The following is a 113,848-nucleotide window of genomic DNA, read 5'->3' on the forward strand; positions in this document are numbered from 1 at the left end:
TTCATTACACCGCGCTTGGCCATCTGCATCAAGCCCATTATGTGTCGAATGAAACAATCCGCTATTCCGGATCGCCATTGAAGTATTCGATTTCTGAAGAACGGCATCAAAAAGGCTATTACGTTGTCGAACTGGACGAAGAAGGTAAGGCATCGGTTGAAAAACGGTTTTTCCAGCCGCAGCGGGATATGCGGACAGTTGAAGGCTTGATGGAAGACATTCTGCGCCAGGAAGTCAGTGAGGATTTTGTGTTCGTCAAATTGCTGGATGATGCGCCGATCCTTTACCCGATGGAAAAAGTGCGTTCCATTTATCCGAACGCCATGCATGTGGAGCGGAAAAATTTTGCCGGGACGGCTGTGCAAAGCGACACAGGGGAACGCCGGAAAATGGACTCGCTGTCTTTATTCCATGCGTTTTACGAAGAAGTGAAAGGGGAAAAACCGTCTTCCGAGACTGAAGCGATTTTTCGGGAAGTGGTTCAGGAATCTTTGCATGAAGAAAGTGATGAGAAAGAAGGGGTGAGAGCATGAGGCCCTTAAAATTGAAAATGACGGCTTTCGGACCGTATAAAGAAACGGAAATTATTGATTTCAAGGAATTGAAAGGCAATCAGCTGTTTGTCATTTCCGGCAGCACAGGTTCCGGAAAAACGACCATTTTTGACGGCATCTGTTTTGCGCTGTTCGGCTCGGCCAGTGGATCGGACCGCAGCGAAACGCGTAATTTGCGCAGTGATTTCGCAGATGACAGCACGCCTACTTGCGTGGAAATGGAGTTTGAGATACATAACCGGAAATACCGGATTTTGCGGCAAATGGGGCATGTCAAAAAAGGGAACAAAAGCGCAACAGGTGAACGCTATGAATTTTTCATTGTTGACGAGAACGGAGAAACACCTTGTGTGGAACGGCAAATCGTTTCGGAAATCAATCCGAAAGTCGAACAGATCCTTGGCCTGACACAAAATCAGTTCAGTCAGATTGTCATGCTGCCGCAAGGAGAGTTCCGTAAGCTGTTAACTTCTGAAACCGACAACAAAGAAGAGATATTGAGACGGATTTTTAAAACGGAACCGTATAAGATGATCAGCGAACGGTTAAAGCAAAAGAAAGATGCGGCTGCCAAATCTCACCAATTGGAAGAACAGTTATTGGATAACCACATTCAAGCCATTCAGTCATCGCTTCCAATGCGGGAGTCGGAGCTTTTTGAAGTAATGTCCCGTGAGCATGCTAATATTCACCAAATTTTAGCGGGTCTTGAAAAAGAGTCGCTGTTCTATAAAGAGAAAGCCGATATGGATCAGGCTCGGTATCAATCTTTATATAAAAAGCATAATGACAAGCTGGAATCCTACCACGAAGCTCAAAAGTGGAACAGTCGATTTGCGGAGATGAATGAAAAAGAACAGCAACTTGAATACTCGACAGAACAACTACCGGTTTTTGCAGAAAAAGAGCAGGTTTTACAGCAGGCGGAACGTGCAGGGTTAATTCAAAACAGTGAAAACCTGTTCAGGGAACTACTTGAAAACGAAGTGGAAAAAAACAACCAGTTAACCCGGGCGGCAGAAGCGAAAAAAACAGCAGCCGAAACGAAAGAGCAGGCGGAACAGCAGTTTTCAGCAGAAGAAAAGCGCAGCGAACAACGGGAAAACGCACGGAAACAAGTGATTGAACTGCAGGGGTTATTGCCGCAGGTTCAGGAGCTGGCGGCGAAAGAAGCAGAACTTGTCCAGTTGGAAGCTGCCGCAGAACAATCGGAGAAAGAGCTGCTGGCGTCTGAAGAGTTGCATGCCGGAAAAAAAGAGGCAACAGACAGTATGGCCGGAAAAATCAGGGAACTTGAACAAGTCGTGGAATCCTATGATGAAAAGCAGCGAAAACTTACGAAACTCCACGAGCAGGTTCGCGTTGCAACAGAATATTTGGCGCTTCTGGCTTCAAAAGCCACGCAATCCAGTGAGTTGGCGCAAAAAGAATCCCTTTATCTTCAATCAGCCACTGCGTATAGCGGGAAAGAAGCAAGCTGGTTTGCTGATCAAGCCCATATTCTGGCTGAACAATTGCATGATGGGGAGGCGTGCCCTGTATGCGGAAGCCATGAACATCCGAACAAAAAGACCGTTGCTGACAAGCTGAGTGTATCAAAAGAAGAATTGGAAAAAGCAAAGTCGGAACGGGATAAACTGGATGGCCAGTTCCGCAACGCGGCGGCCAGACTGGCGTCAATTGAAGAGCAACTCGCTCAAAAAAAGGCGGAAGTCGAACAGCATGGTGTAAGCGCAGAACAGGCGGAAACCGAAGCGGTTCGTTTGGAAGAATTGAAGCAGCAGCTGGCCAATGAAGTCCGTGTTCTTCAAACGCAAAAGCAGGAACTCCGTGATTTGAAAGAACAATTGAGCAAACAGCTTTCCCAACTCGAGAAAGTGGAACAAGACAAAGCCGCCCGTCTTTCGGAAATGAATAAGCAGAAGTCGGCATTTCAAACAGCCAAAGCAGTGGTCGCGGAAAAATATTCCTCGATTCCCGAAAAAATGCGCGCCTTGCCGTTCCTGAAAGCAGAGATTCAACAGGCTGTTGCCCAAAAAGAACAGCTGGAAAGATCGTGGGACACTGCACAGAAGCAGTACCAGAAAGCGAAAGAACAAATGGCATCAGCTGCTGTGTCCTGTCAGCACGCCAAAGCCAGTGCAGAAGAAATAACTGAAAAGAGGGCGAAAGCGGAACAGCAATTCAAAGATGCCTTGGAAAAGTCCGCTTTTGAATCCGAACAGGCGTATCACCGGGCAAAGATGCATGAATCCGATTTTGCTGATTTGAAACGCGAAATCCAGCAGTTCAACCAAACACACCATACATTGCAGCAGCAAGTCAAGGAGTTGACGGAACTCCTGAAAGACAGAAAAAATGAAGATGTATCGCTGATGGAAGTGGAACTGGCTGACTTGAAGCAAGGCTACGAGCAGTCATTGGCAACATGGAACCATTCGATGGAATGTGGAAAAAAAGCGGATGAATTGATGCGGAATATCCAAGCGGCGATTGAAAAAACAGCCGCTGCAGAACAGCAATTGAACCGCATAGCCGATTTGCACAATATGATCCGCGGTCAAAACGACTTGAAGATTTCTTTTGAACGTTATTTGCAAATTGAATACCTGGAACAGATTATCCAGTCAGCAAACGAACGCCTGAAAAATCTGTCGAACGGCCAGTTCTACTTGATGCGCAGCGATCGTCAGGAATCGCGCGGCAAGCAGAGCGGTCTTGGATTGGATGTTTACGACGCGTATACCGGCCAGACACGTGATGTCAAAACCTTATCAGGCGGCGAAAAATTCAATGCTTCGCTTTGCCTGGCGCTTGGGATGGCGGATGTCATTCAAAGTTTTCAGGGAAATGTCTCCATTGAAACGATGTTCATCGACGAAGGGTTTGGCTCGCTCGATGAAGAGTCGCTGAACAAATCCATTGATACACTGATCGACTTGCAGAAATCCGGGCGCATGATCGGGGTCATTTCACACGTTCGTGAGTTGAAAGCGGCGATTCCCGCCATTTTGGAAGTGGAAAAATCAAAAGAAGGATGCAGCCGGACGAAGTTTCTGGTTCGATAATGACAGGTCACTCCTTTGTTTCTGCGTTTAGAAGCGTCTCGGAACGTGAATGATAAGAGAAACAGGCAACACCCGGAAAGGGGATGCGCATGGATACAATTCTGTTTTTCTTATTTACTGCCGCTTATATTGGATTATTGATATGGGCGCTGTCAAAACAGCGGTCCTGGAACTTAACATCGTTCCTCTATCTGGTATTACTCGGCCTTATTTACGATAATGCCATCATTGCTTCGGGCAGGTACATCGGAGAAGGACCGTTGCTCGAGAATTTGAGTTTTATCCGCTTTTGGAGCCATGCTTTATTAACGCCGACCTTGGCGCTCTTTTCATTGGGAGCCCTTCGGCAGGCGGGTGTAGGTTGGGCAAAGAAAAAAGCAGTTTTTTATGTGGTGCTCGGCTACACTCTGGCAATGATTGCTGTAGAGTTTGTGTTTGAAGTTTGGGGCCTCGAATTGATGGTTGAAAAGGAATATGGTCTCGTGAAATACGCTTCTGCAGATCCGGCATCCGGTCCGCCGATTATGATTCTTCTGGTTACCATTGTTTTGATCGCCACAGGAATTTTGCTTTGGAAACATATCGGCTGGAAGTGGATGCTCATTGGCGCGGGTGTGATGACAATCGGCAGTTTTGTGCCGATTCCGGTTGACAGTGCCGCCGTCACAAATGCCTTCGAATTATTTTTACTGTTTACGCTCGTATGGACAAAAATCACTGTTGAATCCAAAGAATATGGCTAAAGGAGTCTTTCTAATGAAGAACTTCAGTTTTAAGGGACGAATCATTTATTTCAGCTTGATTGCTGTTGTCAGCTTGGCTTTTTTTGCCTTGCAGCTCTACTCGCATTTGAACAGTCCATCGGGAGTGGGCTCTATCGTGCTGCTCATTCTGTGGGGGATATTGGTGCTGTTTGGCTTGGCTGGCATTATTTTAAGTGTAAAAAATCGGGACCGTCATCAAAAATGACGGTCTTTTTGTTCGGCGGAAAAAGGTACTGGACGGAAAATTCGGATACATGAGAAATAGACAAATCCTATGGTACAGTTATGGGTAATAGGAAAAACAGGAGTGAATACTGAAATGACAAAAAAACTGACCCCGCAAGAAGTTATTGGCCTCATCGATGACGGAGCAGATCTTATTGTTCCAATTGCCAACGGCGAACCGATTCGCTTGCTAGATATATTGGAAGAACAGGTAGAGCAGCTGAACAACGTGAAGATCCATCAAATGCTGGCTTTGCGTCCACGCCCTTATATCCAAGGGGAATTTGAACAATTGAAGCACGTTTCATACTTTTTAAGTGGCGCGACAAGAAAAGTTTATCAGCAGGCAAAGATGGAGCTGGTACCGAATAATTTTCATGAAATGCCGCGTATACTGCAAAAAACGACGAACATGTCGATGATCATGACCGTTGCTTCGCCGATGGATGAGCACGGATATTTTACGCTTGGTACGCAGGCGGACTATGTGTCGGAGTTTATCGGGAAAGTCCCTTTCATTTTGGAAGTCAACGACCAGATGCCAAGAACTTACGGACATAACCAAATCCATATCAGTCAAATAGAAGGATACGTTGAACAACATGCTCCGTTAACGGAAGAAATAGCTCCGCCTACCACTGACAAAGATCTGCTCATTGCTGCATCGATGATCGAAGATATCCAAGACGGGGATACGTTGCAGATTGGAATCGGCTCTGTTCCCAATGCAGTCATCAGCATGCTGAAAGACCATCGCCATTTGGGCATCCATACAGAGATGCTGCCGGATGGAATCGTTGACCTGGTGGAAGCGGGAGCTGTTGACGGGACACAAAAATTCACCAATCCCGGAAAAATTGTCGCGACTTTCGCTTATGGTTCAAAGAAATTATACGATTTCATCGACAATAACCCGGTCGTTGAATTTCTGCCGGTGAGTGTCGTCAATGACCCAAGGGAAATCGCCAAAGAGAAAAATATTGTGTCGATCAATTCGACTACAGAAGTGGATTTGTTCGGCCAATGCGCTTCTGAAACGGTTGCCGGCAAGTATTATTCATCAAGCGGCGGCCAAATCGATTTTGCGCGTGGTGTGCGTTTTGCTGAAAACGGCAAAGGCTATATCTGCATGCCATCCACTGCAAAAAACGATACACTTTCGCGCATCAAACTTGAATTGGCACCTGGCTCCGTTGTGACAACAGGGAAAAACGATGTTGATAACATTGTCACAGAGTACGGAATTGCGCGTCTCCACGGGGTATCGATTTCAGAGCGTGCCAAACGGCTGATTGCCATTGCACATCCGGATTTCCGTGAAGAATTGCTGTTCGATGCGAAAAGACGGGGAATTATAATTTAATAAATAAAAGCCTACCGAGAAATTCGACAACTTTCTTTCATTCCGTTCCAGCCGGGCGCTTTCCGCGGGCGCGGCCTTAGCCCGAGTTAGTTCGGCGCAAGCCCGCTGGAAAGCGGAGCTGTTTTGCGGAATATCGAGTTACTGAAATGTTTCTCAACAAGCTGTAAAGCCTGTCCCGATTAATGGGACAGGCTTTACTTTACCAATCGACAGGAAGCACTTTACTTTCAGCTGTTAAAACCATATACTTACTTAGGTAAATAAATTCGGAGAAGCCTTTACTAAAAAGGAAGAGATGCGCATGAAAAATTTATTGTTTCACGAAATTCACCAAAAATCGCGTTTGTCCATCAAAGAAGTGAATGAAGCATTAAAGGAATTCGACCTGTACAGCGCACAATGGTCGATTCTTTTTTGTTTAAAACAATTCGGGCCGATGACGCAAAAAGGGATTTGGCAATACATGAATGTAGAAGCCCCGACCGTGACAAGAACCTTGGTGCGGATGGAACAAAGCGGCTGGATTGTCCGAAAAGAAGGAAGCGATAAGCGGGAGCGCATCGTCCAGCTTTCGGAGCATGCCGAACAAGTGGTGCCGCAAATTGAAAAGCGGATTGCGGAGCTGGAAGAACGGATGCTTGCTGCGCTGACGGATGAAGAACAGCAGCAACTGATTCGATTGATAAAGAAAATAGGAATGGAAGACAACAAAGAAGAGGATGTAGCGAATGACTGAGAAGAGACCGATTTGGACCAGAAGTTTTATTAATATATCGATTAGCACTTTTTTTCTTTTTGCTGTATTTTATGCACTGCTGACATTTACGCCAATTTATGTACTTGACGGTTTGGATGGAACAGCGGCGGAAGGTGGATTTACTGCTTCCATCTTTTTGGTATCAGCGATTATTATACGTTTTTTCGCTGGTCTTATTTTAGAGAAGTATGGCAAAAAGAGAATACTGGTGTTCAGTGTGCTGATGTTTGCGCTGAGTACTGTTTTGTATATTTTTATCGACAGTTTGACCATGCTGTTACTGCTGCGTTTTTTCCATGGAATTTGGTTCGGCCTGGTGACGACGGTTGCAGGGGCAATCGCCGCAGATATCGTGCCGCCTGAACGGCGGGGGGAAGGGCTTGGCTATTACGGAATCGCCATGAATCTGGCAGTTGTCGCGGGACCATTCCTGGCGTTGACTCTTCAACCGTATTTGTCGTACTCAATGATTTTCACGGTTTTCGGAGTCATTATGGTTATCGGATTTTTCTGTGCGTTATTCGTTCGAGTGGATGAACAGCCGGTTGTGAAACAGGAAAAACGCAAATTGACGTTCAGTGATTTTCTGGAGAAACGATCGCTTCCGATTGCGAGTGTCGGCTTTTTCATTTCGTTTGCTTATGCAAGCATCATCACGTTTATCTCCGTTTACGCCCAGTCGCTTGGACTGATCAAAACAGCGAGCTTTTTCTTTGTCGTCTATGCTTTTGCCATGCTGGTAGTGAGACCGTTCACCGGACGCATTTTTGATTCGATGGGGCCGAATATTGTTATTATCCCATCCTGCATCGTTTTTGGAGTGGGCTTGATCTCGCTCAGTTTTACGGAATCTTCGTGGATGCTTTTGCTGTCAGGTGCTTTGGTGGGGTTAGGTTACGGTACATTGCTGCCGAGTTTCCAGACGTTGGCCATCCAGGCCGCCGACAAGCACCGGAGCGGTTACGCGACCGGAACATTTTTTGCTTTGTATGACAGCGGCATCGCGATCGGGTCCGTGTCACTCGGTGTCTTTGCCGGGTTGCTCGGATACTCGAATCTGTATTTGGTACTGGGGATTTTCGTGCTGTGCATCGTTTTCTATTACCGCTGGGTTATGACGAAACACAGGACTGCAGCTTGACCAATGAAGAAGAGTGGTTCGTCTTTAGAACGGACCCTGTGTGGGCCACAATTTGAAGAACAATTGAGTCCCACACAGGGTCCTCGCGGCGGGGTGCTGACGGTGGAGTTGCTGGGATAATAGCTTGGCTTGCGCTTCGCTTCTTTCGGAGGGGGAGGCGGTCTTTTTTCTCTGAAGTGGCTTTTCACTTCAAACCAGGAGCACAGTGACAGCCACAAATGTTCTTTATTTGTGGCTGATACAGGGAAACATTACCAAAACAAAAAGACGGCCCTGCGAATCTGCGGGGCCGTCTTTTTTACTTCGTCTTTTCGCTCTTATTTCACTTCCAATTTCACAGAGCCAAGACCGTCGTAGCTGGCTTCGTATTGTCCTTTTTCAAGCTGTTTCGGCAGGATGAATGTGCCGGATGACACGTGCATTCCCTTCTTTAGCGACAATCCATGTGCATCCAATTCGTTGATAAGCCATTTCACGGCATTGACAGGGTGGCCCAATACGTCAGAAGAAGGGCCGTTTGCAATTTCCTCCCCGTCCAAAGTCAAGCTGCCGTTTATCCCGTCCAATTGATTGTAGCTGTAGTCATCAATCGCTTCGCCGACGACAATCTTTCCGGCAACGGCGCTGTCGGCGATGACTTGGCTTAATGTGATATTTGGAAACCAGTCTTCGAAACGGGAATCCGGCACTTCAATACCGGGAGCAACCATCGTCTTTTCAATGATGGCATCGATATCATCTTCTATGGACAAATCTTCTTTTGCAATAAACACCAATTCGATTTCAATCAGCGGCGACAGCATCGATGACAACTGAATAGTTCCGTCGGACAGCGCCGAAGCAGTCATCGCCCCATATAAGGGAGTATCAGAAGCGAACAGGTCCTGTGTTTCTTTGCTGGTCAAACTGATTTTGTATGCAGCCACTTCCTCGCCGCTGTCAGCTGTCTTTTTTTCCGTGACAGCCCGCTGGACGGCATATGCTTTGTCTTTTTCTAAAAAGGCGGGTATTTTATCTTTTCCGATCGGTTGATTGTTCAGATGGGCTTCATACAGCAAAAGAGCCAATTCTTTGTCATTCAGATCAAATTGTTCCATCGTCAAATTCCTCTCCTTCTTTTCGACTATCATATCATCTAGTCGATTCTTTTGAAATACAGCCTCTGTTTGCCAGTGGATAATATAGGAGGATTCCTATAATATGGAGATAGAATGAGAAAAGGAGACAGTCGGCCATGGGACAAATCAGCAGAAACTTATATGATTTCTTACTTCAACATAAATGCAATATGACGAATGAGTGGTTCCAGACACGTGATAAGTCGGATGGTTCCACCTATTCGGCCAATGCCCCTGAGAAAATAGCGGAGCAATTGCGTCAACAGAATACCGAATTCATAGAAGCTGTTTCATCGGTTTTTATACAGGAACGCGAGGATTACTTAAACTCCATCGAGCGATGGGTGGAAAAAGTGGCGGAAGAACGGGCGCAGCAAAATGTTGCTCTCCATGAAGTGATTGCGCAGTTGCGTATTTTCCGTACGATTTATTGGAATTATGTCAGGAAGTTCTTTGGCCAAGCGGAACAAGCGACCAGTGAAGACGCCTTGCGCTGGAGTGAAGCGATGAACCAAGCTTTTGACTATATCATCGAAAATTTCGCGATTCAGCATTACGAAGCAAATAAAAAAATTCTGGCGAGTCAGCAGGAAATGATAGACGAGTTGAGCAGTACCGTTATCCCGATCAAAGCGGGCATCGGTATTTTACCACTTGTCGGTGATATCGATCCGAGTCGGGCGAAGACGATTCTGGAAAGTACGCTTGAACAAAGTGTCAGTAAAAATCTGCATACTCTTTTTATCGATTTGTCCGCAGTGGCCGTAATTGATACCATGGTCGCTCAGCAATTGTTTCAATTGATGGCTTCTTTACGGATCATCGGAGTCCAATCGGTGCTGTCGGGAATCCGTCCGGAAATTGCCCAAACCGCTGTGACCTTGGGAATCAGCTTTAAAGATATTGAAATCTACGCAAACTTGATGCGTGCACTGGAAACCCATAAAGAATAGAAATCGAAAAAACCCGTCTGCTTGCTTTCCAAGCAGACGGGTTTTGGGTTTATAGCACATAAAAATACACAGAAAGGAAATGGCATAAACTGCCGAATAAAATGAAGACATGGAAAATCTCGTGAAAGCCCAAGTATTTGGATGATAAAAACTTCGGTTTCAGTCCATAAATAATACCGCCGATTGTGTAAAGGATTCCCCCGAAAATCAATAACACCAATCCCATGAAAGCCATACTGTCTGCCAGAGGAACGGCCGCAAAAATAATAATCCAGCCCATGGCAATATACAAAGCGGTGGAAAGCCAGCGGGGAGAATGAAACCATACCATCTTGAAAAAGATGCCGCTCAATCCGATAGCGGTGACAAATGAAAACAGTGTCCATCCCAATGTGCCGCCAAGGGCAATCAGACAGAAAGGGGCATAGGATCCAGCGATTAAAGCAAAAATCATGGAATGATCCAGCTTTCTCAAAAAAGCAATGACGGAAGGTCGGGCGATAACGGAATGGTACAGTGCGGATGCTGAATACAGGCAAATGAGACTGATGCCAAAAATCATGACTGCCGCAAGATGAACAGCAGGCGCCTGTGCATAAGAAGATTTTATGACCATTGCGAGTAAAGCAGCGAAAGAAAAAATGGCACCGGCCAAGTGGGATAACGCATTGAAAGGTTCTCTTATGTATGCAATCATATGAATGTTAACCTCCATGTATGTAGTTATTAAAACTACTTACAATAATAACCGTATATATTTTCTGGGTCAAGCTTGGAACGTTTTATTCCTTGATGTAAAATAGGTAGTATCAAATGATGGCATAAGGGCGTGACGTGATGGATAAGGCAGAAAAATTAGCAGACAGCATAGCGCTGCACAACCGGATAGAAGTCGAAGATATTCCGAAAATTGATTTGTACAGTGATCAAGTCATCCAATTGTTTGAAAACAGCTTTGCAGTGTCGAAAAGGCATGAGGATGAAAAAATTCTCACAAAGACGATGATTAATAATTATGCGAAAGGGAAGTTGTTTTATCCGATTGACAGTAAAAAGTATTCCCGCAATCACGTAATGTTAATCAATATGATTTATCAGATGAAAAGTGTTTTGTCGATTAACGACGTAAAAAAAACCCTGGAAGGGATTAACGATAAAGCCGTGCAGCAGGAAGGAAGTCTAGAGTCATTCTACAGGAGTTATTTGAAAGTACAGCAGGATAATGGGGATGTTTTCACAGCAGGATTGTCCCGCCATATGGAAACAGCTGCGAATGTATTGCCAAACGAGGAAAATGATTCAGAACTCGAGAAGGTGCTGCTGATCGCTTCGCTTGCTCACATGAGTAAGCTTTACAAAAGGGCGGCAGAAAAGCTGGTCGATGATCTGCGCAAAGGAGAGGACGGCAGTCGATGAAAGTATTGGTAGATGCGGATGGATGCCCGGTAGTGGATTTGGCGATCAAAGTGGCGAAGCGCTTCAGCCTGCCGGTTCTTTTGTTGTGCGACACTTCGCATGAAATGCAGCGGGAAGGGGCAGAAACAGTTACGGTGTCAAAAGGGGCGGACGCGGTCGACTTTGTGCTCGTCAACCGAGTGGAAAAAGGCGATGTAGTCGTTACGCAGGATTACGGATTGGCCGCGATGGTATTGGCCAAAAGAGGGCATGCCATCGATCAGAATGGACGGGTTTATTCGGAAGAAAACATTGACCAGCTCTTGCATGGCCGCCATGTGGCCAAAAAAATACGCCAGGGAGGCGGGCGGATGAAAGGGCCGAAAAAACGCAATCCTCAAGACAATGAAACCTTCGAGAAAAGTTTGATGAACTTATTGGAAAAATTTACTGCTCACTAAAAAGATGGACACGGCGATTCAATCAGCCATGTCCATCTTTTTGTTGTTAAATGGTCCACCGGTCATTGACGATGGCCACCAGTACCCATTCACCGTTGCTGTCTCTTTCGAATACCATATTCAGGCTTTGCCAATCCATGCCGTCATACTGTTCGGTTCCCGGATAGTAGAATTCCACGATGGTGCCTTGTGGAAATACTTGTTTGATAAACTCCCGGGTCGTAAATTGATTGGAATAGTTATAGCGTTCTTTTGTCTCGTAAGGCGCCTCCATCATGTATTCCTCGTAATAGCCGGCCGGCATCAACTCAATCGGAAAGCCGGATCCGTCTTGATGGCCCCACAGATAAACCTGCTGGTCCTGCATGAAATCCTCCAGTTCAGCTGCAGTGAAAGTAACGCCTCCATCGTCGATACATCCACCACTGTAAGGGCAGAAAGTGATTCCATCTTCACCGACATAGGTGGCAACATCAGCAAAATCCTCGTTTTGCAACTGGCCCAGGATATCGTTTGCTGTTTCAAGCAATTCCTGTTTCTCCGGAACAAAAGAAGATTCTACTGCGCGTGCCAGAAATGCGGAAAATTGAGCTCGTGTTACGGAAGTTGCAGGCCGGAACCGGTTATCCGGATAACCATTGGCAATTCCTTCATAAGTTAAGCTGTTGACTGCATCGTTGGACGCGACATTTGGTCCCATGTCTGAAAATCCTGATTGTGGGCCATCAGGCAACATCATCGCCTGATCGATGATGATGGCTGCTTGTCCCCGGTCCAACGTGGCGTTCGGCCGGAAGGTGTTATCCGGAAAACCGGATATAATGCCTTCATCCACTGCAGAGGCAATATAGCCTGAGAACGGGTGGCCTGCCGAGACATCATAGAATGACGTTGAGCGCTGAGCATCGTTCAATCCAAGTGCCCGTCCCATCATAGCCATGGCCTGCCCTCTGGTGATGGTCTGGTAAGGACGGAAAGTTCCGTTGCCGTAACCTGCCACAATCCCTTCTTCATACAAGTAGGCAATTTCGTACCCGAATTCATGGGAAGCAGTAACATCGTCAAACAGGACAACTGCTTTTGGGGAAGTCGAAAACGCACCAAACACGAGAACGGCGGCTGCAATAAAAGACACAATGGTTTTCATCACACATCCCTCCCTGGTTCCGTTTATTTTACCACAAAATAATGAAAAATCCCACAAATAAACTGTATATTCTGATAATATAAGAATATATTTTATAAAAAGTGGAATGCAATTGAAATAAAAGGGAAAACTGAAAAGACTTCTCTATTGAGGAAAGGAGAACAACATGAAAAAGATTTTAATCGTTGTGACAAATCACGCCAGGTTAGGGGAGAAAGGGAAAAAAACGGGGCTTTGGCTGAGAGAGTTGACGGATTTTTACCACGAAGTAAAAGATAGTTTCCGGATTGACATCATCAGCACTGCTCCCGAACGGGTCCCCATTGATCCAAGAAGCCTTGCAGCTGTACTGTATCACAAACAGACACGCCAGTATTACATGGATGACCAATTCATGGACCGGTTAAAACATCCGCTGACCCCGAAAGACATAATGAATGAAGAGTATGCAGCCATTTACTTTACAGGGGGACATGGTACGATGTGGGACTTTCCGAACGATCCGGACCTGCAAAAACTGACAGTGAAAATTTACGAGAACGGCGGGATTGTTTCTGCGGTGTGCCATGGGCCAAGCGGGTTGCAAAATGTCCGGTTGTCCGATGACAATTATCTATTGGCGGGGCATGTAGTGACCGCTTTTTCAGACCGTGAAGAAAAGTTGCTGGGACTTTACAAGCACATTCCATTTTCATTGGAGCAGAAAGTAAAAGAACGGGGAGCGCTTTTTAAGAAAGCGGCTTTGCCGATGGGTGCCTGTGTGGTGACATCCGGACGCCTCATTACCGGGCAAAATCCAGCTTCAGCACGAGGAGTGGCCCAAAAGCTTATCGGACAATTGAAGAAAGCGCCGGGTTAACTTTGTAAAAACCGTCCAACTTTAAGGGCGGTTTTTTGAACCAATGAAAAGGAGGGAAAGTCAATGTCGTTCATCCGGAAAGTGGTGACCGAAAATGCGCCATATCATGTCGATCAGAAAGAAATAGTAGGAGTGGTCAGGAATTTATTTGGTGATCGATACGACGATATAGAAAGGCTGCTGCGGGTCTTTGGCAACGGACAAATTGAAGGCCGTTATTTTGCGGCTCCATTGGATTGGTTCGAAAGAGAACGGGGCCTTGAAGAAAAAAATCAGCTTTATATCGAAGAAGCAGTACGTATGGGGAGCCGTGCTGTGGCCCGCTGTCTGAAAGAAGCCGAAGTGGCTAAAGAAGAGGTGGACGCTTTCTTTTTTGTCTCAAGCTCGGGTATGTCGACGCCGACAATTGATGCCCGAATCATGAATGAACTGCAGTTTCCTCCCCATGTTAAACGCATTCCTTTGTGGGGGCTGGGATGTGCGGGAGGCGCTTCGGGAATCAGCCGTGCCCATGATTATTGCCTGGCGTATCCCGATTCAAAGGTATTGGTACTGTGCATCGAGTTATGCAGTTTAACATTTCAGCGTTCCGACCTGTCCAAAAGCAATTTGATCGGTACTTCCTTGTTTGCTGACGGAGCTGCCTGTGCTTTAGTGACCGGCAGGAATGTGAAGGCGCCATCTCCGGGATTTTACATTAGGGATACCCAGTCGACATTGATGCAGAACTCAGAAGATGTGATGGGGTGGGATATTAAAGATGAGGGGCTTCATGTCGTTTTTTCGCGCGACATTCCAAAAATCATCGAGAAATGGCTCAAGCCGAATGTAGACCTTTTTCTGGACAAGTTGGGAAAAACAACAGAAGAGATTATTCATTTTGTGGCTCATCCAGGAGGCAAGAAAGTACTCACAGCTTATGAGAAAGCGTTGGGAATGCCGGAAGAAAAAACGGATGTTTCAAGAAACGTGCTGGCCAATTATGGGAATATGTCCTCGCCCACAGTGTTATATGTGTTGAAGGAGTTTATGGAAAACAATCCTTCAAAGGGAGAAGAAGGTTTGCTTACAGCCCTCGGACCGGGATTCAGTTCCGAAATGCTGTGGCTGGAATGGGGAGACGCCGGCTCATGACTTTTTTTACAATACTGGTTGCTCTGGTCATTGTACAGCGCCTATTGGAAGTGATGTACGCACGATTCAACGAACAGCGGATGAAATCGCAAGGAGCGATTGAAGCGGGGGCTGAACATTATAAGTGGATTGTGTTGCTGCATGTGCTGTTTTTCGTTTCCCTGACAGCAGAAGGCAGTTATCTTGGTGGGCAACCGGGGCCGGCATGGTCAATGTTCCTGGTTGTATTTGTCATCGCCCAGGTGTTGAGGGTGTGGGCGCTGGCTTCTTTGGGCCGTTTTTGGAACACCAAGATTCTTGTGCTGCCGGGAGCGGAAAAAGTCCGAAGCGGACCATACAAATGGATTCCGCATCCGAATTACGTGGTGGTTGCGATGGAAATAGCTGCTCTGCCGCTCATTTTCGGTGCATGGCGTACAGCTTTGTTCTTTTCACTTGCCAATGCTCTTCTCCTTCTTCTGGTGCGGATTCCGGCCGAAGAAAAAGCTTTGCGGCAATTAAAAGAATAAGGCGATTCGAAATTTCTTTGCGAAATCGGTATTTAAAAACATTTTTTTAGGGTATACAACAAAGAAGAGTGAAATAACATGTTCTTATTTGGAGGGATTGGATGAAGAAGTCAATGATGAATACGATAGTGGGGAGCGCATTAGCTGCCGCTGCAGGAATTTTTGTGTTTAAGGCGTATCAGAACAAAACTGAACCGACTGCAGAAGACGTGGATATGCACAACAGCCTCGAAGTCGACCGGAAAGAAAGCGTGGAAGCAGATGTCGACTCTGCTGAAAAAGGACTGACTCAACTGGATTCAGCTTATCGCGACGAGTGGCAGGCCAATGCATTCCCGCAAACTCATAGAGAGATGGAAGAATTGGAAAAAGAATAAGAAACTCTAAAAGAGCGAAGGCGAAGGATTTCCTGCTTTCGCTCTTTTTTGGGTGCTGAGAAAGTGAAAAGGAGTGAAACGGGGTGTGGATACAAAAGCCGTTTTTTGAATATACCACCGGAATTTTATTAGTTGTCATTACAATTTTTTTCCTGGGGAAAATCGATTACTTTCTATGGCCATTTCAAGTCATCATTACAACACTTTTTGCACCTGTTGTGCTGGCGGGTGTATTGTATTACATCCTTCGGCCAGTCGTTGAGTTACTCAGCCGGTATGTTCCAAAGACCGCAGGAATCCTTATTATTTTTGGAGTGATCGCGATTTTGTTTACGGCTTTGTTCTATTACTTTGGGCCGACCATTCAGCAGCAAGTAAAGGACATAGTGGAGATGGCACCTGAAAAAGTGGAAGAAGTAACAGAGGAGTCGGAAAATGCCATTACCAATCTTCAAATCGGGGGTTTATCCGGGGCAGAATTGCTGGAGCGGGTGACTGGTTATGTCGAGACCTTGTCCGAACGGTTATTGGAAAATATAATGGATATTGTTTCCATGCTGATGAACGTCGTCATTGTTCTTGTGTTAGTGCCATTTATTCTCTTCTTTTTACTGAAAGATGACAATCGGCTGAAACCCTACTTGATGAAATACATTCCGGAAAATCACAAAGCAGAAGGCGAGAAACTGCTGAAGGATGTCAATCAAACCTTGTCCACTTTTATTGTGGGACAAGTGATTGTGGCAGGGGTCGTCGGTGTATTGATGTACATCGGTTATTTGATCATTGGACTTGAGTATGCACTTTCTCTTGCAATTTTTGCAATGTTTTTGGTGGTAGTGCCATTTTTAGGCCCGATTATCGGCATCATCCCAGCCGTTTTTGTGGCTTTGATGAATCAGGATTTTTTCATGGCTGTAAAGGTTTTGCTGGTATTGGGGGTTGTTCAGCAGCTTGAAGGAAATTTGGTGACACCGAATATCATGGGGAACCGGTTGAACATCCATCCATTGACCATCATCCTGCTGCTGTTGGTGGCAGGTGCCCTTTATGGATTTGTTGGCATATTGATTGCCATTCCGCTGTATGCCGTGCTGAAAACGCTCATTCACAACTTCCGTCTTTTTCTCCGGTTGCGGAAAAAGCGGGAAGTGGCGAACAAGAACGGAAATTGACAAAGAATTGCATGGAAGTAAGTAAAAAACCGGCTTGAGGACAATCCTCAAGCCGGTTTTTTCAGCACGTTTATTCTTCGTCGAAAACGTGTACTTTTGTCATTTTGTCGCCGTTGCTCATCGCTTTGGCTGTTTCAAGTCCTGAAGTCACCTGTCCGAAAACGGTATGGACACCATCAAGGTGCGGTTGTGGTTCATGGACGATAAAGAATTGGCTCGAGCCAGTGTCTTTTCCGGCATGTGCCATTGACAGGCTGCCTGCCTGATGTTTATGCGGGTTGCCTTCTGTTTCACATTTGATCGTTTTGCCGCTGCCGCCTGCGCCTGTACCGGTTGGGTCGCCGCCTTGGCTTACAAAGCCGGGAATGACACGGTGGAACGTAACGTCATTGTAGAAACCGGAATTTGCCAGTTCCTCGAAGTTTTTTACTGTATTGGGTGCTTCGTTCGGGAAAAGTTCAAACTCGATTACTTCGCCGTTTTCCATGTGGATGTGTCCTTTTTTCGCCATTTACAACATCTCCTTTTCAATTTGTACATTCCTCAGTATATCGACTTTTGCTGTAACTGTATAATCATTTGATGCATCAAAGTGCTTTTAGCAGGCCTCCGTCGATCACCAGTGATTGGCCGGTCAGATACGAATTGGCGGAAGAGGCGAGAAATGCAACGATTCGGCCGAATTCTTCTGGATCCCCGTAGCGCCCGCTCGGAATTTGTGCTTCGCTGTTTTTCGCGATGTCTTCAACCGGGACGCCTTGTTTTTGAGCAGCGATTTCGTTTAATTCCGCTACGCGGTCTGTCGCGATTCGTCCAGGACCTACTGTATTGACCATGATATTGTCAGCGGCCACTTCGCGCGCCAAAGTTTTCGAGAACCCAACCATACCTGCACGGAACGTATTGGACAGGATCAACCCATCAATGACTTCTTTTGTCGAAGAAGAAGATACGTTGATGATGCGCCCGAACTGCTGCTTTTTCATATAGGGAAGAACCGCTCGCGCCGTCCGGATATAGCTCAGCAGGTTCCGGTCGAAAGCCGCATACCAATCAGCATCGGAAACGGCATCGAAGCCCCCTGATTTCGGACCGCCCGTATTATTGATCAAGACGTCGATGCGACCAAATTTTTCTGTGACAAATTGAAACAAGGATTGAATATCCTGTTCACTGGACATGTCGCAGACCCGAAAATGAATATTGTCATTCCCGGTCGTTTGTTTGACGTCCTCTGCCGCCTGTTTCAGTGCTTCTTCACTGCGGCTGGACAACACGACAGTAGCGCCTTCCCTTGCCAATTCGAGAGCTGTCGCTTTCCCCAGTCCTTTGCTGGAAGCCATGACCACGGCTATTTTTTCTGCTAAACCCAAATCCATCTCCATCTTCCTCTCTGCAGGTTTCTATGTTTCAGTTTACCGAAATTCGGAAAAGAATGTAGTAGTTTCACTGAAAAAAGAAAATTTTCTTTCTGTTATTTCCGTCATAAGTCCAATAGCGTGAAATAGGGGAAAATATGATAGGATATAGTTATTGATCAGATTAGGAGTGTTATGAATGGAAGAACATGAAATTTTCGATATTACAATCATCGGGGGCGGCCCGACGGGATTGTTTGCTTCTTTTTATGGCGGTATGCGCAAGATGAATGTAAAAATTTTGGACAGCTTGCCTCAGCTTGGCGGCCAGCTGACCGAATTGTATCCTGATAAGTATATTTATGACGTCGGCGGTTTCCATAAAGTACTGGCGAAAGACCTGGTTGATAACCTGGTGGAGCAAGCCAACTACGGAAACCCTGCGATTTGTCTGGAAGAAACAGTGACAGCTGCCGAACGCCACGGCGATCATTTTGCCATTCAAACAGACAAAGGCATGCATTATTCGAAAGCTATCCTGCTGACTGCGGGAGTTGGTGCATTTCAGCCGCGTAAATTGGCTGTGGAAGGTGCAGAGCAATTTGAAGGCAAGACACTTCATTATGGTGTAAAAGACCTTACCTTATTCCATGACAAGAAAGTTGTTGTCCTGGGAGGCGGGGACTCTGCCGTTGACTGGGCGATGATGCTGGAAAACGTAGCTTCTCATGTTACGTTGAGTCACCGCAGAGAAAAGATGACCGCTCATGAAGCGAACATTGACACGCTGCATCAGTCAAAAGTGGAAGTGAAAAAACCTTATGGTGTCAAAGAGCTTGTTGGAGAAAATGGCCAAGTCAAAGAACTTGTGCTGATTGACAAAGAAGGAAATGAAGAACGCCTGGAAGCAGACCATGTCATCGTCAACTATGGAAATATCACGTCTTTGGGGCCCATCAAGGAATGGGGACTGGAAATGGAGAAAAATTCCGTTGTAGTCAATTCCAAAATGGAGACAAGCATTGAAGGGATTTATGCTGCAGGCGATATTGCGACGTATGAAGGCAAGGTGAAACTGATTGCGGTCGGGTTCGGCGAAGCCCCTACAGCGATCAATAACGCCAAAGCTTATCTCGATCCAAAATCCAAGCTCCAGCCGCTTCACAGCACCAGCGTTTTTAAATAAGTATAGGAAGACAAGCCGATCTGCCGCTTTTATGCGGCAGATTTTTTATTGCTTTTTCAAAAAAGATAAAAACGGCGCATGCAGTTTTTCGTGCTTATTTAAGCATGTAATGGATGATTTAACCATGTGAAAATTAAATATCAAATATCAGCCAAGTTTATTACAAAGCGTAACAAAGGATACTTCGACGTAACGTAATTGATAAATAATCATCGATTGTTTGTAATCGTAATGAAATGTTCAGGTGTTATGCTCTCCTTGTCAGTGAAAAGGAGGAATTTCATTCTATGAAAAAACAAATTATCACGTTAGCAGCAGTCGCAGCATTGAGCGTAGGCGCAGCAAGCCAGGCAAGCGCCCAGTCTTATACAGTACAATCCGGAGATACGCTCTGGGGAATTTCACAGGAGAAAAATGTATCGGTCGAACAGATTAAGAGTTTGAACAACTTATCTTCAGATCTTATTATGCCTAATCAAACATTAGAAATCGACGGTGAAGCAAAAGCACCGGCCAAACAAAAATCATCTCATTACACAGTAAAAAGCGGAGACACTCTTTTTGAGATCGCTAAAGCACACGGAATTTCATTGGACCAATTGACAAGCTGGAACAATATCAGCAGCCATTTGATCTACCCGGGCGATAAGTTAGCAGTCAGCGGAAGTGCAGCAGCTCCGAAAGCTGCAAAAGCAACTGCACCGGCACAGTCAAAAGCACCGGCTCCAGCTCCGGCAGCAAAAACGAAAGCACCAACTCAAGCTTCGGCATCAGTGGCATCGTCTCAGTCAGGTCAAGAAATGACTGTTTCGGCGACAGCGTACACGGCTTATTGTGCGGGATGCTCAGGTATCACACGCACTGGAATCGACCTTCGCTCCAACCCGAACCAGAAAGTGATTGCAGTGGACCCGAATGTGATTCCACTTGGCTCTAAAGTATGGGTTGAAGGTTATGGTACAGCTATCGCAGGCGATACAGGCGGAGCAATCAAAGGAAATAAAATTGATGTATTCATCCCGTCTCAGCAGGCAGCACTTAACTGGGGCCGTAAAAACATCAAAATTAAAGTATTGAACTAAACGAATTTTTAAAATCGAATAACATCAGCTACAAAGCCGAGGTGTCCATTCCCTTGGCCTTTTTTTATGGAGAGCCTATCTGACCGGATAGGCTCTTTTTGTTTTGCCCTAAATGGGAAATAAAACTTTTATTGAATTTTCCAGTGTTACTTGTAAATTCCCTGTTCAATAATGATTAAACTTACTGCAAAAAGGGTACAAAAGAGAATATTCGAACTTTTTTAGATTACAAAGGAGGTTACGAGAATGGCGAACAATGACAAAGGCAGCAAGAATTATTCCAGACGGGACTTTTTGAAAACATCGGGGATTGCCACAGGTGCGTTAATCGGCGGCGGCGTTATCGGCGGTTTAATCGGTGCAAATGCAGGACAGAATGGCGCGTCGCCAACTTCACCTGATGGACCTCCAAACCAGACAAATGAACAAGAAACAGGTTCAGCTGGAGGCGTAAGAGGGTTGCAGTTTTTCCGCAACAACGCGGAATTCGAAATTCTTGCCCAGGCGACTGAACGGATCTTTCCGGAAGACGATTTAGGACCCGGAGCCATCGGATTAGGGGTACCTTATTTCATAGATGGCCAACTGGCGGGCGCTTACGGTGAAAACTCAAAAGAATACATGCAACCGCCATTTTTTGAAGGCGAGACAACGCAGGGATACCAAAGCCGGCTGCGGCGGAATGAAATGTTCCGGCAAGGCTTGGAAATCATGCAGCGGGAAGCGCAAAGCCGTTTCGACGCCAACTTTGTGGACCTGGAAGGCGAACAAATGGATGAAATTCTGACAGCTTTCCAGGAAAACGAAATTGAAATGAAAGGCGTCTCTTCCCTTTTCTTCTTCCGGCTGCTGCGGCAGGCGACTCTGAACGGTGCTTATGCAGATCCAATTTATGGAGGCAATCAGAACATGGAAGGCTGGAGAATGAAGAACTTCCCTGGGCATCAGCCAGCATACATTAACGAAATTGAAAGTGAAGACTTTGTGGAAATCGAGCCGCAATCACTTGGACAACAACATTAACATTATGGGGGGATTTACATGGTAACGACTTTAGACAGTGTAGACGTTGTAACAGTAGGAGTCGGCTGGACAGGAGGAATCATTGCAGCGGAATGCGCCAAGCAAGGGTTGCAAGTGGTTGGTCTTGAAAGAGGTCGTGAACGTGGAACTGAAGATTTCAGCATTGTCCACGATGAATACCGTTATGCGATACGCTATGAATTGATGCAGGATTTATCACGTGAAACGATTACGTTCCGCAATAGCCGCGACCAGCGGGCATTGCCGATGCGTCAGATGGGATCGTTTCTATTGGGTGAACACCTAGGTGGCGCTGGAACCCACTGGAACGGCCAGACTTGGCGCTTTTTGCCGTACGATTTTGAGATCAAAACGATGACTGACGAGAAATACGGGCCAGGGAAACTTCCTGAAGAGTACACCATTCAGGATTGGGGCATTACTTACGATGAATTGGAGCCGTATTTTGACAAATTTGAAAAAGTAGCCGGTATCTCAGGGGAAGACGCCAACCCGTTTGCAGGGCAGCGCTCAAGCGATTATCCAACTCCTCCCATGAAAAAGACACCTTTGCTGCAACGGTTTGAAACAGCTACCACAAACCTGGGGTATTCACCGTTTATGCTGCCTTCGGCCAACCTTTCGGAACCATACGAAAACCCGGATGGCCAGCAAATCAACGCCTGCCAATATTGCGGTTTCTGTGAACGGTTCGGCTGTGAGTATGGGGCGAAAACGTCTCCGGAAATTACAGTTGTTCCAGCCGCAAGAGAAACAGGGAATTATAATATCACTTTCAACGCCAACGTTGTGGAAGTCCTGAAAGAAGGAGACCGTGTTACCGGCGTCCGCTATATTGATACTGTCACTTTCGAAGAATTCATCCAGCCGGCGGAAGTGGTCGTATTGACCAGCTATGTTATGAATAACGCCAAGTTGCTGATGGTTTCAGACATCGGGGAAATGTACGATCCGGAAACAGGAAATGGAACCTTGGGCAAAAACTACGCTTACCAGATCCTTCCAGGCGCTTCAGGATTTTTTGAAGAACAGATGAACACCTTTATGGGAGCCGGTGCCCTCGGAATGTCGATTGATGATTTCAATGGTGACAATTTTGATCACAGCGATTTGGACTTTATCCACGGTGCCAGCTTTTCAATGACGCAAACAGGATCACGGCCAATCGCTACGAACCCGGTTCCACCGGACACACCATCCTGGGGAGCTGATTTTAAAAGAGCTTCCATTGAAAATTACACAAGAACATTAAACGTAGGCGGACAAGGCGCTTCCATGCCTCACCGTGATAATTACATGACATTGGATAGTACTTACAGAGACATTTACGGCGTCCCATTATTGCAGTTGACGTATAACTTCACCGACCAGGACCGGGCCTTGCATTCTTATTTAACAGAGCGGGCTGCCGAAATCATGCAGGAAATGGGGGCGCAGACGGTAGTCGGCGGGAATCCGATTTCCGATTATGACATCGTCCCATATCAAACGACACATAATACCGGAGGCACAATCATGGGTGCTGAACCGGAAACCAGTGTAGTCAACAATTATTTGCAGCATTGGGATTACGAAAACCTGTTTGTGGTCGGTGCAGGTAACTTCGCTCACAACGGCGGTTACAACCCGACAGGAACAGTAGGCGCTTTGGCTTACCGGTGCGCTGACGGCGTTATCCAATACAGCCAAAACGGCGGTTCACTTGTCTGACTTGAACCAGCAGGGGTCTCACTGCTGATTCAAGTCAAGCCTCCGGCGGATGTCACGGATTTTGAAGGGAGTTAATGACGCAAGCGCCATTCAAAATCCGGACGCCATTCTGCCGGGGCAGAATTGATTGGAGGAGGAATGCATCATGGGAGGAATAGCTTCTATAGGAGTTCCAGGACTGATTATTATCTTAGTCATTGTCCTCATCATTTTCGGGCCGAGAAAGCTTCCGGAAATCGGCGGAGCGGTCGGCAAAACATTTGCGGAATTTAAAAGTTCCACAAAAGGGTTGATGGACGATGATGAAACGGAAGAGAAAGATGAAAAAGCTGAAAAAGACGCAAAAGAAATAAAAGTAGAGAAAAAATCCGAAAAAGTTTGAAGGTGGTTACATGGATCCGTATGGGGAACGAAAGTTAATAAGCCCGTTGCATAAAAAAGCGGCATATCCAGAGCAGCCAGCGGAAAAGACTCCACAAACGCCAATGGAAACGCCACCGGAAAAACCGCCGGAAAAACCGCCGGAAAAACCACCAAAAAAACCGGAAAACGAGGAAGTTGATACGCACACTGAAACATTGGTGGATCATTTAAGTGAACTACGAAAGCAGCTCATTAAGAGCGCTTTCGTCTTTGTGTTCTTTTTGCTATTGGTTTTCTCGACATTGAATTTTTGGTTCCCCCATATCATCAAAGGCAATAGTTTGGTGATTCTGGGACCACTGGAAGTCATCAAATTTTATACTTCCATTTCAGTGACTTTGGCATTGGGGCTGTCCTTGCCGTTTTTAAGCCATTTTTTATGGCAATTCATCAAACCGGGATTAGAGGAAAAGGAGTCCAGGTTTATCGGGTTGTATTCACCGGTCATGTTTTTTCTGTTCATCGCAGGAGTAGCATTCGGTTATTTTATCGTCAATCCGTTAAGTTTCCAATTCCTTGTTGGATTGGGAGCGGCAAACTTTGATGTGTTAATCTCAGCGAATGAATACATCCACTTTTTAATTATGACAACCATTCCTCTGGGGCTATTATTTGAATTGCCGGTAGTTGCGCTGTTTTTATCATCCCTTGGAATCCTCACTTCTGTTTCGATGAAAAAAGTCAGAAAATGGTCGTATTTGGCACTGGCCGTCGTTTCGGCTCTCATTACACCTCCTGATTTTCTCAGTCAGTTGCTGGTGTTGATCCCAATGGCCGTGCTGTACGAAGCAAGTATCTTCATCGTCAGAAAAATCGAAGTGAAAAGAGCCAACGAAGAAGCCGCAGCCATGAACGCGGAATGACTGAAAAGACTGTGTTTGCGCACAGTCTTTTATTTGTTTTAAAATAAATGAATATTCTGTAATTTTTATGGCATTCGCGCAGCAACTCCGATAAACTGAAAGGGTAAGAAGATAAGGGAATCCTGCAGTGGAGAAAACAGAGAACCAGGAGGAGAGCGTACAATGACCATTGACTTGAGAGAGATAAAAAAGCTGAAAACAGAAGACGTGGAGAAGCTGGTGGAGGAAAGCGAAGCGGAAGGATATCGCTTCTTAAGGCGTTTGGTCGATCAGTACGAGGACGGCACGAATACATTCAACAAAGCCGGTGAAATTTTATACGGGGTTTGGAATCCACAAGGCCATCTGGTGGCAATTGGGGGATTGAATCGGGATCCTTATTCGTCGAAAGAAGGCGTCGGCCGACTTCGAAGGTTCTACATTTCCCAGGAAGCACGCAGGCAAGGAATTGGGACGCATTTACTGACGGAAATCGTCAATTATGCGAAAGGGCATTTCACTGAACTCGTCGTGCGTACCGAGTCCTCGGTGGCAGATGCGTTCTACAGGGCAAATGGATTTTCGGCTGACCTGGGGATACCGGAAGCGACGCACAGCCTGCGTTTGGACAATGCTCAGGAAAAAAAGGCGGAATAGTAAGGTCTTAGAGACAGCTTGCAATCAGCAAGCTGTCTTTGTTTTGATTTCATAAAAATTCCCGCTATTATTTACAGACGTTCTCCATAACAAAGGCAGAGTATGTTATTTTTACAATAGGAAATTTGATGATGGAGAAACAGCCACTTAAATACTGAAACAGTTCATACAATAAGCACTGGAGGAATGGTTATGGAAATGTCAGATTGGAAAGGCGCGGCGGGAATTTGCGTCAATGACAACAACGAGGTATTGATGGTATTGCAGGGTCCGCCGGGAGAAGAGAAGAAATGGGGAGTGCCTTCAGGTGGACAGGAACAAGGCGAAACCCTGAAGGAAAGCTGCGAACGCGAATTTTTTGAAGAAACAGGATTGAGGGTCCGTGCCCTGGAGGAGCTGACAGTGAAAACCGGAACGTACGATAACGCTGCTATATCGTTTGAGTTGTACTACTTCCGGGTGGAAATTACCGGAGGCGAACTTTTAGTGAGCGCAGGAGACGAATGGATTCAGGATGTGGCCTGGAAGCCCATCAGCCGGCTTTCCGAATTGGAACTGGCTTATTCGGATGATATCACTTTGATTGAATCATTGGTGAAACAGTAAGGCTGACAAGAGCGATGGGAGAATGGGAAAGATGAAATATTACAAAGTAATGTTACTGGCTGCATTGATCATGGCACTGGTTATTATGCCGTTGGGTAGTTTGCTGTTTCTGTTGAATACGGGGGCAGTGCATTTGACCGGTTTAATGGTCGCTGTTTTTATTTCGTTGATTATTTTAATAGTCTACATAAACGAACGACTTAATGGCAAGAGAACGGCGGTATTGATCGTCCTTTGTCTGTCGGTTGGCTTTTCCTTTGCAGTTCCACATTACTATAAGGAAAGTTTTGCAAAAGTGGATGATGCGGAAGTGGATTTATATGCGTATCAACCGTTTACGGAAAGTGACCAGCTGGCAAAATTGGAGCAGCCGTCTTCCTTCACCATTGAAGGCGAACTGCCGACTCTTGACGGAGCTACGGCGTTGTACCCTTTGTTTGCTGCTTTCACACAGGCGACCTATCCTGAAGGAGAAGATGAGTATAATCCTTACAGCGGACCGGTTGCGACAACCAAGACACCTTCTGCTTACAGCCGTCTCATCAAAGGAAACGCCGATGTCATTTTCGCAGCTGCTCCTTCGGCAGGTCAACAAAAAGCTGCCGAGGAAGCGGGAGTGGAACTTCATTTGACGCCTATTGGACGGGAAGCGTTTGTGTTTTTCGTCAATGCACGAAATAGAGTGGATGATTTATCAAGCGAAGAGCTGCGGCAGATTTACAGCGGAGATGTCACGAATTGGCAGGAAGTCGGCGGAGGAAATGATGAAATCCGTGCGTTCCAGCGTCCGGAAGACAGCGGCAGCCAGACGACTTTTATCAATTTCATGGATGGAATGCCTATTCAGCAACCGGAAACGGAAGAGTTGGTATCCGGGATGGGCGGCATAATCGAAGAAGTGGCCAGTTACCGGAATTACAAAAATGCAATCGGATATACGTTCCGTTTTTATTCCATGGAAATGGTTCGGAACGATAAAGTCAAGCTGCTGGCAATCGACGGGGTCGAGCCGACGATTGATACAATCCGTTCGGGAGCTTATCCGCTCACTTCGGAATTCTACGCAATTACAGCGGGCAGTGAGAATCCGAACGTGGCTCCGTTCATCGAATGGATTGTTTCGGAAGAAGGCCAGCAACTGGTCGAGAAAACCGGCTTTGTACCTGTGCAGTAAAGGCTTTGAAAAAGAATACAGCGGGTATACAGTTAACATACGAAAGCCGGGGAGGGATATTCGATGAGAAAAGACAAGGAAGACAGGGAATACAAAGAAGGTGAAGAACTGATTCCGGAAGTCGAGCCGCGAAGGGACATGCCTCCAGAAAAAAAAGAAATAGATCCCATGCCAGACAGAGACTTGGAATACGACGAAAATTCCAACGAAAAATACAGAGACAACGATTGACTTTACTATGGAAAAGCAGGCCTGGGAAGGCTTGCTTTTTCTTTTTCCGGACTGACCGCTTGTCACGCTCTCCCTGCCTCTTTCTGAAGACGAAAAAATATTAATTATCTATCGTGATATAGTGTAACTTTTTTGAAACAAGGGTAAATAGAAAGCAATGTAAACTGATGATAAGGTGGTTATCTATGACAGCTATTGGAACAATCCCAGGGAATATAAGCTTGTTGAATGCTCTTGACTATATCGGCGAGACAATTGTCATTGCTGATGATTCATATACCATCAGATGGATGAACACAGAAGCCTGTAAATTGCTTTTGGACATTGCGCCGTTGTTTGGATTCAAAGACTGCGGAGAGCTCATTGGAAAGAGCATGGATATTTTCCATGAAGACCCGGCACGCCAAAAAGAAATCATGGAAAACCTGACGGAAGTTCACAGAGCGAGGATTACCATACGAAATGAGTTTGTCACGGACATCGTTATTACACCCATTCAAAACGAAGAAGGAATAATTGACGGCTATATTGTGATGCTGATGGATGTTACAACGCAGGCCGAAGAGCAAAAAAGAAGCGAAAAACTGATTGAGGAGTTGTCCATTCCCATTTTGCATATATGGGAGCGGACAATTGCATTGCCACTGATCGGCGAATTCGACAGAGAACGGTCAGATCAGTTGATTGCGACAGTGTTAACTGAATGTGCAGACAAAGGGGTTGAATATGTACTGGTGGATTTGAGCGGCCTGACGGAATTCGAAAGTCAGATCCGCTACCAGATAGAAATGCTGACGGACAGTTTGACTTTGATCGGAACTACTTGCATTTTGGTCGGGATCGGTCCGGAATTAGCGATGTCGATTGTCAAACTTGAAAGCGGGACTCCGACTTTCAACAGTGCACATGATGGATTGCAGTATATTATGAATCTGCAGGCAAAATAAAACAGCGTATCCGTTTTTATGCGGACACGCTGTTTTATTTTGTTTCAGTAAGATCGACCCAGTGTTGGGACCAATTCTGAATCTCATCCATCACCGGTTTTAAAGACATGCCTTTTTCAGTTAACTGGTATTCCACGCGTACTGGAGTTTCAGGATGGACTGTACGGATGACAAGCCCATTGGATTCCAGATTCTTTAAGCGTTCGGATAATAGCCGTCCACTGATGCCGATTACTTCAGTCAATTGGCTGAAGCGTTGAGGGCCGGATAATAGCTGGTAAATGATCAAGCCGGTCCATCGCTGGCTCAGGAGCGAAATGGCGCTTTCAAATCTCGGACAAATCACGCTGGTATCCAAGTGTATTCCTCCTTTTTGTTTAGAATATCATAAATGCTTGATTGAATAAAAGAATTAACTTACTTGACTTCGTTTAGTTGTATAAATATAATAGGTTACATAAAGTAACTAAAGAAAAGAGGAATACAAATGAATTTTCATCAAAAACCGGTTACATATGTGAGCGAAGTGGGATTAAAAGTAATTGATTTGCCGAAGATGACTCAGTTTTACAAGGAAGTCATCGGTTTTGAAGTAATTTCCACGGAGGAAAATCAAACGTCATTAGGTGTCGATGGCACGGTGTTATTGGTACTTGAAACAATGGAAGGTTTTGAACCAAAGAATCAGCGATATGCAGGGCTTTATCACTTTGCTGTTTTGCTGCCGAGCCGCAAGGAGCTGGGGAAAGTGCTGCTCCACCTGCATCAGCTGGGGATACGTCTCGGTTCTTCCGACCACTTAGTCAGCGAGGCGCTGTACTTATCGGATCCAGAAGGAAATGGCATCGAAATTTACCGGGACCGTGAGTTTGAAGAATGGGATTGGAACGGAGATGAAGTGCGGATGGCAGTTGACCCGCTTGATGCAGAAGGCGTTGTCCAAGCGGCCCAGGAAGCTGGAGAAGTATGGAACGGAATGCCTTCCGGTACAGTGATGGGCCATATCCACTTGCATGTGTCCGACTTGCCTGCTGCACAGAAGTTTTATGCAGAAGGACTTGGATTCGAAATTATGACATCAATGGGCGGCCAGGCCTTATTCCTCGGGGATCAGAAATATCATCATCACATTGGATTGAATGTATGGAATGGCATCGGCATACCCGCACTGCCTGAAAAAACCGCCGGGCTGGGATATTACGCATTGATGCTGGAACATGAGGAAAAGCGAAGAAACGTAGCAGAGCGGCTGAAAGCAGTAGGTGCTGAAGTTATTGACCACGAAAATTATTTGGAAACAACAGACCCTGCAGGAAATCATATCCGTCTTTTTGTATAAAGAGAACTTAACTCAAGTGAATAAAAGTAAAAAGAGTTGCCCTGAGTCAATTTCAGGGCAACTCTTTTCATGGTAACAGCCTTTCGCAACTATCCGTAAAGTTGAAATAGGACATGGTGGCGTCAGTGACTGCCGTACTGACGGGCATGACTGAATGCCCTGCTGAATCGGCAGAATGATTTTGACGTGTTTCGATATATGCTTGCATCCTTTGCTGGCTTTTTAACTCCTCTAATGGATTTCCATAGAAAGACAATGAAATTAGACCAAATGCACCGACGATTAAAGTGATACCCAGAAGTGAAAGGAACCCCTTCATTAGTAAACCCCGCCTTTTTTTGTGTTTGCTTATACATACAGAACGAATCTTTCAGGAAAAAGTTGCAGGTTGCTTACGGACTTCTTTTTCGGGATACTGAAGAGAAGAACGATAAAAGTTGAATGACCATGAGGAGGAGATTATATGATCGAGTTGAAGACAGAGATTTGTAAACTGTTTGGCATTGAACTTCCAATTGTCCAGGCTGGGATGGCTGGCGGTTCTACTACGGTTGAATTGGTATCGGCAGTCAGTGAAGCGGGAGGGCTTGGCACTTTTGGAGCTGCTTACATGACGCCGGATGCATTGCGTTCGTCCATTGAAGAAATGAAAAAGCGGACTTCAAAGCCATTTGCGGTCAACATTTTTGCTGCTGATGCAAGAGACGATTTTACACGGTTGTCGGAAGTGCAGCAAGTCCTAAGTCGTTTTCGTTCGGAATTAACGATTGAAGAACTTTCGTCATCGTATGCCTCCTCTGATTGGAGCGAAGAACAGTTCGAAGTGTGCCTGGAACAAGGTGTGCCGGTGATCAGTACGGCTTTTGGCTGTTTAACACCCCAGCAAATGAAAAAAGCGAAAGAACGAGGGGTGCTCGTTGTCACTATGGTGACAACAGTGGAAGAAGCGAAACTGGCAGAAAAAGCGGGAGTGTCCGCTGTCGTTGCGCAAGGCAGCGAAGCAGGCGGCCACCGCAGCACCTTTTCACTTGAAAAACACCCGAACGGAGCACAAGTCGGCACCATGTCACTTGTTCCTCAAGTGGTGGATGCCGTGTCGGTTCCGGTTATCGCAGCGGGAGGAATTTCCGATGGGCGCGGACTCGTGGCTTCGCTCGTTCTTGGAGCGTCAGCTGTGCAGATCGGCACGCGTTTTTTAAGTGCTGCCGAGTCGGGGGCGCCTGCTGTCTATAAACAAGCGATTTTTGACAGTGATGAAGAAAGTACGGTCATTACGAAAAGTTTTTCCGGCCGGCCGGCGCGTGGCATACAAAACCGTTTTATCAAAGAATTTGAAGAAGCGGGAACCCCGCCACTTCCTTTTCCGTCTCAGAATACAATAACAAAAGACATTCGCGCTGCTGCCACAAAAGCCGGCATTCCCGACTTCATGTCGCTATGGGCGGGACAATCGACGCGGATGGTGACAAAAGAAGTGGCGGCTGCCGATATCGTAGCGGGCATCATGGAAGAAGCGAAACGGCTTTGCGACTGACCGCTGCGGCGGAATAAAGCTCGAGTTTCATTTTTTCACATGCTATACTAATGAATGTGATTTTGAAGATGAGGAGATTGGAACCTAATGGAATGGAAAAATATATACCGTGGCATTCTGATGGGCATCAGTGATTTGATACCGGGTGTCAGTGGTGGGACCATCGCATTTATTTTAGGAATTTATGATCGTTTGCTGGAAGCCATCAGTGGATTTTTCAGCCGCGACTGGAAAAAGCAATTGGGGTTCTTAATCCCTTTGGGAACCGGAATTGTCATTACGCTACTGTTGTTCAGCCGTGTTATTGAATACCTGCTCGAGCAGCATTACGAAGCGACACAATTCTTTTTTATGGGCTTGATCTTAGGTGTCATCCCTTACATCATGAAACAGGCAGAAGTGAAGCAGAAATTCACCACGCGTCATATCGTCATATTGGTCGTCATTGGCGCTGCGCTTGCTTCGACGGCGTTCATCCCGACAGACGAAAATATCGCACCAATTACGACACTCAGTGTCCCGGTATTCTTTATGCTGTTTTTCTCTGGCTGGCTTGCCAGCATGGCGATGCTTTTGCCAGGGATCAGCGGGTCATTCATTTTGTTGCTGCTGGGTGTTTATACAACGGCGATTAATGCCTTGTCCTCCCTGAATATCCCGGTAGTCCTGGCAATCGGCGCAGGGGTCATTGTCGGCTTTATCGTCAGCAGTAAGGCGATTCGCTATTTGCTGGAAAACTTCACTTATGTTACTTATGCAGCAATCATCGGGCTGATTCTGGGTTCCCTGTTTGTGGTGTTCCCGGGCTTTGCCAATGACACAACGACATTGGTTACCAGTTTGATCACTTTTGTGGTCGGTTTGATGTTCACGTTATGGTTCAGTTCTCCGAAAAAAATGTCGGTTGAAGGAATTGAATAAGCGATTGAAGTCTTTTCCCTTGTAGAGGAAAAGGCTTTTTTTGTATCAAAAGAACCCTTTGGCTGGTTTATACTGTATATTTTTCTCTCAAATGCTTCACAGCAGTCTTGAGAGAGACTTATTGCTTTATGGAACAGGCTTTTACGATTAAACTAGAGAGAAGAGAGGTGATGCGGATGCGGAAAATCTTTGGTGTAATTGTGCTTCTTATAGTTGTTTTTTTCGCACGGCCACTTTGGGAAGAGCCGGTTGGGAAGTATATCGATCTAGGCTTTCTGGATTCCATTGATCAAGCGATTGAGCAAGTGAAGTCGGACTCTGAAGTCACGGAAGCATTAGATGGTGCACGAGCATTTACAGATCGCATCGGCAGCCAGCTTCAAGGCTGGATTCTTGAGACTTCCACCGAAATGCCGGAAGCCGTGGACAAACCGGACTTATCGGAAACGGATTCGCTGTTTGCTGTTCATAATGTAACTCTTGGAATGTCGAAAGAAGAAGCTCAGCAAAAAGTCGGTTTGCCACTGCGCCTCATGCAAAACGAATATGGCACAGACTGGCACAGCTATCATCAGGATTATCAAAATTACGTTCTGCTGTCCTATAATCAGGATGGACAAGTGAATGGGATGTTCACGAACCAAGACCTCATTTCGTCTACAGAAGGCCTAACAATGGCTTCCACACAAAGCGAAGTGCGTGATGCCCTGGGCACGCCGCTGAAGCATCTTCAAAAAGGCAACATCCAGTATATACTTGATACACGCGATGAATATGATATGTATAAAATCGACGACGTATATGTAACGGTATTTTATGACGTTCACGAAGAAAAGACCGTTACAGCCCTGCAGGTGATTCACAGCGAACTTGAAGAAAAACGCGATAAAATATACGCTGAAGCCAGTGAAGACTTGCAGGAAAGCTATGAATTTCTGTTGTTTGAGTTGACCAATGCGGCGCGTATCCAACGAGAGCTGCCACTTTTAAAGTGGGATGAAGCCACAAGGGACACGGCACGAAAACACAGCAGAGACATGGCGGACAATCAGTACTTCAGCCATACGAATCTCGATGGCCAATCGCCGTTTGACCGGATGAATGAAGACGGGATCTCGTTTTTTCTGGCGGGTGAAAATCTGGCCTACGGGCAGTACAGCAGCATCTTTGCCCATGAAGGTTTGATGAATTCTATGGGACACCGGGAAAATATCGTTAAACCTGATTTTGGCTATCTGGGGGTCGGTACGGCTTTTAACAAAGACAACCAGCCATATTTCACAGCAAAGTTCTTTAACCGATAAAACCAAATACCCTATAAAAAAAGACATCTGCAGCTATTGCGCGGCAGATGTCTTTTTTTGAGTTAATTCAATAATAACCATGCCAGCACGACAAGCGGACCGACGATAAAACAGTAAATCGCAAAATACTTTAATTGGCCTTTTGCCATGATGTGCATAAACCACTTCAATGAAAAATAAGAAGCGATGAGAGAGCCGATAAAAGCCATTATGTAAGGAAGCGCCATAGTCGCTAAATTATCGTCATTCGCGATGTCTGTAATGCTCAATACCGCACCACCCAGGCTGATGGGAATGAACAGCAGAAAAGAGAAACGCAAAGCGGTTTCCTGGTTGATGCCTCTAGCCATAGCTGCCACGATTGTCGCACCGCTGCGGCTGATTCCGGGAATTAAAGCCACTGCCTGTGCGCCGCCGATAATCAGTGCGTCTTTCATCGTCATATTGCCGTCTTTTCGTTGCCCGCGCATATTGCGGATGAGCCAAAGCGCTAAACCAGTGATGACCAGAGTGACACCAATCGTGACAATCGTGGATAAATATTCATCAATCACATCTTGAAACAGTACCCCAATAATACCCGCGGGAATGGTAGCAACCACCAGGTAAACGACAAACATGAAATCACGTTTCGTTTCAGCATTTTTCACCTGAAAAAACTTAAAGCCGTTGATGACAAGCCGCTGGATGTCCTGCCGGTAAATAATGAGGACCGCGATCAAAGAAGCGGTGTTGACGAGCAGTGCAAATGTTGAAACGCTTCCTTCGATTTCCACATCCAAAAAGTACTGTGCAATGAGGAGGTGTCCACTTGATGAAATGGGGATGGGTTCCGTCAGTCCCTGAAAAAGGCCAAGCAGTAAAAATTTTATCGTAAGCCATAATTGTTCCATTTTATTGCTCCCTTGTCATTTTCTTTTTCTATAACCAATAGACGTTTCATTGAAAGGAAGGTTCTCTTTCACAAAAAATAATAATACCATAATTCATGGTAAACTGGGTATACAATAAAAGTACATAGGAAAAGAATGGAGTGAGTTTTTTGACAAATAAGCTTTGGTTTCAGGCAGGCGTGGGAATTATCCTTGCTTTAGTCATTATCCGTTTGTTTATAGAAGTTCAAGGAATATTCGATCCCCTGTTTATCATTGCGCAAACCGTATTCGTTCCGCTGCTTCTTGGCGGGGTGCTGTTTTACTTGACGAGGCCGATTCTGCATTTTTTGATGAAATGGAAATTTCCAAAATGGTCCGCCATTTTAATCATCGTCCTGCTGATCGTTGCTGTTTTTTGGTTGTTTTACGCCATGATCGGTCCGATTGTAACAAGGCAGGTCAATTCGCTTGTCGATAACGCCCCCGGAATCATCCGGGATATTGAAAATTATGCACAGTACCTGTTGGATCAGCGAAGCCGCTTGCCGGATACCATCCAGGAACAGATCAACGGCATGACGGGACAGATCGGGGACTGGGCTTCGGGAATCGGATCAGGAATTTTATCATTTTTGACAGGGTTGATTTCCGGATTGATAACACTTGTGCTGGTCCCGTTCTTCCTGATTTACCTTCTCATTGATCACCAGAAATTCGTACCGTTTATTTCCGGTTTCTTTTCTGGAGAACGAAAAGGATGGATCCGCAAAACGTTGCAGGACATTGACGAGACTTTGCAGTCGTATATTCAAGGACAGCTTTTTGTCAGCTTCCTGGTGGGTCTCATGCTGCTTGCAGGCTATTTGATCATCGGCCTCGACTATGCACTTTTACTGGCATTGATCGGCATGGCGACGAACGTCATTCCGTTTTTAGGGCCGTATATCGCGGTCATTCCCGCCATCATTATCGCGTTGGTACAGGATCCGATTAAAGCGGTTTGGGTTCTTGTCATCATGCTGGTTGCCCAGCAGATTGAAGGAAATCTCATTACACCAAACGTTATGGGAAGTGCGCTTGACGTGCATCCGTTGACGGTTATCACTTTGATATTGGCAGCGGGAAATATCGCCGGCCTGTGGGGCATCATTCTGGCGATTCCGACTTATGCTGTGTTGAAAGCCATTGCCAAAAACGTCTATGCAAGACGTCAGGAAATCCGCAATACCGCGACGCGGGATGTGTAAATGAATGGAAGGAAAACCTGTGAATCTGGTTCACAGGTTTTTTTATGAAAAAAATGGATAATGCTTGACGAAAAAAGGTAGACCCCCTAAACTAATTAATAGTTGAGGGGGTGTACTAATTGGATCAACGCATAAAAGAAGCTGTGGATTTGTTTACGGAAGTGATGATTTACGGTACAGAACGGGTCATTAAATCGGTGGATGATCCGCTGTGGAAAGAGTTTTCGCCCGAGCAGATGCAAATGCTGAAACTGATCAGCAAAGAAAAGCGGGTGACTTCAAGCAGACTTGCGGTGCTGCAATCTGTACATAAAAGTGCCATTTCAAGCCGAAGCAAAAAATTGCTTCAGAAAGAACTGATTCGGATTGTCCAAACTGAAGACAAACGCGAAAAGATGCTTGAAATCACCGAAGCCGGAAAAGAGATTTTGCAGCAATCCGATAAAGTGCTGACGGAATATATAGAAAAGTTGATGTCGGAACGTATTGAGGACCAGGAAATCGATCAGTTCCTGACGATTTTTCGAAAACTCAAAGATGTATTGAAAATGGATGGAGTGTAAAAGATGCGGACGGTATTAAAACTGAAATGGCCGATTTTTATCGGTTTACTTATCTTGACGGTCGCCTTGTTCCTGCTGGCGCCAAACTTAACAGAGCAAGCGGAAGAGGCAGGCTCATTCCAGCTTTCAGAAGACGCTTCTTCTCAAACGGCGGCGAACATTCTGGCTGATGCAGGCGCAGCAGCCCAGACCATCTCTTTGGTCATCCCGCTGGAAAACGAATTGGACGAACCAATGCGGGAGACCCTTGAGCAGATGGTTTCTGATATTGAGGCACTCGGTGATCCTGTAACAGAGGTTTTGAATCCAGTAGAAAACGAAGAACTGGAAGAGCAATTGATTTCAGAAGACCGTCAAACGGTGTTAATGCCGATTACGGTCGATGGAACTGACGAAGAAACAAACGAAGTCGCAGACCAGGTGCGTGAATCCATTGTTCCGGCCGATATGACTGCGTACATCACGGGCGAGGCAATTATTAATAATGATGTCAACGTCAGTGCACAGGAAGGCTTGAAACGGACTGAAATCATTACCGTCGTCCTGATTTTTGGTTTGTTGCTGGCGGTTTTCCGTTCCATCGTGACACCGTTCATCCCTCTTGCAGCAGTAGGGATTTCGTATTTGTTGAGCCAGTCGATCGTGGCTTTTTTCATCGATTGGTTCGGGTTTCCGGTTTCCAATTACACGCAAATCTTTCTCGTCGCGATTTTATTTGGGATTGGAACAGACTATTGTATTTTGCTGTTGAGCCGTTACAAAGAAGAGTTATCCGCAGGGCATGGTGTGGAAAAGTCCATCATCAATACGTATAAAACTGCAGGACGGACGTTGTTCATCAGTGGCTTGGCTGTATTCATTGGATTTTCCGCCATCGGTTTTGCGGACTTCCCGATCTTTAAATCGGCAGTCGCTGTAGCAGTCGGAATTTTTGTGCTGCTGCTCGTATTGTATACGGTTGTGCCGTTCTTCATGGCGATACTGAAAGAAAAATTGTTTTGGCCATCAAAAAAGACAGCTTCTCATAAAGACAGCAATTTGTGGATCTGGATGAGCAAATTATCCATCAACCGTCCGTTGCTGTCGATGCTGGTAGTAGCTATCATCACTGTTCCGCTGCTGTTTACGTACGATAATTCTTTATCGTTCAACACAGTGGATGAAATCGGTTCTGAATACGAATCGGTCAAAGGGCTTCAAGCCATCGAAGACGGCTTCGGCCAAGGGGACTCGTTGCCTGTGCAGGTAGTGGTGAAATCCGGCGAGGCATTGACGGGCGAAGAAACGGTTCCTTATTTTGAGTCGATCAGCCGTGAGCTCGAAAAAATCGAAGGTGTTGATTCGATCCGTTCGATTACACGGCCGACAGGCGACGTTATCGAAGATCTGCACGTTGACACACAACTTGGCCTGCTTGCAGATGGTGTGACGGAAGCGCGTGATGGGCTCGGGGAAGTCCAAAGTGGGTTAACGGAAATCCAAACGAATCTGCAAGGCATCAGCCAACAGACCGCAGGAGCGGGCGGGCTTGGGGAAGCAGCTGCTGGACTGGGTCAGTTGAATGAACAGCTGGGAGCAGTTACACAAGGCTTGCAGCAGACCGGAAACATCCAGCAGACAGCCGGCGCCTTGACTCAGATCAGTGGCGGCTTGACTGAAATTCAGCAAGGACTCCAAGGTGCTGCTGGACAGATGGGCGAACTCAGCGCAGGTCTCACGCAATTGTCAGAAGGCATCGGTGCTTCCAACGAAAGCCTGGCAGAAATCGAAGCCGGCCTAACCGAAGCAGCTGATATGATGCGGGAAATGAGCGACAGTGAAGCCGTTCGCAGCACTGGTTTGTTCATTCCAGAAGGCACCCTGGAAGAGCAGGAGTTTGAACAAGTGCTGGACCGTTATACGTTTGCGGAAGAAACCGGCATGATGATGGAAGTTATCCTGGCGGTAGATCCATATTCTCCTGAAGCGATTGAAGTCGTGGAAGAAATCAAAAATACAGTGGAGCGGAGTGTGACAGCGACGCCGATTGAAGACGCGGAGATTGCCTTCGGGGGCATCGCCAGTGTCAACAGCGACTTGGAGGAAGTATCTTCGAATGACTTCACGAGCACAGTAGTCATTATGCTGATTAGCCTGTTCGTGGTCCTGGCGTTTTTATTCCGTTCACTGATCATGCCGATCTATATGATCGGTTCGTTGTTGCTGACGTATTACACATCGATTTCCATTGCGGAATTGATTTTTGTCAACGGTCTTGGTTTTGACGGCATCACGTGGGCGGTGCCATTCTTCGGCTTCGTCATGCTCGTTGCGCTCGGCGTCGATTATTCGATTTTCCTTCTCGACCGTTTCCGTGAAGAATCTTTTAACGGAATCACGGTTCGGGACGCCATGCGCACATCGATGGCGAAAATGGGGACAGTCATTATCACCGCAGCCATTATCCTGGCGGGGACATTCGGTGCCATGATGCCGTCAGGCGTATTGAGCCTCGTGCAGATTGCCACTATTGTCATCACCGGCTTGCTGCTGTACGGCTTGATCGTCCTGCCGCTGCTGATCCCAGCCATTTCGGTATCATTTGACCGTGGTGTCTGGTGGCCATTCGGCAATAAAAGAAAGTAACTAAGATAAAAAAGCTGCGTTCGCGCAGCTTTTTTCTGTTTATGCGGAATTTCTGCAGCGCATGTTATAATGGGGGCAGAATATGATATTAAGAAACGGGGTAACGCACGTGCTTACATTTGAAGAGAAATTGGAAATTATCGAGTCGTTTCCGGAACTGACACGAAAAGATGTGTCGATGAAACGGGTAAACTTCCATTATGAAGAAAGCTTATACGACAAGAAAATTGTAGTCTATCATCTGCATCCGAACGGCAACGGCTTCGTCTATGTCGGAAACTTGCCGCAATATGAAGCGGACAACAAAGGCTTTGTCAATATCCGGGAGTTTTCAGCGAAAGAACTTCGCAGCATCATCGCAGATTCGATCGATTATTTATCACTCGAACCGGAACCGCCATATGACAAAACCTGGACAAACCGCGACAATGAAAAACTGGATCTGGTATACGAAGAGCCATTCTGGAATATTTATACGGGTAAGAATCTTGAAGAAAGCTTCGGTACGTTCAGCGACGCAGAAGATTATCTGATTGACCAAGGATTCAAAGAGCCAAAATAATGGAAGTTCGGCTGCTTGAAAAAGGTGAAGGCTTGCCAATGAAATTATTACTTGAAGCGGATACTTCTGAAAAACTGGTTAATGATTATTGCGGGCGTGGGTCTGTTTACAGAGCAACAATCGATGGAGAGCTCATCGGTGTCTATGTTTTATTGCCATTGTCTGTCGAAACTGTAGAAATCAAAAATATCGCCGTAGCGGAGAGCGCGAGAGGGCAAGGCTATGGCAAGAAGTTAATCTTTCATGCTCTGGCAGAAGCGGAACGTTTGGGATTCGGCAAAGTTGAAATCGGCACAGGCAATTCAAGCTTCGGCCAACTGGCGTTGTACCAGAAATGCGGCTTCCGGATCGATTCCGTCGACCGGGACTTTTTCACGCGAAACTATCCGGAGCCCATTATGGAAAATGGTATTCCGTGCAAGGACATGATCCGGCTGCTTTATACTTTATAAATGGAACTCTTTCTCTTAGGGGGAAGAGTTTTTCTGAGTTATATAGAGGGAAAAGGATAATCGACGATAAAGCAGTAAAAATCGCCGATAAACTCACAGAAACCGCCGATAAACTCAAAAAAACCGCTGATAAACTGAAAATTCGATACGATTCGTGCCAAATTAAGGAAAAATCATTGAAATTTCGGTATGCTTAACGTAAGGAGTGATCGCATGTTCAAGAAAGTGACTTTCTATACGAATCAACTGAAAGAAATGAAAGGCTTTTACGAATATCAATTGGGATTTCGTATCGTAGAAGAAGACGAGACAAGTTTTGTTCTGTCGATTGGTGAGTCGCAATTGGTTTTTCAGGAATCAGACCGAGCTGCTGTGTATCATTATGCCTTCAATATTCCAGGCAATCAGTTTACGCTCGCCAAGTCCTGGGCCAGTTCGCGGATCGAATTGAACCGGCAGGAAGGCATGGACGAAATTTTTTATGCGAACTTTAATGCCGATGCGTTCTATTTCCAGGATCCGGCAGGCAATGTAGTGGAATTCATTGGCCGCCGCAATGTAGACCGGATGGGCAATTTTACAGTCGATTCGCTTCTGAATATTTCCGAAGTGAGCATCACCACGCCGTTTGTTGAAGAAGTGGGTCGCCAGATTGAGGACATGGAAATTCCGGTCCGTGGCAACAAGGGAATTGACGCCAAATCATTGAATTTCTTAGGCCAAGGCGATGCTTTTATCATATTAGTTGCTCCGAAACGCACCTGGTATTTCTCGAAACAGAAAAGTGAAACACATCCTTTGTCGATTGAATTTACAGATGGACGGCAAATCCATATAACGGAAGAAGGGAAATTAGGAAAAGAACAGGTCGAAACCCCTATTTCTGATGACATGGAACAATTGGACTTTTCAGGTGTTGCATTGTGGAAAACTGAAGAGCTGTGGTCGGCTGCCAAAGGATTTGCGGACCGGGCCAATGAGCGGCCAAACGCCCTCACCACCCGCTTCGGGATTGCTTCCGGCTCAAAGGTTTTCACGGCCGTCACGGTTTGCCAGCTGGTAGAAGAAGGGAAGTTATCGCTGGATGATCTGTTGTCTGAACTGCTGCCGGAAACGTTTCCGGCATTTGAAGTCACCATTCACCAATTGTTGACGCATACTTCAGGAATCCCTGACTATTTCGATGAAGCAATCATGGATGATTTCGAAGAGTTATGGACGAAGCATCCGATGTACTTGATGCAAAGTGGCACTGATTTTCTGCCGTTATTCCAGCATCAGCCAATGAAATTTGCGCCCGGCGAGAAATTCCATTACAATAACGCAGGGTTTATCGCATTGGGATTAGTAGTGGAGAAAATTACTGGACAGGAATTTGCAGATGCAGTGGAAGAACGGATTTTTAAGCCAGCAGACATGGAACATGCGGGGTATTTCCGTTTGGATCGGTTACCGGCGGAAACAGCTTTTGGCTACATCGAAGAAGGAGGCTCCTGGCGCACGAACCAGTATGCCATTCCGATAAAAGGCGGTGCTGATGGCGGTGCTTTTGTTACAGCGAACGATATGACGAAGTTTTGGGAACGATTGATGGATTATACATTATTGTCGAAAGACATGACACAACAGCTTTTGTCCAGCCATGCTACAACTGAAGAAGGCGCGTACGGGTATGGAGTGTGGATTGAGTTGGAAGAAGAGATACCTGTTAAATACCATGTCATGGGCTACGACCCGGGAGTGAATTTCCATTCCGGTTATTATCCTTCGGATGGTTCAACTTTAACGGTACTGTCGAACAACAGTGGCGGTGCTTATGAAGTAGTGGAGTTGATTGAAGGGGCAATGAAAGAAAAGCAATAAGATCTATATAAGTTGAATTTTGGGTATTACTTCTTCCTATCGATAAGTGGCAATTATCAGTTCAACTTAAATAGGTATCTTTTCGAAAGGGTGAGAGTGTGGAAGGGAAAAAGCTGGCTATTGGCATCTTGGTTGGAACTCTTGTCGCAGTCATTTTGATTTTTCTTGTATTCCAAATTTATTACACGCTGAATCCGACACAGTAGCTGGAGGAGTAAAGCTGGATAAATTGAAGAAGGACTGTTCCTTTAGCCATAAAGCTGGCTACCAGGAACAGTCCTTTCTTTTATCTTCTGTTGGGCGGCCGATTTCCAGCCAGGCTGGCGGCGCTGCGCTGTATCGTTGAAATTCAATAAAAAAATGGATTCTTCCGAAGAAGAATCCATAAATAAGTGGTTTTAGATTAGACTTTTTGTACGTTAGTAGCTTGAAGACCGCGTTGGCCTTGCTCGATATCAAACGTTACTTCTTGACCTTCATCTAAAGATTTGAAGCCTTCGCTTTGGATAGCTGAGAAGTGTACGAATACGTCGTCTCCGCCTTCGCGCTCGATGAAGCCAAATCCTTTTTCTGAGTTAAACCATTTTACTTTACCTTGTTCCATGTGTGTTTCCTCCTCGTATGCGTAAGCATACATTGTATTACTATCCTTGCTCAAATCTTGCAGATGAAAATCTGTAACTTTGTAAAAGTCATCCGAACAAAAATAATTCTTCCTTAGAATAACACGGTTATATGGAGAATGCAAGCTTAAACGAAATATTGTTGCGGCAAATCAATTTCTTTATTTATTATCCTACGTTTCACGGGCAGAAGCACAGAGGTTTTGCGAAGGTGGTAAAAGTTAAAGGCCGAAGTGCAGCTTATTTTCAGGAGAACGAGAGAAGGTTTCTTTGTGGAGGGAAATTTCAGAATTCGCAAGACGGCTCGCTGCGTACATGGTATTCTAAAGCTATAAAAAGAACCCCACAGAAAAGAGGGCTTTTCTCTTTGCTGAGTGGGAAAGAGGGATAAAATTTACTGATTAGGAGAATGTGCGATGAAGCTCTTGTATGAAGGCACGATCACCAACCAAGCACTTCGGAAGCAACAGCCATTCTATATGAGGCAACTGACTATGGACGACTTACCTGTCATCGAGCAGGTGCAGCGGGAAGTCATTGAATCGCTTCCCGAAAAAGCGGCGCTTCAACCATTGTCGACAGAGGAATTTTTGTTTATTTTGCAGGGGCATGGTCTGCTGATCGGGGCGTTTGTCGATGAGCAGCTGATCGGATTTCGCGCTCTGCTGATTCCCGAAATCGATGAAGAACATTTAGGTCTGGATATTGGCTTGTCAGAAAGCGAGTTATCCAAAGTCATTTATCAGGAGATATCAGTCGTGCTCCCTGACTACCGGGGAAACCGCCTGCAGCAGAAACTTGCTGACGTCATCATGAAAGAAGTGCCGAATCTGACACAGCCCTTTCGTTATGTCTGCTGCACAGTCGCTCCCATGAACATTCCCAGTTTAAAGGACAAATTTCTGCAGGAAATGCACATCGGGTCACTGACTGAAAAATACGATGGCATGCAACGCTATATTTTCGTGAAAGATTTGGAGCGCCCGAATCAGCGGTATACGGATTATATTACGGCTGCATTGGATGATATGTATACACAGCAGAAATTACTGGATGAAGGATACGTGGGAATCGGCTTTAAATTAGTGAAAGGTTTCCACGAAATTCAGTTTGCAAAGCCCGTTTAGAAATAGGAACGGGCTTTTAGACATAGGTTACAGACTTCATAATGGTAAAATAGACTGAAAATTAAGAAATATATGGTCCCTTTCCTTTTCTTCCTGTTAAAATAGCACTAAGTAATATTTCTTTCTGGAATATTTCAAGCCACGCCATTTTTCGGAGGAGTATGAGGAGTATGCAATTTGACCAAATACCGAATCTTACAGTACTTGCTTGCCATGGACCTGTGACACAGGAAATCAGCTCGGTTTCTTATAATTCTGCGGAAGTAACACCGGGCGCCGCCTTTTTTTGTCTGATAGGAGAAAATACGGATGGTCATCTTTATATAGAAGAAGCGATATTCAAAGGGGCAAAAGCAATTATCGGCAGCCAACCGCTTCTTCTGAAAAGGCATGCGGAACAATTTCCTCACCTCAGCTTTGTGCTGGTGGAAGATTCGCGGGTCGCTTTGGCCTACTGCTCGATTCATTTTTCGGGAAATGCGTTGGATAAGCTGGTGAAAGTTGGCGTGACTGGTACAAACGGCAAGACGACGACGGCTTCTTACGTGAGAAACTTACTGAACCTTCTCGGGAAGCCATGTGGATTTCTTGGGACTACCGGGATAGTGAGCTCGAAAGGAAAGATTCCTTATAAAAAAAGCACACCCACTACTCCCTTGGCTTCTGACATACATACTGTTTTTTCAAAATTAGTATCCATCGGCGACCAGGCAGCTGCCATGGAGGTGTCTTCGATCGCATTGGACCAGAAGCGGGTCGAAGGAATTGTTTTCGATGTTGCCATCCATACCAATATTTCAGAAGAGCATATGGAGTACCATAAAGTATTTGAGCATTATCTGGCATCTAAACTGCAATTGTTCGATCAGGCAAAAGCAGCTGTCATCAATCTCGATGACCAGGGAATGGGAGCGGATTTACTGGAGAAAATCGATTATCCTTTTTTGGCCTACAGCCAATTTTCCGAGTCGGGAGCCGACCTTATCTGGGAGAATTGCCGGAATGAAGAGGAAGGTCTGGCTTTTGATTTGTGTTACCAAGGACAAAGCTACCCGGTGAAAGTTCCCCTTTTTGGGGAATACAATACCGGGAATCTGGTTGCAGCCATCGGAGCGGCATTGCTGACAGGGCATGACATGGCCTGTATTCTAACCGTGCTGCCGAAAATGTCTCAGGTGGAAGGCCGTTTCCAGGTGATTTCAGGTCCTGAGGGGCGAAAGATTGTGTTGGATTACGCTCATACACCCGTGGCTATTGATGCTGTATTGACGGAAGTGAAGAAACTGCCGCATCGGCAGTTGATTGCGTTAATTGCCGGAATCGGTATCCGTGATTTTGTCAAAATGCCCAAGATGGCCCGGGCCGCCGAAGGAAAAGCTGATGTGTTGGTTGTGACAGTGGATCATCCGGGATATCACGAGCCCTATGATGTTGTTAATGAAGTATTGAAAGGATTTACAGTGCCTTACAAACAGAAAGTGGTGACTGCGCCATCCCGCCGTGAAGCAGTAGTGGCGGCATTAGCGGAAAGCGGTCCGAATGATATTGTCTTATTATCGAGTGGCTGCATCAACGGCGCGCAAATTGTGAAAGGCGAATATATCCCTCATTCAGACGAAGAAATTATTGATGCGTTTTTTCTGCAGCAAAACGAATATTTTTGAGTGGAAAGGTCGCTTTTTTCCGCGAGCTTGTGTTTAATAGATAGTGAAGGTACATAAGATTAAGAATTGGAGTGGATAAAATGCAATACCGTACAGAAAAAGATACGATCGGTGAAATTCAGGTAGAAGCCGACAAAATGTGGGGAGCTCAGACACAGCGCAGTGTCCAGAACTTTGCAATCGGAACGGAACGCATGCCGCAGGAAGTTGTCATGGCGTTTGCCCAATTGAAAAAAGCGACAGCGAAAGCGAACCATAAACTCGGTAAATTGTCTGAAGCCAAGATGAAAGCCATTGAAACAGCTGCCAATGAAGTGATCGAAGGCAAATGGAACGACCATTTCCCGCTCGTGGTATGGCAGACAGGAAGCGGCACACAGTCAAACATGAACATGAACGAAGTATTGGCCCGCCGTGGCAATGAAATTCTGGCAGAACAATCATCGGACGAAAAACTGCATCCGAACGATGATGTCAATATGTCTCAAAGCTCGAATGATACATATCCTACAGCGATGCATGTGGCAGGAGTATTGGCGGTCACTCAAAATCTGATTCCGGCCATTCAGAAATTGAAAGCAACGCTTGCACAAAAATCAGAGCAATTTGATGACATCATTAAAATTGGCCGCACACACTTACAGGATGCGACACCATTGACGCTTGGACAGGAAATCAGCGGCTGGAAGCATATGCTGGAAAAAAGTGAGCGCATGGTCAGCGAGAGCGTGGAATACATGCGCGAATTGGCCATTGGCGGAACGGCAGTAGGAACAGGCATCAACGCAGATCCTTCATTTGGTCCGTCTGTTGCTGAATTCATCAGCGAAGCAGTCGGCACGAAGTTTACTTCTGCTGAAAACAAATTCCATGCGCTGACAAGCCACGACGAAATGGTTTACGCACATGGTGCCATCAAAGGACTGGCGGCGGATGCCATGAAGATTGCCAATGATGTACGCTGGCTGGCAAGTGGTCCTCGCAGTGGAATCGGCGAAATCACGATTCCGGCAAACGAACCGGGCAGCTCAATCATGCCGGGCAAAGTCAACCCGACGCAAAGCGAAGCTTTGACGATGGTGGCTGTTCAGGTCATGGGCAACGACGCGGCAATCGGTTTTGGAGCAAGCCAGGGGAACTTCGAATTGAATGTTTTCAAACCGGTCATTGCTTACAACTTCCTGCAATCTGTCCGTTTACTGACTGACAGCTTGATCAGTTTCAACGATAACTGCGCTGTCGGCATTGAAGCGAACTTGGAAGTCATCGGAAACCACGTGAAAAATTCATTGATGCTGGTTACTTCATTGAACCCGCACATCGGTTACGAAAAAGCGGCGGCAATTGCGAAACAAGCACACAACGAAGGAACGACTTTGAAAGAATCTGCAGTGAAGAGCGGACATTTAACCGCCGAGCAGTTCGACGAATGGGTGAAACCGGAGAACATGGTAGGAAAATAATAGCTTTGAAAACGGCCGGGAAATCTTTTCCGGCTGTTTTTTGTTGGGGATTTTTTCGGTGGATGCCCACCAGCCTAACCTATGACAAAGGATTTTATCCATCTGGTAGCGAATAATACAATAAACCGAAACAAAGAGTGGAAGAGGTGTGTTATGCAGAAATCGTTTGTTACATCATGGAGCGGTGGGAAGGATTCGGCGCTTGCTTATTACCGTGCCGTCTTGGAAGGGCATGTGCCGCTTGCCCTGTTCACGATGTTCGAAGAAGACGGTTCGAAATCACGTTCCCATGGATTGCCGTTGGAAGTGATGGAAGCGCAGGCTGAGCGGATGGGGCTTCCTTTAATTATCGGGAAAGCTGATTGGGCCGGGTATGAGAAGGAATTTATCGGTCAGCTGAAGAAGTTTAAAGAAGGTGGCATCGACATGGGGGTCTACGGCGACATTGACTTGGAAGATCATTTGAGGTGGATCGAAAAAGTCAGTGCGGCAGCCGGTATGGAAGTAAATCACCCACTGTGGCAGGAACCGAGAAGAGCGTTGCTTGAAGAATTGATCGATTCGGGATTTAAAGCGGTCGTTACTGTAGTGGATACAAGCCGTGTGGATGAAAAATTCTTAGGCCGTGAGTTTACACGCGAATTGATCGCTGAGCTGGAAACACTCGGCATTGACGCCTGCGGAGAAGAAGGGGAATTCCATACCGTCATTATCGACGGGCCGATTTTCGTTGAACCGGTCCCGGTAACGTTTGGCGATAAGGTTGCTGTCGATCAGTACCGGATGCTGGATGTGAAACTTCAGGAAAAGGAGTGAGCAGTCGATGATTCAGTTTATGGGAGTGGAAGAGCGTCACATTCGACAGATGTCAGCGCTTTTGGCAAAGCGCCATGAGAAGGAGCGGAAGAGCTTTCCTTATCTTCCTGCGGCTTTTGAAGAAATTGACGAAGCGGAAACTATTATCCGGGAAATGCTGAAACGTCCTTACATCAGCGGCATTGTGGCGGTTCGTGGGATTGACGTCATCGGTTATTTGCTTTATGAATTTAAAGAAGACAGTCAGCGGGGCCGATATGTGTGGATGGACTATGAGTCGATTGCAATCGGCGGGAAAGAGCATCCAAGTTTGCTGCGCCTGCTGTATGCGGACGCAGGGGCGGAATGGGTCAAGCACGGTTACTTTCATCATGTGCTGCTGGCTCCGCTGGGTGATGAATCCATTGTGGCCGAATGGCTCGATCAGTCGTTTTCTTATGAACAGAAATACGCCATTTTGTCATTGAAGGATTTCGAACCGCACGGAAAAGAACCGATACCTGAGATGGAAATTCAAAGCGGCGGTAAAGAAGATGTATCGCTGTTAAAGAAAATGGCGGTATGGAACAGCATCCACCAGGCGGCCGCTCCTTCATGGGCGCCGATTACGAAAGAAGCATTGGAAAATGTAAAGAAAAGTTATGCTGGGCTTTCTGAAGATGAAGAAGCACACTTGTGGCTGGCAAGACAAGGAGAGAGGATTGCGGGCTTCCACGTCTACTTCAAAAAAACGGCTGCCTCCAGCTTAGTGACACCTGCCAATTGCGCCGAGCTGGCCGCTGCTTCGACCAATCCTGAGCTTCGCGGCAAAGGGGTGGGGCGGTCACTCGCCAACTACTGTTTTTCAGAGATGAAAAAAGAAGGCTACGATTACATTTTCGCGGATTGGCATACGCCCAACCAATTGGCTTCCTATTTCTGGCCGCGCATCGGTTTTCAACCCGTGATGGTCCGGATGTCACGGCAAATCGATCCGCGCATTGCATGGGCACATGGCGAGTAAGGTGGTCAGGTTTGTTGTTTGGAAAAGTATAGGTTCCAATTCGAACGTTCGTAAAGTGCCGGGACACTTTTTCGGGCGTTTTTTCTTGTTTTGGTGACGTTCGTAAGCGTGTACTTTTCGGAATGCTTCGAAATTGAAAGGTTAATGAAAAAAGGAGGGTTTATTATCAAGGATTACTTATTAAGGACGGTTTGGATCTTGCCAAACATTTTGATGTATTTTACATCACTTGGTCTTGTAATTTTTGTTTCCGTTTTCTATAGAGATTTAAATAATCCCTTTTTATTTGTTTATTTAGGATTTGTTGTTCTTACTATGCTTTTCGCTGTATTTGGTACATACAAAATTATTCTTTGGATCAGAGAAGGAAAAATGTAGAACCGAGTTTGACTGGAGCTCTCAACTTGCAGCTTTCCAACTTTTGTGTACTTCATGAATCTGTCACTCCACTGGACTTATGCCGGCCAGTTTTCCTGAAATGTGTTCGTGATTGTAATAATGGAGAAGCAGCTTAGTAGATTAACTGCTTAAGAAAGAGAAGTAATAAAAATGACGGTTTGATGTATACTACATTAAAAAAAGAGAGGTAAATTATGAAGATTACACCAGTGAAACTAGTGGGGGAAAGAGTAATTTTGCTTCCTATGGAAATTCATCATGCTGAGGACTTGTTCAATGCAGGCAACAGCGCGGAGATATGGGCATACATGCCAATGAAAGTAGAGTCGATTGAAGACATGAAAGGTCTTGTAGACAAGGCGCTTCAAGCGAGAGAGCAAGGAACCGAGTTTCCTTTTGTTATCTTCGATAAGAAGTTGAGGAAAATTGTAGGTAGCACTCGGTTTCTTGATATATCCACCCACGATAAAAGTTTGGAAATAGGGTGGACATGGCTGTCTCCCGTTGTTTGGAAAACCCGAGTCAATACAGAGTGCAAGTATCTTCTGTTGAAACACTGCTTTGAAATTCTTCAGGCCATCCGTGTTCAAATAAAAACGGATGGCCGCAATATAAGGTCTCAACAGGCCATTGAAAGAATAGGGGCCGTTAAAGAAGGGGTACTCCGTCAGCATCGGATCTTGCCTGATGGGTTTGTGCGGGACTCAGTCTACTATAGTGTAATAGATAGAGAGTGGGTAAAGGTAAAAGAGAGATTGGAGAGCATGCTATCATGAAAAGGGAATATTCGTAGCAACCATTTTTATGTTAAGCTGGATTGACGATAGGTGGAAGAGGATTCCAAAGAGACCAGTACATTTATGAAAAGGAATTGGTGGCGTTGAGCGAATTATTATCATCGAAAAGATTTGTCCCTGTTTATTTTATCGTTGGCTGTTTATCTGTCCTGTTATTCAGAGCTTTGGGTTCTTCTTGGCTTGAAGTGTTCATGTCCACTTTTTTGTGTTTTTTAGCAGGAATTCTGTTGTTGATGCAAAACTTCACGTCTTCTAAAGAAACCGAAAATGATAAATGATATACATTCAAAAATGTGTGAATAAAACAGGATCCCTAAATGAATGGACCCCCGAATACAACCACTTATGTCAGGTGGCGGCGATTCGGGGGTCCATTCATTCTATATCCATTTTTGTAGTTTTACCTTATAAATCTTTAAAAATCGTACTCCGCTTCCTTTTCCTCACGTATCTTCGTAAACGTTTCCGTCAGCACCACCGTGTCTTCTGCAAGTCGGTCGATGCGGAACAATACGTCATGGTTGATGATTTCTTTCTGAAGAAAATCTTCTTCTTCAATAAAGACAAAAGTCTGGACCATTTGTGCTTTCATGTAAGCCAGGATCGGTTTCAGCTGAGTGTCTGCCACCATGTAATGCTTGGCAGAGCCTGCTGTCACCAGCATGCTGACCACTTTGTCGCGGAAAGCATTTACCGGCAGCAAATCAAAGATGTTCTTCAAAGCGGCTGGAATGGATGCCTGGAAAATGGGCGTCCCGATGACGATGGCATCTGCTTCCATCAGGGTTTTTGTGACGTAACCCGTATCCCCTTCATAATCGAGGTAATTGCGGCCATCGCTGAATTCCATTCTGTAATCAGCCAGATCGATCAAAGTTGTTTCCACATCCGGATATTTTTCGGAAATCGCTTTGACGGTTGCGTCCATGGCGATTCTCGTTTTCGAACCGATTTGGGAACCGGATAAAGCAACAATTTTCATTCCGTTTCCTCCTTATTTTTTGGCTGTGTACTTTTTGATCGCCGGCAATATTTCCGTGCCGATCAGTTCCAGGTTTTTCTTGATATTGTCCATCGGCATCCCGCCAAAGTCGATTTGGGCGATATAGCGCTGATGGCCGAACACTTCGTGCTGATGCAGTATTTTCTCGATGATTTGCTGCGGGCTGCCGACATTCATGATGTTATGCGGGTCCACACCTTGAGCAAAGAGCTGTTTCGGGAACCCGCCGCCGTTCGTCCGTTTCATTCCTTCGTTGATATGAGGGTACAGATCTTTCAGCGCTTGTTGTGATGTTTCCGCAGCATAGAAAAAGCCTGCTGTGGCAATCGGCAGTTCATCGGGGTTGTGCCCGCCTGCCCGTGCTGCATCGCGGTAAGCGTCGACTGTCCGTTTAAAAGTTGAGGTGGCACCACCCAAATGGGCCATGAACATCGGCACGCCGGCATATCCGGCTTTCATGGCGCTTGCTGGTGTGCCGCCCACTGCACGCCAAATCGGAAGGGATCCGTTGACCGGACGTGGAAGCATCTGTGCATCACGCAGCGGTGCCCGGAATTCGCCGCTCCAATTGACGGTTTCGTTTTCATTGATCAAGCGCAGAAGCTCGAATTTTTCTTCGAAAAGCTCTTCGTAGTTGCGGACGTCATAGCCGAGCAGGTCAAAGAGCCCGATCCGGGAAGCACGTCCTGCCACAATCTCTGCTCTGCCGCCCGAAATCAGGTCAAGAGTGGCGAAGTTTTCATAGACACGTACCGGGTCTGAGGTGCTGATGATGGTGGAAGAGCTGGCAATTTTGATTTTTTTCGTAGCTTGCGCGATTGCAGAAAGCACCACCGCATGCGCCTGCGTAGCGAAATATTCCTGATGGCTTTCGCCGACACTGAAAAAATCGACGCCTGCCTGTTCTGCCAGCTCTGCGTATTCGATGATTTCCTGAATCCGTTCCTGAGCAGAGATTCTTTCGCCTGTCGCGGGGTTCGGCAAGTGGTCTCCCAGCGTATAAATGCCAAACTCTAATCCTTCGTCAGGGTTAATGCGATATTTTTCCATGGGTGAATCCGCCCTTCTGATTTTAAATCTACTGCCATTATAAGCTGTGAACTGCTTTTTTGTAAGTACGCACTTTAAAGTGCTATAGTATACAAAAAGATACTAAGGAGGCCGCCGTTTTGGAAAAGAAACCCGATCATTGCCGTGTAGAAGACGCTTTGGGCATTCTTGTGGGGAAATGGAAACCGGTGATTCTACTATACCTGCTGCAGGAAGGCACAAAACGTTTCAGTGAGTTAAAACGCAATATGCCAGGCATTACACAAAAGATGCTGACCAAGCAATTGCGCGAGCTGGAAGAGGAAGATATTATCGAGCGCGTTGTTTATCCCCAGGTGCCGCCAAAAGTGGAGTATTCCATGACTGAGTATGGCCGGAGCCTGGAGCCGATTTTGGAGGCCATGCACGAATGGGGCACCAGGCATACTGAGCATAAAATGAAGAAGCAAATCCAGGTTAAAAGCTCTTCCTGATCGATAGGATCGATTGGTGGAATAAAACCAATTCGCAGTGGTTGTTAAAGGAGGCAAAATCTATGGACGTGTTATCGGCCATCAAAAAAAGAAGAAGCAACGGACTCGTCTCAGAGGAGCCGGTGCCAAGAGAACTTTTGGAGAAAGTGCTGGAAGCCGGTACATGGGCTCCGAGCCATCACCGGACAGAACCGTGGCGCTATTTTGTCCTGACAGGCAGCGGAAGAGAGCCGCTTGGGAAAGTTCTGGCGAAAATTGCAGCAAAAAACATGGAAGATCCGGAAAGCGAAAAGAACCGGAAAAAGCTCCAGGCTGCGGCAGACAATCCGTTCCGTGCACCGGCAATCATTACAGTTGCCGCGGAACCGAGTGATAACCCCAAAGTGGACGTCAGAGAAGAGTACGGAGCGGTGTATGCATCAATTCAGAACATGCTGCTCGCTGCCGAAGAGCTTGGGCTGGGCGCATACTGGCGCACCGGAGCACCCGCCTATGATCCGGTGATGAAGGAGTTGTTCGGCCTCTCTGAAAAAGGCGAGGTACTGGGATTTCTCTATATCGGTTATCCCAAGCGGGAACTGCCGGTCGGAAAAAGAAAACCGGTTGAAGAAGTCACTGTCTGGATGACAGATAGGTCGAGTTTTGAAAATAATTGACTAAAATAGTTTAAACCAATAAAAAGCCCGGTATGACGCATTATAAAAGAATGCTGCTATACCGGGCTTTTGTGTGAACACTTATTATTTCTGTATTAACTGAAGAAAAAGAAAATTTCTCTTGACTGCAGATTTGTTGTCCGATATTATTACGTTATACGATATAACGCTGAACGTAACAAAAAGAGAGGAGAAAGACGATGAGTTCACTTGACCGATTTTCAGAACCCAGTTTGTTCATTTTGATCAGTTTGGCGGAAGGCAATAAGCACGGCTATGCCATCATGGAGGACATTGAGAAGTCATACGATATGAAGATTGGCCCCGGTACGTTATACGGCGCCATCAGCCGTATGGAAAAAATGAAATTCATCGAAGCCATTCCGTCGGAAGACAGAAGAAAACCTTATCGGATCACATCGGAAGGTCGACTGTATTTGAAAGAAAAACTAACTGAAATTGAGAATGTCACCAAATTAGGGTTTCAGAGGCTGGGATTGATATGAAATGGCTCGTACATTTATATCCAAAGAAGTGGAGAAACCGTTATGGGGAAGAGTTCCTGGACATTCTGGAGAATAGAGAGCTCTCCATAAAGGAAGTCCTGGATGTTATGGTAAATGCGATAGATGCCAGGTTTTTGAATTTAGTGGAGGAGTTGATGGGTGTGGACAAAAAATTTCGTAATATAATGCTTCAATCTGTTCTCAAAAGATTCCTGATTTTGGGGACAGTCATTCTGCTCGGGTTGTTCGGAGGTTATTGGCTCGCCAATGCTGCTCCTTCTGTTTTGGAATTGCCGGCTTCCGCCATTCTGCTGATCGGAGCGGCTCTGGGGTTGTTCAGTGGTTATGTTATTGGCTTGGCGCGGGGAATTACGCGTGTGGTAAAAACAACTCAAAAAGAAGATGTGTATTTGCCGACGGGTAAGTTAAAGTTCGATAAAACATGAAGCGAAGAAAGGAAAAGCCCATGAAACTCATTCTGCTGAAAGATGCAAAAGCGATATCCGGATTTGTTTTTTCAATTGTTTCGAGCATATTAGCCGTCGTACTGGCACTCAATCACCATGGTTCCTGGGTCGTATTTGTCACTTTGGCGTTTATAGTCTTGTTTTTCAGTGTTGTCAGAGCCGAGAAACGATACGGGAAATAGCCCCTGCATACATAAAATACGAGCTTCCTTCAACGTAGGAGGCTCGTATTTTTTTATGTTGTCCAGGAAATCAGCGGTTATCAAGCCGCTACTGAATGTCCAAGTTATCGATGACTGTTTTCATTTCTTCCACCCTCCTTGATAGAGGTCAATTTATTCTGCTGTAAACTCCTTTATGATAAAGGTGTAATAGAAAAAGCCTTCAAAAATACTTTGCAAAATAAAATGAAGAAAGAGGAGTTGAACGAGCATGATTGGATTTATTCACAAACACAAACAAAGCATCACTTTTTCAGCCGGTTTTTTACTGGCTCTGGCATTGGCTTTCCATTTCACCGGCCATTATGACCTGCGGCAGCTCACATTGATCGCAGCGACGGTCATCGCCGGAATCCCAATAACAATCAAAGCATTTCAGGCGCTTCTGATGAAAGCGTTCAGCATTGAGATGCTGGTGACGATTGCGGTCATCGGTGCGCTGTTTATCGGAGAATACGTGGAATCGGCAGTCGTCACATTCCTGTTCCTGTTCGGGGATTATCTGGAAGCCCGCACACTGGAGAAAACACGATCTTCTCTAAAAAACCTGGTGGACATGGCACCGCAGGAAGCGACCATCATCCGTGACGGCGTAAATGTAACCGTTCCGGTGGAAGAAGTGGTGGAAGGGGACCGCGTCATCATCCGGACCGGTGGGAAAGTGCCGGTGGACGGCAAAATCGTCACAGGTCACGCCTCGTTGAACGAAGCGGCCATCACGGGCGAATCTGTCCCTGCTTCCAAAAAGCTGGGGGACCAAGTGTTCAGCAGTACCGTCATCGATACGGGTTATCTTGAAATTATCGCTGAAAAAGTCGGAGACGATACAACGTTCGCGAAAATCATTGAACTGGTGGAAGAAGCCCAGGAATCAAAATCAAAAACAGAAAAATTCCTGAACAAATTCGCGAATATCTACACCCCTGCAGTCGTCGTACTTTCGGTTCTGGTCTATGCCCTTACGAGAGACCTCCATCTTTCCATTACGTTTCTTGTCATCGCATGCCCGGGTGCATTGATCATCGGTGCGCCGGTATCGAGTGTAGCGGGTATCGGAAATGGCGCAAAAAACGGTGTTCTGGTAAAAGGCGGCGAAGTCATGGACCGTTTCGCGAAAGTCGATACACTGGTTTTCGACAAAACCGGTACATTGACAAAAGGGAAACCGGAAGTGACGGATATCAAAGTTTTTCATTCGCATGAAGAGCAGGACTTGCTTCGTCTAGCGGCGCAGTCGGAAACAGCATCTGAACATCATCTTGGTCAAACGATTGTCAAAGAAGCGAAAAGCCGTAACATGGCACTCGAGCAGGTGCCGGAAGCTGTAGAGGTCATCAAAGGAAATGGTCTGACAGCTGCAGTGGAAGGGTATGTGCTGGCTATTGGGAACCGCAAGCTGATGAAAGCCGAAAATATCCCCATCCCGCCGGCAGCAGAAAGCTATGCGGTAAATCGTGAAAAAGCCGGAAACACCGCAATTTTTGCAGCGGTGGACGGGGAAATTGCCGGTATCTTTTCGATCGCTGACCAGATCCGTGAAGATGCAGCAGAAGCACTCGCTCAAATGAGAAAAAACGGCGTCAGGAAAATCGTCATGCTGACGGGTGATAATCAGCACACCGCTGAACTCGTTGCCACCAAATTAGGACTGGATGAATTTCATGCGGAACTGTTGCCGGAAGACAAAGTGGCATTTGTAAACCAACTGAAACAACAAGGCCATGTGGTGGCAATGGCAGGAGACGGCGTCAACGATGCACCGGCGATCGCCACAGCGGATATCGGACTCGCCATGGGCGAAGGCGGTACAGACGTTTCAATGGAAACAGCCGATGTCGTCCTGATGGCGGATAAACTGATGCAGTTCTCACACGCTTACTCCCTGTCGAAAGCGACCATCCGCAATATGAAACAAAACACGTTCTTCGCAGTCGGCATCGTCGCTGTCCTGTTGGCCGGTGTGCTGATGGGTTCCGTACACCTGGCGTCCGGCATGTTCATCCACGAGGCCAGCGTTCTGATTGTCATCCTGAACGCGATGAGACTGATGAGCTTCAACCGGAAAAAAGTACAGCGGGAAAAAGACTTGGCACCTGTTCATGTTTAGAAATACCGAAAGCGGCACCACCCTTTACAATCATGATCAATTGAACAGACAAAAAGAGGATGTCCCAAGATGGTTGACCACCAGCCCTGAGACATCCTTTTTCACTGGTCAGAAGAATGATACCCTCCGTATATTTTGTCAATCTTTCTTCTGAACTCGTCTACATGCACGAATCGTGCTTCCCGCATGATCTCTTTTCCATCCGCAAACAGCACAAGGACCGGAACCGTGAAAATCGATAAGAAGCCGGCCAGTTCCGGAATCGCCTGTGCATCGGCAAACCTCGTCTGGATGCGGGGGAAGTCGTCCATCGCTTCCTCCACCTGAGGAAGCAAACCATGGCAGACACTTCAGGTTGGCGTCAGTACATAAAGAAACTGCAGTCCCTGTTGTCCGGTAAATGATTTAATCTGCTCTATTGATGTCAGCTCTTTCATCATATCCCTCCCCAATTGCTCTTTTTGTTTCTTCACTACCCGTTTGCTGGAAGTTCAACCGTACTTCGTGAAACGGGTCCATTTGCGGTGAGGTCTCTTTGGTTAAGGTTCGTCGTCTTTTAAATTTTTCAATAAACTGCCAATCCAATTTTTCTTTTTCAGGTAATAATAGAGCGCCCACGTTGAAATAAGAATGACGAAGATGGCAAAGAGGTACCCGTACGTCCAATTAAGTTCAGGCATGACTTCAAAATTCATGCCCCAAAGCGCTCCAAAGGCAGCAACTGGCGTGAATAGCATTGTAATGACGGTGAGAGTTTTTACTATTTCATTTCCACGGTGGGCAGAGAGGACGTCCTCAAGATCGATCATTTCCCCTATTTCCTCGTTGTAATCAAGGATGAGTTGCCGGCACCGATTAATGCGGCGCCGTGTTCTTTTAAATTGTTCTCCTTCTGCAGCCGCATCACCGAAGGCTTCGGGAATGGCTTCCCGGATTTCAAAGATGGGGACGATCAGGTTTTTCCACACAAGTATTTCATGGCGGTTATTCATCATTTGATCGAAGACGTTCTCATCATTTTTTTCTTTGATACGCCACAACAGATTATGCATCCGATTTTCAAATACATCAATATCCTGCAGAAACGAAGCGACAATCTCACCGACAAGAAGCATGAATCCTTCAATGGCATTATCGGCTTGTTGCATTTTCTCGATCAATTGCTGTTCCGGTAGTTCGTAAAACGCGGAAAAGTCCAATTTACTGGTAATCAGCAAATTGTCGGTTAAGTAATAGTTGAGGATATTTTGTTTTTGTCTTACTTTAATATTTTGATGATAAATAAACGCGCCCCACATCGCTGCAGTTTGTTCTTTTGTGGTTTCCATCTCCAGGTTGCTGGTTTCTTCTCTTTTCAGCGATTCCACCCACTTGTGGCCGGCTGTAGGCAGGGTGGGGAGTGAGGAAATATCTTGTGCGGATGCAATATCCACGCTAATCCATGTCCATTTGTCTGTATTCAATGACAGTTGTTTCATTGTTCCGCCTCCCTGTATCACTTGTATTGCTGTTTTGGAAAAATTTTAAACTCCCAAAGGCGGGAAAGAGAATAAGGTCAGTGAAAATTACGATTTGAAAAAACCGGCTCCTTCTTTCGCAGAAGGGGCCGGTCTCTGATAAAACTATAGGCGATTAGGATTCTTTAATCTTTTCTTCTCATCTTTTCTCCTGATATTGTACTTCCAGGCTTCATCTTCATCCATCATCTTTTTAGCGGAATAAATGGTCAGAAATTGGATGGCGATGATTGGCAGTCCCATCAATCCGGATAAGACTTCCAACGGTGCCAAACCGCCGATTCTCATCAGCACTAAAGCGATGGCTGTCACCATTGCTGCGACAAGAATTCGCAGAACCCTGGAAGGTTCTTCCCGACTCATATTATTCGTTCCCATGTAGGAGGCGATGGTATAAGTCGTCGAATCCAATGTAGTTGTCAGGAAAATCAGGGCAATAATCATGAAAAGAGTAATGGCAATCGCCGGCAATGGTAAAGAAGCCAATACTTGCGGTATGGCTGCCATCGGATCCTGCTGCTGCACGATGTCAAGCACAGGAACAGTGCCGTTCAAATAACGGTGGACACTCAATCCTCCAAGGACACCTGTAGCAATCCATGAAATCAGTGTAGGCGCCAGCAGGTATGTCAGGATCATTTCCTTGATGGTTCTGCCACGGGAAATCTTCGCTGCAAAGACACTGTGCAGCATCGCCCATGTGGCACTGTAGGCAAACCAGAAGACGGTGTTGCTTTCCATGAAGGAGCTGCCTTCCACATCCAATGAATTGGTGTAAAGTGAAATATCCACGTAATGGGAAGCCAGAAAACCGATCGTCTCCGTAAAATAATTGAGAATGAAGATACCGGGTCCGGCAATCATGATAAACAAGGCAAAAGCTCCCGCCATATACATGTTGAAGGTACTGAGTCGTTTAATCCCTTTTTCAATCCCAGCATAAGCACTGATGGAAAATAAGGTGACCCAGACAATGGTGACAGCCAGTGTCAGACCGAACGTGATATTGATATTGAACAGTTCCGCCAAATTATGAGTGATGATCGGTGCACCAAGCCCAAGAGTGACGGCGGCTCCTGAAAGGATACTGATGAGGAAAATAACGTCCAGCACAATGCCCCCTAAGCCGTCAGTGAATTTATCCCCAAATATACTGCGGCAAGCTTCGGAGATGCGCATATACCGCTTTTTCCGGACATGGAGCACATAGCCGATGGCAGGTGCTGCCATAACGAAAATAGCAAAGACCTGAAAGCTCCACATAAACATACTGTATGAATTCCCCCATAGCAAAGCCTCAGCTGATTGAGGGTCTGCGCCATATGGAGGATCCAGGGCCACATCTGTCCATTGAATCATCCCGGTTCGCATAATAGTCGATCCAAGCCCCATTGCAATTAATATAGAAGCGTATTCAAACAAACTGAATTGGGGCTTTTCGGAAGGATCGCCCAACACCACTTTTCCGTACTTTGAAAAAGAAAAGAACAACGCCGCTGCCACGAGTATAATTGCATACCATATGTATCCCCATGTAAACACATCGACAATTGTATCGAATATATCGTTCAATAAATTTAAAGACCTGTCTTCGTACAATGAAAACAGGATGCCAATGGCTAAAATAATCAGCAAAGAAGGAACGAATATCCTGTAGTCCAGTAGATTTTTTTTGTTTGGCACCTCATCTTTTTTTGCCATAAGCAACCTCCTTGTAAAAATTTCAATTGAATGGATGAGGGCATTTCCAGTGATTGTGTTGCAGACACAGCGAGAAAAAAGCACTCTATTTTGTCATACCCTGTAACATTGAAAACATGCCGGTCTTCGGGATTTTATTGCCACCGGTGACATGTTATCACAAATCCCGGTCTTCATTCACTTTAAAAAAGCGGAATCTGAGGATAACAGAAGCGCAAAAGACCAGAAAAGCAAGCAGTACAGAAAAATTCAATGCCCCGTTTTCGCCAAAGTGCTCAATGAGGAACGTATAGGCAAGAGGGGCAACGGCGGACAAAAGAAAACCGGGCACCAGCAGTTTGCCGACCAATGAGCCATAAGTTTTGTGGTCAAATAACACAAGTGGCAGCGTTCCTCTTGTGATCGTCATCAGACCATTGCCGGCACCGAAAAGAAAAGCGAAAAAAAAGGCGGCTGTGAGAAACTGGCCGCTGAATAGGCCGATGGCAAAACCAACCGGCAAAACGGCCGAAGCCGCAACCGTCAAGGTAATGGGATGAAGACGTCTGCCGAAGACAACTTCGCACAGCCGTGCCAATGATTGTCCGATACCCCGCAGTGTAGAAATCCATACCGATGCCGCAGCTGTCAGGCCAAGGCCTGCAAGCAGACTGATCATGTGTGTCGACATCCCGGCATTCAGGAAGTTAAGAACAGTGAAAATCAAGGTATACAAACTGGCGGCAATCATCCGTTCACGGGCATTGCCAGCTGATGCAGGAGGATGAGGAATTGGGTTTTCCGCATCCGGCTGCTGTTCTTCAAAACGGTTTTTAGGGATGGACAGATGCAGTGGAACCGTCGACAAAGCAAAACCGGCATAGACCAACAGCGCTGCGCGCCACCCGAAAGTTTCAGCAAGGAAAAAGCCGATGGGCCAAAAGAGCGTGGAGGCCAATCCGCCAAGCAGCGTAATTTGTGATATGGGCCGTTTGGCCGCAGCTCCGCCGATTCGGGCCAGAGAAGCGAATGCGGCATCATACAGCGTCAAGCGCATCGCAAAACCGAGCAACACCCAGGAAACGTAGTAATTCGGAATGGTTTGAGACAATGCAATTCCGGTACAGCTGAAAGCAAGCAGCACAGAACCGACCGTCATGACAATGCGACCACCGTATTGATCGATTAACCGGCCTGTCAACGGAGAAGTGATTGCCATAATAATAAGAGCTGCTGAAAACCCGCCATAAACAGTGGAACTTTCCCAGCCCAGATCCTGGGATATGTAATCGCCGAAGGCAGCAATCAAGTAAAAGGAAATCCCCCAGCAGATCAATTGGGAAATTCCCAGGAAGAGAATGGTTTGCCGGGTGATCATTGCTGACTCACTTCCTTTCGATGGGCAGCAAAAGCTGTATTCCGCTCTTGAAAAGGGTATACAAAAAGAACAGTCCTGCTGCATCTGCTTTTAGTTTAACGCAAATTTTCAGTGAATAGAATACTTCGGAGGTGAAAGCGATGGGAACGTGGTTTCCAAAATTTTATGATCCCTTAATGAAACCGCTTGAGAAAATGGGATTTGATAAGGTAAGAAAAGAGCTTATAGCCAAAGCGGAAGGAAGGGTACTGGAAGTCGGTTCCGGAACAGGTGCAAATTTTCGGCATTACAGAAAAGCCGTCGAAGTCGATGCAACGGAGCCGAATCCTTTGATGCTGAAACAATCCATTAAACAGGCTGAAAAGTCTTACGTACCGGTGGTGTTATATCCCGCAAAAGCTGAAGAACTGCCATTCCCTGACAAAACGTTTGATACAGTCACGGCAACTCTGGTGTTCTGTACCATTCCCGAGCCGGAAAAAGCGCTGCAGGAAATTCGGAGAGTTTGCAAACAGGGAGCTAAAATACTGCTTTTTGAGCACGTCAGGATGAACGGGAAGCTGGCAGGGAAGACACAGGACCTGTTGACTCCCATATGGAAAAAAGCGTTTGATGGCTGCCATTTAAATCGGAACACTCTGGAGCTGGTGAAGCGATCCGGTTTGATCGTTTTGGATGTAACTTCTTATTCAGGCGGTCTTTTTCTGGTCATTGAATGCGTGAATGGGTAACGGCAATCGTTTGGTGGTTTTGTTGGTCAACGAAAAATGGAAAAGCCGTAAGCTTTCAGGAAGCTTACGGCTTTTTTTATTTCTCGTCTTTTGCTGTTTCCCATGTAGGCACACCGTCATCCTGGTCAAATTCGATGATGATGTCTGTCACACTTGGTACGGCTTCTTCAATCTTTTTTTCGATATAATCGCGCAGTTCATCGGCTTCGGCGACGGTCATAGTCGGATCCACTTCCACACGAAGTTCAACATGGAGGCTGTCACCTTCTTTGATGACATTCAAATCCTGGATATCGTTTATTTGGTCATGCTGCAAAATTCTGGCTCCCATTTTCGCCTGCATTTTAACATCTGCCACGCCCAGGGCCCCTGCTGCATTATCCAGAAATATACGGCCGACAACTAAAATAAGTGCAAGGCCAATAATGATTGAGGCATATCCGGTTGCGCTGTGGAAAGGGGTATATGTGGCAACGACAATTGCCAACAGCGCAAGAATCGCTCCTCCCACTGCTACATTGTCTTCCAAAAAGACCAGTTTCGTCGCTGGATTTGCTTCTTTGACATGCTTATAGCTTTGCGGAATGATTTTCAATCCTTTGATCTGTTCTTTCGGTAAATGTTCTGTCACTTCTTTCATCGCTTTATAAAGAACAAATGATTCCAATACTGTAGCTACGGCAAGCACGCCGATATTCAGCCAGAACCATTCTTCTGAATGAACCGCGTCAGAAATGTGATGGATCCCTTCGACGATGGTTTCATAAGCCAGGACACCGACAACCAATACGGCACCCAGCAGCACCAGATTGACCAACCGGCCAAATCCGCCCGGGAAACGTTCAGTCGGTTCTTTTTTGCTCAATGCAGAGCCGATGAAGACGAAAAACTGGTTGGCAGCGTCCCCGAAGCTGTGCATCATTTCGGCAAACATCGCCACGTTTCCTGTGATTAAATAGGCGCCTGTTTTCAAGATCCCGACGACAGTATTAATAATGGCAGCCCATAACGCCGATTTGGATCCAAAAGTTAAAAGCCGGAAAAACTCTTTCATAATCCCACTCCTTTTGCCTTTATTTATAGAAGAAATTTTTTGATGTCTCTATTTAATTCCCATTGGGGGATAAAACAAACCCCGTCAAAGCTAAAAGGAAAAAGGAGGAGATAATGCTTTGACATTCCGCAAAAAATGCAGTACATTATCAAATGGACGAACATTAACATGCAAAATAAAATTTATTATTCGTATATAGGGGTGTAAGAAATGGAAAATGTGTTTGATTACGAAGATATTCAGTTAGTTCCTGCAAAAGCAGTTGTAGATAGCCGTTCTGAATGTGATACATCCGTGGAATTCGGGGGGCGGACCTTTAAATTACCGGTGGTGCCTGCCAACATGCAGACCATCATCGACGAAAATATTGCCGTGTTTCTAGCAGAAAACGATTATTTCTATATATTGCACCGTTTTAAGCCGGAGCAGCGTCTGGCTTTTGCCAAAGACATGCAGGAGCGCGGCCTTTACGCTTCCATCAGCGTCGGTGTAAAAGAGGAAGAATACCAGTTTGTTCAGCAATTGGCGGACGAAGGGCTTTCGCCTGAATACATCACCATTGATGTGGCGCATGGCCATTCCAACGGTGTGATCAACATGATTCGTCACATAAAAAAACTGTTGCCCGACAGCTTTGTCATTGCAGGCAATGTGGGCACACCTGAAGCAGTGAGAGAATTGGAGAATGCAGGAGCGGACGCCACAAAAGTCGGAATTGGCCCTGGTAAAGTGTGCATCACAAAAATCAAAACCGGGTTTGGAACAGGTGGCTGGCAACTGGCTGCTCTTCGCTGGTGTGCAAAAGCGGCAAGCAAGCCGGTCATTGCCGACGGCGGAATCCGGACACATGGCGACATCGCGAAATCTGTGCGCTTCGGGGCATCCATGGTTATGATCGGTTCTTTGTTTGCCGGTCACGAAGAGTCACCTGGTCAAACAGTTGAGAAAGACGGACAGTTATTCAAGGAATACTTCGGCTCAGCTTCAGAATTTCAAAAAGGCGAACGGAAAAACGTGGAAGGCAAAAAGATGTATGTGGAATACAGGGGTTCTTTAAAAGATACGCTTATCGAAATGGAGCAGGACCTCCAATCAGCCATCTCCTACGCAGGTGGCGATAAACTCGACGCCATTCGCCATGTGGATTATGTTGTCGTGAAAAACTCGATTTTCAATGGAGACAAAGTTTACTGAACAAAACTACAGCCGATACAGAAAAACCTCCGCATTCAAAAGGAATGCGGAGGTTTTTTCATTCTTTGCGGAAAACCCATGAGCGTTGGACGACAAACCCAAATATGAAGAGTACCGTATCGACCAGGACCTTCAGGATCACTTCGCCTCTTCCCAGCCATTCGGCATACAGTAAATGGACAGATGCCGCTGACATGATCATGATGGAAGCGGCCAGTATATAATAGCGGACCAGCGATTTTTTGGAACCCTGGCCGAATACTTTGTGGCGATTGACAAAGTAATTGAACAGAGAAGACAAAACCCGAGCGGCAACTGTCGCCAGAATGATGAATAATTCCGGAGCTTCGTCACGCAGGAGCTGGATAAAAATCCAGTAAAGGCCGACATCGAGGCCAAAAGAAGCTGCCCCGGATAAGCCATAAAAAATAAACACTTTATAAATATGGAAAGAATCCCTCAACGGATCAAAATGTGAGGACTTGTTTTCGTCGATATACACGGTTTCAATTGTCACTTCTGAAAGCGGGATGCCTTTCGGTTTCAGTGCAGCGAGCATGTTCATTTCGTATTCAAAACGCTCTCCGATTACAGTCAACAGGTGGCGCAGATATTTGACCGGAATTCCGCGCAATCCGGTTTGCGTATCGGTAAGTTTGGTTCCGATTGCCAGTCGAAACAAAAGACGTGTCATCTTGTTGCCGAAACGACTCCTGAATGGAACATCTTTTTGGCTGAAATCCCTGGCGCCAAGGACGACGTCATCCGGGTTTTCTTTCATTTGACGGGCAATTTTAAGCATGTCAGATGCTAAATGCTGACCATCTGCATCCGCGGTGATGACGGCTTGAATGGGCAGTTGATGGTTGAGTATGTAATGGAATGCTGTTTTTAATGCACGACCTTTTCCCTGATTCGCGGCATGACGCAATACGGTGACTTCCGGAATAGGAGAAATCGATTCGAAAAAATCGGCATATTCGGGCCCGCTGCCATCATCTACAACAATGACGCGCTGAAAACCGGCTGTCAAAATGTCGTTGATGGTGGTATGGCATTTTTGATCGGGCTTATAAGCGGGGATGATAATGGCAACCTGTTTCACGAATGACCTCCTATCTGGCTCTGTATGAACAGAACAAACTCTCAATTGGCAAGAAAACAACGGCTGATTCAATAGTAGTATATCTGGTGAATAAAGACAAAATTAAGCTGAAAGCGGAGAAGGTTCTGGAAAAACCTATTCGTCGCTGAATATAGTTCTCTTACCCCAGTGCTGGTCTCTTCACACAATTTATTAAGAATTTCTTCAGAAAAGCCCTCCTTGATTAGCAGTTCGCAGGGGAGATTTCAGCTTTATGCGCGTTTATAAAAACATATGCGCGCTTGGTGGGATATATGAGCGCTCAAGAAAATATTTGCGCGTTCAGCAGGATTTATGCGCGCTTAAAAAATTTTATGCACGTTCGTCAAAATTCGACAAGAATCCGTAGTTGAAGTAACGAAAAAAGCGCCCAATAAGGCGCTTTTTTGCTTTGTTACTCCTCCAAAACATCTTCCGGACGCCATCCGCGCTGCAGTTCTTTGATTGATAAGCCGAACGTCATCTGGAGGTGCGGATAATCCCTGAAACGTTCCCAGTCTCCGCCCCATTCAAAGCCCAGCTCTTTGGCAATGTCCGCCACTTCAAACCAGTCGCGCCTGCCGTTGCCGTTATCGTCCCGTTCAATATCCCACACCACATTGCCGTCGTCCAATTGCAGCGCAAAGTCGATCGCCAAGCCATAGTTGTGATAGGACTCGCCGCCTCTGGCATAGGTTACGACATTGCCGGAATCCTCCCGGCCCTGTCTGTACAAAGCTTCCTGCTCTTCGACAGAACGGAAGCCGTCTGTAATGACGATGTCGATGCCAATTTCCTCCGTTCTTTCAATCAGCCGGTCCCTGTGTTCAGCGACAATTGGATGAAGGCGTGTAGGCAGTGGCCGTTGCCTCAACTCTTCTCTGAACGCCAATTCTTTTTGTACCCATATGAATAAAAAACCGCCAAGAACCAGTAAAAAAATAATTATAAGAGCGGTTTTCACGTTTTTCAAATTCATTCACCTCTATAATTTCATTGTAGCAAAAAACTTAATAGGGGTATCCTCGCAGAGTTTTTGATACGATAGAAGAAACAGAGAAAAGGAGAGGATACATATGGTCATCGAATTGATGAAATCCCACGCGTCTGTGCGCGATTACAAAGAAAAGCAATTAACACGTGAAGAAGTGAGCGAACTGGTGGAGGCGGCACAGCATGCGGCAACGTCCCATTTTGTGCAAGCGTATTCAATAGTATGGGTGACAGATCCCGAAAAACGAAAAAAACTGGGTGAATTGTCCAAAAATCCAAAGCAAATGGAAGGGGCAGGTGCAGTTTTTCTTATGTGTGCGGATTATAACCGCTTGAAGCACGCGGGAGAAATGCAGAACCAGTCCATCGTCTTTGACCAGGCGGAAAACTTGATCGTAGCGGTGACAGACGTGGGGTTGATGGCTCAGAACCTGGCACTTGCCGCCGAATCAAAAGGGTATGGCATCTGTTATATCGGCGGAGTCCGCAATGATATGCAGGCAATCAGTGACCTGGTCGGTCTGCCGGAAGGTGTTTTCCCGGTTTACGGGTTAACTGTCGGTGTACCGAACGAAGCCAATGAAGTGAAGCCGCGTTTGCCGGTGGAAGCGATTCTGCATGAAAACGAGTACGATGAAGCCAAATACGAAACTTTGCTTCCTGAGTATGATCAAACCTTGAAAAATTATTACGCAAGTCGCGGTTCCAACCAAAAATCAGCGACTTGGAGTGAACAAATGGCGACATTCCTGCGCAAGCCGCGGCGTGAAGATATCCGTGAAGTGGTAGCGAAAAAAGGATACCTTTTCAAATAGTTAGCTCTCTCTGATTTTTCTATTGGTTAAATAGGGAAACAATGAGGAGGGTACTATGAAGAAATGGCTGATTTTATCGGGGATGCTCATACTGGCAGCCTGCAGCAGTGAGAATGGTGAAGAGCTGACGATTGAACCGAAAAAGCTGGAAGCGGAAGAACAAGCGCTTGTGGACTCGACGGCAATGGAGTTCATGGAATACTTCTATTTGAATGGAGAATTCCCGAAAGACTATAATATACAGCTTGAACTGGAACATTATCGCCTGGGGGAGAAAATCGATCCGTTCTCTTCAATGAGCAGCTTTCCGGTGGATTCATTTGACAACGGTTTGTTGGCATTCGGAAAGGCTTCAGATCTGGAAGGGCATACGAGCTTTGTGGTTTCGACGCCTGCAGGGAAAGTTGTGAATTCACATGAAGTCGATGCGCAAGGCGGAATGCTGAGTTCCTGGGGCGGGCTTCTGGAAGACCCGCAAGTGCTGGAAAAAGAGCAGCCGGTCTATGCCGCTTATTATGCCTCAACGTCAGGACAAAGCATGGAAAGCGGCGGGTTTCTCGATGAAAATGGGGCTCTTGATATGATGCGCATTCAGGACCTGGACCATTTCTATGCGTTGGCGATTAGACTTGTTGAGGAGGAGTAAAGATGAGAATCGCTGTATTCGGTGCTACTGGACGAGTCGGCAGTGAAATATTACGACTGGCGCTTGAAGACGGCCACCACGTGAAAGCGTTGGTCAGGAGACGGAAGTTGGATGAACATCCGAACCTGGAAATGATTGTCGGCGATGTGAAAAACCTGGCGGATGTTGCAGCGACCGTTGCTGGAGCAGATGCGGTGTTCAGTGCAATCGGCACCGACCGGACGACGACGTTGACAGAAGCGATGCCGTTGATCATCGCTTCGATGCATGCCAATAACGTCAGGCGCATCATTACCATCGGCACAGCAGGCATCTTGAACAGCCGACTGACGCCCGGGCTTCTTCGCTACCGTGGAGGGGACTCGAAGCGCAAGCTAACATTTGCCGCAGAACAGCACGAAGCGGTTTATCGTTTATTGGAAGAGACCGAATTGGACTGGACCATTGTCTGTCCGACCTATTTGCCGGACGGGGAGGCGCGTGGAGATTACCGCATTGAAAAAGACTTTTTGCCGGAGGGCGGAAAGGAAATCACAGTGGGGGACACCGCGCATTTCGCTTACCGGCAGCTGAAAGAAACGGAGTTCGTGCGTAACCGTGCAGGGATCGCCTACTAAAAGCAGAAGAACTTAAAAACCCCGCAAAAGACAACTTGTCTTTTGCGGGGTTTTGATGTCACGCCGTAACATCGCGCTTCGAGAACATCCAATAGCTGATGGCCATGAAAATAACAAAATAGACAAACAGCACAATGAGCGACATGGTCATCGTAATGTCGGGTACCAGCATCGTCCCTGTATAGTACTGCGTCAAATCAGTATGAGTAAACAAATAGTATTTGACGATTTCGTAATTGCTCAGTAAAAAGACGGCTTGGACTCCTGTGAACATCAGGAATATCGATAAACCGATCGCCAGCGAGCTGGAGCGGAAGACCGTCCCGAGCATGAAAGCGAACGTCCCGATCATCCATGTGCTGGCAAAACTCAAAGCGGCCAGCTTGAGTGCCTGCAGCCAGAAAGAACCTTCCACCACTTCCGAGCCGTCCCACCTCAGGAACACGCCGTCTCCGATGCCAAAAAAGATCAAACCGGCCAGCGCAGTGACAGCAACTGTGATGACGGCCAATAAAACCCCGAAAATCATCGAGGTAATGTATTTGGAAGTCAAGATTTTCCAGCGTTTTACTGGACGCGTAAGCAACATCTTGATTGTCCCTTGTGAAAATTCGGAGGCCACAATGCCGGCGGCGACAACTACCGTAAACAGTGTCACAAGGGATAGCATCAGATGCGAGTCGAGCACTTGCTGCTGCATACTCGTGTATTCGTAAGGCGGCAACTCGTTTTCGAGACGATGCTCGGCAATTGCCAGTTGTTGCTCGTAATACTCTCGTTGGGCATCGCTCAGCTCGGGAGTCGACAGCATCGACTGATTGTTTACCAATTCAGCAGTGACACGGTCTTCCCACCTCTCGTCAATTCCTTCGTTCATCGTCGTGTTGACCCATTTGGTGATTCCCATTCCGGCGAAGAGAATGATGACCAGCAGAATCATCATGATCCAGCTCGATTTTTTGCTCCATAATTTCATCCATTCATTCTGTATGAGCTTGAGCAATTTGGCCACCTCCGGTCATTTCAAGAAATTGATCTTCAAGTGTCGCGCGGTATGGTTGCACAGCGTAGATTTTAGCGCCGGCATTCACCAGCATGTTAACCGCGCCCGGAACGTGTTCGCTTTCCGTATCGACCAAAAATCCCTGCTCGTGCCTGGTGACGGGAAAGCCGATTCCTGTCAGCACTTCTTCGGCCAGTTCCGCCGGTTCTGCCTGTATGTAGTAGCGCGACTGGTGAAGATCGTTGACGTTTTTGATATCGATCAATTCACCGTTTTGGATGACGGCAATGCGGTCGCATAACAACTCGATTTCAGACAATAAATGACTGGAAACGAATACTGCCACGCCATTTTCACTCGCCACTTTCCGCAAATACATCCGGAACTCCCGAATGCCGGCAGGGTCGAGTCCGTTTGTCGGCTCGTCTAAAATCAGGAATTTCGGATCGTGCAAAAGTGCCTGTGCCAAACCGAGGCGCTGGCGCATCCCGAGCGAATATGAACCGACTTTTTCGTTGATGCGATTTTGCATGCCGACTTGTTTTACGACCTCATCGATGCGCTGTTTTGCAATTCCTTTGTGCATACGGGAAAAGTGCAGTAAATTTTTGTAGCCCGACATATACTTATACATTTCCGGATTTTCAACAATGACGCCGACTTTCTGAATGCTTTCTTCGTAATCTTTCTGAATGGAAAGACCATCGATGGTGACATCACCTGAAGTAGGGCGCATCAATCCGACCATCATTCGGATTGTTGTTGTTTTCCCCGCGCCATTCGGTCCGAGAAACCCTGTGACTTGCCCTTTGTATAAATCAAGATTCAAGTTCTTGATGATTTTCTTTTGGCCGATGGTTTTCGACAAGTTTTTTATTTGTACAATCGGTTGTTCACTCATGGTTGTTCACCTGCTTTCGATAAATTTGTCATCCAATTGACGGTGTCCATTCCGGTTTCAGCGCGGATGTCTTCAAGTTGACGGTGCGCCAATACCCTGCCTTTTTGCAATAAAACCAGTTCGTCCAACAAAATTTCCACTTCCCGGATCTCATGTGTCGACAGGATCAACGTCTGCCATTCCAGATCAGTGAATTGAATGAGGCCTTTCACCAAGTCTGCCCGAACCATCGGATCCATGCCGGAAAAAGGTTCGTCCATTACATAATAACGGGCTTCACGGCCCAAAGTTGCAGCCATTTTAACGCGTCCCCGATTTCCTTTGGACAGTTTCGCCATCTTGGATGATAAAGAAACGTTTAAGAAATCCAATACTTCTTTTGCTTTTCGTTCATTGAAATCGGAAAATTGGCTGCGGTAATAATCGAATAATTCACCAACTGTGAAAAAAGGATAGAACAAGTCGGCGTCCGGCAAATAAGCGAGCTGTTCGGCAATTTTGCGGTCTGCAGGCTGTCCGTCAATGTGGATAGTGCCGGACGATAAGCTGCTGACGCCTGCAATGCATTTCAGCAGCGTCGATTTGCCGCTGCCATTTTCTCCGGCAATGCCGATAATTTTGCCAAGCTCCAGTGTCAGCGATAATTGTTTGAGCGCTTGCGTTCGGCCGTATGATTTTGATGCATTATTAACATGGATCAAGACAATTCCCTCCTGACAAGTTCTGAGATTTCCTCCCGGGAAAAACCGTAAGCTTCCAGACTTGTGATAAATGACTGGACGAGTGTCGATTTCATGTCTTCCCGAAGTTTTTCCAGCCGCTTTTGATCTTCTGTTACGAACGATCCTTGTCCCCGCTTTGTTTCCGTAATTCCCATAGATTCCATCTCCTTGTAAACCCGCTGTATGGTGTTGGCATTGACGCCGGCTTCCACTGCGTATTCCCTGACGGAAGGCAGCTTATCGCCGGGTTTTCGGGTACCGCGAATAATGTCACCTGACAGGCGGTCGATCAGCTGCTGGTAAATCGGCTTGTTCTTGTCAAAGTCGAGCGTCATGTCAAACCCTCACTTTCTTCTCGAACCAATAAGCTGAAAGCAGGTACAACAGAGAAAGCAAAACCATGGTTACGATCAATTGACCAAACGGAAAAGTGGCAGATTGCTCAGTTGAAATCACCAGGTTTCCATAAGTTGTTGAAAAACCGGACAGCGTATCCAAGCCGGATAAATCAATCACCCAAAAATTCGCCACTGCCTTGTAAATCCCTGTTTCCTGGAAAGTGCTCCACAAATCGAGAAAAACAAAGAAAAGGCCAAACGTCACAATATAAGCGAAGCCGCCGATTTTCGGCTTTATTGAAAAAAAGATTGTCATGAAAAAATAAAAGACAATGGAAATTCCAACAGCATACACGAGAATTACTACAGAGAAGAAACCACCCGAAGGAATCAGTTCCGAGAGGCTGGATAATTCCGGCGCCATCCATAAAGCCGCCAAAGCGATGACACCCGCCCAAGTGAATGACACCACAGTGGCTGCAATTGCGATGAAAAACTTGCTGGCGTTTATTTTGTGGATGGAAGCAGTGGAATGGAAGAAAATATCCGGCCGATCCATCTCTTTTGTGAACAGGATTGCGAGTAGCACAAGCGGGAGCAATAAATGCAATGCCATTATGGTAAGTGCGAATATTAAAATCCCCTGCCACACTTCCATCGGGTAAAAGAAAGCGACAAGAATCGGGATCGTCACGTCAAGCAGCAATGCAAGAAGCACGTGGCTTTTGATAAGAGTCCAATCCTTTTTCATCAAACCGCGCAATTGCCTCATAAATTATACCTCCTCAGTTCTAGTGTTCTAGTTAAATAGTACACTCTACCGTAAAGCCTGTAAAGCGACTTATTGAAAAATTGCATATTGTAGAAGAAATGAGGGAATAGAAAGAGCAACAGCAGAAAAAGTGGAGGGATATCCGATGAAAGAACTGCAGGATAAAGAACAGGTGTTAATGGCTTTTTACACACAATACTACAAAGGCGCAACGCTGGAAGACATTAAACAGCTGGATCGTCACTTGTCACAGGAAATCGGTGAAGAGCGCTACAGAGAAGCTATGAAAGCTCTGAAAGAAGAAGGATTGATTTTTGGCATGGACGAAGTCGAGGCACGGGAAAAAGATGGCGTGGACAGTCCGATGGCCACCAACGAAGGGATGCTTTATGTCCATGACGTGTTGAACCTGCAGTCCTATACAGTGGAAGACCATCAGCTGGACTACCTGGAGAACAACTTGAAAACCAGCAACCTGGAATTCACTTTAAAGCCGGTTAAAGATTACATTTACGGAGTCATCAACGAACAGGCGGAAAAAAAGCCGAACGAAAACTCACCTTAAAGAAAAAGTGGTTGTCCTAAACGGTGAAGTGGCTGACTTTTAAGTTTCTAAAAATAAAATACAAAACAGGCGGGAAAGCGAATCGTTTTCCCGCCTGTTTTAAATGCTGTTATCATTTCTGTGGGGCTACTTCTGCAGATTTTACATAAACTCACCCTTTGCTAGTCAGTGAGCAAGGCTGTTTGGAGTGGAAGCGGCGACTCCAGCGGGACCAGCGCGAGCTGAAGACACTGGACTGAGCGAAGCGAGGGAAGCGGCTGAAGCCGTGCCCGCGGAAAGCGTCCGCTGTAACGGAAAACAGCAGCTTACCTTTTGTGACAACTTCTGTTCAATTCAGTCCATCAAAGTTCCAGCACAAAAAATGCGAGAAAAATGGTCATGACGACCAGCACATTTGTGACCAATGCTGCGCGCTTCCCGACGGGTTCTTCCAAAGCCGGAATCCGGTCGACCAGTTTCATTAACCCCATAATAAGGGCGACGAGCAGCAGCAATGTGACAATCAAATTCATATCGTACACTTTCACATCAATAAAACGGATAAAAACCACTGAAAAAGCGAGTACCATGCCATTGACTAAATTCTTTCGTTTCATAAAAACTCCCTCAATTCGTTTTCCAGGAAGGGCTGGGCTGATAATAATTTGGTGAATTCCTGATAGCGCTCGAATTGGCCGGGTGCCGGTTTCTTGCCGGTTTGGTAAGCGCGAATCAGGATGTTTTTCGGTGTGTGTTCCATATCGATGAATTCCATCAGCTGTGTTTCGTAACCGACCAGCGACAGGAGCTCCGCACGGATGGAATCGGTTGCCAATGCGCTGAAGCGTTCTTTGATCAAGCCGTGCTGCAGCATAATATCCAGTTCAGGGGCAGCAAGCTGGCTGTTCAGTTCGTGCTGGCAGCAAGGTACACTTAAAATGACGCTGGCGTTCCATTTTACTGCTCGGGACAATGCCATATCTGTTGCCACGTCACAGGCATGAAGTGTCACGACCATGTCGACGGCTGATTCTTCGTTGTAATCATTGATGTCCCCGACAAGAAACTCCAGCTGTTCATACTGCAAGTCTTCGGCAATCCGCCGGCATTCTTCAATAACCTCTTTTTTCAGGTCAAGCCCTGTGACACGCAGGTCCAACCCTTTTTCAATCCGCAAATAATGGTACAGCGCAAACGTCAAATAGGATTTTCCGGAACCAAAGTCAAGAATGCGGACAGTCCGGTCTTTCGGCAGATGCACAAGGGAGTCGTCGATAAATTCGATAAAGCGGTTGATTTGGCGGAATTTATCGTATTTCTGCTTTTTCACCTTGCCATCGGCATTTTGGACGCCAAGGCGGACAAGAAACGGATACGGGATGCCGTCTTCCAGCAAATACTGTTTCTTTCGGTTGTGCGAAAGTTCGGCCGCTTTTGTTTCGGTCTGCTCCGACTTCCACGACACTTTGAATTTTTTCGACAGCTGAACCTGGATTTTTTCATCTGTGAATTGGAATAGCCCCTGTCGAAATTCACCGAATAATTTTTCGAGCTCGGCTGCCGCTTCAACCACCGTCAAGTTTTTATGTTTCAGCACGTGTTCATGCTGATATTCAAATTGGATATAGTAGCTGTTCTTAATCTCAACGGGCTTCAGTTTAATCCGCTTTATGTCATTCGACTTCAGGCGCGGCTGGCTGATGGTGGCGGATACCAGCTCCTGACGTTCGAGGCGCCCGGTCAATTGTTCATGCATTGTGTGTAGTTCCATTGCAAATCCTTTCCTTAAAACATAATACGTTCAGTTTATCACGATTATGGTAAAAAGAGTGACTGCAGCGCTCTTCCGAAGAATCGAGGAGGGACAGACAGCAGTGAAGGGAATGTTTTTGGAAAAGAGAATGTTTTTTTCCTGTTTAACAAGGCAAAAAAGAGGGCAAAGAGTACAGTAAGGAAAATCTTGAAATAAGGATATTTCTCGACTTTAGTAGCCAGTCAAGGACTTAACACGAAAAGGAGAGGTAAAATGTCTAACGTCAAACTAGCGATTATTTATTACAGTTCCACAGGGACCAACTACCAAATGGCAAAGTGGGCCGAAGAAGCAGCGAGCGGCGCAGGTGCTGAAGTGAAACTTGCGAAAGTAAAAGAAAATGCACCTATGGCAGCAATCGAATCAAACCCTGCCTGGAAAGAACATTACGAAGCAACGCAGGACGTACCGGAAGCGGAACCTGATTTACTGGAATGGGCAGACGCCATCATTTTCAGTGTTCCGACTCGTTTCGGTCATGTGACTTCCCAGTTCCAGCAGTTTCTCGATACGACCGGCGGACTGTGGGCACAAGGCAAACTTGCCAACAAAGTGGTAAGCGCCATGTCTTCCGCGCAAAACCCGCATGGTGGTCAGGAAGCGACAGTTCTGGCGGTTTATACGACCATGTACCACTGGGGCGCGATTGTCGCTTCTCCAGGATATAATGATCCAGTATTGTTTAAAGCAGGAGGAAATCCATACGGAACAAGCGTCACCGTCGATCAGGACGGAAATATGGTGGAAGATGTGGAAGATGCAGTTAAGTTCCAGGCAGAGCGCACTGTCCAAGTGGCGCAATGGGTCAAAAACGGCCAAAACCAATAAAATCGGCTGTTGTACAGAGCAGGTGAGCAGCGTTTGTTGCTGCCTGCTCTTTTTGGTTTTCAGAAAGGAGTGGACTGCATGCAATTTTGGCTTAGCCTTTGCTTTGCAATAGGACTTGCTGTTATCCATCTTTCTTCAAAAAACATGAAATTTTTGGATGTTTTGCCACGGAGTCGTTTTCTGTCTGCAGCCGGCGGCATTTCAGTGGCCTATGTTTTCCTGCACTTATTGCCGGAACTGGGTGTGTTCCAGGAACATCTTCAAGGAGAAGTGGAAAACAGCGCATGGAGCTTTTTGGAAAGTCATATTTACTTGGTCGCCATGCTTGGACTGGTCCTTTTTTATGGGTTGGAGCAAATGGTGAAATCATCCAAGCGCCGCAATGAGAAAGCAAAGACGCAAAGGTCTTCAGCCGGTGTATTTTGGGTGCATATCGGTTCGTTCACTTTGTATAATGGCGTAATCGGCTATTTGCTGGTTCATGAAGAGTATGAGAGCCATTGGGGCATGCTTTTTTTCTTCATCGCTATGGGGGTTCATTTTGTCACCAACGATAAAGGGCTCAGGTCCACTCATAAAGAAGATTACGATAAATATGGCCAGTGGCTTTTAACAGCGGCAATCCTGATCGGTTGGGGAATCGGCGCGCTTTATGAAGTAAACGAACTCATCATTTCTTTTCTTGTCGCATTCATTGTGGGAGGCGTCGTGTTGAACGTTCTGAAAGAAGAATTGCCGGAAGAACGGGAAAGCAGCTTTTCCGCCTTCTTCACAGGCCTGATCGCTTATTCGATCTTGTTGCTGCTGTGAGCGTCCTGACTGTTCAGGCAGCAGAAGAGGCCAGTGCAGTGCAGATGGAGAAGACAGCAAACGAACCTGTAAGGTTTTCCTTACAGGTTTTTTGCTGTTGAACAATCACCTGGATTTTGTGAACAAAACTGTAACAAACGATGGATTGAATAAGCATTTCGCGGGCGCCTGCAACGGGTTTTGAAGCGTCGTGCTTTATAATAGAAGAAGCGGCAACAAAGAGAAATTCCACTCAACAGGGGCTCATCCCTGCTGGGTGTTCGTTGAACCTATCGTGCTTTTATGGGCAGTTGATCTTCCGCTTGCTGAAACGGGAGTCTTGCTGTCCGTTACGGTGGAATAAAAGGAGAGAACGCAATGGGCGACTTGAAACGGCTGGCATTTGAACAGAAAAAAAGCATCGTTTTATTGACGGTGGCTTCGTTCGTAAAAGGTGCAGCCACTATTTTACAGGCGTTATTCTTTGTTTTGATTGCTGACGGTGTTTTTTTGCAAGGTGCATCATTTGAAGAAATCCTTCCCATGCTGGGAGGGCTGCTCGGGGCGATTTTGCTGAGGGCGGCAAGCGGCTATTCAATCGGTCGGACAGGGGTGGGACTTTCCACTCAAATCAAAGAAAAGTTAAGAATTAACTTAATCCAGTCATTTGCGGCTGATCCGCTGCAGGCGTCAATTCAGGGGCAGTCAGGCCAAAAAGTGAGTTTGCTGTTGGATGCAGTCGATGAAATGGACGGGTTTTTCCGTCATTACATCCCCCAATTACTCCAGAGTTACATCATTCCGGTCATCCTGTTGGCGGCGATTTTTGTCCTGCATTGGCCAACAGGTGTCATTATTCTGATCACTGCGCCGTTTATTCCGGTATTCATGGCCATTGTGGGAAAACGGACGAAAGAAAAAGCGGACGAGCAAATGGAAAAGCTGGGGCAATTTTCCGGTACATTCCTGGACGTCCTGCAGGGTTTGACCACACTGAAATTGTTCGGGCAAAGCGACAAGCAAAAACAAGTAATCCAAAAAAGCAGCCTGGGATTCCGGGATTCGACAATGGAAGTTTTGAAATCAGCTTTTTTGTCTTCGCTTATGCTCGAGTACATTTCCATGCTGAGCATCGGGATTATCGCACTTGAAATTGGGTTAAGGCTGGTAGTGTTTCAAAATATCACATTTTTCACAGCCTTTTTTGTCTTGATCCTGGTGCCCGATTTCTTTACCATGCTGAAAGATTTCGGAAGCGCCTTTCATACAGCGCGGGGCAGTATAGCGGCTGCCAACCGGCTGGCGCTGCATATGGAGCAGCAGCCGGAAGCCGTGAAATGGGGAGACCGCCAGCTGTCCTTGAATCCTCCTCATGTTTCATTGGAGGGGGTATCGTTCCAATACGGCGAAAAAACTGCACTCCGGGACCTCGACCTTGAAATTCCCCCTTACAGCCAAGTGGCGATCATCGGAAAAAGCGGAGCCGGAAAAACGACTTTGTTGCATATGATTGCGGGTTTATTGAATCCTTCGAAAGGCGAGCTTACTATCGATGGCATGCAACGACAGCAAGTGGATGAAACTTCGTGGTTTGACCAGGTCAGTTATATTTCCCAACACCCTTATTTGTTTTCGGGCACCATCGAAGAAAATATCAAAATCGGTGTTACAAGGGAGACGGCAACCGATGAAATTATAGAGGCAGCCGAAAAAGCCGGTATTGCGGAAATGGTTGCCACATTGGAGGAAGGCTTTCAGACACCCATTGGAGAAGCGGGGCGCGGATTGTCCGGTGGGGAAAAGCAGCGGATCGCGTTGGCGAGGGCATTTTTGAAAAACCCTTCTATTGTCCTTTTTGATGAACCGACTACGGGATTGGACTTAAAGACTGAACAGATTTTACAAACCTCACTCGCTGAACTAAGGAAAAATGCTACGGTCATTACAGTGGCCCATCGCTTGCATACCATCAAGCATGCCGATTTCATCGTATTGCTGAATGAGGGAAAAGCGGTGGCGCTTGGCACACACGATGAATTACTGGGCAACAGTGACCTTTATCGGGAAATGATTTCGATACAGCAAGGAGAAGGTGTGCGATGAAGGAATTAAAAAACGTTTTCCTCTTAACATTGAAAGAAAAAAGAGACGTGACACTGGCCGTTTTCTTTGGTTTTTTGGCTGGAATAGCGGGAGTCGCCCTGCTAGCTTCCAGCGGTTATTTGATCTCCAAAGCAGCCTTGACAAACCAGATGACAACGCTGGTTGTCATGGCCGCATGCCTGAAATTATTCGGACTCGTGGCAGCGCTGAGCCGTTATGCAGAGCGGTTGTTTTCACATCGCGCCACTTTCACAATGTTGAGCCATCTGAGAACTTCTTTTTTTGAGAAACTGTCGCCACAGGCACCGGCGATCTTCCACAAGTATCGAAGTGGTGATCTTTTGGCGCGGATTGTCGGTGACGTAGAAAGCCTGCAGAACTTTCTGCTCCGCATATTGTATCCGCCGGTTGTGCTGGCCATCGTTTTTCTGAGCACCATTTTCTTTGCTTCATTTTTTTCCATTGCCATTGCGGCAGTTCTGATGATTGGTTTGTTGGTGACGGTGGTGATGGTGCCGGCCATTTTTTCCTGGAAAAGACGCAAGATGGATTCAGCGGTCAGAGAAAGCCGCAGTGCATTATCGACAGAAACCGCTGAATTCCTGTATGGCTTTCGGGATTTGAAAATCCACCAGCAACTGAGTGACAGGGAGAAGGAGCTGACATCCATCGCTAAAAGGTACAGCGCGGAACAAAAAAGAGAAGGGCTGGAAGAAAATTTCGGCCAGTCGCTTAATGGGACGGTCTCTCTTTTGGTGTCTTGGGCAGTGCTGGGTCTGGGTGCATACCTGGTGGCTTCAGGACAGTTGGATGGTTTGTACTTGGCCATGCTGGCGATGATTTCCCTTGCGGTTTTTGAAAATGTGGCACCGATGGCTGTATTTCCGGCGCATTTTGAAAATAACCGAAAAGCTGCACTTCGACTGGATGGCATTACCGAAAAATCGACAACTGAAGAGCGTCGAGGAGAATTGGCTGCAGGGCCGCTTGGAGTGTCGCTGAATCATGTAAGCTTCCATTACCCGGGCGAACTGAGGCCGGCGATTGACGAAGCGTCACTGTATATAGCACCTGGCACCAAAACGGCCATTGTCGGACCGAGTGGTTCCGGAAAGTCGACGCTGATGCAATTATTGCTGGGCATAATAAAGGCGGATAACGGGACTGTAACATTCGGAAATCAGTCAATCAGTGACATTAGCCAAGAAGAACTGTGGGCCAGTATGAATATTGTGCTGCAGGAAAATCACTTTTTCCATGGCACCATCCGAAGCAATCTGCTGATCGCCAATGAGCAGGCCACTGATGAACAAATGGTGGAGGCGCTGAAAAAAGTCCAGTTGGATTCTTTTGCTCTGTCGATGAAAGTAGAGGAAAAAGGGGGGAATTTATCAGGGGGTGAGAAGCAGCGGCTCGCCATCGCACGTGCCTTATTGAAAGGCGGTTCTTTCTGGCTGCTTGACGAACCGGTGTCTTCCGTCGACAACATGACTGCGCGGCGTATCTATCAACAATTATTCGACCGTGGTGCAAATGACACTTTTGTGCTCATCAGCCACGAGTTGGCCGGCCTTGAGAAAATGGATCAAATCATCGTCATGGAACAGGGGCGTATCAAAGAAGCCGGAAGCTATGATAAGCTCATGGCGCAAAAAGGTTATTTCCATGGTTTGAAGCAAATTGAAAAAAGCATTCTGTCTTCATAAAAAAGGTCTGCAGTCGTGATGCTGCAGACCTTTTGGTTATTTTAAAAGCAGGTTCTTGTCCTTTTTTGCATCTTCCAGCTTCATCTGCTCAAGCTCAAGGCGCATTTTCTGTGTCTCGATGACATAATTCTCATGCTTCAATTTTTCCAGCTCCAATTCGGTTTCAATCCGTTTGTTCTTAAGTTTTTCCTGCGTCTGGAAATGGGAAGTGATAATGGCTGCGAGCGGAATCGAGAAAACCATTATGACAGCGACCATGCCTGTCATATAGCCCACCTCTCTTTCGAATTTTCTGATTACTTCCATTATACATGGATTCCGGGGAAAGAAAAGCAACGTTCCTTCTGAATACATGACAAGTGTCATGTATAAACCATGCGTTTGTGTCTTTTTTGTCCCTGTCCAATTCTATAAGATGAAGTTAACAAGTTATCCGGACGGAAAGTTCGGTTAGGAGGAAAGAACATGAGTAAAGAGAAAACAGCTCAACTGCGTAAATTTGTGAAACCTTTTGAACAAGCAGATGTTAAAGCAAGTGTCAGACAAATGGCGAACACTATTCCTCCGTTTCTGGTCTTATGGTTTTTGGCTTACCAGGCGTTGGACGTTTCGATTTGGTTAACCATTGCCTTATCTGTCATCGCGTCAGGATTTGTGGTTCGGATCTTCATCATTTTTCATGACTGCACACATGGTTCATTTTTCAAAAACAAGAAAGCGAACGCAATTGTCGGTACGATTACAGGCATTATGACACTTTTCGCTTATGAGAAGTGGAAACGCGAACATACGATTCATCATGCTTCCAGTGGTAATCTTGATAAGCGCGGAGTCGGTGATATCTGGGTTATGACAATCGAAGAATATGTGGAAGCTTCAAAATGGGAACGTTTCAAATACCGTATGTACCGCAATCCGTTGGTAATGTTCGGGTTAGGGCCATTGTTCCTTGTATTGGTCTCCAGCCGCTTTAACCGTAAAGACGCCCGTAAGAAAGAACGCAACAATACGTATTTGATCAATGTCTCGCTCGTGGTCATTTACTCTCTCCTGATCTGGGCGATCGGTTGGCAGGCATTCCTGATTGTGCAAGGTACAACCATGTTCACCGCTGGGGCTCTTGGGATTTGGTTGTTCTACATCCAACACACGTTCGAAGATTCGTATTTTGAAGACGAAAGTGAATGGGATTATGTAAAAGCGGCTGTAGAAGGCAGCTCTTACTACCATCTTCCAAAAGTATTGCAATGGGTAACAGGGAATATCGGTTTCCACCATGTGCACCATTTGAGCCCACGGGTTCCGAATTACAACCTGGAAAAAGCGCATACGTCGACACCGCCGCTTCAGCAGGCAACGACCATCACGCTTAAAACCAGCTTGAAATCTCTGCGTTATAAAGTCTATGATGCAAAAAACAAAACCTTTGTCACGTTCAGAGACATCAAGCATCTGCTGAACGAAGACAAATTGCCGGCATAACGGTTAGGAGAAAACCATTCAATAATGAATGGTTTTTTCTTTTGTGTTTACTTTGGTATGATAAAGAAGACTAGAACAAGTAGGAGGCGCTTATGCAAAGCTGGTATCAGATATTCCCGAAAAACCCGTGGCTCAGCTTATATGCATGGGTCATCTTTTGTATGTTGCCATTCTTTTTTATTTTTAGGTCCTCGTCTACCACAGAAATTGCCATTGGCATTTTGTTGTTGCTGCTGTTTTTTGTGGCGTATCGGCTTTCTTTTAATTCGAAGACCGGTTTTGTGTATGTATGGGTCAGCATTGAAATCCTGATCAATATCGCTATGACTTTTTTGTTCGGCTATATTTACCTGTCCATCTTTTTGGCATTTTTTATCGGCAATATCCGGAACAAGATCGGTTTTTTCATTGTCTATGGCATACACATCGGCACGACAATCATTGCAATCGCCTTTGGTGTCATTGAACACAGTGAATTGTACATTACGCAGTTGCCGTTTATTGTACTGAGTGTTGTCGGTGTGATTTTATTGCCGTTCAACACATACAATCGCAACAAGCGGGAAAAGCTTGAAGGCCAACTGGAAGATGCCAATAAACGAATATCCCAATTGGTGGTTATTGAAGAACGGGAACGGATCGCCCGTGATTTGCATGATACATTGGGCCAAAAATTATCACTGATCGGTTTAAAAAGTGATTTGGCCGGGAAGCTGCTTTATCGGGATCCCGAGTCTGCTTTAAATGAAATCGCCGATGTCCGGCAAACTGCCAGAACCGCTTTAAAGGAAGTGCGCGAGCTTGTATCGGATATGCGTGGCATGAAGCTTGAAGATGAGTTGCTGCGTGTTCAGCAGATCCTGAAGGCAGCCGAAATCGATTTTGTGTTATATGGCAGCCCCAAGCTGAAAAACACACCTTTACTGGTGGAGAATGTTTTGAGCATGTGTCTGAAAGAAGCTGTCACCAATGTGGTAAAGCACAGCCAGGCAACCCGCTGCACGATATTGATCAAACAAAAGCGGGACGAAGTTTTGGTACAGGTGCAGGACGACGGCATCGGCGTGCCGGAAGGCGGCAGTTTAACGCAGGGGAATGGACTGGCAGGAATGCGGGAGCGCCTGGAATTCATCAACGGTTCCGTGGACATCAGCACGATGGATGGCACAACGCTGAATATTCGGGTACCGAATGTGATTCTCTATAATTCAAAGGGGGCATTATCATGATTCGAATTGTATTGGCGGAAGATCAACGAATGATGCTGGGCGCACTTGGATCTTTACTGGATTTGGAAGAAGACATGGAAGTGGTCGGCAAAGCGGGGAACGGAGAAGAAGCAATCTCACTGGTGGAGAAACACCAGCCGGATATTTGCATTATGGATATCGAAATGCCTGTAAAAAGCGGGTTGGACGCTGCCGAAAGCTTAAAAGACCACCCATGTAAAGTCATTATTCTAACGACGTTTGCCAGATCAGGCTATTTTGAGCGGGCCCGAAAAGCAGGAGTCAGCGGTTATTTGCTGAAAGACAGCCCAAGTGAAGATTTGGCAACTTCGATTCGTTCCATCATGGATGGGCGGCGCGTTTATGCACCGGAACTGGTGGACCTTGCCTACAGCGATGAAAATCCTTTGACGGAGCGGGAAAAGCAAGTAATGGAATTGATCGCTGAGGGACGCAGCACAAAAGAAATCGCCAAGGAGCTGTTCATCACAACCGGCACGGTCCGGAACTACATTTCAACCATCCTGGACAAACTGGACGTCGGCAATCGGATCGAAGCGATTTCCCGTTTTAAAGAAAAAGGCTGGTTTAAGTAAAATCCCGCTGTCGACTGACAGCGGGATTTTACTTTTCACGTTTTGGGCGCTTGCGCTTTTCTTATCTCAATCTTCATATAACTTGTCTTCGAGTTTGCCGTCTCCTGTGTAAATGTGCAATTCACCATTATGTTTGTTGACGTAACGCTTAGCTTCTCCCATCAACTCTTCTTTCGTTTCTTCAATTAAAATCGCTTTTTTGCTGTCTTTCTTCTTCAGTTGCCATCCGTCATCATGGGACCTGATTTCGTAGACTGGCTGTTCTTCGTCACCTTCCACGTATTTTTGTGCCTGCGCCGTTGCAATTGAAATGGCCCGCCCTTCATCGTAATCATCCCGGAGTAATGCATTGGCGATTTCAATGGCTTTGTTGCGGACTTCGCTGTTCAGATTTTTAAACGAATCGGGATAATCATCTTTGCTCCATGGCATCTTAATCGCCTCCTTTGCCTCCTGTTTCCCTTTTCAATTTGGCGATAAACCAAATATTGACTGGTATTAAAGACTCACAATGTTACAATGGTGTGGAAGGGGGAGATAAGATGTCAGATTTAACTTATCAAATCATAGCGCTAATTATTTACCTCATCGCTATGCTGTTCATTGGCTGGTACGCGTATCGCAAAACAGTCAACTTGTCAGATTACATGCTTGGAGGAAGAGGTCTCGGGCCTTCCGTTGCCGCTCTGAGCGCAGGGGCATCCGATATGTCGGGCTGGCTCTTGATGGGACTTCCGGGCGCTATTTACGTCAGCGGCCTGGTTGAAATTTGGATTGCAGTCGGTTTAACGATCGGTGCATATCTCAACTGGTATTTGGTAGCACCACGATTACGGGTCTATTCATTGGTTACAAAAGATTCGATTACAATTCCAAGCTTTTTGGAAAACCGTTTGAGAGATAGTTCGCGTTTATTGCGAATCGTTTCTGGTATTATTATTCTGATCTTTTTCACTTTTTATGTGTCATCAGGAATGGTTGCCGGAGGCGTCTTTTTCGAAAGCTCGTTCGGCATGAGCTACCAGACAGGCATGGTCGTAGTAGCGGCTGTTGTCGTAGCTTATACACTTTTTGGAGGGTTTCTTGCGGTCAGCTATACTGACTTTGTGCAGGGCCTCATGATGTTCCTCGCATTGCTTGCAGTTCCTGCACTCGGTATTTTTGCAACCGGCGGGTTCAGCGAAACTGCGGACAGCATCCGCTCAGTCGACCCATCGCTTTTGAGCTTCGGAACAGGTGCTTCGACAATCGCCATCATTTCCGCTTTGGCATGGGGACTTGGCTATTTCGGCCAGCCGCATATCATCGTCCGCTTTATGGCGATTAAAACCCTGGGAGAAGTTCGCCAGGCTCGCCGCATCGGAATCGGCTGGATGATCATCAGTTTGCTCGGAGCCACAGCTACGGCATTGATCGGGATCGCTTATTTCCAGCAGAATCCTGGCGCTGAATTGACGGATCCTGAAGCGGTATTCATCGCGCTTGGACAGATTCTGTTCCATCCATTGGTCGCCGGTTTAATGCTCGCTGCTGTTTTGGCTGCGATCATGAGTACGATTTCGTCTCAATTGCTGGTTAGTTCATCAGCATTGGTGGAAGATTTGTACAAAATCGTTGTAAGAAAAGAGTCATCTGATAAAGTGATTGTGAACTTAGGCCGCTTGGGCGTGCTGCTTGTTGCGTTAATCGCGGCATATCTTGCCTGGGAACGGAATGCCACCATCCTTGACTTGGTAGCTTATGCGTGGGCAGGATTTGGGGCAGCATTCGGACCGCTTATCCTGTTGTCATTGTTCTGGCGCCGATTCACGGCCTGGGGCGCATTGGCCGGTATGATTGTTGGTGCAGTTACAGTCATTGCCTGGGATTTGATCGGGACAGTTGAAGGAGATGAAGGCGCAACTGCTGCGACGAACTTCATTGGCAGCGTCTACGAAATCATTCCTGGCTTTATCCTGTGCTTGCTAGTGGCATGGCTGATCAGCTTGGTGACATTCAAAGACGATGCAGAAATTACTGCAGAATTTGACGAAACACAAAGATTGATCGAAGAAGACAAGTAAACGACAGACAAAAAAGACTTCAAAACTCTCTCGAGGAGGTTTTGAAGTCTTTTTGTTATCTTCGTTTTTGTTTGCTTGCTTCTTTTTCAAGTCTTCTGAATTGGCGTAAATCCGATTTTTTGATCGGCGGTGCTTCGTTGCGAATAATTTTCACAAATGCCCACACCATCATCAGCAGCAGAACCGTAAATGGCAGTGCTGATATCAAGGAAGCGGTTTGCAAGGCTTCGAGTCCTCCTGCGTAAAGGAGAACAGCGGCAATTGCGGACATCAGAACCCCCCAGACAATTTTGAAAACAGTAGGTGGATTCAAACTGCCATAGCTTGTCATACTGGCAAGTATATAAGTTGCGGAGTCAGCAGAAGTGACTAAGAATGTAAAAATCAGCAATATAGCGAGAATTGACATGAGCACTGCTAAAGGAAGCACGTCGAATGTCTGGAACAACGCAGAGGTGAGATCTGCATCTACAGCTTCTGCAATGGCTGTTCCTGCATTCAAGTCATACCAGAGTGCTGTTCCGCCGAAGACGGCGATCCATACACAGGCGATGGCGGGTGGAATGACAAGTACGCCCATAACGAATTCACGGATTGTCCGCCCTCTTGATACACGTGCCACAAAAGCACCGACAAAAGGTGACCAGGCAATAGCCCATGCCCAGTAAAAAATCGTCCAGCCAAGCACCCAGTCGCCGCCTTGATAAGGTTGCAGGCGTAAACTGTAGGAAACGAAGTTTGTAATATAGTCGCCGATTGCCAATGTGAAAGTTTCCAGGATGAATACAGTAGGTCCGGCGATAAAGACGAATACCATCAACACCAACGCCAAGCCCAAGTTCAGGTTACTTAAATAGGCAATCCCTTTATGTAGCCCGGTAGAAGAGGAAAGTGTGTAGGCCAGGAACATGACACCGATGATGGATAATTGGACGGTAAATGAGTTTCCGGTGCCAAAGACGGCGTCCAATCCACCGTTCATCTGCAGGACGCCAAGTCCCAGGGAAGTGGCAATTCCCATGACCGTAGCGATAACGGCCAGCGAATCAATGGAATGTTTTATCAGCGGCTTGTTGCCGACTACCGGCTCCAGTGCCGTTGACACCAAACCGGATTTTTTCTTGCGGAATTGAAGAAACCCGATTACCAGTCCGACAATTGCGAAGACCGACCACTGGCTGACACCCCAATGGAAAAAGGAATAGCCCATTGCAATCCGTGCCGCTTCTTCAGTTTGTGCTTCGTTGCCAAAAGGAGTCGTAAAGAAATGACTCATCGGTTCAGCTACTCCCCAAAAGACAAGACCTGCACCAAAACCGGCAGAAAACAGCATGCCGATCCAGGTGAAGAAAGGGAATTCCGGACGGTCGGTGTCAGCGCCCAGACGAATACTGCCGTATTTGCTGATGGAAATCAGCACTAAAAAGAGAATGATGATAAAGACGGCAAGCAAGTAGAACCAGCCAAAGTTCAATGTTGTGAAATTAAATAAAGAACCTGCCACGCTGCCAAATTCTTCAGGCATAAATGCCCCCAAAATGACGAGCAGTAAAATAACTGCCGTGGAAACGATAAAAACAGGATTTCCAAATAGTTTTTTATCCATGATGACCTCCCGATTAATATCTGTTTATCTTTCCATATACCCTAGCCTACCGAACATAAATCCAAAAAACCAGTTGTTTTACAAAAAAAGGAGGTTTCTGTTTGAAATTCATCTATTTTTCGGACTATTAGTTTACGATAAGATAGTAGAATAAATCGAAAAGCTGAATAAAAAGGTTCAGCTTTTCGATACAGTCAGGAAAAGAGGGATGATATGTATTTGGATCATGTTGTACATTTTGTTGACAAGACACCGCAACAGACAGCAGATTTCTGGCAAAGACTTGGATACCCGGCATTGGTGGGCGGGCAACACCTGAAATGGGGCACCCATAACGCATTGCTTTATGGAAAGGATTGCTATATTGAGTGGTTGGCAATACGAGACCTGCAAACGGCGGAAGACGCCAACCATCCATTGGTCAATTTGTTTTTGAACGACAGAAAAGGGTTTGGCACCGTTTGTTTGAGGACCGCCTCGATTGCAGAAGTCAATGAGCGATTGCTGGCGGACGGCATACGAACTTCCGGAGTGATGGATGCGGAACGGCAAACCAGTACCGGTGATTTGATACGATGGAAATTGCTGTTTATAGAAGAACCGATTTCCGAGGGCTTGCCGGCTCCCTTTTTTATCGAATGGGAAGAGGATGATGAAACACGTTATGAAAACCTGCGGTCAGCCGGAATGGCAAGTCCGGCCAGTGAAAGCATGGAAATCGAAAGATGTGTTTTCGGTGTGCATGATACAGAAGCCAGTGAAGAAAGGTGGCGCACCATTCTCGGTGGAGACCTTCAATTGGAAAACTGTCTGTTAACATTCCAGCAGACAGACCGTCCGCAAGAACGGCTTGAGCAGGTCCGTTTCAAAGATGGTACACAAAAGGTGGCTTTTGAAGAAGGGGTTTACTGCCTGCCACCGTCCGGGAATAATAAAGGCAGTAATTGAAAAGGCCGGAAGCGGCAGTTTCTGTGAACGGATAGGAGGAGCATGGATGGATTTATTAATCGAAAGAGCCATATTGGTTGGCGTGCAGTTGCAGCAGGACCTCCATTTTGAATATGAAATGGAAGAGCTGCGCAATTTATCGGAGGCCTGCAATGTAGAGGTGCTGGGAGAAGTTCGGCAAAATTTAGAGCGAATCAACCCTTCGCATTACGTAGGAAAAGGGAAAGTCGAAGAGATTAAAGCTTTTTATGACGAAACGGATGCCAACCTGGTCATCTTCAACGATGAGCTGAGCCCTTCTCAAATCCGCAACTTGGAAGAAGATCTGGAATGTAAAGTGATTGACCGGACGATGCTCATCTTGGATATTTTCTCCCGCCGTGCCAAAACCCGTGAAGCGCAAGTGCAAGTCGAATTGGCACAGCTTCAGTACATGCTGCCCCGTCTCGTCGGCATGCGCGCTTCTCTCAGCAGACAAGGGGGGAGCAGTGGTGCAGGTGGCGGGGGCTTTACAAACCGTGGCGCCGGGGAAACCAAGCTGGAACTCGACAGACGGAAAATCGAAGATCAGCTATCAAAGCTTCACAAGGAATTGGAACATATCAAAGCACAACGCGAAACTCAGCGGAAACGGCGCATGAAAAATGACGTGCCTGTTGTATCACTTGTCGGATATACAAATGCCGGAAAGTCGACCATCATGAACAGGCTGCTGGCCAAATCCGGCCAGCAGGAAACGAAACAGGTTTTCGAAAAAGACATGCTCTTCGCAACTTTGGAGACTTCAGTGCGCCAAGTCCGGCTGGAGGACAACAAAAGCTTCCTTTTGACGGATACGGTCGGTTTTGTCAGCAAGCTGCCGCATCATTTGGTGCGTGCTTTCCGTTCCACTTTGGAAGAAGCCAAAAATGCCGACTTGCTGCTGCATGTAGTCGATGTGTCCAGTGAAGAATACCGTTACATGATGGAAGTGACCCACGCCACACTGCAGGAAGTCGGAGTCGAGAACGTGCCTGCGTTGTACGTTTACAACAAAGCGGATTTGGCCGGTCTTTCCTATCCGAAAGTGGACGGGGAAGGATTATGGATGTCTGCCAAAGAAGGTGAAGGCCTGGATGAACTTTTGGAACTGATCAAGAAGCGCATATTTGCTGATTACGTCGCTTGCCGGATGGTCATTCCGTTTGACAGGGGCGACATTGTCACTTATTTGAACGAAAATGCCACAGTCAAAGAGACTTCCTACGAAGAGGAAGGCACACATCTGACATTGGAACTCAGAAGGTCGGACTACGACCGGTTCGAGGAATTCATTGTCGGGAAATAAAGAAAAGAGCGGTTCCGCGTCAGTTGTTTTGATGCGGAACCGCTCTTTTTATTGTTGAAACTGAATCCGGTGCAAATTGGCGAAGATGCCGTCATGCGCGAGCAGTTCAGCGTAGCCGCCCTGTTCGGCAATGCCGTCTTCTGTGACAACGATGACGCGGTCCGCATCACGGATTGTCGCAAGCCGATGGGCGATGATGAGCGTTGTCCGATTTTCGGCAAGCTCAGACAAAGCCTCCTGAATGACCCGCTCGGTTTCCGTGTCGAGTGCAGAAGTGGCTTCATCGAGAATCAGAATTGGCGGGTTCTTCAAAAACATGCGGGCGATTGCCAGCCGCTGTTTTTGTCCGCCCGATAACTTCAGTCCCCGTTCGCCGATTTGTGTATCATAGCCTTCAGGCAGTTTGTTGACAAAGTCTTCCAGATGCGCTTTTTTCGCAGCAGCCAGCACTTCTTCGTCGCTGGCGCCTCTTTTGCCGTAAGCGATATTTTCCCGGATGGTGCCGGTAAACAAGAAAACATCCTGCTGAACGATGCCGATGTGAGATCGGAGGGAATGTTTGGTCATATCCCGGATATCGATGCCATCAATGGTAATAGAGCCTTCCTGGATGTCATAAAATCTCGGGATCAATGAACAGATGGTGGTTTTTCCGGCGCCTGATGGACCGACAAAAGCAATCGTCTCTCCTGCTTTTAATGTCAAATCAATTCCGTTCAGCACTTTTTTATGCTCATCATAACCAAAATGCACATCGTTGAAACGGATATCTCCTGTCAGTCCTGTAACAGCTTGAGCGCCTTTGCGGTCCAGGATTTCCGGTTCCTGGTTGATCAGGTTGCGGAAACGGCCAAAGCCGGCCATTCCTTTCGGATACAATTCCAGCAAAGCACTGATTTTGTCGATCGGTTTGATCAGTACATTGAGAAACAGCACAAAACTGACGAGCTCTCCATACGTCAGTTCATTTTGATAGTTGAGCCATGCCCCGTAGACAAGGACGATTAACGTCAACAAGCGAGTCATCATATAAATACTCGAATGCGTAGCGGCCATAACTTTATAGGCTACGAGTTTTGCCATACGGAATTTGCCGTTGTCTTTTTTGAAGCGGTTGATTTCGAACTCTTCATTTGTAAAAGACTGGACCACACGGGCTCCCGAGACGCTGTCTTCCACCCGCCCATTGACGTCGGCGATTTTGCCGTACATATTGCGCCACGCTTCATTCATTTTGATATTGCAGTACGTAATGAGCCACACGAGAAACGGAATGACGATTAAGGTCACAAGGGCCAGCTTTGGATTGATCCAGAACATGATGCCGAATGCGCCGAAAAACGTCATGATGGCGATAAAGAAATCTTCCGGGCCGTGGTGAGCCAATTCGCCGATATCAAATAAATCGTTGGTGATCCGGCTCATGACATGCCCGGTTTTTGTGTTGTCGAAAAAACGGAACGACTGCCGTTGTACATGGGTGAACAGTTCTTCCCGCATATCGGTTTCGATATTGATGCCGAGCTTATGGCCCAAATAACTGACGATATACTGGAGGAACGTACTCAATAAAAACACGGCCAACAGCAATATGCTGACTGTTACGACAGTATTCCATTCACCGCTCGGGAGCAGTTCGTCGATAAACCATTGAACAGCCAGTGGAAAGGCAAGTTCCAGAATGGCGACAACGACTGCACTGCTGAAATCGATGATAAATAAGCGTTTGTGCGGTTTATAATAGCGAAAAAATTCTTTTACTTTCAATAAAGTCACCTCATTTTTACTCATAAGCAAAAGTATAAGTGAAAAAAGGAAAATAGACGACTGTTATTTCAATCGCCGAAACAGAAATTGAAACTTTTGGCAATAGTCCACGTACTGTATAGTAAGACTCGTTTTGAAAGGATGATGATTTTGAAGAAATGGACGGTATTTATGGGGGCAGGAGTATTGGCTTTCGGCCTTTCGGCTTGCGGCCAAACGGCAGAACCTGCAGAAGGCAGTGACGAAAATGCAAACACAAACGCTGAAAGTGAGTTGACGCTGGAAGAAGTATTTGCCAACTCCACGGAAGCCACTGAACAAGCAAACAGTTTGCATGCAGATATTGTCACCAATCAGCAAATGACCATGCAGCCAGGCGGCATGGAAATGAACATGGAGATGAACAGCGCCATGGATATGACGCAGGATCCGCTGGCGTTTCATCAGACCTCTGAAACCTCAATCGTTTCTGAAGATATCGAGAATGAAAATCCGGTGGCAATGGAAATGTATTTTACAGAAGACGGCATGTATATGCATGAAGCGACAATGGATACCTGGCTGAAAATGACAGGTGAAAGTGTCGAACAGCTGAAAAGCCTGGCTGACGAACAAACAGCCGATCCTTCTCAGCAACTGGAACAACTGGCTGGTTTCCAGGATGATTTTACATTCAAACAAACCGAAGAAGAGTACATCCTGACGTTGGACGCTTCGGGCGAAAAATTCAAGGAATTGATCAATCAGCAAATGGACAAAACACTCGGGCAAATTGAACTTGAAGCGCAGACAGCTTTGGAAGACATGACCATTCATCATGTCTTTTATGAAATTTTTATCGACAAAGAAACGTTCCTGACCAATAACATGAACATGGAAATGAGTTTGGATATGAATATCGAGGAAGAAACCATGAGCATCCAGACAGATGTCCAAGTCGATTACAGCAAGTATAATGAGATAGAAGAAATTACCGTGCCTCAGGAAGTTATCGATCAGGCACAGGAAATGGCCTTTTGATCGCTGGAAAGTGTAGAACAGCTGAAGAGTTGATTTTAAAAAGATGGTCCGCATTCGGTCTTTGAATGAGGGGCCATCTTTTTGCGTTTTCTACTTCAGGGAATGCCGCCTGCCCAAGAGGGAAATCCTGAAAGTTATTGGACGTTTTAAACTAAATAATACAGAAGATACAAACGCGTGTTTCCTTCTTCTTTTTTAATTTTGACAGAATTGCAACAATATTGACGGAACCTTTTCTAGATGAAAAAGATTCTCATTTGTCCATTGACTCTTCTCCACAAACTGCTATACTGAAATGTGTGAACAAGTGATAATGATTATCACTGTCATACTATTTGATATTGTTTTATTGAACAAGGATGAGGGGCAGTAATGAAAAAACGTTATTTAATACCAGCATTGATCATACTGTCGTTTGTTTCTTTGTTCGTTGGAGTGAGCAGCATCAGTTTGATGGATCTGTTCGATTTCCAATCTGAAGAAACGCAAATTTTCTTGATCAGCCGCCTGCCGCGGCTGGTAGCGATATTGCTGGCAGGAGCGGGGATGAGTATGGCAGGCCTCATCATGCAACAGCTCAGTCGAAATAAGTTTGTTTCTCCGACGACGGCGGGCACATTGGATGCCACCAGACTGGGGATTCTTGTATCGATGCTGCTGTTTGCAAATGCATCGATGATTGAGAAAATGGCTGTGGCGTTCGCTTTTGCTCTTGCGGGAACTTTCCTGTTCATGCAAATCCTGAACCGCATCAAATTCAAAGATGCTATTTTCATTCCGCTTGTCGGGTTGATGTTCGGGAATATCCTGTCATCGGTCACTACGTTTTTCGCTTACCGTGCGGATGTCATCCAAAACATGTCCGCATGGCTGCAAGGCGATTTCTCGATGATCATGAAAGGAAGTTACGAACTTCTTTATATCAGCGTCCCGGTCTTTATCGTTGCCTACATATACGCCAACCGTTTCACAGTGGCTGGAATGGGCGAGGATTTTTCAAAAAACCTGGGACTCAAATACCGCAGCATTGTCAACATCGGTTTGACGTTGGTTGCGTTGATTACGGCGACCGTGGTGTTGACGGTAGGGGTTATTCCGTTCCTCGGACTGATCATCCCGAATATTATCTCCATCTTCAAAGGAGACCACCTGCAAAAGACATTGCCTCACACGGCTATGCTCGGTGCAATTTTCTTGTTACTATGCGACATTCTCGGAAGAGTTTTAATTTTCCCTTACGAAATTTCCATCAGTTTGATGGTTGGTGTGATCGGAAGCTTTATATTCCTCTTCCTGCTGTTTAGGGGGAGAGCGTATGCGTGATTTACACAAGCTGCTGATCCTTGCCGGGTTGGCTGCCTTGTTCTGTGGAGTTTATCTGTTCCATGACTTGAATGGCAGCTTCGATTACGCTTTGCCAAGACGCGGCATCAAAGTCTTCGCTATGGTGTTGACGGGTGTGGCCATCGCTTATGCAACGGTCGTCTTCCAGACGATTACGCATAACCGGATTCTCACCCCGAGTATCATGGGGCTGGATTCACTGTATATGCTGCTGCAGACAGTGTTGATTTTCTTCCTGGGTTCAAGTCATATAACGATTATCAACAAACAAGTCAATTTTATAATTTCAATCGCCGCTATGGTCATTTTTGCTTTATTGTTCTACCGGTTGCTCTTTAAAAAAGGCAACCAGCCGATTTATTTTTTACTTTTGATTGGCATTATCTTCGGTACTTTTTTTGAAAGTGTTTCGACATTTTTGCAGGTATTGATTGATCCGAACGAGTTTCAGGTTGTCCAGGACCGGATGTTTGCCAGTTTCAACAATGTCAGTTCGGACCTTGTCTGGACAGCGTTGCTGGTCATCGGCGTATTGATCGCTTTCGCTTGGAAACAGAATTCGTCTTTGGATGTTCTGACGCTGGGGCGGGACACGGCAGTCAATCTTGGCGTCAATTATGACGCATTGGTGAAACAGATGCTGGTGCTGTCGGCGGTGCTGATTGCCATTGCGACTGCCCTGGTCGGACCGATTACATTCTTCGGTTTGATCGTCGCCAATTTGTCTTACCAATTCTTCAAATCCTATAAACATTCTGTCCTTATTACGGGAGCCGCTGTGATCAGTATTGTTGCTCTTGTTGGAGGGCAATGGGTAGTGGAGCGGGTATTCACTTTCAATACAACTTTAAGTGTCATCATCAACTTCATCGGTGGAATTTATTTCATCTACCTACTATTAAAGGAGAGTCGATCTAAATGATTCAAGTTCGCGAGTTGACAAAGTTTTATGGCAAGAAACAAGTAGTGGGAAATGTATCGGTTAATATCCAGCGTGGACAGATCACTTCTTTTATCGGGCCGAACGGTGCTGGGAAGTCGACGCTTTTATCGATGGTCAGCCGCCTGCTCGATGCTGATACGGGAGATGTATTGATCGATCAGACAAATTCCAAAAAAATGAAGTCGAACGATTTCTCCAAACGCGTTTCCATCTTAAAACAGTCCAATTACATGAATGTACGCTTGACCATCCGCGAACTTGTCTCGTTTGGCCGTTTCCCTTATTCCAAGGGGCGCCTTAACGATGAAGACGAAAAAATGGTCGATCAGGCCATCGAATATATGAACTTGAAAGATATGGAAGACATCTATTTGGATGAATTGTCCGGCGGTCAGCGCCAACGTGCTTTTATCGCCATGGTCATTGCACAGGACACGGATTATGTATTGCTGGATGAGCCATTGAATAATCTCGATATGAAACACTCAGTCCAAATCATGAAAATCCTTCGCCGTTTAGTGGACGAGCTGGGCAAAACAGTGGTCATCGTCCTGCATGACATCAACTTTGCTTCTGTCTATTCAGACCGGATTGTCGCTTTGAAAAACGGTTTGGTAGTGAAAGATGGCACAACAGAAGAAATCATTCAATCCGATTCATTGAAAGAAATCTATGACATGGATATACCGATACAGCAAATGAACAATTGCCGGATTTGTGTATACTTTAATTCATAAAAATATCACAGCGGATATTCCGCAAAGCAGGAAAAATCAACAAGAATTTATAACAAAAACAAAGTAAAAGGAGCATGAAAATAATGAAGAAATGGTTGTTGATGGCTTTTACATTGATGGTGGTTGCATTTTTGGCTGCCTGTGGTTCAGAAGATGCCGGTGAAACAAATGCTGCTGAAAAAGATGGAGAAAAAGCGGAAACGATGACGGTAACACATGAGCTGGGAGAAACGACATTTGAGAAAAACCCTGAAACAGTAGTTGTCTTCGATTTTGGTATTCTTGACTCAATGGACAAATTGGGAGTGGAAGCAGCGGCGATTCCGCAAGAATCTCTTCCGGGCTACCTTGAGAAATACGAAGGTGAAGAGTATGTTAATGCGGGCACATTGAAAGAAGCTGATTTTGAAGCGATTCATGCGTTGGATCCGGACCTGATTATCATTTCTGCACGCCAGGCGGATATGTACGAAGAATATGCCGCTATTGCACCGACCATTCATATGGCGGTGGATACTGACAATTACATGACTTCATTCACTGATAATATGAACCTCCTTGGCGAGATTTTCGGGAAGGAAGAACAAGTGAAGGAGGAACTGGCTTCAATCGAAGCGACAATCGAAGAAGTGAACACAGCTGTCAGTGAAACGGATGAGAAAGCACTGATCCTGTTGGCGAACGAAGGAAAAGTCAGTGCGTATGGACCAGCTTCCCGTTTCGGACTGATTCACGATGTATTCGGTGTTCAACCGGCTGACGAAGGAATTGAAGTTTCGACTCATGGACAAAGTGTTTCCTATGAATATATCCTTGAGCAAAACCCGGATGTCATCTTTGTCATTGACCGCAATGCCGCTGTAGGTGGCGAAGCCAGCGCAAAAGATTCAGTTGAAAACGAATTGGTGCAAAAAACGAACGCGTATAAAAATGGCAAAATTGTTTACTTGGATCCGGATTACTGGTACCTGTCAGGTGGCGGGCTGGTATCTGTGAACCAAATGGTGCAGGACATTCAATCAGTGTTCCAATAAGGTGAACGGTTGATATAAATTGCTGCAAAACAGGTGGAGAAATTAATTTTTCTCCACCTGTTTTTGCGTCTTTTTAATGGAGACTCCCGACTAAAAAGTAGAGCCTTCCGGCATGCTTTTCACAACAACCACGACTTTTTGTTCCGCCACTGTTTTTTCCAGCATTTCGGCTTCGGCATCACTGAAGCCAAGCTCCTGGAACTGCGCCAGTGTCGCGCCTTCTTTACTGCGGAATGCATTGGCAATTGTTGTGCCGATCCCTGTCTCGGATGCATCGCTGGCCGTGCGGACCTTGGCCATTTTTGCAATGTCTTTTGTCCGGCCGGTATCGTTTGTAAAGACGTAGATGTCATCCGGAAGCACGCCTTCCGTCTTCAAGTTCTCGATGTCTCTGATCGCTGCATCATCCTGCTGGTATTCCCTGTACGACAACGTCATATCGCCCCACCTCCTGTGAAATTCTGTCTTATCCCTACAATTACCTTTGTTTTATGAAATGAAACAAATGACTTTGGAGGTGTACTCGACTAAACTGAAGTCAGAAAATAATTGTGATAGACTGAAAAGAACAAAGAAAGAAGGTGGATTTCCATTAAACGTCTATTTTATCCGCTCGGGATGGCGACTTTACTTGGGTTTTTCGCTATTCTTCTGTACTTTTCCAGTGAGCCGCTGCGGCGGATCGACCGGAATGCGGCCAGTGCGATTGGTGGAACCGGCTGGTTGGATGCTTTGTCAATCATTGGAGACCAATGGGTCATCATCACCATCAGCCTTCTGTTGATTTTGTATTTATGGGTTTTCCGCCAGAACTACCGCGGCATGCTTTTTGTTTTCCTGTCAGTAGGAGTAGGCAACGTAATCAATCAATTGCTGAAGCAGACGTTTGAGCGGCAACGCCCTGATTTTCCTCACGGGCTGGAAACATTCAGTTTCCCTTCGAACCATGCGATGGTAGGGTTGTTGTACTTATTTACAGTTGCGTATTTCCTGTCAGAAGACAGAGCGGGCAATGCAGCTAAATGGCTTGTCTGGCTTGTTGCTATCGTGTTGGCTGGAGCAGTCGGGTTATCGAGAGTGGCGGGGATGGAGCATTATCTGTCTGATGTCGCCGCCGGTTGGTTCGCTGGCTATTCCTGGTTCGTGGCAGTGGCTGTTTGGTATGAAATGAGGGAACGGCTCTTCAGGAAGCGCCCTGTAAATGAAGAAAAATGAAAAAAGAGGATGGCCGGTTCTTCACCGGTCATCCTCTTTTTGTATCTTCTTGTATCAGGGCTTTAACGTAGTGAACGTTTCATCGCCCAGTTCGTTGAGCCTGCTGGCGAAAGAGCCTGTTGAAACCGTTGATCCCTGCAGAACTTCGTCCATTGAATAAGCTTGTGAACCGTGTTCTGCAAAGTCCAACCCGTTCTCTTCCTCTGCGGCTGTCACGCGCAAAGGAACAAAGAGGCTGATGACAGCCAGGACAACGCCAGTGGCAATGGAAGTCCAGGCGATGACAGCCAGGACGCCGACTGTTTGGATGCCGAGAATTTCAGTGCCGCCTCCATACAATAAGCCGCCAGTTGTATCGAACAGGCCGATGGCAACGGTGCCCCAGATACCTGCAATCCCGTGGACTGAGATGGCACCGACCGGGTCGTCGACGCGGATTTTGGAATCCAGTATATGAATGGCTTCTGTCATGATTATCCCTGCTATTAATCCGATAACAATTGCTCCGATAAATGACACGTTTGCTGCTCCTGCAGTAATACCGACGAGGCCGGCAAGTGCACCGTTAAGTGTCAGAGAGGGGTCGATTTTCCCGTAGCGCAGGCGCGTGTATCCGGCAGTGGCCAAGACTCCTGCTGAAGCTGCCAGTAACGTATTGGCGATAACTGGTGGAACAAGTGCCGGATCAGCTGCAAGTGTGCTGCCTCCGTTAAATCCGAACCATCCAAGCCAAAGGATGAATACACCGAGAGCTCCCAATGGCAAGTTGTGGCCGGGAATCGAGTTGACCACTTTGCCGCTGTATTTTCCAATACGGGGCCCTATTTTCCAAGCAGTTACGAATGCTGCGACTGCGCCTGTCAAATGCACAACAGTTGATCCGGCAAAGTCGATGAAGCCTAATCCTGCCAACCAGCCGTCAGCCCAAATCCAATGTCCGACAATCGGGTAGATGACTGCTGTAATTGCTACTGTCAACAATATATAAGCGGTTAAATTCACCCGTTCCGCAACTGCCCCGGAAACGATGGTGGCGCAAGTGGCTGCAAATACTGCCTGGAAAACAAAAAATGCAATATCCGCGTCACCTAAAAGTGCGAATCCTTGTGTCCCAATCATCCCGAAAGCAGAAGGTCCGAACATAATGGCAAATCCAACGATAAAATAAAGAATGGAACCAAGGGAAATCGTAATAATGTTTTTCATCAAAATATTCAAGGTGTTTTTCGAACGGGTGAATCCTGATTCCACCATTGCAAATCCTGCGTGCATAAAAAATACCAACATCGCTCCGAGCATAATCCATAACATATCTACTGATCCTTGTACTGCCTCCATCCAATCTCCTCCTTATTATCCGACCGCGATCGTGCCGCGCTCTTTCGTTCTGATTCTAATGGCTTCTTCCACCGGGTAAATAAAAATCTTTCCGTCTCCGACCTCTCCTGTAGAGGCATATTCCAATATCGCATCGATAATGGACTCTACTTTGCTTTCTTCGACGACCATTTCCAACTTTAACTTAGGAGAAAATTCCATTTTATAAGCATTCCCCCGAAATAATCCAACACGGCCTTCTTGTTTGCCGATGCCGGCGATTTCCGTGACACTCAATCCGTCGATTCCTTCAAGAGCCAAAGCTTGTCGGACTTCTGCAAAAACAGAAGGGCGAATAATCGTTTCGATTTTCTTCATGTTCTTCTTCCTCCCTGGTGTCATGTTTTCTAACACGGTTCAAATGTTAGGTTTGTTAACATATTAAACAATATATTCTGACAATGCAAGAGTTTTTTAAAAATTAATGTTAGAAAAGTTGACATTATTTTTGTGGTAAACTAAAAAAAGAGGTGAAAAAGATGTATAGAATCACAGAAGAGTTGGCCCAATGGGGGATGGAACGCATAGCAGGATTTCCGGTAGAAGGATTTGTATGGGGAAGCGGCCCGCAGCATCCAGCCCTCATGCTAGTAGGAGAAGCACCAGGAGAAAATGAGCTGGAGACAGGCATCCCTTTCACTGGAAGAGCAGGGAAAGAGTTGATGGGATCTTTGAACAGCATCGGACTATCCCGTGAAGATGTGTATATTACCAGTGCCGTGCGAAGCAGGCCTTATAAATGGGGAAAGAAAAAAGGGCGGAACGGCGAGATGATTGAACGGAAATACAACCGGGCCCCTACAAAAAAAGAGATAATCGCCCATGCCCCTATACTGGACACAGAAATCCGTGACATTCAACCACCGCTTATTGTAACGTTGGGCAATATAGGCCTTCAGCGGCTGATTGGCCCTCAAGCAAAAGTGACAGAGCTTCACGGAACATTAGTGGAAACTCCTATTCTTCAATGGAACGAAGAAAAACAAGCGTTTGAACAATCGGAACGCGTATTCCATGTATTTCCGACCTTCCATCCGGCGAGCGTTTTTTACAACCCGTCAGTACGGGCTTTAAAAGAGGAAGACTGGAGAAAAATAGGTAAACTGCTGGGGTCTATAAAATAATGAATAATAAAACATCTTTCTGAGTTGAAAAATGTTGCATAAGGGAAACTTTTAACGTACAATAACTGTATTCTAGGAACATAGAGGAAGATGTCATCATGGACAGCACGGTTTTATTTGCATTAGGCTTAACGTTATTTGCTGGACTGGCTACAGGAATCGGCAGTTTTATCGCATTTTTCGCTTCGCGCACCAATACAAAATTTCTTTCTGTTTCTCTTGGATTTTCAGCGGGAGTAATGATTTATGTCTCGATGATCGAGATATTTTTTAAAGCAAAAGATTCGTTAACAGGTGTTCATGGGGAAACTTATGGTTACTGGCTGACGCTTGCTGGTTTTTTTGGCGGTATGATTTTCATGGCTTTCCTGGACCGGATCCTGCCGCAGTTGGGAAATCCGCATGAAGTGAGAACTGTTGAAGATATGGATGAAGGGCCGACCAACGCCGAATATGCCCGTTTGCGGAAAATGGGGATTTTTACTGCGTTGGCTATCACCATCCACAACTTCCCTGAAGGTATTGCCACATTCATGTCTGCCATACAGGATCCGGCTCTTGGTGTTGCAATTGCAATCGCGGTGGCCATCCATAACATACCCGAGGGCATTGCAGTGTCTGTCCCTATATACTACGCAACCGGAAGCCGGAAAAAAGCATTCCAATACAGCTTCCTTTCAGGAATGTCGGAGCCGGTTGGCGCGATAGCAGCGTGGCTGATCTTAATGCCATACTTAAGCGATACACTGTTCGGACTTATTTTCGCAGGGGTGGCAGGAATTATGGTATTTATCTCATTGGATGAATTATTGCCTGCTGCAAAGCGATACGATGAGGCTCACTTATCCATCTACGGATTAGTGGCGGGCATGGCAGTGATGGCAGTCAGTCTTGTGTTGATCGTATAAATGAATAAACCTAAGCTCCCTGACTCGTGAAAACGGGAATGGGGAGCTTATTTTTGTTTATGCATCCATACATGTTGAGCTATAGAAATTAGCTTTTATACACCGCTTCGGACGCTTTGGGAGGGCAAAGACGATTGCTCCTGCGCAAGCTCGTCGCAAAGGAGGCGCCAACCTTTTCTGGCGCTCCTTGGCTTCCGCCATGAGCCGAGAAGAGCACTCGTCTCATAGCTCCGCCCAGCCCGTGGACGCGCCGGCGCTAAGAAATTTATTAAATAAAGGGCAAGCTCCTGTTTTTCCGCTGTTAAACTAGAAGATATGGAGAAAAACAGCGGAGCCTCCCAAGGGAACAGTAAACGTGTTGGGTCACCAACACGTTTGCGATGCAGGAGCACAGGGTTTTAGCGAAGCTGTTTTGCGTAATTTCGACAATTGAAAAGCATAAGTTCAACTTATGTACATGATTATCGGAAAAAGTGAAAACATTTTGATATGATTGTTTTGAAACTGCCTGCAGGTTATAGTATCTTTGTAAAGAAGTGGATAGACAAGTGTCAAGACAAGGAGAGTTTGGATGGTATCTTTAGATGGGAAAAGCCCTGAAAATATTTCACGCAACAAACTGCTCGTCGTAGCAGGGCTCGGCTGGTTGTTTGACGCAATGGACGTGGGGATCCTGTCCTTTGTCATTGCAGCGCTGCATGAAGACTGGGGCTTGAACTCACAGCAAATGGGCTGGATCGGAAGCATGAATTCCATCGGTATGGCGGTGGGAGCTTTTGTGTTTGGGATATATGCTGACCGGGTGGGCAGGAAAAAAGTCTTCATCATCACGTTGCTGCTGTTTTCGTTGGCCAGTGGCTTGTCTGCTTTGACGACCACTTTGGCCGCCTTTATGATTCTGCGGTTTTTTGTGGGGATGGGGTTAGGCGGAGAGCTTCCTGTTGCTTCCACACTGGTGTCTGAAAGTGTGCCGGCAAAAGAAAGAGGCCGTGTCGTAGTACTGCTCGAAAGCTTTTGGGCCGCAGGCTGGTTGATTGCAGCGATTATTTCTTATTTCATCATTCCTTCTTTCGGGTGGCGCGTGGCGCTCCTGTTGACCGCGTTGCCTGCACTTTATGCATTGTATTTGCGGATCAACTTGCCGGATTCACCACAATTTTCAGCGAAGAAAAATGTCCTGCAATCGGTTTCCCGAAACATTAAAGACGTATGGTCAGCGAAGTACAGAAAGCCGACAATCATGCTTTGGACCGTCTGGTTCACAGTCGTCTTTTCCTATTATGGGATGTTTTTGTGGCTGCCGAGCGTCATGGTGTTGAAAGGGTTCACGCTCATTCAAAGCTTCCAGTATGTTCTTATTATGACATTGGCCCAGTTGCCTGGCTATTTTTCTGCAGCCTGGCTGATTGAACGAGCCGGCCGAAAGTTTGTGTTGGTCACTTATTTATTCGGCACAGCTGCGAGCGCACTGGCTTTCGGGAATGCAGAAACACTGGCAATGTTAATCGTGTCCGGCGCGTTCCTATCGTTTTTCAACCTGGGTGCGTGGGGAGCGTTATATGCCTACTCACCGGAGCAATACCCGACCGTCATCCGAGGGACAGGCACGGGCATGGCTGCATCGTTCGGCCGTGTCGGCGGCATTCTCGGTCCATTGCTTGTCGGCTTTATGCTGGCAGGGGGTTATGGGGTCAACTGGATCTTCGGCATTTTCTGCGTCTCCATTATCATTGGTGCGCTGGCCGTAGCGTTCCTGGGCACAGAAACCAAACAAATGGAATTGGAATAAGAAAAGCGGAGGCGATCGAGCAAGCCTCAACGTGCATAAGACGAACCGGCGAAGTGGCGGTTTGTGGCACACAGCCGGGTTGGCTCGTGACCCGAGAGGCTGATCGCTGGAGACTGGACAATAAGAAAAGCGGAAAATGCTGGTGTTTATGCCGGTGTGTTCCGCTTTTTTTGTGGAATTGTAAGCGAGTGACCATAGAATGCTTTTATGTGATCATAGGGATGCGGAAAATGCCCATAGAACACCCGTGAGTGATCATAGAAACATGAAAAGGGCTCATAGAAGTCATCAAAGTGATCATAGACCATGAAAAGAGAGAAATCCTTCGCGGGTTCATACAACCAGAGCAGGAAGAAGACAGGCGAGATGAGAAAAAGACATCAATTATGCAGGATAATTCCTAACTTTGGCTAATACTTTAGTTAAGACGGACTTTACAGAAACGGGCGTGGGAAAATGGAATGGAAGGTGTATTCGGAATCACTGGATTTTGCTGATAAAGTAGAACCTTATTTATATGCGGAAGAAGAAAAAAACAGTTTGTTTATTGGGGTTCTTGGCCAAATAAAAACAGGAAGATATGAAGATTATTTTTTGGCGACAGTGGAAGACGAAGGAGAGCTGGTGGCAGCTTGTTTGATGACGCCTCCTTATCCGCTGGAATTGCTCATCTTTAAACAAATACCGGATATTGAGAAGTTCATTGTCGGGCAATTGGTGGATTCGGAAGTTGAAGTGAACGGTGTAGGGGGAGAGCAGGAAACGGCTTATGTTTTCGCCGATGCATGGGTGGCTCAAACCGGTGACAGTGTGAAAGTTCGGATGAACCAGGGCTTATTGCGGATCGATTCGTTGAATAAAGGCTGGGAAAAAAGCGAAGGGACGTGGAAAGTCGCGAGTAAAAAAGAAGCGTCGCTCCTTGAGCAATGGTTCATGGATTTTCATAGAGAAACGGGCCTCCCTCTCTATACGGCTGCAGAAAACAAGCGGAAAATAGAAAATTTTATTGAAGAAAAAGAGATTTATGTATGGGAAGTGGATGGCGAAGTCGTCTCTTCCATGAAAAAGTCGAGGCCTTCAAGGCATGGCATTTCCATTTCGTTCGTCTATACACCCGAAGAGCACCGCGGAAAAGGCTACGCGAAAACGCTTGTAGCAGAAGTGACGGAAGAGCTGCTCCTGGAATTTGATTTTGTCTTGCTTTATACAGATTTGCAGAACCCGGCTTCCAATAAAATCTACCAAGAAATCGGGTATGAAGAAATTGCTAATCCTGTCGAGTTGCTATTCGAAAAAAAATAAAGTCAGGACAAACAGACTTTCCGGCTGTTTGGTGGAGAAAATCAGTTCTTTATTGGATGGAATCTCCATTAAAAGAGAATAAGTAGGGGTTATAGTGGGTAAATAAGCGGGTAGGCTGTAAGATATAGAGAAAGGGGCGGGTCCAATGATTCGATTTGAGAATGTCACAAAGCGCTTTCCGGACGGGACAGAAGCCTTGAAAGACGTTTCCTTAGTGATGCCGGCGCATCAATTGACCGTCATTATTGGACCAAGTGGATGCGGGAAAACAACATTGATGAAAATGATCAATAAATTGGAAAAGCCCAGCAATGGAAAAATCTATATAGATGAACAACCGATTACCGATTTGGACGAAGTTCAGCTTCGCCGCTCCATTGGTTATGTCATCCAACGAATCGGTTTGTTTCCCCATATGACCATAGCGGATAATGCGTCGCTTGTTCCAAAACTTCTCGGGTGGCCAAAAGAAAAGAAGGATGCGCGAATCCGTGAATTGCTTGAATTGACAGGGCTTAGTCCAGATACATATATGGAACGGTATCCTTTGGAACTGAGCGGAGGGCAGCAGCAGCGGGTGGGGGTTGTCCGAGCCCTTGCCGGCGACCCGAATATCGTATTAATGGACGAGCCTTTTTCAGCGCTTGACCCCATCAGCCGTGAACAACTTCAAGACGAGCTTCGCAATTTGCAGCAAACTATTCATAAAACCATCGTTTTTGTAACCCATGATATGGACGAAGCGTTGAAGATTGCTGATACGATCATTGTGATGAAAGAAGGGCAAGTGGAACAAGTGGGCACTCCTCAACAATTAATCGATGAACCGGCAAACGAATTTGTCCGGAATTTCATCGGTATTGAACGAATCAGACAAAAACGGGCATTTGGAGACAAAAAATTAAAGGAATTCATCCACCTGTTCGATACGGAGTGGCAGGGGGAAGCCCAAACTATCCCCGCCGATTCGACAATTAATGAAGCGTTTCATCAGTTGGAAAAAAATCCTTCCCACCGGCTGGCAGTTACAGCAGGTGACCGTGTAATCGGCTATGCGAGCGGCCGCGACTTATTGAAAGCCGCGCTTCTTAAAGAAGAAGAGGTGGCGCAATGAATAACTTCTTTCATACGTTAATGACACGACAGGATATGATCCAAAGCGCATTTCTTGAACACATTTACCTGTCTTTTGTCGCTGTGGCAATTGGCATCGCCATTGCTTTGCCAACGGGCATTATCATCGCAAGGTATCGTCGTTACGCAGAACCTGTCATTGGTGTAACCGCCGTCTTTCAAACGATACCAAGTCTTGCGCTGTTCGGATTCCTCGTGCCGATTCTCGGTATCGGGTCGAATACAGCATTGATTGCCCTCATTATTTATGCTTTGTTGCCGATTTTGCGGAACACGTATACAGGCATCACAGGCGTTGATAGTTCCACCATCGAAGCCGGGCGGGGCATGGGTATGACCCGGACGCAAATCCTGAGGCAGATTGAATTGCCATTGGCTTTGCCGTTTATCATGGCGGGAATCCGGACGGCCACTGTTTTGACTGTCGGTATCGCTACACTTGCCACTTTTGTCGGTGCAGGCGGTTTAGGGGATATCATCTACCGGGGATTGCAATCTTATAACAATGCATTGGTACTCGCTGGTGCATTGCCGGTCGCTTTGTTGGCTATCGGTTTTGATATGGTATTAAAGTGGATTGAAAAACGGACCACACCGAAAGGGCTGAAAATTTAGGAGGAAGAATGGATGAAAAGAATAGTACTGGGAACTTTGCTGGCAACCCCGATGGTTTTGGCTGGATGCGGTTCAAGCGAAGGCGCTGCAGATCCGATTGTCATCGGTGGAAAGCCATGGACAGAGCAATACATATTACCGCATATCTTGGGGCAGTATATCGAAGCGAATTCAGATTACACAGTGGCATATGAAGAAGGGCTTGGAGAAGTGGCTATTTTAACACCAGCCCTGGAACAAGGTGACATTGATCTGTATGTGGAATATACAGGAACGGGTTTAAAAGATGTGTTGAAGGAAGAGTCAGTCCCCGGCCAGTCTTCGGAAGAAGTGCTGGAGCGCGTTCGGGAAGGGTATGAAGAAACGCTGGGGGCTACATGGCTTGAACCATTGGGCTTTGAAAACGGGTATACGTTGGCCTATTCAAAAGAAAGCGGCTATGACGCAGAAACTTATTCGGAACTTGCCGGGATTTCTAAATCTGAAGATATGGCTTTTGGAGCCCCTCATCCATTCTATGAACGCGAAGGGGACGGATATGAGGATTTAGTGGCCACTTACGGCTTTGAATTTTCTGCTACCGATAGTTTTGACCCGGCTATTATGTACGAAGCGGTCCAAAATGGAGATGTGGATGTCATCCCGGCCTTCACAACCGACAGTCGTGTCGGATTGTTCGATCTTGAAACGACGGAAGATGACGAAGCGTTTTTTCCGAAATATGACGCTGCCCCGGTAGTTCGTCAGGAAACACTTGAAGAATATCCGGAACTGGAAGAGGTATTGAACGGTCTTGCCGGACAAATCAGCGAAGAAGAAATGCTGGCGATGAATGCGCGTGTGGATATCGACCAGGAAATTGCAAGCGAAGTGGCGCATGACTTTCTTGTTGAAAAAGGATTAATAGAGGAATGACAAATCCCGCAGATTTTTCTGCGGGATTTTTATAGTGTTTATGTGTGCTTTCAAGTATAATAATGACAACCGATTAAAAAACTGTTAATTCAGATAATTTAAGTATCGGTTTATTACTTTTCCTCAACAGACACCTTTTTACATTTTTTCACGAACAGTTTGAAGCTTGGAATGAGGAAGGGGAGAAATTATGCGGAACTCGTCGCTGGGGATTTTGTTGGCAGGATCGGTTTTGTTGGTTGGCTGTAGTTCGGGAGAGGCAGAATCAGAGCCGATTGTCATTGGTGGAAAGCCGTGGACAGAGCAATATATTTTACCTCATATTTTAGGCGAATACATCGAAGCGCATACGGACTATACGGTCGAATATGAAGAGGGGCTTGGGGAAGTATCGATCCTCACTCCTGCATTGGAGCAGGGAGATATCGATATGTACGTGGAATACACAGGAACCGGATTGAAAGATGTACTGAATGAACAGACAGAGGTCGGGGAATCTTCGGAAGAAGTGCTGCAACGCGTCCGTGCAGGTTATGAAGAAACATTGGGTGCGACTTGGCTGGAGCCTTTGGGGTTTGAAAACAGCTATACGCTGGCCTATTCAAAAGACAGTGGCTACGGAGCAGAGACTGTATCGGAGCTTGCAGAAATTTCCCGCTCAGAAGATATGACTTTTGGTGCACCTCATTCGTTTTATGAGCGGGAAGGCGACGGATATGATGATTTGGTATCCACATTTTCATTGGAATTTGCAGGAACGGAAAGTTTCGATCCGTCCATCATGTATGAAGCGGTGCGAAATGGAGAGGTGGATGTGATACCGGCTTTCACTACAGACAGCCGAATCGCTTTGTTCGACCTGCAAACAACTGAGGATGACCTGTCGTTTTTCCCGAAATATGATGCCGTGCCCGTAGTCCGGTTGGAGACGCTCGAGGAATATCCGGAACTGGAAGAAGCAATGAGCGGATTGGCTGGGCAGATCACTGAAGAGGAAATGTTGGAGATGAATGCCCGTGTCGATCAGGAACAGGAAATCGCCAGTGATGTGGCACATGATTTTCTGGTTGAAAAAGGCTTGATTGAAGATTGAATAAAAGTATCCTGCAAGTTGAACGGCACCGGAACTGTTGGCGGCTTCTAACAATCCCGGTGCCGTCTTTATGTAGTATTTGCCAAAAAATTCTTGTACAATATAAATAATTGAATGACTATTCATTCAAATCTAAATTTAATGGAAGTGGCGACTGAAAACGATAAAGTAAGGAGGGAAACAAATGGGGAAGTACCGATTTGAAGAAGAAGAGCATGAGGTGTTTCGCAAATCGTTAAGAAAATTTTTGGAGAAAGAAGCAGAGCCGAATTATGACCAATGGGAAAAAGACCGCCTGATTCCGAAAGCATTTTGGAAGCAACTTGGAGAAATGGGATTCCTATGCCCTCAGGTAGAAGAACAGTATGGTGGTCTGGGGCTTGATTTTCGCTACGCGGTCATTATTGGGGAAGAAATGGAACGTGTCGGGGCCAGCTTGACGGGGGTGGGTCTTCACAATGACATCGTCGTGCCTTATATCGAATCGTACGGAACAGCTGAACAAAAGCACAAATGGCTGCCCGGCTGCATTTCCGGCGACCATATTACGGCAATCGCCATGACGGAACCGGGAGCGGGTTCCGACCTTGCCAACATATCCACTACAGCAGTTCGTGACGGAGATCATTACATCGTCAACGGCCAAAAAACGTTCATCACCAATGGCATCAATTCGGATCTTGTTCTCGCTGTGGTGAAAACGGATACGAAAGCGGAACCGAAACACCGCGGTATTTCATTGCTGATGATTGAAGAGGGGCTGCCGGGCTTTACCAAAGGCCGCAAGCTCGATAAAGTCGGCATGCATGCCCAGGACACATCGGAATTGTATTTTGAAGACTGCGTTGTGCCGGCGGCTAATCTGATAGGAGAAGAAAATAAAGGATTTACTTATCTGATGGAGAAGCTTCAGCAGGAACGGCTGGTAGTGGCGATGGCAGCGCAGGTCGCTTCAGAGGAAATGCTTGATATGACCATGGAATACGTCAAGTCAAGAAAAGCTTTCGGCAAGCCGATCAGCGCTTTTCAAAATACACAGTTTAAGCTGGTGGAAATGGCGACAGAAATTGAACTTGGCCACTCTTTTTTGGAATCGCTCATTGAAGATCATATGGAAGGAAAAGATATTGTATCAAAAGTTTCCATGGCCAAATACTGGCTGACCGATACGGCGAAAAAGATTTCCGGAGAGTGCATGCAGCTGCATGGAGGGTACGGATATATGGAAGAGTACAAAATTGCCAGACGGTTTCGGGATATTCCGGTTGCTGCCATCTACGCGGGTTCCAATGAAATCATGAAAACCATTGTCGCAAAACGGATGGGCTTATAGATGAGAGATGCCCTTAGAGGAGTGCGTATACTGGATGTGACGTATTATGTGCCCGGTCCATACGCCGGCATGCGTCTCGCCGAGTTGGGTGCAGAAGTGATTAAAATTGAACCACCCGGAGGAGACCCGGCGCGTTCGATGAGCGGCGGACATATTCACCGTGCCAATAACCACGGGAAGAAGATCCGGACCATCGACTTGAAATCTCCTGAAGGGTATAAAGAAATGCTGGAATTGGTGGCTGCAGCAGATGCCTTGATCGAGACTTTCAGGCCGGGGGTGATGAAAAAGCTGGGATTGGATTATGAATCCCTGAAAATAGTGAAGCCGGATCTTGTCTATTGCTCTTTATCAGGATACGGGCAGCTGGGTCCGATGGCGAGCCTGGGCAGCCATGATTTAAATTACATGGCCTTGTCCGGAGCGCTCGACCAACTGACAGACGAAGACGGCAGGCCGGTTCATCCAACCAATACATTTGCGGATTTTACCGGCGGCTTAGTGGCTTCTGAAAAAATAACCGCTGCCTTGCTGCGGAAGTTATTATCAGGAGAAGGAACGCATTTGGATATCCCTTTAGCGGGAGTGATGGCGGAGTTTTCGGGGAACCATGATGCTTATGAACAGGCGGGCATTTCCGAAAATGGCATTCCGGAAATAGCGGGAACCCGCATCAGTTATGCGATATACGAAACGCTGGATGGGCGTTTTGTGACTTTGGGAGCTCTGGAAGATAAATTTTGGCGGAATTTCTGTACGTATGCCGGGAAGCCACACTGGAAATCCTGGGGAGCCAAACAAATCGGTAGTCCCGAACACAAAGAAGTGGTAGACTTTTTCAAAAGCAAATCCTGGAGTGAGTGGTATGAGCTGTCAATGCAGCTCGATTGCTGTCTCGCGCCTGTCTTGAAGACTCACGAACGCCATCGTCATCCTTTTTTTGCTCAGCAAAAAATATGGGCAAACACTTGACAGAATAAACAAAAGAATTTAATATGAATGACAACTTGTTGGATGAGCGGCAAGTCTATTTGAGAGAAGAGCCCAGAGAAGTTGAGAATAGCAGAGCGTAAAATCGAGGATTGAGACGAGTAGGCAAGGAGATCCATTTAGAGAGTCAGCGGCTGGTGAGAGCTGATTGGATTACTTGCGCGAATGGACTTATGAGAGCTGGCCTGAAAGCGGAAGCGAGTAAGGGAGACGTATACCCTGCGTTAAAGGGCAAGGCGAAGAGCCTGTTTAAGTGAGTGCATAGATTTGCATTAATGCGTGGTGGTACCGCGGTTTAACCCGTCCCCGCAATCGGATATGATCCGGTTGCGGGGATTTTTGCATTCAAAATACGAGCTGAGGAGAGATGGATATGAGAAGAGAAGAGAATTTAAGCGAATTGGAAATGATGGAAAAATCATTGGATATATTAAGTGGCGATGTGAACGAAGAACAAGTGAAACAATTCTTGATAGGTCTTCACCGCAAAGGGGAAACGACGGACGAATTGGTCGGGTTGGTGAAAGCGATGCTGGAAAAAGCCGTAAAACTGCCGGAAGTGACAGGTGAACTGGTGGATGTATGCGGTACAGGAGGCGATCGTTCCTACAGCTTCAATATCAGTACGCTGACAGCTTTTGTGCTGGCCGGCTGCGGCATGACGGTAGCCAAGCATGGAAACCGCAGTGTATCAAGCAAGTCGGGGAGTTCCGATGTATTGGAAGAGCTGGGGATTTCAACTGACATGGATGTGGACATGCTGCCGGGGCTTCTTGACCAGACAGGAATTGCGTTTCTGTTTGCACCGGCGATTCATCCGGCACTTGGAAAGTTAAGAGCCATTCGCAAAAGTATTGATACACCGACCATCTTCAATTTAGTCGGGCCGCTGGCTAATCCACTGCCGATTAAAATACAGATGACGGGAGTGTACCGCCGGGACATGATGAAGCCGATGGCAGAGGCACTCGTCAAGCTGGGCAGAACACGGGGAGCCATCATCCATGGAGCGGGCGGGTTGGACGAATTATCGCTGGCAGGGACAAATGAGTTGATTGTGTTCAACGAAGACGGGCTGAAAGAAATGACGTTCCATCCGGAGGAAGCCGGGTTGGAGGCGGCACCAATCGAAGCCATTCGCGGCGGCGATCCAAAGCGGAATGCAGAAATTTTCATGAATGTACTGGAAGGAAAAGAAAGTCCATATCTGGACACAGTGGCATTGAATGCCGGAACCACTCTTTATGTCAGCGGTCGTGCAGAGACGATTGCAGAAGGGGTTCACCAGGCACGGAAATCAATCCTTTCCGGTGAAACAGCGCGTGTCTTCGAACTTCACCGTCTGGCAGCGGGGGTGCTGGTATGAGCATTCTTCACAAAATCATCGAAACAAAACGGGAAGAAATTCAATCGTATACGGAAACCAAACCGACTGAAGGATCGTTTCCTGCAAAAACCAAACTGCTGAATCACCTGCTGACCCAAAAAGGAGTCATTTCAGAAATCAAGCGGGCTTCTCCTTCAAAAGGAGACATTCAAATCAATGTGGACATCGAGGCTCAGGCGCGAAAATACGAACAGGCGGGAGCAGCCGCTATTTCTGTATTGACGGATGAAAAGTACTTTAAAGGGTCGATCGAAGACTTGCGGAAAGTGGCGCAGGCAGTGTCAATTCCTGTATTGTGCAAAGACTTTATGATCAGTGAAATCCAGATCGACCGAGCAAAAAATGCGGGAGCGACGATTATTCTGCTGATTGTAGCGGCACTTGAAAAAGAGCAGCTTCATCGATTGTTCCGCCATGCCAAAAACCTCGGGCTGGAAGTGCTGGTGGAAGTTCATGACGAACAGGAATTACAGCAGGCGTTGGAGCTGGATGCTCAGTTGATCGGCATTAATAACCGCAACCTGAAGACATTCGAAGTGTCACTTGAACGCACAGTAGAACTGGCGGGACAGTTCCCGTTTGATGGCCATCGTGTATTGATCAGTGAAAGCGGCTTGCATTCAAAAGAAGATGCAGCTTTTGTGTTCAAGTGTGGCGCATCTGGAATTCTCGTCGGTGAAACATTGATGCGATCCGATGATCCAGGCCAATGGATCCAGGAAGCAACAGCAATGGAGGCATTGAAATGACGAAAGTGAAAATATGCGGACTCAAAGAAAGTGAACATGTAAAGGCGGCGGAACAGGCTGATGCCATCGGGTTTGTCTTTGCGCCGAGCAAGCGGCAGGTGACGGTTGAACAGGCGTCTGAACTGGCGAAGCACGTCCCAGTCGATACGGAAAAGATCGGTGTATTCGTTAATGCGACAATTGAAGAAATAGAAAAGACGGTCATGCAGGTGCCATTGACGATGGTCCAATTGCATGGTGATGAGCCGGATGAATTGGTCGAAGCGATTCGTGTACCGGTCATTCAGGCTTTTTCGATCCGCAGCAAAGAAGATGTGCGGAAACTTGAAAATTCAAAAGCTGATTATGTGCTGGTCGACGCACCAGGCACCGATTACCGGGGAGGCAGCGGCCGAGTTTTTGACTGGTCGCTGTTGCAGAATGCAACCATTGACAAAAAGCGTTTAATTGTCGCTGGAGGGCTGCACGCTGAAAATGTACGTGCGGCAATCGGACAAACAGAGCCGTATATGGTCGATGTTTCAAGCGGAGTGGAGACTGAAGGAAGAAAAGACAGCGAAAAGATCCATAAATTCATTCAACAGGCAAAGGGTGGTTCGATGCAGGAGACAATCGAAAAAAAGGGCTTTTTCGGAAAATACGGAGGTCAGTTTGTTCCGGAAACGCTGATGAAAGCAGTCAAGGAATTGGAACAGGCTTACGAAGATGCAAAAGGCGACCCGGAATTCCAGAAAGAGTATCACCATTACTTAAAAGAATACGTGGGACGGGAGCAGCCGCTGACATATGCGCAGCGTCTGACGGAAGCATGGGGTGGTCCGAAGGTCTATTTGAAGCGGGAGGATTTGAACCATACCGGTGCTCATAAGATCAACAACGCCATCGGCCAGGCATTGCTCGCCATGAGAATGGGCAAACGGAAAATTGTCGCTGAAACAGGAGCTGGCCAGCACGGTGTTGCGACAGCCACCATTTGTGCCTTATTCGATTTGGAATGTGTCATCTTTATGGGAGAAGAAGACGTAAAGCGGCAGGAACTGAATGTGTTCCGCATGAAACTGCTCGGAGCCCGTGTGGAAAGTGTCACCAAAGGCAGTGCGACCTTAAAAGATGCGGTCAATGAAGCATTGCGCTACTGGGTGACAAATGTGGAAGATACCCATTACTTGATCGGTTCAGCACTTGGACCTCATCCTTTCCCGACAATGGTCCGTGATTTCCAAAGTGTCATCGGCGAAGAAACGAAGCGGCAGATTCTGGAACACGAAGGGCGTTTGCCTGATACCGTCCTTGCCTGCGTTGGAGGTGGCAGCAACGCCATCGGCATGTTTTATCCGTTTGTCAAAGACGAATCGGTGAAACTGATCGGCGTGGAAGCAGCGGGACAGGGCGTGGATACAGAGAAACATGCGGCCACGCTGACGAAAGGGTCAGAAGGAGTGTTGCATGGTGCTTTCATGAAACTGCTCCAGGATGATTCCGGGCAAGTGCTGGAAGCCCACTCGCTGTCAGCGGGGCTGGATTATCCGGGGATTGGACCGGAACATGCCTATTTAGCGGATATCGGCCGTGTACAATACAAACCGATTACAGATGAAGAAGCTTTGGCAGCAGTGGTCACTTTTTCACGTCTGGAAGGGATTATTCCAGCGCTCGAATCTGCCCATGCCATTGCGGAAGCGGAAAAAGCCGCAAAAGACATGACATCCGAAGAGATTCTGGTCATCTGTGTGTCAGGCCGCGGCGATAAGGACATGGCCACTTATGCGGATAAATTGGAGGGATTGGCATGAACCGACTTACGACGTTGAAAGAAGCGGGGGAAAAAGCGTTTGTAGCTTATATTATGGCTGGTGATGGCGGATTGAAACGCTTGAGTGAGCAAGTGCAGTATCTGCAGGAAGCAGGTGTGACGGCAATTGAAATTGGCATTCCGTTCTCTGATCCTGTAGCAGACGGCCCCACGATCGAAGCAGCGGGCAACCGGGCGCTGAAGGAAGGTGTGACACTCGAAAAAGTGCTGCTGGAGATGCAGCAGTGGACATTCGAAGTGAAAGTGCCATTGATTGTCATGACATACCTGAATCCGGTCATCCGTTTCGGTGCTGAACGTTTCGCAGAAGAATGCAGGAAATCGGGCATCTCAGGGGTCATCATTCCGGATTTGCCGTTTGAACACCGCGAACTGGTTCAACCCCACATCAACAAGCATGACATTCCGCTGATTCAGCTGGTGACGCTGACAACGATGGAAGACCGGCTTGATGAAATTCTGAAAAGCGCCCAAGGTTTTGTTTATGCGGTGACAGTGACGGGAATCACAGGCACACGGGATGAGTTATCCGGTGAAGTGAAGAATTTCATGAAACGGATCCGCGCGAAAAGCCCTGTGCCGGTCTATGCCGGTTTTGGCATCTCCAAGACCCGGCATATCGACATGCTGAAAGACGAAGTTGATGGATTTATCGTCGGCAGTGCCATTGTACAGGCTTTTCATGACAATAAAATCAAGGAAGTTGAACCGCTTATTCAAGCGGTAACCCTCCCTCATCCCGTATAATACGGATAGGAGGGATGCGCATGTTTACACCAGTATCTGCGGATTTTTTTCAGGCTCCGACCCTGGAGCTGGCC

General features: G+C 46.4%; 118 protein-coding genes and 1 other annotated feature (2 of these 119 only partly in view). Of the genes, 85 read left to right on the top strand and 33 right to left on the bottom strand.

Going from position 1 to position 113,848, the window contains the following annotated elements; all coding sequences use genetic code 11:
- The 7 genes from EEX84_RS10580 to EEX84_RS10610 form a co-directional block, all read left to right on the top strand.
- Positions 1-533 carry the 3' portion of an exonuclease SbcCD subunit D gene (locus EEX84_RS10580; RefSeq protein ID WP_123165607.1) on the top strand. Its footprint begins 634 nt before the window's first position, so only the last 533 of its 1,167 coding nucleotides appear in the window; its start codon lies off the left edge, out of view; its stop codon occupies positions 531-533.
- Positions 530-3,622 carry an AAA family ATPase gene (locus EEX84_RS10585; RefSeq protein WP_123165608.1) on the top strand — a complete coding sequence of 1,031 codons (3,093 nt, stop codon included), beginning with the start codon at positions 530-532 and terminating at the stop codon, positions 3,620-3,622. The genes EEX84_RS10580 and EEX84_RS10585 overlap by 4 nt, the downstream gene beginning before the upstream one ends.
- Positions 3,623-3,711: 89 nt before the next feature.
- Positions 3,712-4,365, top strand: coding sequence for a hypothetical protein (locus EEX84_RS10590; RefSeq protein WP_123165609.1), 654 nt, complete (start codon positions 3,712-3,714; stop codon positions 4,363-4,365).
- Positions 4,366-4,378: 13 nt separating this feature from the next.
- Entirely contained in the window at positions 4,379-4,591 is a 213-nt protein-coding gene (locus tag EEX84_RS10595; RefSeq protein WP_123165610.1) for a hypothetical protein, read from the top strand.
- Positions 4,592-4,705: 114 nt separating this feature from the next.
- A complete protein-coding gene (locus tag EEX84_RS10600; RefSeq protein ID WP_123165611.1) occupies positions 4,706-5,974 on the top strand; it encodes an acetyl-CoA hydrolase/transferase family protein in 1,269 nt (422 codons plus the stop codon).
- A 301-nt stretch (positions 5,975-6,275) separates the two neighbouring features.
- The gene (locus EEX84_RS10605) at positions 6,276-6,710 is read left to right on the top strand and encodes a MarR family winged helix-turn-helix transcriptional regulator (RefSeq protein WP_123165612.1); all 435 of its coding nucleotides are present in this window, start codon (positions 6,276-6,278) and stop codon (positions 6,708-6,710) included.
- Positions 6,703-7,872 carry an MFS transporter gene (locus EEX84_RS10610; protein WP_123165613.1) on the top strand — a complete coding sequence of 390 codons (1,170 nt, stop codon included), beginning with the start codon at positions 6,703-6,705 and terminating at the stop codon, positions 7,870-7,872. Before EEX84_RS10605 ends, EEX84_RS10610 begins: the two co-directional genes overlap by 8 nt.
- 317 nt (positions 7,873-8,189) lie before the next feature.
- Here the strand turns inward: EEX84_RS10610 and EEX84_RS10615 are convergent, their stop codons facing one another.
- Entirely contained in the window at positions 8,190-8,969 is a 780-nt protein-coding gene (locus EEX84_RS10615) for a 2-keto-4-pentenoate hydratase (RefSeq protein ID WP_123165614.1), read from the bottom strand.
- 137 nt (positions 8,970-9,106) lie between these two features.
- Here EEX84_RS10615 and EEX84_RS10620 point away from each other — a divergent pair, with 137 nt between their 5' ends.
- The gene (locus EEX84_RS10620) at positions 9,107-9,943 is read left to right on the top strand and encodes an STAS domain-containing protein (RefSeq protein ID WP_123165615.1); all 837 of its coding nucleotides are present in this window, start codon (positions 9,107-9,109) and stop codon (positions 9,941-9,943) included.
- Positions 9,944-9,992: 49 nt separating this feature from the next.
- Here the strand turns inward: EEX84_RS10620 and trhA are convergent, their stop codons facing one another.
- Entirely contained in the window at positions 9,993-10,640 is a 648-nt protein-coding gene (trhA, locus tag EEX84_RS10625) for a PAQR family membrane homeostasis protein TrhA (RefSeq protein ID WP_123165616.1), read from the bottom strand.
- A gap of 140 nt (positions 10,641-10,780) precedes the next feature.
- Here trhA and EEX84_RS10630 point away from each other — a divergent pair, with 140 nt between their 5' ends.
- Positions 10,781-11,359 carry a DUF1836 domain-containing protein gene (locus tag EEX84_RS10630; RefSeq protein ID WP_123165617.1) on the top strand — a complete coding sequence of 193 codons (579 nt, stop codon included), beginning with the start codon at positions 10,781-10,783 and terminating at the stop codon, positions 11,357-11,359.
- On the top strand, positions 11,356-11,799 hold the full coding sequence (locus EEX84_RS10635; RefSeq protein WP_123165618.1) for a YaiI/YqxD family protein: 444 nt from the start codon (positions 11,356-11,358) through the stop codon (positions 11,797-11,799). The genes EEX84_RS10630 and EEX84_RS10635 overlap by 4 nt, the downstream gene beginning before the upstream one ends.
- A gap of 46 nt (positions 11,800-11,845) precedes the next feature.
- Here EEX84_RS10635 and EEX84_RS10640 read toward each other — a convergent pair whose 3' ends face one another.
- A complete protein-coding gene (locus EEX84_RS10640) occupies positions 11,846-12,946 on the bottom strand; it encodes an S-layer homology domain-containing protein (protein ID WP_123165619.1) in 1,101 nt (366 codons plus the stop codon).
- A gap of 166 nt (positions 12,947-13,112) precedes the next feature.
- Between EEX84_RS10640 and EEX84_RS10645 the strand changes: the two genes are divergently transcribed.
- The 5 genes from EEX84_RS10645 (at position 13,113) to EEX84_RS10665 (ending at position 17,000) form a co-directional block, all read left to right on the top strand.
- The gene (locus EEX84_RS10645) at positions 13,113-13,805 is read left to right on the top strand and encodes a type 1 glutamine amidotransferase domain-containing protein (RefSeq protein ID WP_123165620.1); all 693 of its coding nucleotides are present in this window, start codon (positions 13,113-13,115) and stop codon (positions 13,803-13,805) included.
- A 63-nt stretch (positions 13,806-13,868) separates the two neighbouring features.
- Positions 13,869-14,939 (top strand): type III polyketide synthase, encoded by a 1,071-nt coding sequence (locus tag EEX84_RS10650; protein ID WP_123165621.1) that lies wholly within the window; start codon positions 13,869-13,871, stop codon positions 14,937-14,939.
- The gene (locus EEX84_RS10655) at positions 14,936-15,448 is read left to right on the top strand and encodes an isoprenylcysteine carboxyl methyltransferase family protein (RefSeq protein WP_123165622.1); all 513 of its coding nucleotides are present in this window, start codon (positions 14,936-14,938) and stop codon (positions 15,446-15,448) included. The genes EEX84_RS10650 and EEX84_RS10655 overlap by 4 nt, the downstream gene beginning before the upstream one ends.
- A 101-nt stretch (positions 15,449-15,549) precedes the next feature.
- On the top strand, positions 15,550-15,825 hold the full coding sequence (locus tag EEX84_RS10660) for a hypothetical protein (protein WP_123165623.1): 276 nt from the start codon (positions 15,550-15,552) through the stop codon (positions 15,823-15,825).
- 83 nt (positions 15,826-15,908) lie between these two features.
- Positions 15,909-17,000, top strand: coding sequence for an AI-2E family transporter (locus EEX84_RS10665; RefSeq protein ID WP_123165624.1), 1,092 nt, complete (start codon positions 15,909-15,911; stop codon positions 16,998-17,000).
- 70 nt (positions 17,001-17,070) lie between these two features.
- On the opposite strand, the gene EEX84_RS10670 is transcribed toward EEX84_RS10665, so the two are convergent.
- Entirely contained in the window at positions 17,071-17,511 is a 441-nt protein-coding gene (locus tag EEX84_RS10670) for a peptidylprolyl isomerase (protein WP_123165625.1), read from the bottom strand.
- A 76-nt stretch (positions 17,512-17,587) separates the two neighbouring features.
- Positions 17,588-18,379, bottom strand: a complete 792-nt coding sequence (locus EEX84_RS10675; protein ID WP_123165626.1) for an SDR family oxidoreductase — start codon at positions 18,377-18,379, stop codon at positions 17,588-17,590.
- A gap of 178 nt (positions 18,380-18,557) precedes the next feature.
- Here EEX84_RS10675 and EEX84_RS10680 point away from each other — a divergent pair, with 178 nt between their 5' ends.
- From EEX84_RS10680 to EEX84_RS10725, 11 genes are all read left to right on the top strand, one after another.
- Positions 18,558-19,544 carry an NAD(P)/FAD-dependent oxidoreductase gene (locus EEX84_RS10680; protein ID WP_123165627.1) on the top strand — a complete coding sequence of 329 codons (987 nt, stop codon included), beginning with the start codon at positions 18,558-18,560 and terminating at the stop codon, positions 19,542-19,544.
- Between the two features lie 287 nt (positions 19,545-19,831).
- Positions 19,832-20,626, top strand: a complete 795-nt coding sequence (locus tag EEX84_RS10685) for a LysM peptidoglycan-binding domain-containing protein (protein ID WP_123165628.1) — start codon at positions 19,832-19,834, stop codon at positions 20,624-20,626.
- A 246-nt stretch (positions 20,627-20,872) separates the two neighbouring features.
- Positions 20,873-21,649, top strand: a complete 777-nt coding sequence (locus EEX84_RS10690) for a gluconate 2-dehydrogenase subunit 3 family protein (RefSeq protein ID WP_123165629.1) — start codon at positions 20,873-20,875, stop codon at positions 21,647-21,649.
- A gap of 18 nt (positions 21,650-21,667) precedes the next feature.
- Positions 21,668-23,380, top strand: a complete 1,713-nt coding sequence (locus EEX84_RS10695) for a GMC family oxidoreductase (RefSeq protein WP_123165630.1) — start codon at positions 21,668-21,670, stop codon at positions 23,378-23,380.
- Between the two features lie 145 nt (positions 23,381-23,525).
- A complete protein-coding gene (gene tatA, locus EEX84_RS10700; RefSeq protein WP_123165631.1) occupies positions 23,526-23,762 on the top strand; it encodes a twin-arginine translocase TatA/TatE family subunit in 237 nt (78 codons plus the stop codon).
- A gap of 10 nt (positions 23,763-23,772) precedes the next feature.
- Entirely contained in the window at positions 23,773-24,666 is an 894-nt protein-coding gene (gene tatC, locus EEX84_RS10705) for a twin-arginine translocase subunit TatC (protein ID WP_123165632.1), read from the top strand.
- A 162-nt stretch (positions 24,667-24,828) separates the two neighbouring features.
- The gene (locus EEX84_RS10710; protein WP_123165633.1) at positions 24,829-25,302 is read left to right on the top strand and encodes a GNAT family N-acetyltransferase; all 474 of its coding nucleotides are present in this window, start codon (positions 24,829-24,831) and stop codon (positions 25,300-25,302) included.
- 192 nt (positions 25,303-25,494) lie between these two features.
- Complete coding sequence (locus tag EEX84_RS10715) at positions 25,495-25,908, top strand: NUDIX hydrolase (RefSeq protein ID WP_123165634.1); 414 nt, start codon at positions 25,495-25,497, stop codon at positions 25,906-25,908.
- A gap of 31 nt (positions 25,909-25,939) precedes the next feature.
- The gene (locus tag EEX84_RS10720; protein WP_123165730.1) at positions 25,940-27,082 is read left to right on the top strand and encodes a PstS family phosphate ABC transporter substrate-binding protein; all 1,143 of its coding nucleotides are present in this window, start codon (positions 25,940-25,942) and stop codon (positions 27,080-27,082) included.
- Positions 27,083-27,145: 63 nt separating this feature from the next.
- Complete coding sequence (locus tag EEX84_RS16600; protein WP_192892956.1) at positions 27,146-27,313, top strand: hypothetical protein; 168 nt, start codon at positions 27,146-27,148, stop codon at positions 27,311-27,313.
- A gap of 185 nt (positions 27,314-27,498) precedes the next feature.
- Positions 27,499-28,260, top strand: a complete 762-nt coding sequence (locus EEX84_RS10725; RefSeq protein WP_123165635.1) for an STAS domain-containing protein — start codon at positions 27,499-27,501, stop codon at positions 28,258-28,260.
- Between the two features lie 34 nt (positions 28,261-28,294).
- Here EEX84_RS10725 and EEX84_RS10730 read toward each other — a convergent pair whose 3' ends face one another.
- Positions 28,295-28,618: a winged helix-turn-helix transcriptional regulator gene (locus EEX84_RS10730; RefSeq protein WP_123165636.1), complete on the bottom strand. Its 324-nt coding sequence runs from the start codon at positions 28,616-28,618 to the stop codon at positions 28,295-28,297.
- Between the two features lie 129 nt (positions 28,619-28,747).
- Here EEX84_RS10730 and EEX84_RS10735 point away from each other — a divergent pair, with 129 nt between their 5' ends.
- From EEX84_RS10735 to EEX84_RS10755, 4 genes are all read left to right on the top strand, one after another.
- Complete coding sequence (locus tag EEX84_RS10735; protein ID WP_123165637.1) at positions 28,748-29,599, top strand: VOC family protein; 852 nt, start codon at positions 28,748-28,750, stop codon at positions 29,597-29,599.
- A gap of 463 nt (positions 29,600-30,062) precedes the next feature.
- On the top strand, positions 30,063-31,133 hold the full coding sequence (locus EEX84_RS10745; protein ID WP_123165639.1) for an NAD(P)H-dependent flavin oxidoreductase: 1,071 nt from the start codon (positions 30,063-30,065) through the stop codon (positions 31,131-31,133).
- An 87-nt stretch (positions 31,134-31,220) separates the two neighbouring features.
- On the top strand, positions 31,221-32,054 hold the full coding sequence (locus EEX84_RS10750) for a DUF368 domain-containing protein (RefSeq protein ID WP_123165640.1): 834 nt from the start codon (positions 31,221-31,223) through the stop codon (positions 32,052-32,054).
- 176 nt (positions 32,055-32,230) lie between these two features.
- Positions 32,231-33,358 carry a CAP domain-containing protein gene (locus tag EEX84_RS10755; RefSeq protein WP_123165641.1) on the top strand — a complete coding sequence of 376 codons (1,128 nt, stop codon included), beginning with the start codon at positions 32,231-32,233 and terminating at the stop codon, positions 33,356-33,358.
- Between the two features lie 62 nt (positions 33,359-33,420).
- Here the strand turns inward: EEX84_RS10755 and EEX84_RS10760 are convergent, their stop codons facing one another.
- Complete coding sequence (locus EEX84_RS10760; protein WP_123165642.1) at positions 33,421-34,251, bottom strand: undecaprenyl-diphosphate phosphatase; 831 nt, start codon at positions 34,249-34,251, stop codon at positions 33,421-33,423.
- A 149-nt stretch (positions 34,252-34,400) separates the two neighbouring features.
- Between EEX84_RS10760 and EEX84_RS10765 the strand changes: the two genes are divergently transcribed.
- From EEX84_RS10765 to EEX84_RS10790, 6 genes are all read left to right on the top strand, one after another.
- Complete coding sequence (locus tag EEX84_RS10765; protein ID WP_123165731.1) at positions 34,401-35,480, top strand: AI-2E family transporter; 1,080 nt, start codon at positions 34,401-34,403, stop codon at positions 35,478-35,480.
- A 119-nt stretch (positions 35,481-35,599) separates the two neighbouring features.
- Positions 35,600-36,043 carry a MarR family winged helix-turn-helix transcriptional regulator gene (locus EEX84_RS10770; protein ID WP_123165643.1) on the top strand — a complete coding sequence of 148 codons (444 nt, stop codon included), beginning with the start codon at positions 35,600-35,602 and terminating at the stop codon, positions 36,041-36,043.
- A 3-nt stretch (positions 36,044-36,046) separates the two neighbouring features.
- Positions 36,047-38,668 (top strand): MMPL family transporter, encoded by a 2,622-nt coding sequence (locus EEX84_RS10775; protein WP_123165644.1) that lies wholly within the window; start codon positions 36,047-36,049, stop codon positions 38,666-38,668.
- Positions 38,669-38,777: 109 nt separating this feature from the next.
- Positions 38,778-39,230: a hypothetical protein gene (locus EEX84_RS10780; protein ID WP_123165732.1), complete on the top strand. Its 453-nt coding sequence runs from the start codon at positions 38,778-38,780 to the stop codon at positions 39,228-39,230.
- Complete coding sequence (locus EEX84_RS10785; RefSeq protein WP_123165645.1) at positions 39,230-39,682, top strand: GNAT family N-acetyltransferase; 453 nt, start codon at positions 39,230-39,232, stop codon at positions 39,680-39,682. The genes EEX84_RS10780 and EEX84_RS10785 overlap by 1 nt, the downstream gene beginning before the upstream one ends.
- Positions 39,683-39,895: 213 nt before the next feature.
- A complete protein-coding gene (locus tag EEX84_RS10790) occupies positions 39,896-41,545 on the top strand; it encodes a serine hydrolase (protein ID WP_123165646.1) in 1,650 nt (549 codons plus the stop codon).
- A gap of 403 nt (positions 41,546-41,948) precedes the next feature.
- Here EEX84_RS10790 and EEX84_RS10795 read toward each other — a convergent pair whose 3' ends face one another.
- Positions 41,949-42,149: a cold-shock protein gene (locus EEX84_RS10795; protein WP_123165647.1), complete on the bottom strand. Its 201-nt coding sequence runs from the start codon at positions 42,147-42,149 to the stop codon at positions 41,949-41,951.
- Between the two features lie 435 nt (positions 42,150-42,584).
- Here EEX84_RS10795 and EEX84_RS10805 point away from each other — a divergent pair, with 435 nt between their 5' ends.
- The 6 genes from EEX84_RS10805 to EEX84_RS10835 all read left to right on the top strand — a co-directional run bounded on the left by EEX84_RS10805 (position 42,585) and on the right by EEX84_RS10835 (position 49,416).
- Entirely contained in the window at positions 42,585-43,295 is a 711-nt protein-coding gene (locus EEX84_RS10805; protein WP_123165649.1) for a hypothetical protein, read from the top strand.
- Between the two features lie 170 nt (positions 43,296-43,465).
- The gene (locus EEX84_RS10810; RefSeq protein ID WP_240033960.1) at positions 43,466-44,959 is read left to right on the top strand and encodes a Mur ligase family protein; all 1,494 of its coding nucleotides are present in this window, start codon (positions 43,466-43,468) and stop codon (positions 44,957-44,959) included.
- Positions 44,960-45,039: 80 nt separating this feature from the next.
- Positions 45,040-46,422, top strand: a complete 1,383-nt coding sequence (fumC, locus tag EEX84_RS10815; RefSeq protein ID WP_123165651.1) for a class II fumarate hydratase — start codon at positions 45,040-45,042, stop codon at positions 46,420-46,422.
- A 153-nt stretch (positions 46,423-46,575) separates the two neighbouring features.
- Complete coding sequence (locus EEX84_RS10820; protein ID WP_123165652.1) at positions 46,576-47,238, top strand: Dph6-related ATP pyrophosphatase; 663 nt, start codon at positions 46,576-46,578, stop codon at positions 47,236-47,238.
- A gap of 7 nt (positions 47,239-47,245) precedes the next feature.
- Positions 47,246-48,241 carry a GNAT family N-acetyltransferase gene (locus EEX84_RS10825; RefSeq protein WP_123165653.1) on the top strand — a complete coding sequence of 332 codons (996 nt, stop codon included), beginning with the start codon at positions 47,246-47,248 and terminating at the stop codon, positions 48,239-48,241.
- A gap of 593 nt (positions 48,242-48,834) precedes the next feature.
- Complete coding sequence (locus tag EEX84_RS10835) at positions 48,835-49,416, top strand: GNAT family N-acetyltransferase (protein ID WP_123165655.1); 582 nt, start codon at positions 48,835-48,837, stop codon at positions 49,414-49,416.
- A gap of 436 nt (positions 49,417-49,852) precedes the next feature.
- Here EEX84_RS10835 and EEX84_RS10845 read toward each other — a convergent pair whose 3' ends face one another.
- Positions 49,853-50,419: an NADPH-dependent FMN reductase gene (locus EEX84_RS10845; RefSeq protein WP_123165657.1), complete on the bottom strand. Its 567-nt coding sequence runs from the start codon at positions 50,417-50,419 to the stop codon at positions 49,853-49,855.
- A gap of 12 nt (positions 50,420-50,431) precedes the next feature.
- Positions 50,432-51,490 carry an LLM class flavin-dependent oxidoreductase gene (locus EEX84_RS10850; RefSeq protein WP_123165658.1) on the bottom strand — a complete coding sequence of 353 codons (1,059 nt, stop codon included), beginning with the start codon at positions 51,488-51,490 and terminating at the stop codon, positions 50,432-50,434.
- A gap of 119 nt (positions 51,491-51,609) precedes the next feature.
- Here EEX84_RS10850 and EEX84_RS10855 point away from each other — a divergent pair, with 119 nt between their 5' ends.
- From EEX84_RS10855 to EEX84_RS10880, 6 genes are all read left to right on the top strand, one after another.
- Positions 51,610-51,963: a winged helix-turn-helix transcriptional regulator gene (locus tag EEX84_RS10855; protein WP_123165659.1), complete on the top strand. Its 354-nt coding sequence runs from the start codon at positions 51,610-51,612 to the stop codon at positions 51,961-51,963.
- A 62-nt stretch (positions 51,964-52,025) separates the two neighbouring features.
- On the top strand, positions 52,026-52,619 hold the full coding sequence (locus EEX84_RS10860) for a nitroreductase family protein (RefSeq protein WP_123165660.1): 594 nt from the start codon (positions 52,026-52,028) through the stop codon (positions 52,617-52,619).
- Positions 52,620-52,819: 200 nt separating this feature from the next.
- Positions 52,820-53,125 carry a PadR family transcriptional regulator gene (locus EEX84_RS10865; protein ID WP_123165661.1) on the top strand — a complete coding sequence of 102 codons (306 nt, stop codon included), beginning with the start codon at positions 52,820-52,822 and terminating at the stop codon, positions 53,123-53,125.
- Complete coding sequence (locus EEX84_RS10870) at positions 53,122-53,571, top strand: MotA/TolQ/ExbB proton channel family protein (protein WP_123165662.1); 450 nt, start codon at positions 53,122-53,124, stop codon at positions 53,569-53,571. The genes EEX84_RS10865 and EEX84_RS10870 overlap by 4 nt, the downstream gene beginning before the upstream one ends.
- A gap of 20 nt (positions 53,572-53,591) precedes the next feature.
- Complete coding sequence (locus EEX84_RS10875) at positions 53,592-53,774, top strand: hypothetical protein (protein WP_123165663.1); 183 nt, start codon at positions 53,592-53,594, stop codon at positions 53,772-53,774.
- Positions 53,775-54,024: 250 nt separating this feature from the next.
- Entirely contained in the window at positions 54,025-55,920 is a 1,896-nt protein-coding gene (locus EEX84_RS10880; protein WP_123165664.1) for a heavy metal translocating P-type ATPase, read from the top strand.
- Between the two features lie 101 nt (positions 55,921-56,021).
- On the opposite strand, the gene EEX84_RS16685 is transcribed toward EEX84_RS10880, so the two are convergent.
- The 5 genes from EEX84_RS16685 to EEX84_RS10900 all read right to left on the bottom strand — a co-directional run bounded on the left by EEX84_RS16685 (position 56,022) and on the right by EEX84_RS10900 (position 60,495).
- A complete protein-coding gene (locus EEX84_RS16685) occupies positions 56,022-56,231 on the bottom strand; it encodes a YbbN family protein (protein ID WP_240033961.1) in 210 nt (69 codons plus the stop codon).
- Between the two features lie 39 nt (positions 56,232-56,270).
- Positions 56,271-56,393, bottom strand: a complete 123-nt coding sequence (locus EEX84_RS16740) for a hypothetical protein (protein WP_275669732.1) — start codon at positions 56,391-56,393, stop codon at positions 56,271-56,273.
- A 66-nt stretch (positions 56,394-56,459) separates the two neighbouring features.
- Positions 56,460-57,398: a magnesium transporter CorA family protein gene (locus EEX84_RS10890; RefSeq protein WP_123165665.1), complete on the bottom strand. Its 939-nt coding sequence runs from the start codon at positions 57,396-57,398 to the stop codon at positions 56,460-56,462.
- A gap of 144 nt (positions 57,399-57,542) precedes the next feature.
- Positions 57,543-59,138, bottom strand: a complete 1,596-nt coding sequence (locus EEX84_RS10895; RefSeq protein WP_123165666.1) for a BCCT family transporter — start codon at positions 59,136-59,138, stop codon at positions 57,543-57,545.
- 157 nt (positions 59,139-59,295) lie between these two features.
- The gene (locus EEX84_RS10900) at positions 59,296-60,495 is read right to left on the bottom strand and encodes an MFS transporter (protein WP_123165667.1); all 1,200 of its coding nucleotides are present in this window, start codon (positions 60,493-60,495) and stop codon (positions 59,296-59,298) included.
- Positions 60,496-60,635: 140 nt separating this feature from the next.
- Here EEX84_RS10900 and EEX84_RS10905 point away from each other — a divergent pair, with 140 nt between their 5' ends.
- A complete protein-coding gene (locus EEX84_RS10905) occupies positions 60,636-61,226 on the top strand; it encodes a class I SAM-dependent methyltransferase (RefSeq protein WP_123165668.1) in 591 nt (196 codons plus the stop codon).
- 76 nt (positions 61,227-61,302) lie between these two features.
- Here EEX84_RS10905 and EEX84_RS10910 read toward each other — a convergent pair whose 3' ends face one another.
- Entirely contained in the window at positions 61,303-62,280 is a 978-nt protein-coding gene (locus EEX84_RS10910; RefSeq protein WP_123165669.1) for a cation diffusion facilitator family transporter, read from the bottom strand.
- A 210-nt stretch (positions 62,281-62,490) separates the two neighbouring features.
- Here EEX84_RS10910 and guaC point away from each other — a divergent pair, with 210 nt between their 5' ends.
- Positions 62,491-63,474 carry a GMP reductase gene (guaC, locus tag EEX84_RS10915; protein ID WP_123165670.1) on the top strand — a complete coding sequence of 328 codons (984 nt, stop codon included), beginning with the start codon at positions 62,491-62,493 and terminating at the stop codon, positions 63,472-63,474.
- A 58-nt stretch (positions 63,475-63,532) separates the two neighbouring features.
- On the opposite strand, the gene EEX84_RS10920 is transcribed toward guaC, so the two are convergent.
- Both EEX84_RS10920 and EEX84_RS10925 read right to left on the bottom strand, forming a co-directional pair.
- Complete coding sequence (locus tag EEX84_RS10920; RefSeq protein ID WP_123165671.1) at positions 63,533-64,579, bottom strand: bifunctional glycosyltransferase family 2/GtrA family protein; 1,047 nt, start codon at positions 64,577-64,579, stop codon at positions 63,533-63,535.
- Between the two features lie 433 nt (positions 64,580-65,012).
- The gene (locus tag EEX84_RS10925; protein ID WP_123165733.1) at positions 65,013-65,570 is read right to left on the bottom strand and encodes a M15 family metallopeptidase; all 558 of its coding nucleotides are present in this window, start codon (positions 65,568-65,570) and stop codon (positions 65,013-65,015) included.
- A gap of 103 nt (positions 65,571-65,673) precedes the next feature.
- On the opposite strand from EEX84_RS10925, the gene EEX84_RS10930 reads away from it, so the two are divergent.
- Genes EEX84_RS10930 through EEX84_RS10940 form a run of 3 tightly spaced genes read left to right on the top strand, consistent with a single transcriptional unit; the run spans position 65,674 to position 67,668 of the window.
- Positions 65,674-66,405, top strand: a complete 732-nt coding sequence (locus tag EEX84_RS10930) for an NADPH-dependent oxidoreductase (protein ID WP_123165672.1) — start codon at positions 65,674-65,676, stop codon at positions 66,403-66,405.
- Between the two features lie 55 nt (positions 66,406-66,460).
- Positions 66,461-67,051: a hypothetical protein gene (locus EEX84_RS10935; protein ID WP_123165673.1), complete on the top strand. Its 591-nt coding sequence runs from the start codon at positions 66,461-66,463 to the stop codon at positions 67,049-67,051.
- Between the two features lie 2 nt (positions 67,052-67,053).
- A complete protein-coding gene (locus EEX84_RS10940; protein WP_123165674.1) occupies positions 67,054-67,668 on the top strand; it encodes an NAD(P)-dependent oxidoreductase in 615 nt (204 codons plus the stop codon).
- 58 nt (positions 67,669-67,726) lie between these two features.
- On the opposite strand, the gene EEX84_RS10945 is transcribed toward EEX84_RS10940, so the two are convergent.
- From EEX84_RS10945 to EEX84_RS10965, 5 genes are read right to left on the bottom strand one after another with little or no spacing between them, the layout of a single operon-like run.
- Positions 67,727-68,671: an ABC transporter permease gene (locus EEX84_RS10945; protein ID WP_123165675.1), complete on the bottom strand. Its 945-nt coding sequence runs from the start codon at positions 68,669-68,671 to the stop codon at positions 67,727-67,729.
- Positions 68,649-69,572: an ABC transporter ATP-binding protein gene (locus EEX84_RS10950; protein WP_123165676.1), complete on the bottom strand. Its 924-nt coding sequence runs from the start codon at positions 69,570-69,572 to the stop codon at positions 68,649-68,651. Before EEX84_RS10950 ends, EEX84_RS10945 begins: the two co-directional genes overlap by 23 nt.
- Positions 69,569-70,273 carry an ABC transporter ATP-binding protein gene (locus tag EEX84_RS10955; protein ID WP_123165677.1) on the bottom strand — a complete coding sequence of 235 codons (705 nt, stop codon included), beginning with the start codon at positions 70,271-70,273 and terminating at the stop codon, positions 69,569-69,571. The genes EEX84_RS10950 and EEX84_RS10955 overlap by 4 nt, the downstream gene beginning before the upstream one ends.
- The gene (locus tag EEX84_RS10960; protein ID WP_123165678.1) at positions 70,270-70,629 is read right to left on the bottom strand and encodes a GntR family transcriptional regulator; all 360 of its coding nucleotides are present in this window, start codon (positions 70,627-70,629) and stop codon (positions 70,270-70,272) included. The genes EEX84_RS10955 and EEX84_RS10960 overlap by 4 nt, the downstream gene beginning before the upstream one ends.
- A 1-nt stretch (position 70,630) precedes the next feature.
- The gene (locus EEX84_RS10965) at positions 70,631-71,404 is read right to left on the bottom strand and encodes a hypothetical protein (RefSeq protein WP_123165679.1); all 774 of its coding nucleotides are present in this window, start codon (positions 71,402-71,404) and stop codon (positions 70,631-70,633) included.
- A 145-nt stretch (positions 71,405-71,549) separates the two neighbouring features.
- On the opposite strand from EEX84_RS10965, the gene EEX84_RS10970 reads away from it, so the two are divergent.
- Complete coding sequence (locus tag EEX84_RS10970; RefSeq protein ID WP_123165680.1) at positions 71,550-71,969, top strand: hypothetical protein; 420 nt, start codon at positions 71,550-71,552, stop codon at positions 71,967-71,969.
- Positions 71,970-72,310: 341 nt separating this feature from the next.
- Here the strand turns inward: EEX84_RS10970 and EEX84_RS10975 are convergent, their stop codons facing one another.
- Together EEX84_RS10975 and EEX84_RS10980 are read right to left on the bottom strand one after the other, a co-directional pair.
- Positions 72,311-72,565 (bottom strand): hypothetical protein, encoded by a 255-nt coding sequence (locus EEX84_RS10975; protein ID WP_123165681.1) that lies wholly within the window; start codon positions 72,563-72,565, stop codon positions 72,311-72,313.
- Complete coding sequence (locus EEX84_RS10980) at positions 72,562-73,719, bottom strand: class I SAM-dependent methyltransferase (protein ID WP_123165682.1); 1,158 nt, start codon at positions 73,717-73,719, stop codon at positions 72,562-72,564. Before EEX84_RS10980 ends, EEX84_RS10975 begins: the two co-directional genes overlap by 4 nt.
- Before the next feature lie 255 nt (positions 73,720-73,974).
- Here EEX84_RS10980 and wrbA point away from each other — a divergent pair, with 255 nt between their 5' ends.
- Positions 73,975-74,589: an NAD(P)H:quinone oxidoreductase gene (wrbA, locus tag EEX84_RS10985; protein WP_123165683.1), complete on the top strand. Its 615-nt coding sequence runs from the start codon at positions 73,975-73,977 to the stop codon at positions 74,587-74,589.
- Positions 74,590-74,667: 78 nt separating this feature from the next.
- Positions 74,668-75,399, top strand: coding sequence for a ZIP family transporter (locus EEX84_RS10990; protein ID WP_123165684.1), 732 nt, complete (start codon positions 74,668-74,670; stop codon positions 75,397-75,399).
- 13 nt (positions 75,400-75,412) lie between these two features.
- Here the strand turns inward: EEX84_RS10990 and EEX84_RS16655 are convergent, their stop codons facing one another.
- Positions 75,413-75,631, bottom strand: a complete 219-nt coding sequence (locus tag EEX84_RS16655; protein WP_205125698.1) for a hypothetical protein — start codon at positions 75,629-75,631, stop codon at positions 75,413-75,415.
- Positions 75,632-75,756: 125 nt separating this feature from the next.
- Between EEX84_RS16655 and cydD the strand changes: the two genes are divergently transcribed.
- Both cydD and cydC read left to right on the top strand, forming a co-directional pair.
- A complete protein-coding gene (cydD, locus tag EEX84_RS10995; RefSeq protein WP_123165685.1) occupies positions 75,757-77,481 on the top strand; it encodes a thiol reductant ABC exporter subunit CydD in 1,725 nt (574 codons plus the stop codon).
- On the top strand, positions 77,478-79,187 hold the full coding sequence (gene cydC / locus EEX84_RS11000) for a thiol reductant ABC exporter subunit CydC (RefSeq protein ID WP_123165686.1): 1,710 nt from the start codon (positions 77,478-77,480) through the stop codon (positions 79,185-79,187). The genes cydD and cydC overlap by 4 nt, the downstream gene beginning before the upstream one ends.
- 36 nt (positions 79,188-79,223) lie before the next feature.
- On the opposite strand, the gene EEX84_RS11005 is transcribed toward cydC, so the two are convergent.
- Positions 79,224-79,454, bottom strand: a complete 231-nt coding sequence (locus EEX84_RS11005) for a hypothetical protein (protein ID WP_123165734.1) — start codon at positions 79,452-79,454, stop codon at positions 79,224-79,226.
- A 198-nt stretch (positions 79,455-79,652) separates the two neighbouring features.
- On the opposite strand from EEX84_RS11005, the gene desA reads away from it, so the two are divergent.
- The 3 genes from desA to EEX84_RS11020 all read left to right on the top strand — a co-directional run bounded on the left by desA (position 79,653) and on the right by EEX84_RS11020 (position 82,494).
- Positions 79,653-80,669, top strand: a complete 1,017-nt coding sequence (gene desA, locus EEX84_RS11010) for a Delta(5) desaturase DesA (protein WP_123165687.1) — start codon at positions 79,653-79,655, stop codon at positions 80,667-80,669.
- A gap of 92 nt (positions 80,670-80,761) precedes the next feature.
- Positions 80,762-81,898 (top strand): sensor histidine kinase, encoded by a 1,137-nt coding sequence (locus EEX84_RS11015; protein WP_123165688.1) that lies wholly within the window; start codon positions 80,762-80,764, stop codon positions 81,896-81,898.
- Positions 81,895-82,494 (top strand): response regulator transcription factor, encoded by a 600-nt coding sequence (locus EEX84_RS11020; RefSeq protein ID WP_123165689.1) that lies wholly within the window; start codon positions 81,895-81,897, stop codon positions 82,492-82,494. Before EEX84_RS11015 ends, EEX84_RS11020 begins: the two co-directional genes overlap by 4 nt.
- Positions 82,495-82,560: 66 nt before the next feature.
- Here EEX84_RS11020 and EEX84_RS11025 read toward each other — a convergent pair whose 3' ends face one another.
- Positions 82,561-82,926 carry a DUF2188 domain-containing protein gene (locus EEX84_RS11025; protein ID WP_123165690.1) on the bottom strand — a complete coding sequence of 122 codons (366 nt, stop codon included), beginning with the start codon at positions 82,924-82,926 and terminating at the stop codon, positions 82,561-82,563.
- Positions 82,927-83,036: 110 nt separating this feature from the next.
- Here EEX84_RS11025 and putP point away from each other — a divergent pair, with 110 nt between their 5' ends.
- A complete protein-coding gene (gene putP, locus EEX84_RS11030; RefSeq protein WP_123165691.1) occupies positions 83,037-84,557 on the top strand; it encodes a sodium/proline symporter PutP in 1,521 nt (506 codons plus the stop codon).
- Between the two features lie 55 nt (positions 84,558-84,612).
- On the opposite strand, the gene EEX84_RS11035 is transcribed toward putP, so the two are convergent.
- Entirely contained in the window at positions 84,613-86,163 is a 1,551-nt protein-coding gene (locus tag EEX84_RS11035; protein ID WP_123165692.1) for a BCCT family transporter, read from the bottom strand.
- A 213-nt stretch (positions 86,164-86,376) separates the two neighbouring features.
- Here EEX84_RS11035 and EEX84_RS11040 point away from each other — a divergent pair, with 213 nt between their 5' ends.
- Together EEX84_RS11040 and hflX are read left to right on the top strand one after the other, a co-directional pair.
- On the top strand, positions 86,377-87,111 hold the full coding sequence (locus tag EEX84_RS11040) for a VOC family protein (RefSeq protein WP_123165693.1): 735 nt from the start codon (positions 86,377-86,379) through the stop codon (positions 87,109-87,111).
- A gap of 46 nt (positions 87,112-87,157) precedes the next feature.
- Complete coding sequence (gene hflX, locus EEX84_RS11045) at positions 87,158-88,438, top strand: GTPase HflX (protein WP_123165694.1); 1,281 nt, start codon at positions 87,158-87,160, stop codon at positions 88,436-88,438.
- A 48-nt stretch (positions 88,439-88,486) separates the two neighbouring features.
- Here the strand turns inward: hflX and EEX84_RS11050 are convergent, their stop codons facing one another.
- Positions 88,487-90,205: an ABC transporter ATP-binding protein gene (locus tag EEX84_RS11050; protein WP_240033962.1), complete on the bottom strand. Its 1,719-nt coding sequence runs from the start codon at positions 90,203-90,205 to the stop codon at positions 88,487-88,489.
- 150 nt (positions 90,206-90,355) lie between these two features.
- Here EEX84_RS11050 and EEX84_RS11055 point away from each other — a divergent pair, with 150 nt between their 5' ends.
- The 5 genes from EEX84_RS11055 (at position 90,356) to EEX84_RS11075 (ending at position 95,283) form a co-directional block, all read left to right on the top strand.
- The gene (locus tag EEX84_RS11055) at positions 90,356-91,225 is read left to right on the top strand and encodes a DUF6612 family protein (protein WP_123165736.1); all 870 of its coding nucleotides are present in this window, start codon (positions 90,356-90,358) and stop codon (positions 91,223-91,225) included.
- Between the two features lie 372 nt (positions 91,226-91,597).
- Complete coding sequence (locus EEX84_RS11060; protein WP_123165695.1) at positions 91,598-92,548, top strand: ABC transporter permease; 951 nt, start codon at positions 91,598-91,600, stop codon at positions 92,546-92,548.
- Entirely contained in the window at positions 92,541-93,491 is a 951-nt protein-coding gene (locus EEX84_RS11065) for an iron chelate uptake ABC transporter family permease subunit (RefSeq protein ID WP_123165696.1), read from the top strand. The genes EEX84_RS11060 and EEX84_RS11065 overlap by 8 nt, the downstream gene beginning before the upstream one ends.
- Positions 93,488-94,249: an iron ABC transporter ATP-binding protein gene (locus EEX84_RS11070; RefSeq protein WP_123165697.1), complete on the top strand. Its 762-nt coding sequence runs from the start codon at positions 93,488-93,490 to the stop codon at positions 94,247-94,249. The genes EEX84_RS11065 and EEX84_RS11070 overlap by 4 nt, the downstream gene beginning before the upstream one ends.
- Before the next feature lie 83 nt (positions 94,250-94,332).
- Positions 94,333-95,283 carry a siderophore ABC transporter substrate-binding protein gene (locus EEX84_RS11075; protein WP_123165698.1) on the top strand — a complete coding sequence of 317 codons (951 nt, stop codon included), beginning with the start codon at positions 94,333-94,335 and terminating at the stop codon, positions 95,281-95,283.
- Positions 95,284-95,373: 90 nt separating this feature from the next.
- On the opposite strand, the gene EEX84_RS11080 is transcribed toward EEX84_RS11075, so the two are convergent.
- Positions 95,374-95,721, bottom strand: a complete 348-nt coding sequence (locus tag EEX84_RS11080; protein WP_123165699.1) for a YflT domain-containing protein — start codon at positions 95,719-95,721, stop codon at positions 95,374-95,376.
- A gap of 180 nt (positions 95,722-95,901) precedes the next feature.
- On the opposite strand from EEX84_RS11080, the gene EEX84_RS11085 reads away from it, so the two are divergent.
- Positions 95,902-96,498: a phosphatase PAP2 family protein gene (locus EEX84_RS11085; RefSeq protein WP_123165700.1), complete on the top strand. Its 597-nt coding sequence runs from the start codon at positions 95,902-95,904 to the stop codon at positions 96,496-96,498.
- Between the two features lie 54 nt (positions 96,499-96,552).
- Here the strand turns inward: EEX84_RS11085 and EEX84_RS11090 are convergent, their stop codons facing one another.
- Together EEX84_RS11090 and EEX84_RS11095 are read right to left on the bottom strand one after the other, a co-directional pair.
- The gene (locus EEX84_RS11090; RefSeq protein ID WP_123165701.1) at positions 96,553-97,836 is read right to left on the bottom strand and encodes an ammonium transporter; all 1,284 of its coding nucleotides are present in this window, start codon (positions 97,834-97,836) and stop codon (positions 96,553-96,555) included.
- Between the two features lie 15 nt (positions 97,837-97,851).
- Positions 97,852-98,193, bottom strand: coding sequence for a P-II family nitrogen regulator (locus tag EEX84_RS11095; RefSeq protein ID WP_123165702.1), 342 nt, complete (start codon positions 98,191-98,193; stop codon positions 97,852-97,854).
- Positions 98,194-98,354: 161 nt separating this feature from the next.
- On the opposite strand from EEX84_RS11095, the gene EEX84_RS11100 reads away from it, so the two are divergent.
- From EEX84_RS11100 to EEX84_RS11170, 15 genes are all read left to right on the top strand, one after another.
- On the top strand, positions 98,355-98,999 hold the full coding sequence (locus EEX84_RS11100) for a uracil-DNA glycosylase (RefSeq protein ID WP_123165703.1): 645 nt from the start codon (positions 98,355-98,357) through the stop codon (positions 98,997-98,999).
- 98 nt (positions 99,000-99,097) lie between these two features.
- On the top strand, positions 99,098-99,907 hold the full coding sequence (gene zupT, locus EEX84_RS11105) for a zinc transporter ZupT (RefSeq protein WP_123165704.1): 810 nt from the start codon (positions 99,098-99,100) through the stop codon (positions 99,905-99,907).
- Positions 99,908-100,478: 571 nt separating this feature from the next.
- On the top strand, positions 100,479-101,696 hold the full coding sequence (locus EEX84_RS11110) for an MFS transporter (protein ID WP_123165705.1): 1,218 nt from the start codon (positions 100,479-100,481) through the stop codon (positions 101,694-101,696).
- Positions 101,697-102,152: 456 nt separating this feature from the next.
- On the top strand, positions 102,153-102,998 hold the full coding sequence (locus tag EEX84_RS11115) for a GNAT family N-acetyltransferase (RefSeq protein WP_123165706.1): 846 nt from the start codon (positions 102,153-102,155) through the stop codon (positions 102,996-102,998).
- Positions 102,999-103,143: 145 nt separating this feature from the next.
- Positions 103,144-104,112, top strand: a complete 969-nt coding sequence (locus EEX84_RS11120) for an ABC transporter ATP-binding protein (protein ID WP_123165707.1) — start codon at positions 103,144-103,146, stop codon at positions 104,110-104,112.
- On the top strand, positions 104,109-104,747 hold the full coding sequence (locus tag EEX84_RS11125; protein WP_123165708.1) for an ABC transporter permease: 639 nt from the start codon (positions 104,109-104,111) through the stop codon (positions 104,745-104,747). The genes EEX84_RS11120 and EEX84_RS11125 overlap by 4 nt, the downstream gene beginning before the upstream one ends.
- A 12-nt stretch (positions 104,748-104,759) precedes the next feature.
- Positions 104,760-105,662: a glycine betaine ABC transporter substrate-binding protein gene (locus EEX84_RS11130; RefSeq protein WP_123165709.1), complete on the top strand. Its 903-nt coding sequence runs from the start codon at positions 104,760-104,762 to the stop codon at positions 105,660-105,662.
- Between the two features lie 190 nt (positions 105,663-105,852).
- Positions 105,853-106,755, top strand: a complete 903-nt coding sequence (locus EEX84_RS11135) for a glycine betaine ABC transporter substrate-binding protein (protein ID WP_123165710.1) — start codon at positions 105,853-105,855, stop codon at positions 106,753-106,755.
- Positions 106,756-106,939: 184 nt separating this feature from the next.
- Positions 106,940-108,088, top strand: a complete 1,149-nt coding sequence (locus tag EEX84_RS11140; RefSeq protein ID WP_123165711.1) for an acyl-CoA dehydrogenase family protein — start codon at positions 106,940-106,942, stop codon at positions 108,086-108,088.
- A complete protein-coding gene (locus EEX84_RS11145) occupies positions 108,089-109,060 on the top strand; it encodes a CaiB/BaiF CoA transferase family protein (protein WP_123165712.1) in 972 nt (323 codons plus the stop codon). It abuts the gene before it with no gap.
- A 97-nt stretch (positions 109,061-109,157) separates the two neighbouring features.
- Positions 109,158-109,389, top strand: a binding site (T-box leader).
- A 62-nt stretch (positions 109,390-109,451) separates the two neighbouring features.
- Positions 109,452-110,444: an anthranilate phosphoribosyltransferase gene (trpD, locus tag EEX84_RS11150; protein ID WP_123165713.1), complete on the top strand. Its 993-nt coding sequence runs from the start codon at positions 109,452-109,454 to the stop codon at positions 110,442-110,444.
- Positions 110,441-111,214, top strand: a complete 774-nt coding sequence (trpC, locus tag EEX84_RS11155; RefSeq protein ID WP_123165714.1) for an indole-3-glycerol phosphate synthase TrpC — start codon at positions 110,441-110,443, stop codon at positions 111,212-111,214. Before trpD ends, trpC begins: the two co-directional genes overlap by 4 nt.
- Positions 111,211-113,007 (top strand): tryptophan synthase subunit beta, encoded by a 1,797-nt coding sequence (gene trpB / locus EEX84_RS11160; protein ID WP_123165715.1) that lies wholly within the window; start codon positions 111,211-111,213, stop codon positions 113,005-113,007. The genes trpC and trpB overlap by 4 nt, the downstream gene beginning before the upstream one ends.
- Positions 113,004-113,774, top strand: a complete 771-nt coding sequence (trpA, locus tag EEX84_RS11165; RefSeq protein ID WP_123165716.1) for a tryptophan synthase subunit alpha — start codon at positions 113,004-113,006, stop codon at positions 113,772-113,774. The genes trpB and trpA overlap by 4 nt, the downstream gene beginning before the upstream one ends.
- A 20-nt stretch (positions 113,775-113,794) precedes the next feature.
- On the top strand, positions 113,795-113,848 hold the beginning of the coding sequence (locus EEX84_RS11170; RefSeq protein ID WP_123165717.1) for a DNA-3-methyladenine glycosylase. 537 nt of this gene lie beyond the right edge of the window; 54 of the gene's 591 nt are visible here — the first part of the coding sequence; it begins with the start codon at positions 113,795-113,797; its stop codon lies off the right edge, out of view.

The sequence above is a fragment of the Planococcus salinus genome, from assembly GCF_003719725.1.
Classification (GTDB): domain Bacteria; phylum Bacillota; class Bacilli; order Bacillales_A; family Planococcaceae; genus Planococcus; species Planococcus salinus.

What these genes read in the sequence shown, in the direction of transcription:
- EEX84_RS10585 (WP_123165608.1), top strand. Translation starts at nt 530, where the DNA reads ATGAGGCCCTTAAAATTGAAAATGACGGCTTTCGGACCGTATAAAGAA.
- EEX84_RS10590 (WP_123165609.1), top strand. Translation starts at nt 3,712, where the DNA reads ATGGATACAATTCTGTTTTTCTTATTTACTGCCGCTTATATTGGATTA.
- EEX84_RS10595 (WP_123165610.1), top strand. Translation starts at nt 4,379, where the DNA reads ATGAAGAACTTCAGTTTTAAGGGACGAATCATTTATTTCAGCTTGATT.
- EEX84_RS10600 (WP_123165611.1), top strand. Translation starts at nt 4,706, where the DNA reads ATGACAAAAAAACTGACCCCGCAAGAAGTTATTGGCCTCATCGATGAC.
- EEX84_RS10605 (WP_123165612.1), top strand. Translation starts at nt 6,276, where the DNA reads ATGAAAAATTTATTGTTTCACGAAATTCACCAAAAATCGCGTTTGTCC.
- EEX84_RS10610 (WP_123165613.1), top strand. Translation starts at nt 6,703, where the DNA reads ATGACTGAGAAGAGACCGATTTGGACCAGAAGTTTTATTAATATATCG.
- EEX84_RS10615 (WP_123165614.1), bottom strand. Translation starts at nt 8,969, where the DNA reads ATGGAACAATTTGATCTGAATGACAAAGAATTGGCTCTTTTGCTGTAT.
- EEX84_RS10620 (WP_123165615.1), top strand. Translation starts at nt 9,107, where the DNA reads ATGGGACAAATCAGCAGAAACTTATATGATTTCTTACTTCAACATAAA.
- trhA (WP_123165616.1), bottom strand. Translation starts at nt 10,640, where the DNA reads ATGATTGCATACATAAGAGAACCTTTCAATGCGTTATCCCACTTGGCC.
- EEX84_RS10630 (WP_123165617.1), top strand. Translation starts at nt 10,781, where the DNA reads ATGGATAAGGCAGAAAAATTAGCAGACAGCATAGCGCTGCACAACCGG.
- EEX84_RS10635 (WP_123165618.1), top strand. Translation starts at nt 11,356, where the DNA reads ATGAAAGTATTGGTAGATGCGGATGGATGCCCGGTAGTGGATTTGGCG.
- EEX84_RS10640 (WP_123165619.1), bottom strand. Translation starts at nt 12,946, where the DNA reads ATGAAAACCATTGTGTCTTTTATTGCAGCCGCCGTTCTCGTGTTTGGT.
- EEX84_RS10645 (WP_123165620.1), top strand. Translation starts at nt 13,113, where the DNA reads ATGAAAAAGATTTTAATCGTTGTGACAAATCACGCCAGGTTAGGGGAG.
- EEX84_RS10650 (WP_123165621.1), top strand. Translation starts at nt 13,869, where the DNA reads ATGTCGTTCATCCGGAAAGTGGTGACCGAAAATGCGCCATATCATGTC.
- EEX84_RS10655 (WP_123165622.1), top strand. Translation starts at nt 14,936, where the DNA reads ATGACTTTTTTTACAATACTGGTTGCTCTGGTCATTGTACAGCGCCTA.
- EEX84_RS10660 (WP_123165623.1), top strand. Translation starts at nt 15,550, where the DNA reads ATGAAGAAGTCAATGATGAATACGATAGTGGGGAGCGCATTAGCTGCC.
- EEX84_RS10670 (WP_123165625.1), bottom strand. Translation starts at nt 17,511, where the DNA reads ATGGCGAAAAAAGGACACATCCACATGGAAAACGGCGAAGTAATCGAG.
- EEX84_RS10675 (WP_123165626.1), bottom strand. Translation starts at nt 18,379, where the DNA reads ATGGATTTGGGTTTAGCAGAAAAAATAGCCGTGGTCATGGCTTCCAGC.
- EEX84_RS10680 (WP_123165627.1), top strand. Translation starts at nt 18,558, where the DNA reads ATGGAAGAACATGAAATTTTCGATATTACAATCATCGGGGGCGGCCCG.
- EEX84_RS10685 (WP_123165628.1), top strand. Translation starts at nt 19,832, where the DNA reads ATGAAAAAACAAATTATCACGTTAGCAGCAGTCGCAGCATTGAGCGTA.
- EEX84_RS10690 (WP_123165629.1), top strand. Translation starts at nt 20,873, where the DNA reads ATGGCGAACAATGACAAAGGCAGCAAGAATTATTCCAGACGGGACTTT.
- EEX84_RS10695 (WP_123165630.1), top strand. Translation starts at nt 21,668, where the DNA reads ATGGTAACGACTTTAGACAGTGTAGACGTTGTAACAGTAGGAGTCGGC.
- tatA (WP_123165631.1), top strand. Translation starts at nt 23,526, where the DNA reads ATGGGAGGAATAGCTTCTATAGGAGTTCCAGGACTGATTATTATCTTA.
- tatC (WP_123165632.1), top strand. Translation starts at nt 23,773, where the DNA reads ATGGATCCGTATGGGGAACGAAAGTTAATAAGCCCGTTGCATAAAAAA.
- EEX84_RS10710 (WP_123165633.1), top strand. Translation starts at nt 24,829, where the DNA reads ATGACCATTGACTTGAGAGAGATAAAAAAGCTGAAAACAGAAGACGTG.
- EEX84_RS10715 (WP_123165634.1), top strand. Translation starts at nt 25,495, where the DNA reads ATGGAAATGTCAGATTGGAAAGGCGCGGCGGGAATTTGCGTCAATGAC.
- EEX84_RS10720 (WP_123165730.1), top strand. Translation starts at nt 25,940, where the DNA reads ATGAAATATTACAAAGTAATGTTACTGGCTGCATTGATCATGGCACTG.
- EEX84_RS16600 (WP_192892956.1), top strand. Translation starts at nt 27,146, where the DNA reads ATGAGAAAAGACAAGGAAGACAGGGAATACAAAGAAGGTGAAGAACTG.
- EEX84_RS10725 (WP_123165635.1), top strand. Translation starts at nt 27,499, where the DNA reads ATGACAGCTATTGGAACAATCCCAGGGAATATAAGCTTGTTGAATGCT.
- EEX84_RS10735 (WP_123165637.1), top strand. Translation starts at nt 28,748, where the DNA reads ATGAATTTTCATCAAAAACCGGTTACATATGTGAGCGAAGTGGGATTA.
- EEX84_RS10745 (WP_123165639.1), top strand. Translation starts at nt 30,063, where the DNA reads ATGATCGAGTTGAAGACAGAGATTTGTAAACTGTTTGGCATTGAACTT.
- EEX84_RS10750 (WP_123165640.1), top strand. Translation starts at nt 31,221, where the DNA reads ATGGAATGGAAAAATATATACCGTGGCATTCTGATGGGCATCAGTGAT.
- EEX84_RS10755 (WP_123165641.1), top strand. Translation starts at nt 32,231, where the DNA reads ATGCGGAAAATCTTTGGTGTAATTGTGCTTCTTATAGTTGTTTTTTTC.
- EEX84_RS10760 (WP_123165642.1), bottom strand. Translation starts at nt 34,251, where the DNA reads ATGGAACAATTATGGCTTACGATAAAATTTTTACTGCTTGGCCTTTTT.
- EEX84_RS10775 (WP_123165644.1), top strand. Translation starts at nt 36,047, where the DNA reads ATGCGGACGGTATTAAAACTGAAATGGCCGATTTTTATCGGTTTACTT.
- EEX84_RS10785 (WP_123165645.1), top strand. Translation starts at nt 39,230, where the DNA reads ATGGAAGTTCGGCTGCTTGAAAAAGGTGAAGGCTTGCCAATGAAATTA.
- EEX84_RS10790 (WP_123165646.1), top strand. Translation starts at nt 39,896, where the DNA reads ATGTTCAAGAAAGTGACTTTCTATACGAATCAACTGAAAGAAATGAAA.
- EEX84_RS10795 (WP_123165647.1), bottom strand. Translation starts at nt 42,149, where the DNA reads ATGGAACAAGGTAAAGTAAAATGGTTTAACTCAGAAAAAGGATTTGGC.
- EEX84_RS10805 (WP_123165649.1), top strand. Translation starts at nt 42,585, where the DNA reads ATGAAGCTCTTGTATGAAGGCACGATCACCAACCAAGCACTTCGGAAG.
- EEX84_RS10810 (WP_240033960.1), top strand. Translation starts at nt 43,466, where the DNA reads ATGCAATTTGACCAAATACCGAATCTTACAGTACTTGCTTGCCATGGA.
- fumC (WP_123165651.1), top strand. Translation starts at nt 45,040, where the DNA reads ATGCAATACCGTACAGAAAAAGATACGATCGGTGAAATTCAGGTAGAA.
- EEX84_RS10820 (WP_123165652.1), top strand. Translation starts at nt 46,576, where the DNA reads ATGCAGAAATCGTTTGTTACATCATGGAGCGGTGGGAAGGATTCGGCG.
- EEX84_RS10825 (WP_123165653.1), top strand. Translation starts at nt 47,246, where the DNA reads ATGATTCAGTTTATGGGAGTGGAAGAGCGTCACATTCGACAGATGTCA.
- EEX84_RS10835 (WP_123165655.1), top strand. Translation starts at nt 48,835, where the DNA reads ATGAAGATTACACCAGTGAAACTAGTGGGGGAAAGAGTAATTTTGCTT.
- EEX84_RS10845 (WP_123165657.1), bottom strand. Translation starts at nt 50,419, where the DNA reads ATGAAAATTGTTGCTTTATCCGGTTCCCAAATCGGTTCGAAAACGAGA.
- EEX84_RS10850 (WP_123165658.1), bottom strand. Translation starts at nt 51,490, where the DNA reads ATGGAAAAATATCGCATTAACCCTGACGAAGGATTAGAGTTTGGCATT.
- EEX84_RS10860 (WP_123165660.1), top strand. Translation starts at nt 52,026, where the DNA reads ATGGACGTGTTATCGGCCATCAAAAAAAGAAGAAGCAACGGACTCGTC.
- EEX84_RS10865 (WP_123165661.1), top strand. Translation starts at nt 52,820, where the DNA reads ATGAGTTCACTTGACCGATTTTCAGAACCCAGTTTGTTCATTTTGATC.
- EEX84_RS10870 (WP_123165662.1), top strand. Translation starts at nt 53,122, where the DNA reads ATGAAATGGCTCGTACATTTATATCCAAAGAAGTGGAGAAACCGTTAT.
- EEX84_RS10875 (WP_123165663.1), top strand. Translation starts at nt 53,592, where the DNA reads ATGAAACTCATTCTGCTGAAAGATGCAAAAGCGATATCCGGATTTGTT.
- EEX84_RS10880 (WP_123165664.1), top strand. Translation starts at nt 54,025, where the DNA reads ATGATTGGATTTATTCACAAACACAAACAAAGCATCACTTTTTCAGCC.
- EEX84_RS16685 (WP_240033961.1), bottom strand. Translation starts at nt 56,231, where the DNA reads ATGGACGACTTCCCCCGCATCCAGACGAGGTTTGCCGATGCACAGGCG.
- EEX84_RS10890 (WP_123165665.1), bottom strand. Translation starts at nt 57,398, where the DNA reads ATGAAACAACTGTCATTGAATACAGACAAATGGACATGGATTAGCGTG.
- EEX84_RS10895 (WP_123165666.1), bottom strand. Translation starts at nt 59,138, where the DNA reads ATGGCAAAAAAAGATGAGGTGCCAAACAAAAAAAATCTACTGGACTAC.
- EEX84_RS10900 (WP_123165667.1), bottom strand. Translation starts at nt 60,495, where the DNA reads ATGATCACCCGGCAAACCATTCTCTTCCTGGGAATTTCCCAATTGATC.
- EEX84_RS10905 (WP_123165668.1), top strand. Translation starts at nt 60,636, where the DNA reads ATGGGAACGTGGTTTCCAAAATTTTATGATCCCTTAATGAAACCGCTT.
- EEX84_RS10910 (WP_123165669.1), bottom strand. Translation starts at nt 62,280, where the DNA reads ATGAAAGAGTTTTTCCGGCTTTTAACTTTTGGATCCAAATCGGCGTTA.
- guaC (WP_123165670.1), top strand. Translation starts at nt 62,491, where the DNA reads ATGGAAAATGTGTTTGATTACGAAGATATTCAGTTAGTTCCTGCAAAA.
- EEX84_RS10930 (WP_123165672.1), top strand. Translation starts at nt 65,674, where the DNA reads ATGGTCATCGAATTGATGAAATCCCACGCGTCTGTGCGCGATTACAAA.
- EEX84_RS10935 (WP_123165673.1), top strand. Translation starts at nt 66,461, where the DNA reads ATGAAGAAATGGCTGATTTTATCGGGGATGCTCATACTGGCAGCCTGC.
- EEX84_RS10940 (WP_123165674.1), top strand. Translation starts at nt 67,054, where the DNA reads ATGAGAATCGCTGTATTCGGTGCTACTGGACGAGTCGGCAGTGAAATA.
- EEX84_RS10950 (WP_123165676.1), bottom strand. Translation starts at nt 69,572, where the DNA reads ATGAGTGAACAACCGATTGTACAAATAAAAAACTTGTCGAAAACCATC.
- EEX84_RS10960 (WP_123165678.1), bottom strand. Translation starts at nt 70,629, where the DNA reads ATGACGCTCGACTTTGACAAGAACAAGCCGATTTACCAGCAGCTGATC.
- EEX84_RS10965 (WP_123165679.1), bottom strand. Translation starts at nt 71,404, where the DNA reads ATGAGGCAATTGCGCGGTTTGATGAAAAAGGATTGGACTCTTATCAAA.
- EEX84_RS10970 (WP_123165680.1), top strand. Translation starts at nt 71,550, where the DNA reads ATGAAAGAACTGCAGGATAAAGAACAGGTGTTAATGGCTTTTTACACA.
- EEX84_RS10975 (WP_123165681.1), bottom strand. Translation starts at nt 72,565, where the DNA reads ATGAAACGAAAGAATTTAGTCAATGGCATGGTACTCGCTTTTTCAGTG.
- EEX84_RS10980 (WP_123165682.1), bottom strand. Translation starts at nt 73,719, where the DNA reads ATGGAACTACACACAATGCATGAACAATTGACCGGGCGCCTCGAACGT.
- wrbA (WP_123165683.1), top strand. Translation starts at nt 73,975, where the DNA reads ATGTCTAACGTCAAACTAGCGATTATTTATTACAGTTCCACAGGGACC.
- EEX84_RS10990 (WP_123165684.1), top strand. Translation starts at nt 74,668, where the DNA reads ATGCAATTTTGGCTTAGCCTTTGCTTTGCAATAGGACTTGCTGTTATC.
- cydD (WP_123165685.1), top strand. Translation starts at nt 75,757, where the DNA reads ATGGGCGACTTGAAACGGCTGGCATTTGAACAGAAAAAAAGCATCGTT.
- cydC (WP_123165686.1), top strand. Translation starts at nt 77,478, where the DNA reads ATGAAGGAATTAAAAAACGTTTTCCTCTTAACATTGAAAGAAAAAAGA.
- EEX84_RS11005 (WP_123165734.1), bottom strand. Translation starts at nt 79,454, where the DNA reads ATGACAGGCATGGTCGCTGTCATAATGGTTTTCTCGATTCCGCTCGCA.
- desA (WP_123165687.1), top strand. Translation starts at nt 79,653, where the DNA reads ATGAGTAAAGAGAAAACAGCTCAACTGCGTAAATTTGTGAAACCTTTT.
- EEX84_RS11015 (WP_123165688.1), top strand. Translation starts at nt 80,762, where the DNA reads ATGCAAAGCTGGTATCAGATATTCCCGAAAAACCCGTGGCTCAGCTTA.
- EEX84_RS11020 (WP_123165689.1), top strand. Translation starts at nt 81,895, where the DNA reads ATGATTCGAATTGTATTGGCGGAAGATCAACGAATGATGCTGGGCGCA.
- EEX84_RS11025 (WP_123165690.1), bottom strand. Translation starts at nt 82,926, where the DNA reads ATGCCATGGAGCAAAGATGATTATCCCGATTCGTTTAAAAATCTGAAC.
- putP (WP_123165691.1), top strand. Translation starts at nt 83,037, where the DNA reads ATGTCAGATTTAACTTATCAAATCATAGCGCTAATTATTTACCTCATC.
- EEX84_RS11035 (WP_123165692.1), bottom strand. Translation starts at nt 86,163, where the DNA reads ATGGATAAAAAACTATTTGGAAATCCTGTTTTTATCGTTTCCACGGCA.
- EEX84_RS11040 (WP_123165693.1), top strand. Translation starts at nt 86,377, where the DNA reads ATGTATTTGGATCATGTTGTACATTTTGTTGACAAGACACCGCAACAG.
- hflX (WP_123165694.1), top strand. Translation starts at nt 87,158, where the DNA reads ATGGATTTATTAATCGAAAGAGCCATATTGGTTGGCGTGCAGTTGCAG.
- EEX84_RS11060 (WP_123165695.1), top strand. Translation starts at nt 91,598, where the DNA reads ATGAAAAAACGTTATTTAATACCAGCATTGATCATACTGTCGTTTGTT.
- EEX84_RS11065 (WP_123165696.1), top strand. Translation starts at nt 92,541, where the DNA reads ATGCGTGATTTACACAAGCTGCTGATCCTTGCCGGGTTGGCTGCCTTG.
- EEX84_RS11070 (WP_123165697.1), top strand. Translation starts at nt 93,488, where the DNA reads ATGATTCAAGTTCGCGAGTTGACAAAGTTTTATGGCAAGAAACAAGTA.
- EEX84_RS11075 (WP_123165698.1), top strand. Translation starts at nt 94,333, where the DNA reads ATGAAGAAATGGTTGTTGATGGCTTTTACATTGATGGTGGTTGCATTT.
- EEX84_RS11080 (WP_123165699.1), bottom strand. Translation starts at nt 95,721, where the DNA reads ATGACGTTGTCGTACAGGGAATACCAGCAGGATGATGCAGCGATCAGA.
- EEX84_RS11085 (WP_123165700.1), top strand. Translation starts at nt 95,902, where the DNA reads ATGGCGACTTTACTTGGGTTTTTCGCTATTCTTCTGTACTTTTCCAGT.
- EEX84_RS11090 (WP_123165701.1), bottom strand. Translation starts at nt 97,836, where the DNA reads ATGGAGGCAGTACAAGGATCAGTAGATATGTTATGGATTATGCTCGGA.
- EEX84_RS11095 (WP_123165702.1), bottom strand. Translation starts at nt 98,193, where the DNA reads ATGAAGAAAATCGAAACGATTATTCGCCCTTCTGTTTTTGCAGAAGTC.
- EEX84_RS11100 (WP_123165703.1), top strand. Translation starts at nt 98,355, where the DNA reads ATGTATAGAATCACAGAAGAGTTGGCCCAATGGGGGATGGAACGCATA.
- zupT (WP_123165704.1), top strand. Translation starts at nt 99,098, where the DNA reads ATGGACAGCACGGTTTTATTTGCATTAGGCTTAACGTTATTTGCTGGA.
- EEX84_RS11110 (WP_123165705.1), top strand. Translation starts at nt 100,479, where the DNA reads ATGGTATCTTTAGATGGGAAAAGCCCTGAAAATATTTCACGCAACAAA.
- EEX84_RS11115 (WP_123165706.1), top strand. Translation starts at nt 102,153, where the DNA reads ATGGAATGGAAGGTGTATTCGGAATCACTGGATTTTGCTGATAAAGTA.
- EEX84_RS11120 (WP_123165707.1), top strand. Translation starts at nt 103,144, where the DNA reads ATGATTCGATTTGAGAATGTCACAAAGCGCTTTCCGGACGGGACAGAA.
- EEX84_RS11125 (WP_123165708.1), top strand. Translation starts at nt 104,109, where the DNA reads ATGAATAACTTCTTTCATACGTTAATGACACGACAGGATATGATCCAA.
- EEX84_RS11130 (WP_123165709.1), top strand. Translation starts at nt 104,760, where the DNA reads ATGAAAAGAATAGTACTGGGAACTTTGCTGGCAACCCCGATGGTTTTG.
- EEX84_RS11135 (WP_123165710.1), top strand. Translation starts at nt 105,853, where the DNA reads ATGCGGAACTCGTCGCTGGGGATTTTGTTGGCAGGATCGGTTTTGTTG.
- EEX84_RS11140 (WP_123165711.1), top strand. Translation starts at nt 106,940, where the DNA reads ATGGGGAAGTACCGATTTGAAGAAGAAGAGCATGAGGTGTTTCGCAAA.
- EEX84_RS11145 (WP_123165712.1), top strand. Translation starts at nt 108,089, where the DNA reads ATGAGAGATGCCCTTAGAGGAGTGCGTATACTGGATGTGACGTATTAT.
- trpD (WP_123165713.1), top strand. Translation starts at nt 109,452, where the DNA reads ATGAGAAGAGAAGAGAATTTAAGCGAATTGGAAATGATGGAAAAATCA.
- trpC (WP_123165714.1), top strand. Translation starts at nt 110,441, where the DNA reads ATGAGCATTCTTCACAAAATCATCGAAACAAAACGGGAAGAAATTCAA.
- trpB (WP_123165715.1), top strand. Translation starts at nt 111,211, where the DNA reads ATGACGAAAGTGAAAATATGCGGACTCAAAGAAAGTGAACATGTAAAG.
- trpA (WP_123165716.1), top strand. Translation starts at nt 113,004, where the DNA reads ATGAACCGACTTACGACGTTGAAAGAAGCGGGGGAAAAAGCGTTTGTA.